Below are 98,684 nucleotides of genomic sequence, written 5' to 3' on the forward strand. Positions count from 1 at the left end.
GTCCCGGGCCCAATTGCCCGCAAAGCTGTAAGGGACTTGGTTTGCGGAACCCATCAGGGCCAGCGGTCAAAGCCGCGTAAACAGGCCGGACACATGACCGCTTCTGACAAATGCACAAATCTGATCAAAAATGTCTTGCTATGCAGGAGCCATCCACACAGGACTTTCGGGGTGCGGCATCCCGCCTTTCATAAAACTGTTGGCTGGACGCCGCATTTATCTGTGCTAGACCTAAGACGACACATTAAAATGGAGAACCCCAATGCGTTTCACCCGCCCTCTTTTGACCCTAAGTGCCTGCGCGCTTACGGCTTTGTCTGTGGCGAGTGCCGCTTGGTCCAGCGATCTGACCGATTTGAGTGACGCCGATCGTGACGCCTTTCGCGCTGAAGTGCGTGCCTATCTTTTGGACAATCCAGAAGTCTTGATGGAAGCCATTGCCGTGTTGGAGCAACGCAATGCGCAAACGGCCGAAGAAACAGACCGCAACTTGGTTTCAGCAAATGCGGTTGCCTTATTCGAATCCCCTGCGGATTTGGTTTTGGGCAACCCTGAAGGCGACATCACATTGGTCGAGTTTCTCGATTACCGCTGCGGTTACTGTAAAAAAGCTCACCCTGATGTCTCTGCGCTACTTGAAAATGACGGCAATATTAAACTGATCGTTAAAGAATTCCCGATCCTTGGAGAAGATTCCATTTTGGCCTCGCGCTTTGCCATCGCCACACATTTGGTGGCCGGTGATGAAGCCTACGCGCAGGTGCATGAGGCTTTGATGTCCGGCGGTAACAACGTCTCGGAAGGCAGCTTGAAGCGCCTGTTGCGCGGCACGGATGTCGATGTTGACGCTGTGATAGAGCGGATGAATTCCGAAGAGGTCACCCAAATCATCGCACAAAATCATGCGCTGGGTCAGGCGATGCAAATCAATGGCACGCCCGCTTTCATCATGGAATCTGAAATTGTACGTGGATATGTGCCCTACGATAGCATGGTCGAAATCGTGGCCGAACTACGCGCGCAAGGCTAAGGGCCTTAGCACATGAGTTTTTGAATTGACAAAACCCCGCCAATCAAGCGGGGTTTTTCTTTAGACTATAACCAAGCTTACTCGGCTGCGGCCATGTCTTCCTCGGCCATACGCTTGGCAATTTCAGCCGCCTTTTTTTCAACCTGTTCGACGATATGATCGACCATATCCTCGTTGGATTGCTTGTGCGATTGCTTGCCCGCCAAATACACCATACCTGACCCAGCGCCGCCGCCCGTCCAGCCAACATCGGTCATCAACGCCTCGCCTGGACCATTCACAACACAGCCGATGATAGACAGGCTCATCGGTGTTTTGATGTGCTCAAGGCGCTTTTCCAAGGTCTCGACGGTTTTGATCACGTCAAAACCTTGGCGTGCGCAAGACGGACAGGAAATGATGTTCACGCCGCGGTGACGCAGGCCCAAAGATTTCAGGATTTCATAGCCAACCTTGACCTCTTCCACAGGGTCAGCAGACAAAGACACACGGATCGTATCGCCGATTCCCATCCACAACAACTGCCCCATTCCGATGGCAGATTTGATCGTGCCGGATGTCAGCCCGCCCGCCTCAGTGATGCCCAAATGGATCGGCGCATCTGTGGCCTCGGACAATTGTTGATAGGCGGCAGAAGCCATAAAAACGTCAGAGGCTTTCACTGAGATCTTGAATTCGTGAAAGTCGTTGTCTTGCAAAATCTTGATGTGATCCATGCCGCTTTCGACCATCGCGTCGGGGCAAGGCTCACCGTATTTGTCCAAAAGATGCTTTTCTAAAGACCCTGCGTTCACGCCAATACGGATCGCACATCCATAGTCTTTCGCAGCCTTGATCACATCTTTCACGCGCTTTTCATCACCGATATTCCCGGGATTGATCCGCAGACAGGCCACCCCTGCCTCAGCAGCTTCAATGGCGCGTTTGTAGTGAAAATGAATGTCAGCCACGATGGGCACGGGGCTTTCGCGGCAAATTTCTTTGAGGGCTTTCGTGGCGCCCTCATCGGGTGCTGAAATGCGCACAATATCCGCACCCGCTTCAGCTGAGCGCAACACTTGATCCAAAGTCGCACACACATCTGAACTGTCAGTGTTGGTCATGGTCTGAACCGAAATCGGTGCATCACCGCCAACGGGCACATTGCCCACCATAATTTGGCGGCTGGTCCGACGATAAATATTACGCCACGGACGGATATGGTTCAGGGACATGGGGCACCTTTCGGAACGTTTTGTGTCGTTGCCCTATAGATAGTTTGTGTAAACGTTGGGGGCAATGGGACAAAGCACACAATCGCAGACAACACAGGTGGTTTGCCACGCACAAAAGCATGTTACGGATGAGGCAAACTCAAGTTATAATATGTGCATGACGGTCAAATTATTCAGCGGTGTGAATGACAGGTGATTTGAGTGACTGACCGTTTGAATAACTGGCGGTTTGATTATTCTGCGGTGGTGTTTTGAGCCACCTTGAACATCTCAGCAACAAAATCGTTGGCCGCAAGATCGACGGCCTCGAAGCTGTCTGAAATATCAAGCTCCGACAAGGCAATGTTTTTCACCACGGAACCGGATTTACCTGCAGGGCCATAAGCTTGGCCGTTCAAAGCAAAATAGACTCCGCCACCATTGCCGGTACGTAAAAGCGGGGCTTCTTCGGTCGCAGGCAAAATGTAACGTTCACCCGCATCAAGAATTTTTTCAAGTAAAACAGAACCATCTGCGGAGCTGACACGCACCCAAGACGGGCGCACAGCAATCAATGCCAGTTCTGGCGCGGGTTCTTCAACTACTTGGATCACCGAAGCATCAGGACCAGCAATCGCAGCAGAGGCCAACTGACGCGACATCGCCTCAAGTCGATCTTCAGCGCTTTCTTGCACCAATGCACCACCGGTACGAGGATCAAGAGAAACAATTGGGCCATCACGCGGCACAAGAACCGGCGTGGTCAAGGCTTGCGGACGATAAAGACGGTCAAGCGCCTCGGATGAGGGGGTAAAAACACCTACGCTTTCATCCAAACCCGCGACAACAACAGAGGTCTCAGCAAGTGTTGTAGTTTCAGAAGCAACACCCGGCGCTTGATCAACAGGCGCAAGTTGCACTTTTTGAATTTCTTGTAAAACAGACCAGCCACCATAGCCAATCACCCCAACTAGGGCGAGCAAAACAGCTGTCGATCCAATCGCACCGGGTTCGATACGCGCAAAAAAGCTTTCGCCACGGGGAACAAAAGAGGCGTTTGGATCAGCATAAGGATCGTCGGATTTACGCTTTGATGTAGACAAAGCCATCGCTGAAGGTTTGCGTGCAGAAGAGGCTGCGGGCGACATGCCATGCGCAACAGCGAAACCGCTTTCAGCACTGAAACGGGCGAACGCCCACTCAGGATCAAGGTCAAGATAACGCGCGTAAGAGCGTACATATCCCGCGATAAAGCCTTGGGTTTCAAAAACGGAAGGATCAGCGTTTTCAATCGCAGCAACATAAGTCGCTTTGATTTTCAATTCGCGTTGGACATCAAGAAGCGATTTGCCAAGGGTTGCTCTTTCCCCGCGCATGACGTCACCAAGCTTGAGCTCGAAATCGTCAAAACCGCGTGGCTGCTGTTCTTCCTCGACTGGAGGTTTACTCCAACGCCCCAACATCCGCATACCTAGATAGCCCCAATTCGATTTAGCGATTCGTTCGCTCTATCTCTATTTAATTAGCATATGGTCAAAGGCAGCGCACAGAGTGAAAAACGGTTAACCGGCCAATTCGGCACGATTCAGCGCACAATGGGCCCATAGTTCATCCAAAGCGCCAACAAGAGCATCCATTTCACGCGGTCCGTGAACCGGAGAAGGCGTAAACCGCAGACGCTCAGTGCCACGCGGCACAGTTGGATAGTTGATCGGCTGGACGTAGATGCCAAAGCCTTCAAGCATCATATCCGACATGAGCTTTGTGTGTTTAGGGTCACCAACGATCAGCGGCACAATATGGCTGCCATGATCGACAATAGGCAAGCCAAGGCCCTTGAGACGCAATTTCAGGATCGCGGCTTGGGTTTGATGCTGTGCGCGCAAGGCCTGATCCGTTTTGAGATGGGCGATAGAGGCCGCGGCGCCCGCCACGACGGCTGGGGGCAGTGATGTGGTAAAAATGAAACCGGGCGCGTAAGACCGCACAGCGTCACACATTTTCGCAGAGGCCGCGATGTAGCCGCCAAAGACACCAACAGCTTTGCCAAGTGTGCCGTTAATAATATCAAGACGATCCAGCAGACCGTCTCGTTCCGCAATCCCTGCCCCACGCGCGCCGTACATGCCAACAGCATGGACTTCATCTATATAGGTCAGCGCGTTGAATTCATCGGCCAGATCGCAAATTTCTTCGATCGGACCAAAATCGCCATCCATAGAATAAACAGATTCGAAGGCGATCAGTTTGGGCACATTAGGGTCGTCGGCTTGCAGCAACTCACGCAGGTGTTCAACATCATTGTGACGGAACACGCGTTTTGCACCACCGTTGCGGCGCACGCCTTCGATCATGGAGGCATGATTGAGCGCATCGGAATAAATGATCAGACCAGGAAATAGTTTCGGCAAAGTCGACAGCGTTGCGTCATTGGCGATATAGGCCGATGAAAACACCAAGGCCGCTTCTTTTTGATGCCAATCGGCCAATTCGGCCTCAAGACGTTTGTGATAAACCGTCGTGCCAGAAATATTGCGTGTGCCGCCAGACCCCGCGCCCGTCGCATCCACCGCTTCTTTCATCGCATCAAGAACAACGGGATGCTGCCCCATGCCCAGATAATCATTGCCGCACCAAACGGTGACAGGCTGCTTTGTGCCATCAGGTTTATTCCATACAGCATGCGGGAAATTCCCACGCTCGCGCTCGATGTCAATGAAGGTCCGGTAACGATCTTCGTCATGCAGGCGCTGGAGCGCGTCATCGAGCTGTGCTGTATAGTTCACGGGTCGTCCTCTCATTCGGTCTTTCATCGCTTTTGACAGCGGCGGTTGCTTAACTTGCAAAACATATTCAAAAAACGCAAGATATTTAAGCAGTCAGGTCAGCGGTTGTATAAGCGCCCTTTGATGTAGCTTCTAGCAAATACATTTAGGAATGATCTATATCAAACTGCCCCCCGCGACTGGACACCGCAGTTTGGCGCGGTAAGTTGTGGCGAAACCTCCCCCTTTGACCAAAGCGAGTCCCCTCCATGACCTCACGCCTGTCTCCCGTATTGTCGCGTATTGACGCAGACTTGCCCGCCTCGATGGATCGCCTGTTGGACCTTATGCGTCTGAAATCTATTTCAACGGATCCGGCTTATAAAGAAGACTGTACTGCTGCGGCAGATTGGCTTGTCGCGGATTTGTCCTCAATCGGCATCGATGCAAAAATCTATACCACGCCAGGTCACCCTATGGTGATGGGGCACGTCGACGGGCCTGACAATTCAAATGTACCACATTTGGTGTTCTACGGCCACTATGACGTTCAACCTGTTGATCCCATTGACCTTTGGAACTCCGACCCTTTCGATCCACAAATCGAAGACACAGCCAAAGGACAGGTTATTCGCGGGCGTGGGTCATCTGATGACAAAGGCCAGTTGATGACCTTTATCGAGGCCTGCCGCGCTTGGAAAGCCGAACATGGCGAACTGCCTTGCGAAATCACATTCTTCTTTGAGGGCGAAGAGGAAAGCGGGTCACCGTCATTGGTGCCCTTCATGGAAGAGCATAAAGACAAGCTGAAAGGCGATGTGGCCTTGATCTGCGATACAGGTCTTTTCGGCCACGACACGCCTGCGATTGTCACCATGCTGCGCGGGTTGATGAGCGACGAGATCACCATCACTGCCGCCAATAAAGACCTGCATTCTGGCATGTTTGGCGGCATCGCTCGCAATCCCATTCGGGTTCTCACCAAAATTCTTGCCGGACTGCATGACGACTCAGGTCGTGTCACCCTGCCCGGCTTTTATGATGGTGTACCGGAGTTGTCCGATGAATTGCGCAACCAATGGGACGCCTTGGGGTTTGATTCAGAAGCCTTCTTGGGCGAGGTCGGCCTGAAAAATCCCGCTGGCGAAGATGGCAAGACGGGGCTGCAAATGATCTGGTCCGAACCCACGCTGGAATTCAACGGCATCAATGGCGGCTATACTGGCAAAGGGTTCAAAACAGTGCTGCCATCACAAGCCTCGGTCAAGCTGTCCGCACGTTTGGTGGGCGATCAAGACCCTCACAAAATTCGTGCTGCACTGCATGACTACGTGCGCGCCAACCTGCCAGATGATTGCACAGTAGACTTTAATCCACACGGCGCCTCAAAAGCCTCAACCATGGCCACAGATCACCCCGCGTTCGAGAAAGCCCGTGCAGCCCTGTCTGATGAATGGCCGAATGAAGCGGCGTTCATCGGCTGTGGCGGCTCTATCCCCATTGCGGGGCATTTCAAACGGATCGTGGGTGTCGATGCGATGCTTGCGGGATTTGCCCGCGATGATGATCAAATTCATTCACCAAATGAAAAATATGATGTGGAAAGTTTTCACAAAGGCATTCGGTCATGGGCTCGCGTGTTGGATGCGGTGTCAAAGGACTAAAGCCTAAATGAGATAAGCGCGGATGCTGGCCAGATATAGTTCTGCATCTGCGCGCGTTTCCAACATCACCTCAGCCCCGTCGTGCAACGCAAAAACGACGCCTTGGTTGTGCGACAGCCTTGCGATGTCAGCGATACCCAGCCCACGCACCAATCCACGCAAGAAGGCAGAGACAACCCCATGTGAAACGATAACTGCCGGCCCGTTCAAAGCGGCCAAAGCCCTGCGACAGCGCTGCTCGAGGGCGGCGGCCCCTTCCCCGTCTGGTGCGGATAAGAACAACTCGAACATATCGTCTTCAGCTGCCGATCCACCGCATTCTGCGACGATGTCGGCGCGCAGGCGGCCTTCCCAACTGCCAGCAAACACTTCTTTCAGCACATCATTTTGAGACACAGGATGGCCATCTGCGGCGGTGACTGCCGTATCCCAAGCGCGGCCCAAAGGACTGGCTTGAAAATCAATCTGAGGGAAAGCCGCAAACACGGGTTTCAATATATCACGCTGCGCCAGAGCTTGCGCCCGCCCTTTCGCCGTCAATGGACTGTCAAGCTGCCCTTGCATGCGGCCCTCTAAGTTCCATTCCGTCTGGCCGTGTCGCAAAAGAAATATGGGATGTTTTATCATGCCTGTGGGGTAAACCCTGAGACGATGTCACGCAACGAAAAAAGGCACACTCTGCAGTGTGCCTTTTGAATTCTGATGGTGGGTCGTGAGAGGCTCGAACTCCCGACATCTTCGGTGTAAACGAAGCGCTCTACCAACTGAGCTAACGACCCGCCGTGGCGCGGTGTTTAGACCTAGGACGCACATGATGCAAGAGGCATCACACCACTTTTTTCGCTTTATTCAGTTTCGGTTGTGTCAACGTCTTCACTGGATGCGTCTTCTCCTTCACCAGCTGGTGATTTACCGGCAAGCATGCCTTTGGCGCGACGCAATTTTGCGATCAAAATAAACGCGTTTGCGACCTCTTTTTGACGATTGATCGACACTTTACCAAGTGGCGGCAGATTCATCTCTGTGCCTTCTTGCATAATATCGCCCATTTCCTTGAGCGTTGCTTCGATCACTTTTTTCGCGATGCCTTTTTTGATGCCGGAGGCCTCAGACACACGTTCAATAAGCTCTTTTTTCTTCACAACATGTACAAGGCTGGCCTCAGGCGCTTCGACGTCAGCGGCGGGCGTAGACGTTGCAACAGTTGTCGGAGCCGTGATTTTGCTCGGCTCTTCAGTTGTGATCGTTGTCGTTGTGCGGCGCGTTGCCATGATACAGACCTTTAGGTTGTTTCTTTTATAGAAACATTAACCTTTCTACGCCCCCAGTTGCAAATGGGAAATGGCTACAATGCCCCACCAATTCGCATTGGACATAAATCAGGCAGGTCAAGATCAAATTTCATCCTAAATGATTGAATATGACACAAAATATTAAAGGGCAGTTAAAATAACCATCATTTTTGCGACATTACAAATGCATTAAATCCAACACCAATATGACAAAGGCGCCCCAAATATTGGAACGCCTTTGTTTTGACTTCATAATCAATTTAGAATTTGGGGCACGCAACACGCGTCCCAAGATTAATGCGCAACAGGAACAGCCTCTGCGGCAGGTGCTGTGGCTTTGGCCAAACGTGCTGCATCGTCGGCCTCATGGTCCCATTCAATAGGCTCAGGTGCACGCACCAACGCGTGTTTGAGAACCTCGGACACATGAGACACAGGAATGATTTCCAAGCCCTCTTTGACATTGTTTGGAATGTCCGCGAGATCTTTGACGTTTTCCTCGGGAATCAACACCGTGGTGATGCCCCCGCGCAAAGCCGCCAAAAGCTTTTCTTTCAAGCCACCGATGGCCGTCGCATTGCCGCGCAAGCTGACCTCACCCGTCATCGCAATATCTTTACGCACCGGAATTTTGGTGAGCACCGACACAATCGTGGTGACCATAGCCAGACCTGCAGAGGGTCCATCTTTCGGTGTCGCCCCATCAGGCACGTGAACGTGAATGTCCAAGGTGTCAAACACGGGCGGTTTCAACCCAATTTCTGGCGCGATTGAACGCACATAGCTGGACGCCGCGTCGATGGATTCCTTCATCACATCGCCAAGCTTACCTGTGGTTTTCATCCGCCCTTTACCTGGCAGACGCAGGGCTTCGATTTGCAACAGATCGCCGCCCACAGAAGTATAGGCCAATCCAGTCACGACACCGATTTGGTCTTCTTTCTCGGCCAAACCATAACGCATCTTTTTCACGCCTAAGAAGTCTTCCAAATTGTCAGGCGTCACCTGAACTGATGTGACTTCTTTTTTGACGATCTTTGTCAAAGACTTACGCGCGACTTTGGCCATTTCACGTTCCAAGTTCCGCACACCTGCTTCACGGGTGTAGTAACGGATCACATCGGATACAGCCTCATCAGAGATCGAAAATTCAGCCGCTTTCAAGCCATGGTTTTTGATCTGTTTGGGGATCAAATGCTGTTTGGCAATCTCTGCTTTTTCGTCTTCGGTGTAGCCAGACAACGGAATGATTTCCATCCGGTCCAGCAATGGCCCCGGCATGTTATAGCTGTTGGACGTGGTCAAGAACATCACGTTGGATAGATCGTATTCGACCTCCATGTAGTGATCCACAAAGGTGGAGTTTTGTTCAGGATCAAGCACTTCAAGCATCGCAGACGCGGGGTCGCCACGCATATCTTGGCCCATCTTATCGATTTCATCGAGCAAGATCAGCGGATTGGTGGTTTTGGCTTTTTTCAACGCCTGAATGATCTTACCGGGCATAGACCCGATGTAGGTTCTACGGTGACCGCGAATTTCAGATTCATCACGCACGCCACCCAAAGAGATGCGAATAAATTCACGCCCCGTGGCTTTGGCAACAGATTTCCCAAGTGACGTTTTACCCACACCAGGAGGCCCCACGAGGCACATGATCGGGCCTTTGAGTTTTTGGCTGCGCTGCTGCACGGCAAGGTATTCAACGATGCGTTCTTTGACCTTTTCCAGACCGTAGTGATCTTTATCCAAGACCTCTTCGGCACGTTTCAGGTCTTTTTTCACACGGGATTTGACGCCCCATGGAATAGACAGCATCCAATCCAGATAATTGCGCACCACTGTGGCTTCCGCCGACATTGGGCTCATGGATTTGAGTTTTTTCAGCTCGGCGGCAACTTTTTCAGCGGCCTCTTTAGAGAATTTGGTCTTGGCAATTTTCTCTTCAAGCTCGTTAATCTCATTCGCGCCCTCTTCGCCATCGCCGAGCTCTTTCTGAATGGCTTTCATTTGCTCATTCAAATAATACTCGCGCTGGGTACGCTCCATCTGGGATTTGACGCGGGTTTTGATCTTTTTCTCGACCTGAAGCACGGACATTTCGCCCTGCATCATGCCATAGATCGCCTCAAGACGCGCCTCGACCGACAAGGTTTCCAGCAGATCTTGTTTCTGCGCAACTTCGACGCCCAGATGACCCGCGACAAGATCGGCCATTTTGCTGGGGTCTTTGGTGTCATCGACGGCGGTCAATGCCTCTTCGGGGATGTTCTTTTTGATCTTGGCGTAATGTGCGAATTCTTCTGCCACAGAACGCACCAAGGCGATCACAGCGGCGGGGTCGCCTTCGACCTCGAACAACTCGGCTGTTGCAGCCTCAAAAAAACGGTCGTTTTCAACAAATTCTGTAATTTGAACGCGTTTATCGCCCTCGACCAGCACTTTTACGGTGCCGTCAGGCAATTTGAGCAATTGCAAAACATTTGCCAAAACCCCCATGCGGTAGATGCCATCCGCTTCAGGATCATCAACAGATGGATCGATTTGCGCGCTCAAAAGGATTTGCTTGTCTTGCGACATCACTTCCTCAAGCGCTTTAACGGATTTGTCACGACCGACGAACAAGGGCACGACCATATGGGGGAAAACCACGATGTCGCGCAAAGGCAGTACGGGATATGAGTGAAGTTGCTCGTGCATTTTGTGTCCTTATTTTGCAAAAGAACCGGATCCCGCTTGGCGGCAATCTTTGGCCCTTTCCTGACTTGGTTCATCATATTTGGGGCCCTGCGCCCCCAATTTCAACCAAGTGCAGTTGGATTTGGACTTAGTTTGCCCGCCTTCGCGCCGACCCGCAAGCACTGAAATAGGTTAATTCGGTATGTTTTCGCTAAGGCAACGATAATTTTTCAAGCGTACCCGTGATGCAAAGACGGAACCAAAGCCGTCACAGGCATGTGCAAACATTATTTCATCGAAGCGTCTACCGAAGGGCCTATGGTGCATTGAGCAATCTGATGCCTCGCAGCCAGAGGCATAGCGCAAGCGACGGTCACATTCGGAATCGGTTCCATGTGCGACTGCGCCCTTATGCGTTGAAAAGCCGCGGCTTCTGGCGACAGCAGCACTTGGGGCGCTTTTGCACTTTTGGGCATGGCGGCAGATAACTGCAACGTCGATGCCAAGACACATATAAAGAACAGGCCGATGGCCAAACTCCACATTTTCGATACGGACATGATATACCCCTGAGTCATCTGATGCCCCAAAGCTATTTTTATGCTTGGTCCATAATGTGGCAAAATCCAGATAGATAAAGACAAGGATAACAGTAAGTTAACTGTAAAATTCTATGGAGATTTTCACAAAAAAAGGCCGCTCCAACATTATGTGAGCGGCCTCAATAGCTTGCGTTAAACTCTACAGTTACAGCGGATCGATATCGCCTTCAGCGCGCATGGCGTGGAACTCTGCTTCCCAAGCCTCAAACGTGCCAGCGGCAATCGCGTCGCGCATGCCTTGCATGAGATCTTGGAAATAATGCAGGTTGTGCCATGTTAAAAGCATACCAGAAATCATCTCATGCGAGCGATACACGTGATGCAAATAAGCGCGCGAATATTGCGTACAGGCAGGGCAAGTGCAGGCCTCATCCAAAGGTCGTGGATCATCGGCATGGCGCGCGTTTTTCATGTTGATCGCGCCGCGACGGGTGAACACTTGCCCATTGCGACCAGAGCGCGAGGGCAAAACGCAATCCATCATATCGACGCCACGTTTCACCGCGCCCACGATGTCGTCAGGCTTGCCCACGCCCATCAAATAGCGCGGTTTATCGACTGGCAGATAATCAGGCGCGTATTCCAACACGCCAAACATCGCCTCTTGCCCCTCACCCACAGCCAAGCCGCCGATGGCATAGCCGTCAAACCCGATATCGATAAGCGCCTTGGCACTTTCTTCGCGCAACTCAGGCGTCACACCCCCTTGCATGATGCCAAACAATGCATGCCCCGGACGATCGCCAAAGGCATCGCGTGACCGCTGCGCCCACCGCATCGACATGCGCATGGATTTGGCAACCTCTTCGTCGGTGGCAGGCAGCGCAGGGCATTCATCGAAACACATCACAATGTCTGAGCCGAGCAGCTTTTGAATTTCCATCGAACGCTCAGGCGTGATGACATGTTTTGATCCATCCACGTGAGAGGCAAACGTCACGCCTTCCTCGTTGAGCTTGCGCAAGCCTGCGAGGCTCATCACCTGAAACCCGCCGCTGTCTGTCAAAATAGGCCGTTCCCAGTTCATGAACTTGTGCAGACCGCCCAAGCGATCAATGCGTTCCGCCGTGGGGCGCAGCATCAAGTGATAGGTGTTGCCCAGCAAAATATCCGCGCCAGTTGCGCGCACACTTTCGGGCATCATCGCTTTCACGGTGCCCGCCGTGCCCACAGGCATAAAGGCCGGCGTGCGAATGTCGCCGCGCGGGGTTGAAATCACGCCCGTGCGGGCTTTGCCATCTGTGGCATCGAGGGAAAATGAGATTCGTTGTGTCATAGGAAAACGACTTACCGCGAAACGCGCGCTTGGGCCAGAGAGGGTGTGAATGTGACGTTATGGAACGTCGGTTTTGTTTCTTTCTATTCAGCAACAAAAAGCCCGCCTGAACATTCAAACGGGCCTTTCTTTTTCTATATGTAAGCAGCCCGACCTGGTCCGCTTACTCTTTGTCTTCAGGGATCGCCAAAGACAGGATGATCGCAGAGAGACCCGCCAAGGTGATGGGCGCTGCAAACACTTGCTTCATAAAGTTTGGCAAATGCTGCGTGGCATCGGGCACCAAGGTCACGCCCAAAGCCAGACCAAAGGACACAGCCATGATATAGATGCGGCGCAGGGTCATCTCTTGCGAGGCAAGAATGCGAATACCTGCAACAGCGATTGACGCAAACAGCACCACGGTGGCCCCACCCAAAACGGGTTTAGGAATAATCAAGAAAAACGCGCCAATGACAGGAAACAGCCCCATCAACGCTAACATGCCACCGATCCACATGCCGACATGGCGGCTGGCCACGCCTGTCATTTGGATCACGCCGTTGTTTTGCGAAAACGTGGTGTTTGGAAAGGTGTTGAACACAGCAGCAATCGCAGAATTCACGCCATCGCCCAAGACACCGCCCTTGATGCGGCCCATGTAAACATCGCCCTCAACAGGTTCGCCTGAAATCACAGAGTTCGCAGTCAAATCGCCAGAGGTTTCAATCGCTGTCACGAAATACAAAAACGCGATCGGCACAAACAAAGCGAAATCAAAGTCGATGCCGTATTTAAACGGAACAGGCAGCGCGAACAGTTTTGCACTGCCAAGCGCGCTCACATCCACCATACCAAAGAAGCTGGCCACAATTGTCCCCACAACGAGACCAATCATGATGGCAGCAATGCGCAACATAGGATTGCCCAAAAACGTCACAAACAAAATCACGGCCACAACCAAAAGGCCCAAGAGCAAGAACAATGGCTTGCCCAGATCTTCGCCTGCACGCGCACCACCAGCAAAGTCGGTAAAGCCCGCTTTGATCAAACTCAGACCAATCACGGTGATCACCACACCCGTCACCGTTGGCGTGATCACGCGTTTGAGTTTGTCCAAAAACTGCGACAGAATGATTTCAATCACAGAGCCAGCCAGACACAGACCGAAAATCATCGCCAAAATATCTTCGGGCGTGCCGCCTTGACCTTTCACCGCAAAGCCTGCGGCCAAAATCGCACCGAGAAAGGCAAAGGACGTGCCTTGAACACTCAGCAAACCAGAGCCAACCGGCCCCACGCGCCTGCATTGAATAAACGTCGCAACCCCAGAGACGAAAAACGCCATCGCGATGAGATAGGACACATGTTCTCCCAATCCCAAAACGCCACCGATGATCAAAGACGGCGTGGCAATGCCGACGATGGACGCCAAGACGTGCTGAAAGGCCGCCAAGGCCGCTTTGGGCGGCGGCGGAACGTCGTTTAAGTTGTACACCAACTGCGTATTTTGTTCTGACATAGTCTTCCCCTTTGTCGTATTGAGAAAGACTGCGCGCGGATGCGTCTTATGAAAAGACTTTGACCCTGAGGGCTTAAGTTACCCTTAGGGCAAAGCCTGTTTTGGTGTAAATCTTGTGCAGTTTAACGAGTTTCCCCACAGTTTCGCCCAATTGATAAGCGAAATCAGGTCGTCACGCTGCGCAGCATGCTGAGGGCGCGACACCAATTCTCGCGTGTCAAACGCGCGCCAAAGGCATAGAAAAACCCGGCTCTGTCACAAAACTCACAAACCCTATTGCTAGAATCGTGAATAGGTGAGAGAGGGCGTCTCTGGCGGCATCATACCGAACCGCCTTCCCTTTCAGATGTGAGATAAAACGATGACGGACAAAGCTCCTTTCGCTTTGGGCTGGGAAGAGTGGGCAAAGCTGCCCGCGCTTGGTCTGCCTGCCCTCAAGGTTAAAGTTGACACAGGCGCGCGCACCTCTGCGCTGCACGCGTTCGACATTGAACCTTTTGGCCCTGCAAACGCCCCAATGGTGCGGTTTAACATCCATCCAGTGCCTGCGCGCGAAGACATCGTCATCGCCTGCTCTGCAAAAGTGGTGGATCGTCGTGAAGTCACATCATCCAATGGCGAAACCGAACTGCGTTATGTGATCACCACCGATATTTCCATCGGCGATCGCACATGGCCGATCGAGATCACTCTGACCAATCGCACCAATATGGCCTATCGTATGCTATTGGGTCGCCAAGCCATAGATGACGACATGATCGTCACCCCGAACGAGAGTTTTTGCCAAACCGAGCTTGACGACAGCGCCTATTTTTCTGCGGCCATCCGCACCTCAAGCGCGCCGCGGGCATTGCGCATCGCTGTGCTGTCACGCGAACCCGAAAGCTATTCCACCCAGCGCCTTGTGGCCGAAGGCCAAGAGCGCGGGCATGTGATCGAAGTGATTGACACCACGCGCTGCTACATGGCGATCAACGCGATGGCGCCTGAAATCTATTACGATGGCAAACGCCTGCCCCGCTATGATGCGGTGATCCCGCGTGTCGGTGCCTCTATCACCTCTTATGGCTGTGCTGTGATCCGTCAATTCGAAACCATTGGCACCTATTGTCTCAATTCTGCCGATGGCATCGCCAAATCGCGGGACAAATTACATGCGCATCAAGTCTTGGCGCGTCATGGCATCGACATGCCGACCACGGCCTTTGCCGCCTCTCCTAAAGATACGGACAATCTGATCGATTTGGCGGGACAAGCACCGCTGATTGTCAAATTGTTGGAAAGCACCCAAGGGCGCGGCGTTGTGCTGGCTGAGACCAAGAAAGCCGCGCAATCTGTGATTTCTGCCTTTCGTGGCCTCAAAGCCAACTTTCTGGTGCAGCATTTTGTCAAAGAAGCCTCAGGCGTCGATATCCGCTGTGTTGTTGTCGATGGCAAAGTGGTCGCCGCGATCAAACGCAGCTCAAGCGGTGGCGATTTCCGCTCGAACCTGCATTTAGGCGGCTCAGCCACAGCGGTGCGGATCACCAAAGCCGAACGCGATGCGGCCGTCAGATCGGCCAAAGCCTTTGGTCTGCGCATGGCAGGTGTGGATCTGCTGCGCGCTGATGATGGTCCGAAAGTGCTAGAGGTCAATTCTTCGCCCGGTTTGGAGGGGGCTGAAAAGACCACCGAGAAAAACATCGCGGGTCTTTTGTATGACACCATCGAAAAACGGGTCCGTCCAATGCCAGCGCGCAAAGGCGCCAGCAAGAAAACAGCCTAGCAGACCAATCTATCCGCGCCGTTACAGTTCTTTGGGTCCAGCCCTTTGGTTACAGCCCATCAACTGTGCGGCGCGGCACAAATTCGGTCACGGTCAGGGCAATAAGTCCTTCGGTGACAAAAGGATCGCGCGCTAAAAATGTTTCCAACATCTCGCGGTCGGGCGCAGTCGCCAAAATCGCACCGCCAGTGCGTGGCACCTTCGGACCAGAGGCCAAAAAGAATCCACGATCATACCCTTCATCAACAAAGGCCAGATGCGCTTGCATATGCGGTTCAACCAGCGCCAAATCGACTTTATATTCGATATCGACATGAAACAGATTTTGATCGGCGGCGAGAATTGACATGGCAATGGCCCTTTTTGTGCTCAACGGCCCAATCAATAGCCTCGCACGCACAAAAGACCAAGCCAAGGTCTGGACCTTACCCCAGCCAAACCCTATATCTTTGGTCAAGTTTACACGAGGACAGACATGACAGATTCAGACGCTCCCGTCGAAGGCACTCCGCTGATCAAGCCTTCCAACACGGAACACCCGCTTCACGAAGCCATCGTGGAAGCCTGCCGATCCGTCTACGACCCTGAAATTCCCGTGAACATTTATGATCTCGGGTTGATCTACACGATCGAAATCAACGCAGAGAACGAAGTGCATGTGATCATGTCCCTAACCGCGCCGGGCTGTCCTGTTGCGGGCGAAATGCCGGGTTGGGTCGCCGATGCGATTGAACCGCTGCCCGGCGTCAAACAAGTTGACGTCGATCTGGCGTGGGAACCCCCGTGGGGCATGGAAATGATGTCAGATGAAGCGCGCCTAGAGCTTGGCTTTATGTAATCGCTCACATTGTTGATTTTACGCTTTCAAAACGGTCCTTCGGGGCCGTTTTTCGTTTCCCGCCTCAACATCCTCAAGCACCATTGCACGCGCCTTGCGCGCCTGTCCTTTTTAAACTGCTGATAGAGCGCGCGGTAGTGCGCTTGCTCTGACTGAAACCCTGTTGGCGTTTGAGATTTTGAAGGTGATAAAAAAATCGCTAAACGGTCATTCATCAAGACACCTCTTGCATTATTGAAATCTATATGCAGAGATTACCGCACAAAAACCTGTCGAAATACGCCCAGAAACTGCATTTGGACTTTCAAAAATGAAAGACAAACCCAAACTCAAAACCGCCCCCAAGCTAGACGACTATATGCTGTTTCTCGCTGTCGCCGACGGCGGTGGCCTTGTGGGGGCTGAGCAGGCCACAGGCACCCCCTCGCCTACATTGTCGCGCAGGATGACGGCTTTAGAGCGCACTTTGGGCAAGCGCTTGTTTGAACGTGGCGCACGGGGGTACACGCTGACCAGCGATGGGCGCGCCCTTGCCGCCGAGGTCGAACATCTGCGCGCCGCCGCGCAACACTTGGCCGCCTTCAACGCCAAGCAAACGCGCCCCCTTGTGCGCATCACCGCAGGCCATTGGACCACACAATACATCGCACGGCATTTTGGTGAGGTTTGGTCTCAAGACGCCTCTTTGGTGCCATCTGTTCCGTGGGTGCCCGAGCTCGTTTCTTCAGACGCCATGGTCGACATCGCGCGGCGCGAAGCCGACATCGGCATTCGCAACAGGCGTCCCGATCAAACATGGCTGGCAGGGCGGCGCACCGCGCGCATTGCTTATGCTGAATTCGCCCGTGGTCCCGAAGTAACGGGCTATATCACCCTGCCCGAATCTCTTGCCACGACGCCCTCGAAACGGTGGTTGCGGCACAACAAACCTGATGAGATCGTCAGCACCGCCTCTGATCCCCGCGCTGAGGCCGATTTGGCCATTGGCGGCATAGCCCGCGTGATTTTGCCTATTTTCGCCGGGCGCGCCATGCCCGAACTGGTGCAGGTTTCGCCCGAGATTGACGCACTCACCCATGAAGAATGGTTGGTCAGCCATCATGACGCCCGCCACGACCCGCCCATCCGCGCCGCTTTGGACGCGATTGGCACATTGTTGAGTGCGCCGACGCGGTTTGGGCCTTAATGTGGCCCCCAAGCTGACGCGCAACCCAAATCGGCTGCGCACTTCCAAACGCAACCTAAATAGGGTGCGAAATGATCAACGCATCCTAAATAGGTTGCATATCACAAAACGCAGCCTATATTGGCTGCATCATGACAGATGAAACACGCAAAATAGCCGTCCTCACCGGCGATATCGTCGGCTCCACCGCGCTGGGCCCCGAAAAACTTGAACGCGCTTTCGATGCGCTCAAAGATTGCGCCGAGACGCAAGCCGAGTGGATGGGAGAAAGCTTGCATTTCACACGCCACCGCGGCGACGGCTGGCAAGTGGCACTGGCCGAGCCGAAATATGCACTGCGGTCAGCTTTGATGTTTAGAGCAGCTTTGCGTAGCTTAGGGGCAGAATTTGATAGCTATATTGGAATTGCTGTTGGTCCTATTTCGACTGACCTTGCGCCAAACTTAAATTCAGAAAACGCTGAAGTATTTGTGTCCTCAGGAAGAGCACTAGAAATAGCAAAGAGGCAGGGTACATATTTTCTTCATGATAGCGGGGGAATGGTCGACGCCCTAACTCTATCAATGGAGTTAATGAGCCACGGATGGACTAAAGCGCAATCCCAAGCAGCAATGTATTCCCTACCACCACATAGCGACCTAAGTTTTACGGAAATTAGCGATATCCTCGAAAAATCACGGCAAACTGTAACAAAGGCTTTGAATAGCATAGCAATAGAACAGATCAGGATGATCCTAACACAATTCGAAAGTGACAAGTCACATGTTTGAAACCCTGTCTGCCCTCTTCTTCGCTCATGTCCTTGCCGACTACGTGTTTCAAACCACCAAGATGGCGCAGAGCAAGGATCGCTATGCCACCCTGCTCATCCATACGTTTGCAGTTTATCTTTGTGCCGTGATCGCTTTGGGGTCTATCGCATGGCAGGTCGCTGTGCTTGCAGGACTGCACTTCATCATAGATGGATTGAAAGCCATCTGGGTCAAAACCCGCAAAGATGAGGGAATCAAACCCTACTTAATCGATCAGCTCACACATCTAGCCACCATCGCCGCGATCGCAGCCTTTGCCCCGACCCTTTGGGCAGATGGCGTTTGGAGCAAAGATCTGGCGGCAGGCGGCTTATTGGACATCAGCCCTTGGGCACCGAAAGCGATGTTGCTGACGGCCGGTATTTTATACACGACCCGCGCGGGTGGCTTTGCCGTCGGAAAATTGATGGTGCCATTTGCAGAAGGTGCCCCCGAGAAAAGCTTGCCCAAAGGCGGCATGATGATCGGCGTCCTTGAACGTGGGCTGATTTTCTTGATGTTTCTCGCAGGTCAGCCCGCTGGTATCGGTTTTTTGATCGCTGCAAAGTCAATTTTGCGCTTTGATTCCGCGTCAAAGAATGAAAAGGCCGAATATGTGATCATCGGCACGCTGGCCTCGTTCAGCTGGGCGATTGCGATCGCAATCTTAACTCTTGCGATCAACAATGGGTTAAACGGTGATCCGCTTCTTGAGATCATGGCCGCAAAGCCCTAAGTTAGGGGAAAGGAGAACGCATATGTTCGGTATTCCAGGCAAACAAGCCGTCACCATCACGCCCAAAGCGGCGGCACAAATCGCAAAACTGATGGAGAAAGATGGCTCCAAAGGTTTGCGCATTGGCGTCAAAAAGGGCGGCTGCGCAGGCATGGAATACACCATGGACTATGTGAATGAAATCGATCCTCTGGACGAAGTGGTCGAACAAGATGGCGGTCGCGTGATGATCGCGCCCATGGCGCAGATGTTCTTGTTTGGCACCGAGATCGATTACGAAGTGTCCTTGCTGGAAGCTGGCTTTAAGTTCCGCAATCCCAATGTGGTTGACGCTTGCGGCTGTGGCGAAAGCATCAAGTTCGATGAAAATCTGTCTGCACAAAGCCGCGCGTAAATGCCAGCGCCCGCTGAGCTTATCGCCCATGCCCGCGATCTGTTCGCCGATATAGGCGAGATCACAGTTGGCGGGCTTTTCGGGGGCAGTGCTTTATATGTTGAAGGCGATGTGATGTTCGCCTGTATCATCGGCGGCACGATTTATATGAAATCCGATGAGACAACTGTCGAGGCCTTTGTTGACGCGGGGTCCGAGCCTTTCACCTATCCCAAAAAAGACGGCGAAACCGTTGTGACCTCTTTGATGTCACTACCCGAAAGCGCGAGTGATGATCCTGACGAGGCCCGCGATTGGGCGCGCCTGTCCTATGCGCCAGCGTTGAAAGCCACCGAGAAAAAGCGCATTGCGAAAGCCAAAAAAGCGGCACGCAAACAAAAGGCTGACAAGCCATGAGCATCACACCGAGTATGATCACTTTTGCCGAAGAACTGTTTGCACCGCTCGGGACGATCTCAACACGTAAGATGATGGGGGGATTGGCCATTTATTGCGACGGGGTCATCTTTGCCTCGCTTGATCGCGACGGCACGGTGTATCTGAAAGCAAAAGGCGATTTTGCGGACAGTCTTGCCAGCGCAGGTGCCGCGCAATTTCAAACGCCCCGTGGCCCAATGGGCTATTGGACTTTGCCAAATGCGGCATTGGATGACGCAGATCTTGCCTGTGACTGGGCCAAAAAGGCCTTGGCTGCGCTTTAAAACCATCCGCAGGCGGCCCTCAGGTTTGCTATCCACTTGACGGCGCTTTCAACGCTGCAATGATGTGCGAAACGTATTTGAGGAGAGCGCGACATGGCACGCAAACTGGCTGCAGGCAATTGGAAGATGAATGGCGTCACCGCCAGCTTAGGCGAGGCCGTCACTCTGGCCAAAACCTTCGACAGCCCAAGTGTCGATATTTTGCTTTGTCCCCCTGCCACGCTGATCACATCCATGGCCGCGATCCTCAAAGACAGCCCCATCGCCATAGGCGGACAAGATTGCCATTCCAATGAAAGTGGCGCGCATACGGGCGATATCTCTGCCGCGCAATTGGCGGATGCTGGTGCGACCTATGTGATCACGGGCCACTCGGAACGCCGCGCCGATCACAGCGAAAGCGACGCGGATGTGCGCTCTAAAACCGAAGCCGTTTGCGCAGCAGGTCTGACCGCAATTGTCTGTGTTGGCGAAACGCTGGAACAACGCGAAGCGGGCGATGCGCTTAAAGTGGTGCACGGGCAGCTTTTGCGGTCCCTGCCCGATGAAATCGATGCCAGCAAACTGGTGATCGCCTATGAACCGGTTTGGGCCATCGGCACGGGGAAAGTGCCAACTCTTGATGAGATTGCAGAAATCCATGCTGATATGCGCGCCACTCTCACTGCGCGTTTTGGTGATATCGCAGCTGATCTGCCGCTGCTCTATGGTGGGTCTGTCAAGTCAAGCAACGCGGCTGACATTTTCGCTGTCCCAGATGTGGACGGTGCGCTGGTTGGCGGCGCGTCTTTGAAAGCTGCTGATTTCTCTGGAATTATTTCAGCGTTAGAGACCTCTTAACCTCTCATCTGATACAAACAACCGCCGCCCTGTTGATATGGGCCGCGGTTTTTTTTGCGAGATTTAACTGACATCCCGCGTGACGTCATGGTCGTAAAGCCAGCTAAACCTATCCACCACCGCGCGCGGCGCGATTTTTCCGCCCGCACGCAACACCATATGGGCTGCCATACGTTTCGGGCCACGCAAGTGATAATTGCGCGCATTGGCCGTAGCCGCATCGATCGCGCGCACCACGCGGGCACGGCGGCGCAGTTGATAGGCGGGCAGCGCTTGATCAAGCGGCATATTTGCCAAACAATCAGCCAAAACCCAAGCGTCTTCTAAGGCCAGATTGGCCCCCTGCGCCAAGAACGGCAAGGTGGGATGTGCAGCATCGCCAATCAACGCTGTGCCTGCGCCGTACCAATTTTGCGCCACGGGATGACGAAACAAGCCCCATCTTGAGACCTCAGTGACTCGCGCCAAAAGACTGGTCACACCGCCACCGAAGGCTTTGAAATGTTCTCTCAGCTGGTCAGGATCACCTGCGAGATGCCAGCCCTCATCGGTCCAATCGGCGCGTTCTTCGACGGCGACAATATTGATTAACGTCCCATCGCGCAGCGGATAACACACCACATGTTGACCCGCCGCCATATGGATCATCGCAATCGGATCTTCGCCACCCAAAGCGGGCACGGTGGCGCGCCAAGCCGTTTGTCCGGTGAAAAAGGGGGCAGCCTCGCCGTTCAATGTCTTGCGTAAGCGTGACTGCAATCCATCAGCCCCCACAACCACATCATGAACGCACTGCGCGCCGCCTTCAAACCGCAGCGTTACAGCGTCACCATCGTCAACAACCGTCTCGACGCTATGTGACAGCTTGATCTGAACGCCTGAATCCTGAGCCCCCTTGAGCAAAACATCAATCAAATCAGCGCGGTGCACCATCAGAAAATCTGCATCAGGCTTAAAGCCTTTAAAATCCATATGCAAAACCTTGCGCCCGGAATATCCATCAAGCAATAACACCCCTGTGGAGCGCATGGCATTCAGGCCTGCATCCAACCCAAGCGCAGACAAGACCGCCACGCCATTTGGCGACAGTTGCAACCCCGCACCCACTTCCTTGACCTCGGATGCGCGTTCATAAACGGTCACACGCGCGCCGCGCAGCGCCAAAGCGCGCGCAGCAGCCAACCCCGCCACGCCAGCGCCCAAAATGGCGATATCTTGCCCAATCAACATATGAAACCCTCATGCAAAGCCAGCGCAACGAAAAACACCGAAGCGATTGCTTCGGTGTTTGGCATAGATTCAATGACAGGTCACCTGCGCGCAATGCCGCGCGACGCGTACTCCCTGTCTAAAACACACGATCAGATCAATCGTCGCGGTGTACTTTTTCGCGGCGCTCGTGACGCTCTTGCGCCTCAAGGCTCAAGGTCGCGATGGGGCGTGCATCAAGACGTTTAAGCGAAATCGGCTCGCCCGTTTCTTCGCAATACCCAAACTCGTCAGCTTCGATGCGACGCAAGGCAGCGTCAATTTTTGTAACGAGCTTGCGTTGACGATCCCGCGTGCGCAATTCAAGGGCGCGGTCGGTTTCTTCAGACGCACGATCCGCAATGTCTGGAATGCTTCGGGTTCCGTCTTGCAAACCTTCAAGCGTGTTGCGGCTTTCATCCAGCAGCTCTGCTTTCCAATTTTCAAGTTTCCGACGAAAATATTCGATCTGACGTTCGTTCATAAAGGGTTCGTCCACCGATGGACGATAATCGTCAGGCAGGGTTAATTCGGCCGTCATAGTGCTCACCTCATTGTCGCCGACAGCTCAAGTGCTATCACTTTTGACTGGTCGGCACCTCCAATTGCCGCTCATTTACCTGCTTTGCAAGCGGATGTCACTAGGTGATCTACCACGCGTTGTACCTTTGTGATCCGCTGCTATGATTGGCATGAAAATTCGTTAGATTGGGGCCCTTTACATATGAAATTCGCATCAACCGACACTTATATCGCGCCCAAAGACCTGACAGTTGCTGTGAACGCGGCCATCACGCTTGAGCGGCCTCTTTTGGTCAAAGGCGAACCGGGGACAGGCAAAACCGAACTGGCACGCCAAGTGGCCGCCAGCATGGGGTTGCAGATGATCGAATGGAATATCAAATCCACCACCCGCGCCCAACAAGGACTGTACGAATATGACGCGGTGTCGCGCCTGCGTGACAGCCAACTGGGCGATCCAAAGGTTGAGGATGTGAGCAATTACATCAAGAAAGGCAAGCTATGGCAGGCCTTTGAGGCGGGCGAAAAGGTGGTCTTGCTGATTGATGAAATCGACAAGGCCGACATCGAATTTCCCAATGATTTGCTGCAAGAACTCGATAAGATGGAATTTCATGTCTATGAGACGGGCGAAACTGTGCGCGCGCGCCATCGCCCTGTGATCATCATCACCTCAAACAACGAAAAGGAACTGCCTGACGCATTTTTACGGCGCTGTTTTTTCCATTACATCCGCTTTCCAGACATGGAGGTGATGCGCCAAATCGTCGACGTTCACTTCCCGAACCTGAAAGACCGTCTTTTGACCACGGCTTTGACACAGTTCTATACCATAAGAGAGACTCAAGGGCTCAAAAAGAAACCCTCGACCTCGGAAGTATTGGATTGGCTTAAATTGTTGTTGGCAGAAGATTTGACACCAGAAGACCTTGCGATGGACAGTGCAAACGCGCTGCCCAAACTGCATGGTGCCTTGTTGAAAAACGAACAAGACGTCGCACTGTTCGAACGTTTGGCCTTTTTAGACCGTAAAGGACGTCGCTGAGATGGCCATCACCATTCGTGCAATGACGCGTGCAGATCAAGAGGCTTGGAAACCGCTTTGGCAGGCCTATTTGACGTTTTACGAGTCTGCAGTGCCCGACACCGTATCAGAAGCCACGTTCGATCGGCTGACGAACCCTGCGCAGGCAGACCGCGCAGCCTTTGTGGCCGTCTTAGACGATAAGATCATTGGCTTTGTGCATTACATCACTCATGCCCATAATTGGCGGCTGGAAGATGTGGTTTACCTACAAGACCTATACGTGACGCAAAGCGCACGTGGCAAAGGGGCCGCGCGGGCCTTGATCAACCGCGTTTACAGCGCCGCAGATGAAAATGAGACGCCATCGGTCTATTGGATGACGCAAGAGACCAATTTTACGGCCCGCCATCTCTACGACCAAGTCGCCACTTTAACCCCGTTTGTGAAATACCAAAGGCCATATTAAGTGTTTAAATCAGCGCCCTTTTCCAATCCTATGTTTGTTACGCGTTCGCTAAAGGCGCGGGGCGTTTTGCGACTGGGGGTGGCAGCTTTGGCCATGGGGCTTTTGGTCGGCTGCGGCGCGCCGGAACTGCGAGTCCCACAGCGCGACACGACCCGTGCGCCCTCGATCTTGCTTGATTTGCCTCCGATGAAGCTTTTTTCATCCCTAAGACCCGCCACGACAACCCGTTCAAACACCTCTATCGCGCGTGATTTTATGGCGCTGAGTTTTCAACTTGAAAATGGCACCGAGCTGTCACAATTCACCCGATTTGACGGGCCGATCACCCTGCGCGTGACGGGGACTGCGATTCCTGCATCTTTGGGGCCAGATCTGGAACTGTTGATCTCGCGGCTGCGCCGAGAAGCGGGCATTGATATCACTCGCGTCGGACCAAATGTGGACGCGAATATCACCATCGAGACCCTGCCCCATGCAGACTTGCGCCAACGCATTCCCAATGCGGCTTGCATCGTTGCGCCCAATATTTCCAGTTGGGCGTCCTACCGCCATGCGGGCCGTGCTGATTTGAGCTGGACCAACGTCACACAGCGTGAAAAGCTATCGATCTTCATCCCCAATGATGAAGCACCGCAAGAAATTCGCGACTGTCTGCACGAAGAGTTGGCGCAAGCCTTGGGACCGCTCAACGATCTGTATAGCTTGACCGACAGTGTCTATAATGATGACAATATCCATTCGATATTGACTGAATTTGATATGCTGATTTTACGCGCGACCTATGACCCTGCGCTGCGCAATGGCATGTCGCGCACGCAAGTGGCACAGCGTTTGCCAGCCATTTTAAGTAAAATAAACCCAGCCGGAAATCGCGTGAGCACACCGCCCTTCACGCCGACGCCACGCGCCTGGATCAATGATGTCGAGGCCGCAATGGGCGCACAACCATCGCTGGACGCGCGCCGTGCTGCAGCTGCACGCGCTGTCAACTATGCGCTGTCCCAAGGGTGGAATGACTCGCGCACCGGGTTTTCATTATTCTTGCTTGGCCGTTTGTCTGTTGGGGCTAATCGCGGACTTGCAAAGGCAGCATTATCAGACGCCTACGCCATTTATACCGCACGCAGCGATACCACCTATCATGCTGCTCATGTCGCCTTGCAGCTTTCGGCCATTGCTTTGCTTGATTACAATTTTGACGAAGCCTTACGCCTCACCAACACTGCGATCCCGATCGCGCGCACCGCTGGCAATGCAACCTTGCTCGCCTCTTTGATGATGACCAAAGCCGAAGCCCTGACCGCTCTTGGTCGCGCCTCTGAGGCACGGCTGGTTCGGCTCGACAGTCTGGGCTGGGCGCGGTATGGATTTGGCACAGATGAACAGGTCCTGGCGCGTTCCAGCGAAATCGCAAGCCTCGCGCGGCGTTAAGACGGCTCTGTTTCGCAAAACAGCCCAAAGAGTGACGCAGGTCTGCGCGCGTTTTGGCAGATGAAGGACATAAACTATGATCGTCATTCTATTGGCAATTGTCGGCGCAACACTTGGATGGCGCATCGCCGCAAAACGGGACGGAAACCGATTGGATAAGTTGCAATATGCTGCGGCTTTGATGCTGGGGTTTTCTGTGATCGGTTTATTTCTAACCCTGATCATCGATATTTTGATCTAAGATCCATGGACCCGCGGCGCGCAGGCCAGCCCCTTTAATATGAGGGACCTTTGATGTTTTTACCCTTTTTTCAAGCCTTACGCAGCCACAACGTGCCTGTGTCCTTGCGCGAATATCTTGCGTTTTTGGAGGCTATGTCCACGGGTCTGGCACAGTATGACATCGAAGAATTCTATTTTCTGGCCCGCGCAATCATGGTCAAAGATGAACGCAATATCGACAGGTTTGATCAAGCCTTTTCAAAATCTTTTCAGGGACTTGAAAGCATATCTTCGGAACAGGTTATCGATGCGATTGATCTGCCCGAAGACTGGCTGCGTAAGGAAATAGAGAAACATCTAAGTGCCGAAGAGCGCGCCGAAATTGACGCCTCGGGTGGGTTTGATGCGCTGATGGAGACACTCAAAAAACGCTTGGAAGAGCAAAAAAACCGTCACCAAGGTGGCTCTAAATGGATAGGCACCGGCGGCACCTCACCCTTTGGCGCATACGGCTATAATCCCGAAGGCATCCGCATCGGCCAAGACCAATCGCGTCACCGCAAAGCTGTCAAAGTCTGGGATAAGCGGGACTTCAAGAACCTTGATGACACGGCCCAACTGGGCACCCGCAACATCAAAATTGCGATGAAACGTCTGCGGTCTTGGGCCAGAGACGGCGCTCATGACGAGCTGGATTTGGACAGCACCATTCGCGCGACGGCTGAGAACGGCTATCTTGATGTGAAAACGCGACCAGAGCGGCGCAATGCCGTCAAAGTCTTGATGTTTTTCGATGTGGGCGGCTCGATGGACGATCACATCAAGGTGGTCGAAGAATTGTTTTCTGCCGCGCGCTCGGAATTCAAACATCTTGAATATTATTACTTCCACAATTGTCTTTATGAGGGCGTTTGGCGCGACAATATCCGTCGTTGGAACGGGCAAACCCCGACCCAAGACGTTTTCAACACCTATGGCAAAGACTACAAAGTGATTTTTGTTGGCGATGCGTCGATGTCACCTTACGAAATCGCGATGCGCGGTGGTGCCAACGAGCATTACAACGATGAAAGCGGCGAAGTTTGGCTATCGCGTGCCCGCGCCCATTGGCCCGATCACCTCTGGTTGAACCCTGTTCCGCAAGAGCATTGGCGCTACACCCATTCTATTGGCATGATCAACGAAATTTTCGACAACCGCATGGTGCCGATGACGCTTGACGGGCTGACAAAGGGTATGAAACTGTTGGGGTCGTAAGACACATGCCCTGCGCGACGGAATATTGCGGAGCCTGCGTATAATACCCACAAAACGCCCGAAAAGGATCGCGTCATACCACAGTTTTTCAAACGTTTTTGGCAAAATGCGCCAATCGCCACGGTTGTCTTGGTGGTCTCACTGGCAGTCGCGGGCTTTTTCACTGTACGCTCTGTCGCGCTTTGGGTCTATTGGAATGATCCACAACATCGCGCGCAAGCGATAGAGCCATGGATGACGCCAAAATATATAGCGCACTCTTGGGCCGTTCCGCCTCATGTTGTTTTAGATGCCTTAGGTGAATTTCAACGCCGCAAAAAAGGCCCTATGAGCTTGGACCAAATCGCCGCAGCGCAGAATATTTCAACCAGCGACTTGATCACATCTGTCGAAGCCTCGATTGACAGTTTCAATATGACACGCCCTTCCCCTCCGTCCTCTCCACCACAGGGCTCTGCGCCAAAGGATGGATCATGACGGATAGTATTTTCGTGCTGATCACGACCTACGGCTATTTCGGCGTCTTCATTTGCACCTTTTTTTCATGCCTGTTTATCCCTATCCCCACATCTTTGATGATGCTGGCTGGCGGCGCTTTGGCGGCCTCAGGCGATATTTCGGTGCCCATTTTGTTGATATCGGCTTTTTCAGGCGCGGTTTTGGGGGACCAAACCGGTTTCTTTATCGGGCGTAAATTCGGACGACGCGCTTTGACACGGTTGTCGCGCTCGCCTGCCCGCGCGCGTGTGATCGCACGAGCAGAGGCAACCGTGGACAGGCGTGGCGGATATGGTGTGTTTTTCTCAACATGGCTTGTCGCGCCCCTTGGACCCTATGTAAATGTGGTCGCGGGCGCTGCGGGTTTGAATTGGTTTCGTTTCACTATTGCCGACGTTTTGGGCGAAGCGATTTGGGTCAATCTGTACATCTGGATTGGTTTTGCATTCGCGGGCAGTTTGGCATTGGTGTCCGAACTGGTGAGTGATGTCATGGGCTTGATCGCAGCATTGGCTATTGCAGCCGTTGCAGGCCTTTGGATCACCCAAGTCCTGCGCGCGCAACGTGCCACGGATAAAGCCCGCGAGCGTGAGCAAAATCAAGAAACACCCCCCGCCCCCTTTGCCAAACAATCCGAGAGCACCATATAAGTCATATGCTCAAGTTCCTCCCCATCCTTTTGGCCCTCATCTACGGCTATGTCATGTACCGCATGTCCGCGGGACGCTCTGCACGCGAATTGGCGTCAAAATCCGCTGAACTGGCTGACGCAACCCTGCGCGATCAATTCATGCGGCTGGCCCAAGCCCTTGATTTACCGCGTGTTCAGGTGTTTTTATACGACATCGAGCCAGTGAACGGCTTGGCCGCCCCGGATGGCAAAGTCTATATCACGCGTGGGTTCTACCAAAAATTCCGTTCTGGCGAAGTCACAGCCGAAGAAATGGCTTCCGTTGTGGCGCATGAATTGGGCCATGTCGCTTTGGGTCATTCCAAACGGCGGATGATAGATTTTTCAGGCCAAAACGCTTTGCGCACGGCGCTGGCGATGGGATTGCGTTTTGTGCCACTCATCGGCCCGTTTGCGATCTATATCGCCTCTGCCATGACCAGCATGCTGGCCGCCAAACTGTCGCGCCGCGATGAATTTGAGGCGGATGCCTATGCCTCTGCCCTGTTGCATAAATCAGGCATTGGCACGGAGGCGCAGAAGTCTTTGTTTTTGAAACTCAATGCACTGACAGGCGCGCATGGTGCCAAGACACCTGCATGGTTCATGAGCCACCCGAAAGTGGAAGACCGGATCAAAGCGATTGAGGTGAACGAGGCAAAGTGGCAGGCTTAGCCGTATAAACGCATCAATCGGAGGACGTCATATGCGGATCGACTGGCATTCAGCCCCTCTCACCCGAGACACGCCCATTACGCCCAACTATAAAAACACGCAGAATGTACGGCGTTTTTTACGGCAAGCCTGCGGCGAAGACTTCAAATTTGACCGCCCCTTTATGCAATGGATCAAAGATGGAACGGATTTAACCTTGGGCGATGTTGCGGATGAATGGACGCGGCGTCAGGTGGCAAAAAAGGCCAAATAGCAGGTCAGCTTAACATCTTCCCCAACCGAGGGAGGCGAGCTTTTTTCATCAGTTTACGCATATCCCAAGGTTGGCCAGACAGACGCTCGGCCGTCAAACGCACATCTTCGCAGGCGGCACCGACCAGATCGGGGTGATGCGAGGCGAGTTCCCATAGGAAACCATCAGGATCACGGCGTTCGACGCCTTCTTCGCGCAGGGTGTTTTGTGGAAAATCGGAAGTATTCATGGTGACAAGCTCATCGGCATTGCCTGCAATCGCGGCAGCCAGAACATGAATGTCGTTCTCATCCGGCAGATACAGTCGTGCTTGCAACCCAGCGTGAGGTTTAACGCAAGCCTTTGGCCAAGCAGCTTTTATCAAAGCCACTTCCATGCGGGCCTGCGCCTCACCTGTAGGGCCAATTTTACGCGCAGCGCGGGCCCATTCTTCTAAAATGCGCTCAGACCATAAAGGCGTAAAGAGCCCCTTGGCGGCCACGTTCAACAGAACCTCACGCATAACCGTGGGGTACAAAACGCAGGCATCAAGGAGCACTTTTTTCATGTATTTAAAGCCCTTAAGACATCATGCGGTAGAACAGGCCTTTTAGGTATCCGCTTTCCGCAAGCTGCGGCATCAATGGGTGATCGGCACCGGCAAAACCCGTGTGGATCAACTGCGCTGATCGCGTTGCACGACCAATGCCACGATTGCACGAATTGCGGAATTTTTCCAAATCAGCGGCATGTGAACAAGAACACAGCCCCAAATATCCGCCATCCACAACCAAAGCCGCTGCCATTTTCGCCACACGTTCATAAGCCCGCAGACCTTTTTCAAGCGCAGGTTTTGAGGGCGCAAAAGCAGGCGGGTCACAGATCACCACGTCAAACGTTTCACCCTCGGCCAGCAAAGCTGCCATAGTATCGAAAGCATCGCCTTTGCGGGTGCTAAATTTGTCAGACACGCCCATAGCGGCAGCGCCTTGTGCAGCCAATTCCAGTGCAGGGGCTGAGCTGTCAACACAGACAACGGAGTCTGCACCAGCCGCCAAAGCCGCCAAGCCGAACCCGCCAACATGGGAAAACACATCCAAGACACGTTTGCCTTTGACGAGGTTTTGCGCAAAAGCATGATTGTCGCGTTGATCAAAGAACAGGCCGGTCTTTTGTCCGCCCATCAGGTCCGCCATATAGGTGGCGCCGTTCATGGACACAGGGATTACGCCCTCGACAGCGCCATCAATCACTTCTAGTTTTTCGTCCAAACCTTCCAAAGTGCGCGCGCGGCCAGAGCCGTTCATCACGATGGTCGTGGCCCCCGTGACAGATTTCAAAGCTGCGACCAAAGGCGCCAGTAAGGCATCAGCCCAAGCCGCATTCGGCTGGATCACCAAAGTATCGCCAAAACGATCAACGATAACGCCAGGCAGGCCATCGGATTCAGCGTGGATCAAGCGATAAAAGGGCTCAGCATACAACATTTCGCGGTGCTGTAGGGCATGTTTGACGCGGGGGATAAACCAAGCCTCGTCAATCACCATGTCAGGGTCACGGTCCAACACCCGCGCAAAGATGCGGCTGTTTGGATTGACACCAACGAGGGCCAAAAAGTTACGCTCCGCATCCTCAAGCCGCGCAATTGCGCCGGGTGTGAGGTTTTTCGTGCGGCGGTCGAGGACCAGCTCATTGTCAAACACCCAAGGGCTGCCGTGGCGCACTGCGCGGGCATTGGCTTTTGGGGTGAGACGAATGGTGGGTAATGATTCAGAAGGGTGCGTCATGCACCCCTCTTACTTAGGTTTTGCGTTCCATGAAAGGGGGATCAGAAGGCGTAGGGCTGTTGCAGCTCAGTTGTGATCACTTCGGCCAGTCGCTCGATGATCCGAACCTTTTGGGTCACGCCAGCTTTTTCAGCATTTACGGCGGCGATACCACCCAAAGCATCGAAAGTTGCATCCACGAAACGCGGCGGTACGAGTGTGGCCCCTGTCTGGGCGTCACGAATGGTCATAGCAAAAATAATTTCGTGTTCGCCACCAAAGGTGTAACGCACTTTTTCGGTTTGCGCGTGAAACTGAACCAGTTGCACATCGACAATAACCTCTTGCGCACCATTAAAAGCCTGCGCGCCAGTCGCCAGACCTGTTTCCATAACAGCTTGAACCTGATCATAGCGATTGCCGTAAGCATCCCCACGCCAGACGATATCTGCGTTTGGTTTATATGTATTGGCTTCGGATACGGTCAAGGTTTTTGGCACCAAGACATTTATCTCGCTGACTTTAAAGTCGGGCTGAATGTAAATTGGCTTGGCTGAAGCCTGCCCAGAAAGCGGCGCATCGATTGGCGTGGCACGCGATGTTGTTTCAACAGTTGTACAGGCAGCTGCACTGGCGATGAGACCAATTGCTGCGATCATTTTTACGCATTTAGTGACGTTTTTCATTGCTCTGCCTCCGGGGTATTCCCCATTAATTCTGTGTTAACCATGATGGCGAATTGAGGCAGGAATGAGAAAATCCCGCAGCATTTTGCGGGATTTTTCTGGGTTTCTTCGGGAAACCTGTATATCGCTTTTTATTGCAATCCGTTTAGGCCACCGCTTTCCGGCAGGCCAAGATCAGATTTATGCAGCGTTTTGTGCTGTAGAGGTTGTACCGAATGAAAATTGGCGACGAACCCATTTGGAAACGGTCGTAACGATGCTAAGAGCAGTTTCCGCACGAAGTTGACGTGCACGCGCTTCGATTGCAATGAGTTCGAGTTGTGAGACTGGTGCGTTTGTCATGTTATATTTCCTTTTAAGTCGTAATTTTGTTTTGCGCTCTGTATCCTAGGTCAAGGACACTGTCGTATTGCTTGATCCATATCTACGCCTCACCGCCTCAGACCACCACTACCCATTGCGAAACCCCGCCATGCGCCTGCTGCATTGCAGCGCAACATGTTGGAAACATCGGATCGTGTTACCACAAACACCTCGCCCTCGCCCGTTTCCAGATGTCTGTCGATGAAAGAACAGGCAGATGCTATACTGCACGCCGATGTCGTAAATGGTTCTGGACATTTCTGCGCTGCGGCCTTAAGTTAGCGCTAACACTGTATGGTTTAGCGCTAACGAGATGTATATTAACTCACGCAAGCCCCCAAAACGCAATTCATCCTAAAATTGACCGCAAAGGCCCGCTCCATGTCACTTAATGCACAGATAAAAGCCGTCACAGACCGTATCATAGAGCGCTCACGCCCAACACGTGACACATACTTAGAGCGGATGGGCATTGCAGCAAACGCGGGTCCTGTGCGCGCACATTTGAGCTGCGGCAACCAAGCGCACGCCTATGCTGCCATGGGTCAAGACAAAGATGCGCTTGTTGCAGAGCGCGCGGCAAACCTTGGCATCATCACCGCATATAATGACATGTTGTCCGCGCATAAACCTTATGAGCACTACCCTGATATCATCCGCGATGCGGCACGCTCTGTTGGTGCAACAGCCCAAGTCGCAGGTGGCGTTCCAGCGATGTGTGATGGCGTCACCCAAGGTCAACCGGGTATGGAACTGTCTCTCTTCTCTCGTGACGTGATCGCCTTGGCCGCAGGTGTGGGCCTGTCGCACAATTGCTTTGACGCCGCGGTGTTCTTTGGAATTTGCGACAAAATCGTCCCTGGCCTTGTGATGGCGGCGGCCACCTATGGCCACATTCCGTCAGTGTTTGTTCCTGCGGGCCCTATGACCTCAGGCATTCCGAACGATGAGAAAGCCAAAGTACGTCAACAATTTGCAACTGGTGAAATCGGCCGTGAAGAATTGATGAAGGCTGAAATGGCGTCCTATCATGGGTCTGGCACCTGTACGTTTTACGGCACAGCCAATACCAACCAAATGCTGATGGAAATCATGGGGCTGCACCTGCCCGGTGCGTCTTTTGTCAATCCAGGCACCGATCTGCGTGACGCATTGACCACAGCCGCGGCCAAACGCGCCCTTGAAATCACCAATCTGGGCAATGATTTCCGTCCAACGTCGCAGATTTTGGACGAAAAAGCTTTTGTGAACGGGCTTGTTGGCTTGATGGCCACCGGTGGCTCAACCAATCTTGTGTTGCACATGCCAGCCATGGCGCGTGCTGCAGGCATCATTCTGGACCTTCAAGACTTTTCTGATATCTCGGAAGTGATCCCTTTGATGGCCAAAGTCTATCCGAACGGCTTGGCTGATGTGAACCACTTCCACGCAGCGGGTGGACTTGGCTATATGATTGGGCAGCTATTGGAAAATGGCTTGCTGCATGAAGACGTCAAAACCATCGCTGGCGATGGGCTATCACTGTACACCAAAGACCCGAAAATCAAAGATGGCGTCTTGGTGTTTGAGGACGGCTCCAAAGAGACGCTGAACGACCGCATTTTACGCCCAGTCTCTGACGCCTTTCAAAAAACCGGTGGCCTGAAAGAGCTTAAAGGCAACCTCGGACGTGGCGTGATGAAAGTTTCTGCCGTCGCCCCTGAACGCCGTATCGTTGAGGCCAAAGTCCGCATTTTCCACGATCAACGCGATGTGAAACCGGCCTTTAACAATGGTGAATTTACCGAAGACACCGTGGTTGTCGTGCGCTTCCAAGGCCCGCGCGCCAACGGAATGCCCGAATTACACTCTTTGACCCCTACTCTATCGATCCTGCAAGACCGCGGTCTCAAAGTGGCGCTGGTCACGGATGGCCGTATGTCTGGGGCTTCTGGTAAAGTGCCCGCTTGCATTCACGTCTCGCCAGAGGCTGCAAACGGTGGGCCGATCGCAAAACTGCGCGATGGCGATTTGGTCCGCGTGGACGCGGTTGCAGGCACTTTGGAAGTGCTTGAGGCAGATTTTGACACCCGCGAAGCCGTGCAAATTGATTTGTCCGCCAACAGCGTCGGCATGGGCCGCGAGCTGTTCGAAGTGTTCCGTCAAAACGCAGGCAACGCCACCGAAGGGGCCGCGACGATCCTATAAGATCTCGGCCATCAGGCACATCTGTTCATCAAAGAGTCTGCCGTTCACAGTCCTGTGGGCGGCATTTTCACAAGTTTGACGCATTGTGTGATGCTCAAACGCGTTGCAAAAGCGACTGTCACTTGACCTGAGCGTGACAATAGGTTTGTTAGGGCTAACACCCCTATTTTGCGGCATAAGGAGCCCCACCATGACCCCACAAGAGGCCAGCATTCTGTGCGCCGAGATTTGCGCACTCGCCCCCGTCGTCCCTGTTCTTGTTGTCAATGACGTCGCCCATGCACGTCCATTGGCCGAAGCGCTCGTCGCGGGCGGTTTGCCAGCTCTCGAAGTGACCTTGCGCACACCCTGCGCCCTTGACGTTATCAAAGAGATGTCAAAAGTCGAAGGCGGCACCGTTGGCGCGGGCACGCTTTTGACAGCGCAAGACGTGACAAATGCAAAAGCTGCGGGCGCAAAATTCGGCGTATCCCCTGGGGCGACAGACGCTCTTTTGGATGCTTGCGAAGCGCAGGACATGCCATTGTTGGCGGGCACTGCGACATCCTCCGATGTGATGCGCCTACTTGAGCGCGGCTATTCTGTCGCCAAGTTTTTCCCTGCAGAAGCCAACGGCGGCGCCCCTGCGCTAAAAGCCATCGGCGCTCCTTTACCGCAAATGAAATTCTGCCCAACTGGCGGCATTTCAGTGAAGACAGCGCACCAGTATTTGTCTTTGCCCAACGCGCTTTGCGTTGGCGGCTCATGGGTTGCACCGAATGATCTGGTGAACAAAGGCGACTGGAAAGCCATCGAAGAACTGGCACGCGAGGCCGCTGCACTGTCGCGCTAACACTGTCTCATTCCAAAAAACACTTACATAAGCTGCGGATCAATTCGATCTGCGGCTTATACGCGATGCCGCCGATCCGATCGTTGTGGTGGCACTCAGCCTTGGCCCGCTGAAACCTGCGGCATAAGCCATGCTTGCGGCAGGTTGCGCTGACAGTGCACCAGATCGCATTGCATCAACACGGCGTTCTGGGCCACCTTCATGTCCACCGTTACGTGCAACATCGAATTTAGCCCAAAGCCCTGCCGAGCGCGTGCCCGAGCGGCAGTAGGCGACAATCGGTTTTGGACATTCAAGTATATGTTTTTCGAACGCGGCTTGATCCTGCTCGGTTGCACCACTCTCATGAATCGGCAAGTAAATCGCTTTTAGACCAAGTTTCTGCGCCTCGGCTGCGACCACTTTAAAGTCCGCTTGATCACGGTCTTCATGATTTGGCCGATTGCAAATGACTGTTTTATAACTAGCTTTTGCCAGATCACGGACCGTGTTCACCTCAACCTGATTGGCAATTGCGAAGATTCCGTTAAGCCTTCTGATACGCATTTAAAACTCCATTTCCAAAACCGGCGCAGGCGCGTCCTTCGCAACAGCGATTTGGTAAAATCTCAGGATGTATCAGGGCCTATTGACTGCCCAGCCCCCTCGATATCTGCGGTCTTTTTGTTCTAATGCTCGAAATCTTACTGAAACTGCTTACGAATACGTTACCCTATTTCAGCAATAAAACGCGAAATTTAGTTAAATGATCACAGCATGAGTCTATTGCGCATATCGAAAGTATCGCGCGCTTTAACCGCGCCGCGCACGAGAACCGCCACGCCGCCCGCTTGGGCCGATCAAACTGCCCAAACCTTCACGCAAGACCAAAGTCATCGGGTGTTGGTCTGCGGCCCCTTGTTCATATAGGCCAATCAAACGTCGGATCGCGATATCTGGTCGCAAATCCGGTCCGAGCTTAATCGCCCAATCCAAAAAGATCGACCGCGCCTCTTGGATCGTGATGTTTTCAATGCGGTAGGATTCGCGGATCAATCCCCCCGGATCGAGCGCTTCATCGTAATCAAGTGTTTCGCGGCGCGACATGGGCGGTTCTCCTGTTTTCAGCTTTCATCAGCTAGGGTGCGCCAAGGCTCTGCGCAAGAGCCATAGCGTTTATGATGACACAGCAGGGCGTGCCAGAACACGGTCCAGTACATCAGCAGCCGCAGCACTGGCCTGTGCGATCTGTATCGACAAGGCCTCTATGCTATCGGTTTCGGTGGAGCGCATCAAAAACGCGCGCCCATCCGTGCCGATGGCCGTCGGATCAAGTTTATCCCCCGTCAACAATCGCGCAGCCGACTGCAAGCGCCATGTGAGCTTGTAGGTTGTGCGTAAAACGTCGTGTTCATCTTGCGCCAACCAACCAAAGTCCCGCCCCGATTGCAACTGCGCATAAACGTCTTGCGCGGGACAGCCCGCGATCAAAGCCGCCGCCTCGGCCACCAATTCGATGTCCATCATCCGTCCGGCCCCGCTTTTGGGGTCCCAAGATGACCCCGGCTTGGCCTCTGCCAAACGTCTGCGCATGTCGTTGGTCTCGAACCGGATCGCGGCTTCGTCATGCCGTGTTTGCAGCAAATCGATGCGAAACTGCTCTACCGCCGCAGACAAATCAGGCGCACCCGCAACAACGCGAGCGCGCGTCAACGCCAAGTGTTCCCAAACCCATGCCTCGTTTTTTTGATAGGCGACAAAACTGTCAAAAGAGGTGGCGACGGGGCCTTGTTTGCCTGAGGGTCGCAGTCGCATATCAACTTCGTACAGTCGACCCTGCGCGGTCTGCGCGGTTACAGCCGTGATCAAAGCCTGCGTTAAGCGCGCGTAATAAGCCCTTGAGGCTAAAGGACGTTTTCCATCCGAATACTCAACACCATCTGCATCATATATCACAATCATATCCAGATCGGAGGCGGCCGTTAAGCGTCCTGCCCCGAGCGATCCCATGCCCAAAACCAGCGCGCCGCGCCCAGGCGGCACCCCGTGTTTTTGTGCAAAAGCATCGACCACCACATCGTAAAGCGCCGCAATCGACGCCGATGCCAAATCACAATATTGCTGCCCCGCCTCATCCGCAGAAATAAGCCCACGCAATTGGTGAACGCCAATGCGGAAATGCCATTCTTTGGCCCAGCGACGCGAATTGTCCAAGGCCAACTCGTAATCTTCGGATTTGGCCAAGGTCTGCGCCAGCTCGGCACGCAAAGCATCGCGTCCGGGCCATGGCGCAAAGAAAGCGCCGCCAATGACGGCATCCAAGACGCCAGAGTTTCGTGACAAGTATCGTCCCAAATGCGGTGCTGTGGCGACGATATCGAGGATCAGATCTATCAACTGAGGATTGGCCTCAAAAAGCGCAAAAAGTTGTACGCCAGCGGGCAATCCACGCAAGAAACCATCCAAATTGGCCGCCACTTCCAATGGGCGATCTTGGGCTTGAATGCGGATCAAAATGTCACGTTTCAGGCGATCAAAAATTTCCTGTGCGCGCTCTGAGCGCAGTGCCGGATAGCTTTGCCAACGCGATGTGATTTCGCGCAACTCATCGGATTGCTCGATTTCAGGTGCCTGCACCTCGGAGGGGGCAAAAAAGCCCTCTGTCACCTCATGCACGCGGGCACAGCGTTGTAAAATATCTGCACGCATGGCCTCTGTGTCCATGCCCATCAAATGCGCCAATCGATCGAATTCTTCCGGTGTGGATGGCAGGCTATGCGTTTGCTGGTCACGCAGCATTTGCAAACGATGCTCAACCTCTCTATGCGCGGTATAATCGGCGGTCAAAATATCACAAATATCGTTTTCTATCCAAGACTTATCTGCCAATCCTTTCAAGGCATCACAGGTGCCACGCATACGCAAATCTTTGTCGCGTCCCCCTGCGATCAACTGTCGCGTTTGGGCGAAAAATTCAATTTCTCGAATACCGCCAAGTCCCAATTTGATATTGTGATCCTCAAGTTTCAGCGCACCACCTAACCCTTTATGTTTGCGGATTTTCAGCCGCATATCATGGGTTTCCTGAATGGCCGCAAAATCAAGATGTTTGCGCCAGACGAAAGGCGTGAGCGTCTCTAAAAATTGTTGACCTGCAACCATATCACCCGCAGCGGCGCGCGCCTTGATATAGGCGGCACGCTCCCACGTGCGGCCAACGCTTTCGTAATACCGCTCGGCCGCATCCATAGCAAAACACACAGGTGTCACAGATGGATCGGGGCGCAGACGCAAATCCGTGCGAAACACATAACCATCCGCAGTGAGTTCCGACAAAGACGCCATGGCTTTGCGTGTGGCGCGGATAAAGCCTGCACGCGCGTCCATACGGTCCACAGGATCAAATCGGGTCTCGTCAAACAGGCAAATGAGATCAATATCAGAGGAGTAATTGAGTTCCCCTGCCCCATGTTTGCCCATGGCCAAGACCACCATCCCAGCACAGCTCTCGATGTCATCTTGGGTCTGGCCTGGTAATTTCCCGCGCTCGATCTCGCGCGCGACATGCGCCCGCAGTGCTGTATGCGTCGTGTGATCGGCCAGATCCGACAGGGCCCCTGTGACCTGATGCAGCGGCCAGACGCCTGCCAAATCGCATAGGCCCGCAAGCAAGGCAACACGTCGTTTGGCGCGGCGCAACTCTGCGTTCAATGTGCCAATCTGCGTATCAGGAGCCAAGGACGCAATGCGCATCAATTCAGAGGCCAATGCCGATTCAGGATCATTGATCGCCTGTGATATCCAGTCGGATTCGCGACCGATTAACCCATGCAAATAGGGCGCACTGCCCCCTGCACCCATGATCAAATCACGCGTTTGCCCTGTCAAATCGGGCACAAATGCCGCCGCTTCTGCTCCTCGGTCCCTATCATAGGCCCGTGGCAGCCGCGTTATTTTACTTGCAAAGGACGTGCTAGACATCTGGTGGTCTCCAATGGATTGGCAGCCTATATGACCCCTTTCACAAGACATTGTGCAAGGTCAAAACAGCATCTGATTTTGAGTTACGACAAAATGATTTCGAGACCAAAACTGGAACACGGATTTTACGACTTCTGGATGCTGCGCGGATAAGTTTTCTTTGCGGGTTATGACTCTGCTCTGCACATATATAGTTGCAAGCCGGTGCACGCAGAAAAGTCGAAACCATGATCCGCCATGATCTAAGGGATAATCGCTTGATTCGCACACATCGCGAAAAGGCGGACGGTCAAACTGCGCTCCTCTCGAAATACGAACATTGGCGTCAACTGCGGTTTGCAGATCTGCTAATCTTGGAGGCGATGAGACCGTTAATGAACTCGCCAGTCGTTTCGGGACATAAATCAATTGTCTTGCCACAACGTGGATTTGGGCTCTCTTCAAAATATTTGAAAAATTAGCGCTAACACAGACATGTATGCAATCGTATACATTGCAAGCCCTCCCACAAAAGCGTATATCCAACCCAAATTATGGCTTCGCACCAAGGGAGAGCCCCCATGACCACCACCCGTACAGAAACCGACAGCTTTGGCCCACTAGAGGTCCCTGCAGACAAATATTGGGGGGCGCAAACACAGCGGTCCATCATGAATTTCCCCATCGGTTGGGAAAAACAGCCCGTGCCGATCATTCGCGCCCTTGGTGTGGTGAAAAAAGCCTGTGCGATGGAAAACTTTGCCCAAGGTAATCTCGATAAAAATCTCGCCGACGCGATCATTGCCGCCGCCACCGAAGTGATCGACGGCAAATTCGACGACAACTTCCCTCTGGTCGTCTGGCAAACGGGGTCTGGCACACAGTCCAACATGAACGCCAACGAAGTGATTTCGAACCGCGCGATTGAAATGTTGGGTGGCGAATTGGCCTCTAAAAAACCAGTGCACCCCAACGATCACTGCAACATGGGTCAGTCGTCTAACGACACCTTCCCCACAGCCATGCATGTCGCCATCGGTATGCAAGCGCGTGATGTTTTGCTGCCCGGTCTCGACAAATTGGCCTCAGCTTTGGAAGCCAAATCCGAGCAGTTCAAAGACATCATCAAAATTGGCCGCACGCATACACAAGACGCGACCCCTTTGACCTTGGGCCAAGAATTCGGCGGCTACGCGCATCAAGTGCGCAAAGGCATCGAACGCGTCAACGCCTGCTTGCCTGACATTTACGAGCTTGCCCAAGGTGGTACAGCCGTTGGCACAGGTTTGAACACGAAAAAAGGCTGGTCCGAAGCCGTCGCCAAACATATGGCCGACATCACAGGCCTGCCTTTCGTGACTGCGCCAAACAAATTCGAATCCTTGGCCGCACATGACGCGATGGTGATGTTCTCTGGCGCTTTGAAAACTGTGGCCGCAAGCCTGTTCAAAATCGCCAATGACATGCGCCTTTTGGGCTCTGGTCCGCGCTCGGGTCTGGGCGAATTGATCTTGCCAGAAAACGAGCCTGGCTCGTCCATCATGCCGGGCAAAGTGAACCCGACCCAAGCCGAAGCACTTACAATGGTCTGCTGCCACGTTATGGGCAATGACGCGGCTGTTGGCATGGCTGGATCGCAAGGCCATTTTGAGTTGAACGTCTACAACCCAATGATGTCTTATAACGTCCTACAATCTATGCAGCTTTTGGGCGACAGCGCCTCTGCCTTTACCGACAATATGGTTGTGGGCACCGAAGCCAATATCGATCGCATCGACAAGTTGATGAAAGAAAGCTTGATGCTGGTCACAGCGCTTGCGCCGACCATCGGCTATGACAATGCGACGAAGGTGGCCAAAACCGCTCATAAAAACGGTACGACTCTTAAAGAAGAAGCGATTGCTTTGGGCTTTGTGGACGCCGAAACCTTTGACGCCGTTGTGCGCCCTGAGCAAATGATTGGTCCAAAAGACTAAATCGCCATTTTGTTCAACACATTTGGGGGCGGCCTTCGGGTCGCCCTTTTCTTTGCCTGTCGCTATAAAACCTTGGCTTTGCCACTTATGGATGGTAATATACCACCCCATGAGCACCGTTATAAATCTCAACAAGTTTCGCAAACAAAAGGCCCGCGCAGACAAGCGCGCGCAGGCTGAGCAAAACTCTGTGAAATTCGGGCGCACAAAAGCGCAAAAGGACTTGGAAAAGGCCGAGAAATCCAAGGCAAAGACCCTGCTCGACGGGCATAAAACGGATCAAGGCGAATGATCGCCCCTTTGATAGGACGCCCCGTCAAACGCTCACTCACCCTACATGGTCACCGCACATCCGTGTCACTGGAAGATCCATTTTGGACAGCCTTTCGCGACATAGCACGCGAAACGGGCAAGCCAATCAATGTCTTAGCGGCAGAAATTGACAATATGCGTGGCGTTGAAAGCGGGCTGGCTTCGGCCATTCGCGTTTACGTTTTGGGCTATTATCAAACGAAAGCCCAAGACGGCGCCTGAGAAACAAGCGCCAAACGCAAAGATTGGCGCAGCGGCGTCATGCTTAGTCGGCCGTCAATCACTGCGCTCGGATCTTTCACCGCAGCCTTCAACAGTGGCAGATGGGTCATCGCATCATTCATCGGTGCGCGAGCGGTTTTGCTGAGCCCTGCCAATACGTCTCCAGACCCGCGCACTAAGTCGAGAGCCTCACCTGCGAGGTCCGCAACAGCACTCAATCGCCCGTCAACAAGCGGCACGCGACCTGCCTCTTGCAGCTTAGGCACCGCTGCAAAATAGCGCACCAATGCACCTGCATACCCTAATCTTTCCAATACCTTACAGTCCTCAATTGAGGCACCAAGCAAGCGAGATGCCTGTACCAAAGGCAACGCATAGCTGTTGGTTAAATAGGTTTTGAACGCAGTGATATCGTCATGCGGGTCTTTATAAATATCCCATTGGCGTGCGGTCACAGTCGCATCCAAGGCCTGTGCCGCCTCTGCGTCCAAAATCCCCGCAAGTGGCCGCGCAACCTCATGGGCACGCGGGTCTTTGCCGTCGATTTTCTCTTGCAAGACATCACGCCAGAACTGCAATCGCATCTCGGCAATCATACTTTCTTTGGTCAACCAAGGCGCTTTCGCCACTTCCAAGCAAAAGGCATGGATCGGAAACAACACATCACGCGCAGGCACAGGTGCGGCCATCGTGGCGCGAAACCGTTCTTGATCAGCGGTTTTCACCAATTCAGCACAGGCTTGGATGTCTTGCGCTTGCACCATTATTCCGCACCAAGGGCTTGCGCCCCGTCACGCACAAGTTTCCAATTGATCGCATCAAGTAACGCTTCAAAGGACGCGTCTATGATATTGGACGACACGCCCACTGTGGACCAACGCCGCCCTATGCTGTCCTCGTGATCAATGATCACGCGGGTGCGCGCCTCTGTCCCGCCTTGGGTTATTCTGACTTTATAATCAACGAGTTCCATGTCTTCTATCAAGCTTTGGTATGGCCCAAGATCTTTGACCAAGGCTTTGGCCAAGGCGTTCACTGGCCCACCGTCAGTGCCATCCGCCATGATACCTTCCGAAACCGACAACAACCGTTCGCCGCCTATATTGACCACCACAGTCGCCTCGGACAGGTGGTTCATTTCCCCGCGCGCATCCAAGCGCCGTTCGACAGTGGCGCGATAGCGTTCGACAGAAAAGAACACAGGCAGCAGACCGATTTCTTGGCGCGCGAGCAATTCAAACGAGGCCTGCGCGGTGTCAAAGGAATAGCCAACCCCCTCTAAGTCTTTGATGCGGTCCAGAATACGCCCCATCGCAGGATCACCTTTGGGCAGGTTCAGCCCCATATCGCCAAGACGTTTGCGCAGGTTTGATTGCCCCGCTTGGTTCGACATCGGCACGATCCGCGCATTGCCGACCAGCTCTGGCGGGACGTGTTCGTATGTGGTCGGGTCTTTCAAAATCGCTGAGGCATGCAGGCCCGCTTTATGCGCAAACGCCGACGCCCCAACATAGGGCGCGGAGCGTTGCGGCACGCGGTTTAAGATATCGTCCAACATGCGCGAGACCTGCACGAGACCTTCCAACGCGTCCATTGTCACGCCAGTTTCCAGTGTCGATTTATAGGGGTCTTTGAGCAGCAATGTCGGGATCAGCGAGACCAAATTCGCATTGCCACAGCGTTCGCCCAAACCGTTCAGCGTGCCTTGGATTTGGCGCGCGCCCGCATTGACCGCCGCCAAGGAATTGGCGATGGCATTGCCCGTGTCGTCATGGGTGTGAATGCCCAAATGATCGCCAGGAATACCGCTTGCGATCACGTCCAAAGTGATTTTGTAGACTTCGGCGGGCAAGGTGCCGCCATTGGTATCGCAGAGCACAATCCAGCGTGCACCCGCGTTATAGGCCGCTTTCAGGCATGACAGCGCATAGTCAGGGTTGGCTTTGTAGCCGTCAAAGAAATGTTCCGCGTCGAACAAGGCCTCGCGTCCATGTTTGACAAGATGTTTGAACGACGCCGAGATGTTTTCAAGGTTTTCGTCCAAGGTGATGCCAAGGGCGGTGGTCACGTGGAAATCATGGGTTTTGCCGACCAGACAAACAGCATCTGTGCCCGCGTTCATCACACCTGCCAGCACCTCGTCATTCTCAGCCGAGCGCCCTGCCCGTTTGGTCATACCGAACGCAAGAAACGTCGCTTTGGTCTTGGGCGCTTGATCGAAAAATTCGGAATCTGTCGGATTGGCACCGGGCCAACCGCCCTCGATATAATCCACCCCAAGCGCATCAAGCGCATCTGTGATCTGGTATTTCTCAGGTGTCGAAAACTGCACGCCTTGGGTCTGCTGACCATCACGCAATGTGGTGTCGAAGAGGTAGAGGCGGTCTTTTTGCGTGGTCATAGCAAGCCTTCCAGTTTGGAGGGATCGAAGTTCTGCATCAACTCCCAAGAAACGCCATCAGAAGTATCGCTTACTGCGACACCTGAATTTGCAAATGCGTCCCTCAATTCATCCGCTCTGGCCCAATCTTTATCTTGTCTAGCTTTTCGCCGTTCCTCTAGAAGTGCTTCGATTAGCTTTGACACATCCGTGTTTATACTAACTGATTTTAACTTTTCAGACCAAACACTGTGCCGAAGGGAATTAATGCCATCAAGCGTAAAGCCTAAAATTTCAAAGCCTTCATTGAACCACAGAATCTCCTGGCTCCGATCATTGTTTCCAGAAACTACGGTGCCCGACAAATAAGGCTCAGAAAGAAACGAATGCAGTTTGTCCATTTCTGAAATTGCTTTTGAAGTATTTAAATCGTCCGCGAGCGCAAGAATAACTGGGTTGGGCTCCGAAACGATGCTTTTGTTTACAGAAAACGACTCAAGTATTCTCGCCCAATTGTCGAGCTTAACAGCAGCATCCTCTATAGACTGGCCAGTAACATCCATCGGTGAGCGATAATGAGTTTGAAGAAAACGAAGGCGAATAGCGGGTCCAATATTGTCAATTGCAAATTGACGTTGATATTTTTCTAACAAATCCCGCACAGTGAAAAAATTGCCCAAAGACTTGGACATTTTCTTGCCTTCAACCTGAAGCATCTCGTTGTGCAGCCAGTAATTGGCAAAGCCTGCGCCGTCTTCTGCGTGGCCGCTTGCGCAGCAACTTTGCGCGATCTCGTTTTCGTGATGCGGAAACATTAAATCATTGCCGCCGCCGTGAATATCAAAGGTATGTGGATGCGCGAGTGCACTGTCGCTCAACTCACCTGCTTCAAGTGGTTTTTTCCACAAAATATCCTCTGCCATGGCAGAACATTCGATATGCCAACCGGGGCGACCTTTGCCCCATGGGCTGTCCCAACCAGGGGTCTCCGCATCTGAGGGTTTCCACAGCACGAAATCCATCGGATCAAGTTTATTATCGGCAATCTCGACCCGCGCGCCAGCGATCATGTCGTCTGTGTTGCGGCCAGACAGGTCACCATAATGCGGATAACTGTTCACGGAAAACAACACATGACCCGCGCCGTCAGGATAGGCGTGTTTTTTGGCGATCAAGCCTTCGATCATCGTGATCATTTGATCGATATATTCTGTCGCGCGGGGCATGTGATCGGGGTCCATGGCGCCAACGGCTTGCATATCATCCAGATACCACTGGGTTGTCTCATCCGTGATGTCGCGAATAGATCGGCCTGTTTCGGCGGCCTTGGCGTTGATTTTATCATCCACGTCGGTGAAATTGCGCACATAAGTGACGTGATCAGCCCCGTAAACATGACGCAGCAAGCGATTGAGCACATCGAATACGATCACAGGCCGCGCATTGCCGATATGGGCGCGATCATAGACCGTTGGCCCACAGACATACATCCGCACATTTTGCGCATCGATGGGTGTAAACACCTCTTTCTTGCGGGTTTTCGTGTTCGTCAAACGGATGACTGTCTCGGTGTTCGCGTTGGTCATAGCTCTTCCTTCGGGTGTCCCCGCGGGCATATCAGCTTCATTCAATAGAGAAAAGAGACCAGAGACCCGCGTGACAATGTCAGCGGATAATGCAGCAAATAATAAGGGTGCAATCTTGGGTCATGGCATTTGTTTAGCAGCGCAAACTGGACTTGCAAAGCCCCCTATTTGACCGCAATTTAGCGCCATGACACAAAATCCAAATCGCGATCCTATTTTCGAGGTGCCCGAGGGCATCGAACAATTGCTTGAGATTATGAAGCGTCTGCGCGACCCAGAGGGCGGCTGCCCGTGGGATATCGAGCAAACCTTTGAAACCATTGCGCCCTATTCCATAGAAGAAGCCTATGAGGTCGAGGATGCGATCAAACGCGGCGACATGACGGATTTGCAGTCAGAGCTTGGGGATTTGTTGTTTCAATCGGTGTTTCAATCGCAAATCGCTGCCGACAAGGGCCTATTCGATTTTCAAGATGTGGCCAAAACCATCGCAGCAAAGATGATTGATCGGCATCCACATGTGTTTGGCGACCAAAGCAATCAAAAGTCGTCCGAACAACAAACCATTGATTGGGAAGTGCAAAAAGCCGCCGAACGCGAGCGCAGAGGCGAAACGCGGGTGCTGGACGGGGTCGCCATGGGCTTGCCCGCCTTGATGCGCGCGCAAAAATTGCAAAAGCGCGCCGCCCGCGTCGGCTTTGACTGGCCGGACGTCCGCCATGTGATCGACAAAATTGTTGAGGAATCCGCCGAACTGGTCGAGGCCCGCGACAGTAAAACACCCGAAGATGTCTATGAAGAATACGGGGATTTGCTGTTTGTCATGGTCAATTTGGGGCGCCATTTGGGCATCGAGACTGAGGAAGCCTTGCGTGCAGCGAATGCTAAATTCACCAGACGTTTCAATGCGGTAGAAGACAGGCTTACACAGATTGGCAAAGCGCCATCTGACAGTGACTTGGCTGAGATGGATAAACTTTGGGACGAGGTTAAGGTGATCGACAAGCAGGGGCTTTTGTAGCGACATTTCACCACAAGCGACAATACCCGATTTTTATAATCAGGTATTGACCCGAGCGATTTTGTCAGATTAAAAGTCGCCAACAACATAGGAGCCCTTTATGACCCTTCGGACAACAATCCTCGCCACAACACTTTTGGCGGCCACCCCTGCGCTTGCAGATGTAAACGTATACTCATACCGCCAGCCTGAGCTGATTGCCCCTTTGACAGAGGCCTTTACAGCGCAAACAGGTATCCCGGTAAATGTTGCCTTTCTTGACTCAGGCCTCACCGAGCGTTTGAAAGCCGAAGGCGACCGTTCACCTGCCGATGTGATCCTGACAGTCGATATTTCGCGTTTGGCCGAAGCCGTAGACGCAGGCGTGACCCAGTCGATTGAGACAGAGACACTGAAAGCCAACGTCCCTGCCGCCTACCATGATCCAGCGGGTCACTGGTGGGGCGTGACCACCCGCGCACGTGTTGTTTACGCATCTAAAGAAGCCATCGCGGATGGTGAGATCACAACTTACGAAGACCTGGCAGACCCCAAATGGGCGGGCCGCATCTGTACGCGCTCAGGCACCAACTCTTATATGATCGGCCTGACATCTGCTTATCTCGTTCACCACGGCGCAGAAGAAACCAAAACATGGCTCGAAGGTTTGAAATCGAACCTTGCACGCAAGCCACAGGGCAATGACCGCGCACAAGTGAAAGCGATCTGGGCTGGCGAATGCGACATCTCAATCGGCAACACATACTACATGGGCCAAATGCTGGCCGACCCAGAGCAAAAAGAATGGGCAGATGCAGTGCGTCTTGAATTCCCGGTCTTTGAAGGCGGCGGAACGCATGTCAACATCTCAGGTGTGGCACTGACAAAAGCATCAAAGAACATCGAGGAAGCCACTCAATTTATTGAGTTTTTGACCTCCCCTGCGGCGCAAGAAATCTATGCAGAAGCCAATAGCGAATACCCAATCGCACCGGGATCATCCCCAACAGAATTGGTTGCGAGCTGGGGATCATTTGAACCTGATGATCTGAACTTGATGACCATTGCTGGCGCGCGTGCAGAAGCCCTGCGCCTGACCCAAGAAGTCGATTACGACGGCTAAGCCAAACGCAGGCCTCTTTGAAATGAGATGCAAGCCCGCCTTGTGTAAAAGCACGAGGCGGGTCTTTTTTTGCCTTGACCTGCCCGCAATCCTTGGGCAGGTTCAGCGCATGAAAACAGCATTCGTCACAACGCAGTATTATTTCCGTTCCTCATAGGGTGCGGCTATCGTTGTGACATAACAAAAGCCGCCGCAGCAGGGCGGCTTTTTGTATTTTGGGCTCTTGCATGCGGCAACAGGAGACCAAAATGATCGATACTTTAGAACGCAAGACCGCAACATCAGACATCACCATTCGCCCTGCCCGACGATCCGATTGTCGTGCCCTTGCGCGGATGATCGAAGAACTGGCCAAACACCACGGCGACGTGCCATTGATTTCTGAAGACGCCCTACGCGCCAGCGTGTTCACGACTGAACCTTGGCTGACAATCCTTGTGGCCGAGCGCGAAGAACGACTGGTGGGCTACGCAGGATTGGTGCGCGGTTTTAAACTACACTTCGGGCAACGCACATTGGACCTGCATCACCTTTTCATTGCGCCCAACATGCGCGGCAAAGGTGTTGGGCGCCAGCTGATTGACGCATCTATCAGTACCGCTCGCGCGCTTGATTGTGTGGAATTGACCGTGAGCACGCAAAGCCACAATACAGCCGCGCAAAACGCATATTCCGCCTGTGGGTTTGCGAAAATGCAAAACGCGGGCGATGCTCAATTTGTAATGAACCTGTAATCAGGCAAGCAAAAGGCGCAAAACAGTCAAATGCTGACCGGTTTTGCGCCTTTCAATTATCGAACAAGACCATTGCCCTTAGAGCGCAATGACATCAACTCTTTGACCTTTGACTGCCAAACCGATTTCGCCTTTGCACAATCGCATCGCATCATCGCCAAAGACTTCGGCACGCCAACCGCTGAGTGAGGGCACATCGCGCTTGCCAGCTGCGATCATATCCAGCTCGGCTGATGAGGCGATCATTTTTGCCGCCACATTGGCATTGTCGGATTTGGCTTTCAGCAACACCCGCAGCATATCGGCCAAAGCAGGGTTCACCTGCAATTTGTCGCGATCCATATCCACTTTGGGCATTTGGTCAGGGGTGTATTTGGCGGCCGCCGCGATTGCCGCGATGATACCATCAGCGATGTCACCCTTGCGGGCTTCACGCAGCAACAGGCGAGACCGCGATAGATCCTCTGCATTTTTGGGCTTGGTCGAGGCCAATTCCAGCATCGCATCGTCTTTGTAAACGCGGTTGCGGGGAATGTCGCGTGTCTGCGAATACTCTTCACGAAAGGCTGCCAGCTCTTTCACGGCAGCCAAGAATTTACCAGAGCTGGTGCGGGTTTTCACTCGCTTCCAAGCGTCTTCCGGTTTGACCACATAGGTGCCAGGCGTCAACAAAACCTGCATTTCTTCGGCGACCCACTTTTCGCGGCCTGCTTTTTTAACCTCAGCGTCCAAGAATTCGTAAATCATCCGCAAATGCGTCACATCGGCCAGCGCATACGTTTCTTGCGCAGGTGTCAGCGGGCGGCGCGACCAATCGGTGAAGCGCGATGTTTTGTCTAAGCTTTCCTTGGCGATTTTGCGCACCAAAGTCTCATAGCCCACCTGTTCGCCAAATCCGCAGACCATCGCCGCCACTTGAGTGTCGAACAAAGGCTTGGGGATCACGCCACCTTGGATGTAGAAAATTTCCAAATCTTGGCGCGCGGCATGGAACACTTTGACCACGTTTTCATCGCGAAACAGCGCGTAAAGTGGTTCCAAATCGATGTCTTTGGCCAGCGGGTCCACCAAAACGGCGTCTTCTTCGTTATCGCCAGTGACCGCCAACTGCACGAGGCACAGCTTGGAATAATAGGTCCGCTCTCGAAGGAATTCAGTGTCCACAGTCACAAAAGGATATTTTTTGGCGTGGTCGCAAAAGGCTTGAAGCGCCTCAGTCGTTTTGATGGTGATCATGATGTCTTTTCTAAAGTATACGGGGTCATCCCGCAGATCGTTCCCAATTTCTACGCAACTCGGACCAGAATGAAAAGCAGATAGGTCTAAATGTCGAAAACGCGCCCCGATATGGTGCGCGTTTGCCTAAACATCAACCCGTGTGCGATCCCCCGACACAAAGCGTCGCAAGGTCTCAGGATAAAGCCTGTGCTCGACCGGCAAGACCCGTGCGGCCAAGGCGTCAGCAGTATCACCTGCCAAGATAGGCACGCGGCCCTGCGCCAAAATAGGCCCGCCATCCAACTCGGCTGTGACTTCGTGCACGGAACAGCCAGCGGCATCGTCGCCCGCATCAATTGCCCGCTGATGGGTGTGCAAACCTTTGTATTTGGGCAGCAAAGACGGGTGAATGTTCAGCATCTTACCTGCGAAATGCGCGATGAACTCAGGCGTGAGAATGCGCATGAACCCAGCCAAAGCCACCACGTCAGGATCGTAAGGCGCAAGCGCAGCCATAACCGCCGCGTCAAAAGCTGCACGATCCCCTTTGTAGTCTTTATGATCCACAACCACTGTCGGAATGCCCAAGGCCTCAGCCTTGGCCAGCCCCCCCGCATCGGGACGGTTGGACAGCACAACACAAGGCCGTGCAGGGTGATCGCCGGTCATAGACTGCGCCAGCGTCACCATGTTAGAGCCACTGCCAGAGATCAGGATCGCAACTTTTTTCACGAACCTTCGCCCTTAGACCAAGCTGCCAGTGTAGCGCACGCCCGCGCCCGCCGTCACTGTGCCAAGGGTGTAAACGGTTTCCCCTTCACCTTGCAGCAATGCGATGATCGCGTCAGCTTTGTCCGCATCCACAGATAAGACCATACCAACGCCAGCGTTAAAGGTTTTGAGCATTTCAGATTCGGCCAAACCAGCCACATCAGCGATCCATGCGAACACAGGCGGCAAGGTCCAAGAGGTCAGGTCGATATCTGCACCAAGGCCTTCGGGCAACACGCGTGGCAGGTTTTCTGTCAAACCGCCGCCAGTGATATGTGCCAATGCGTGAACGCCACCAGCACGGACCGCTGCCAAGGTTTGTTTCACGTACAAACGTGTCGGCTTCAACAGCTCTTCGCCCAAGGCCCCCTCGCCGAATGGCGCTTTGTCATCCCAACCAAGACCAGAGACTTCAACCGTTTTGCGCACCAAAGAATAGCCGTTGGAATGCACGCCATCTGACGCCAGACCAATCAACACGTCGCCTTCTTTGACGCCCGCAGGCAAGTCTTCGCCGCGCTCCATCGCTCCGACAGAAAAGCCTGCAAGATCGAAATCGCCATCGTGGTACATGCCAGGCATCTCAGCCGTTTCGCCGCCAATCAAAGCACAACCAGACAGTTCACAGCCTTTGGCGATGCCTTCGATGATCGCTGTGGCTTGGTCCAGCTCAAGCTTGCCCGTGGCAAAGTAGTCGAGAAAGAACAAAGGCTCCGCACCCTGACAGACCAGATCGTTCACGCACATAGCCACCAGATCGATGCCGATGGTAGACACATTGCCTGTGTCAATCGCGATGCGCAGCTTGGTGCCAACACCGTCTGTCGCCGCCACAAGGATCGGATCGGTGTAGCCTGCCCCTTTGAGGTCAAACAAAGCACCAAAACCGCCCAAACCCGCCATCACGCCAGAGCGCGCCGTTTTCTTGGCCGCGGGTTTGATCCGCTCAACAAGCGCATTGCCCGCGTCAATATCCACACCGGCGTCTGCATATGTTAGGCCGTTTTTTGCGTCGCTCATGATCTATAGTCCCCAAACTCACCTGCGGCATGCTCGTGTTCTCGGTTTGAACAGACCGCTTTGTCATCATTTGCCCCGCGCTTTATCGCAGTTCGTGGCGTAAGGAAAGCAAAAGCACCGATTGCTTGTCATTGTCATGCGTACAGGTATTCCCCAAGCGCAGCGCTGTTTTCATTTTAGCACTGTGCTCCTTGCCACTTTGTTCGATTAATCAACAGCCATAAAGGCAGTTTTGACGGATAGAGCTGGCAGTTTCCCCGCGCTTTTTGTCTTAAACGTATCGACCTTGATCGCATTGCTCTTGATCATAAACATGTTCACCTTGTGCCGAAATGTCCAAGAAAGGCGTTTACAATTCTAGGAGTTGCTCACGTCTGTCCGCCCAGTTTCACAGTCGTCACTCGTTGATGTGCTTTTGCCCTTGGCCGTTGATGCTGACGATGAAGGCGGTTCACTTACATTTCAGCAAAATCAGTCAAAATCGCGCCATAAATCTCAACAGCTTGAGTGATGTTGTCCACGATACAATATTCATCGGTTTGATGCGCCAAAGCCGGATCACCGGGGCCGAGTATCACTGTTGGGGCATTTTGTAATGCGGGTTGTAACAGCGCTGCATCGGTAAAGTAGCTGACACTGGCTTGGCGCATCGGCGCAGCAGTGCGGGCCGCGCAAATGTCCCCGATACGTTTCACAATCGGCACATTCGGATCGGTCCAAACGGGCGGAAGATCTAAGAGTGTGGAGATTTCGGCATCATCATTGGCAAGTTGCGCAATCTGAGTTGTCAGCTCGGCGTGTTGCATTGGCGGAACGCTGCGCAGGTCAATTTCTATTTCCGCAAGATCAGGCACCGAATTAACATTTAGCCCGCCCTTTATTGTTCCAACGTTGATCGTAGGCCGCCCCATCACGGGATGCGTGGGGGTATCGAACGTAAAGTTTTCGAGCCTTGTGATAAATCGAGCCGCTTTCGCGATGGCATTGTCACCGCGTTCGGGCATAGACCCATGCGCTGTCACGCCACGACTTGTCGCCTTGAGCCATAACACGCCTTTATGCCCATGCGCAGGACGGTTCAAAGTGGGTTCAGCAACGATCAGACCTGCAACAGGCGGCAAGGCTATCGATTGCACCAGATGGCGCGCGCCGTCACATCCCGTTTCTTCGCCGCAAGTGATCAGCAGTAAGACACCCGGACCTTGCTTCAATCGACCTGCCCCAGCGATAGCGGCGCTGACAAACGCGGCAACGCCTGCTTTCATATCTGTACTGCCACGCCCATACAGACGCCCGTCAATAATATCACCAGCGAAAGGGTTCACCTGCCACGGCTGATGGCCCAAAGGGACAGTGTCTAGATGGCCCGTGAAGGCCAGCGGCTTGCCAGTGCCATTGCCCATATAAGCAACTAGATTTGTACGGCCATCAGGCATTGGATGAAGCTGCGCCTCAAACCCTGCGGCTGCAAGCAGATCATACAAAAAGGCCGCACAGGAAGATTCGTTACCCGGTGGATTGACGGTGTCGAACGCCAGTAAGCGCTGTGTCAGCGTAATAACATCCATATGCGGCCCTCGTTGATGTGTTTAAGGATCAATGCGCTTAAATATCGCCTGCGACCCATGCGACCATATTGCCGAACAGTTTGTCATAGCCATCCCATGCCAAAAATGCTGGTGGCAACCAATGTTCGCTCATGTCTGAGGTCCAAGCGAGGGTACGCCCTTCGCCGTATGATCCTGTCGCAAGCAAAGGAAGGCTGCGCTGGTCATCAGGCAAAGACAGAACGAGTTTCACATCAGCATCCTCTTTCAAGACGACTTCATTCACCCCCAAAAGATAAGGCCATTCGCCAGTGATCCCGCTTAGGACAGGATGATCCGCATCGTTGACAACAGGCGTGCAGCCTTCTGGAATCTCCATACGGTCATCACAACTTAGGCATGTAACTGGCAGTGCTGCCTCAACCGCAGTTTTGTGCCAGCGCGCTTTTCCATCGATCCCTTGGAACGAGAAATAGCCACCAATCATGATCAAACCACCGCCTTTGCGCGTCCATTCAGCAAGCAGGTTGACACGGTTTGCGACGCGTTCCCCTTTGAGCCAAACATCAGGATGCAATAGCAACGTGTTCGCGCCAAGGTCAGACACGATGATGACATCATATTTATCGAGACCTTCCATCGTTGTAGGAAACTCGGATGCAGCCTCATGGGCTGGCATATGGGTCACGTCATAGTTTGACCCTTCCATACCGGCCATAAAGCGTTTGTTGCCGGCGTGGAATGTGACGCTGCCGAACTGGTCAAAGCCTTTGAAATGGGTCGAAGAACTCATCCAAGTTTCGCCAACGAGAAGTACTTTTTTCATCTGAGTATTATCCTGAAATAATTTTGCGTGCCAAAGCACGACGTGGATTTGCGACAACAAGTGTCGAAAGATCTGCATCAGTAAGGCCATGACGCAAAAGACGAGGCAGGAAATGACGCTGCACATGGGCGTAGCCATTGCCGCCATATTCACAGAGCATCATTTTGATAAAGACATCCTGCGAAAGCAGAATTTGCGTGCCATAGCCAAGGCCAAACAGATTGCTGATAGCTGCAGCACTGTCTTCATCCGACGGACATTGGACTGCTTGATCCGCATACCAAAAGTCCATGCCAATCATGTCGTATTCCAAATATGCCCCACGATCGGCCAAGCTGCGCTGATAGGCGACATCTTTACCTGACGGGTTCATATGACACAGGATGACACGGTCCAAAGACAGACCGTTTTGCGCGACCAGATCAAGCACCTCATGCGCCAAGCGGAACCATGCTGGCAGGTGAATCATCAAAGGCAAACCGGTTTCAACGGCCGCGATTGCAGAGGCGGCCAGAACGGTGCGCTCTGTCGCGGTGAAATCTGCACTGACGCCAATCTCACCGATGATGCCAATTTTGGCGTGATGCGTGCCAATACCCTGCGTGGCTTCTGCAATCAGTTCGTCCGTGATATCACGTTGCGACATCTTAGGCAGATAATCGGGATGCGAGGACTGCAAGTAATATCCAGCCCCCATGACGATGTTCAAACCGGTTGCAAGGGAAATGCGCATCAAGGCATCAGGATTGCGCCCAATGCCTTTGCACGTGGGATCGACCACAGTGGCACCGCCTTCTGCGGCAAAAAGCATCAGTTCTTTCACAGCCAGTTCTTCATCATCCAAGGCGCAATTGCTGCGATTGGCAAAGGGGTCGTTGCGCAGTTCTGACAGAATGCTTGGCGTGATCGGAACATTCATAATCGGAGAGGTAAAATCCGGCTCATGCCCGCGCCACCAACACGAACAGTCATTCAAGATATGTTCATGCATCAAGGTAACCCCAAGATCATTGAGCGGTACTGGCCCTAACACAGTCATAACGGTGTCGTCGAAAGCAGCAGTCATTGTGATGATCCTTGATCAAGGGAAGGCACGTCGTAAGCTGCCGAATGAAAGGCGATCTCAAGACGGGTGACGCGATCAAAAATGGCGCACAACCGGTCCACATCGCATTCATCGCCATAGGTATCGATGGCCTGCTTTAACCATAGAGCTTGTGCTGCGAATTCGGGTTCTGCATGTAAATCAACCCAAGCACGCAAATCAGGATCGCTGATCTTTCCAGCGGCGGCGGTGCTGCACCATGTCCAATACATCCATTCAGCCGCGAACATAGCCGTCAAAATATCCACTATCGGACCCCTGCGCGCGATGTCCAACATGCCTTTTCCAAAACCAGACTGGTCTTGCGGCATGGGCGGAATATCAAGACGGGCAAATACCTCTTCAAAATAGGTGACTTGCGTATTGGCGAGCGCATCTAAAACGCCAATCAACCAACGCTGTGCCGTGATATCAGGCGCGTAAGCCACCGCATAGGCAAAGATGGAAATCGCAGTTTCAACGAATTGCCCTTCATAGGCCAAATAACGGTGAAAGACACTTTGCTCCAACCGATCCGCACAGATATCTGCGACAAATCGATGGGTCAGCATCTCATTCAACACCGTTTCATTGGCTGCAAGTATTTTATCTGACAGCAGCATGATTAAGCGCCCAAAGCAGGCTTGGCGGCGGCAACAAAGCTTTGAACGCGTTTTGCTTCAACGGGGTTCCACCACACGCCGCCTTCTTTAAGCGATGAGGCCACAATCACAGCACTCGCAATGCTCAAAATGTCTGTGATGTTATCTTCCGTGACGCCTGACCCCACCAAAACAGGCAGGCTGGTTGCTTCTGCAACTTCGGCGATTTCATCCATCGAGGCGCTGTTGCCTGTGCGCTGCCCCGTTGCGATCACTGCGTCGACGTCGAAAAACGCCAAATCGCGGGTCAGTTCTGCCACGCTGCGATCCGCCGTGATGGAATGGCTGCCGTGTTTGACGTGGCTATCTGCGAAGACCTTAATGCCTTCACCGCGCAAGGCAGAGCGATAGCGCATTGCTTCTGCGGCGCGACCTTCCATAAAACCTTCGTTCGCCACATAGGCATTGGCCCATTGATTGACGCGAATGAAAGACGCGCCTGTGGCACGGGCAATCGCAAAGGCAGGAATGGGCGCATTGGCAAGAACGTTTATCCCGATCGGCACGTCGAATTCGCGCTTAATTCTGTCGACAACGACAGCCATGAAAGACGCAGTTTCGTAGCCTATGTCATCGGGCTTGGAAAAAGGCACATCTCCATGGTTTTCCACAACAAGCCCGTGAAGGCCGTTGCTAATCAAAGCGTCTGCATCGCGCATACATGCGTCATAGATTTGATCCAAGGTTTCACCTTTGTAACGCGGAGAACCGGGAAAAGGTGGGCAATGGATCATACCGATGAGCGCCTTTGAGCGCCCAAAAGTTTGCTCGATAGCATTGCCTGAATTGTCAGAGATTGTTTGCATGTTCGGTGTATCCTTTGCCGTAGCTGCAAGCTGTTGAAAATGCAGCCACGGCGATATTTTGAGATTTAAGATTTGCGCGAAAATTTGAAATTCGCCGTGAAAATCCGCGTGTTCAGCCAGATGGCAATAAGAATGATGGCACCGGTGACGATTTGCGTGAAAAACGGAGAAATATGCATCAAAATCAAACCATTACCAATGACAGCGATGGTCAAAGTGCCCAAAAGCGTGCCCAAAATCGATCCACGCCCACCAAAGAGCGATGTTCCGCCAAGAACCACGGCTGCAATCACTTGCAACTCGAACCCAACCGCTGCGTTGGACGACCCTGACCCAAGACGTGCCGCGATCAACAAAGCTGCAATTGCACAGGCGATACCAGACAGCATGTAAACAGATGCTATAACCCATTTGGATGGCATGCCAACGCGGCGCGCGGCTTCGGGATTTGACCCAACGGCGACAACTTGGCGACCATACATTTGACGACTGATCACGACGGCGGCGATGGCTGCAATCAGCAAGGCAATTATCGCTGGCACCGGCAAGCCAAAGATAGTCCCACGCCCCAAAGCAAAGAACCCCGGCACGTCTTTGATCGGAATCGAATAGCCTTGTGTCATGTACAACGCAAAGCCGCGCAAAATGGACAGGCCCGCCAAGGTGACGATGAATGCAGGAATTCCCTGATAGGCGATAAACCAGCCTTGGGCCAAACCGATTGCAGCCCCAAAGACCAGCATACCAAGCACAACAACAGGCCATGGCAGACCGTAAGACAATACAATCGCAGCAGTCGCATTAACCAAGGCCACTTGTGAGCCAACCGAAAGGTCGATGCCTGCCGTGATGATCACAAATGTCATTGCCACAGCGACAATCAAAATGGGCGCGGCTTGGCGCAAAATATTAAGTAAATTGCCAACGGTTAGAAAAACATCAGTGGCAACCGAGAAGAAAACGACGCAAACCGTAAAAAAGAATGCAATGGACAACACTTGGGCATTTGTCGTTAGGAAATCCGCAATGGAAGACCCCTGCCCGCGCTCGGTGTAGGATGTACTCATATCTCTTCTCCCTTGCCGACGATGAGCTTAACCAAATCCTCTAGACTGGTGTTTTTGATGTCACGTTCGGCAACTTTCGTTCCTTCGTACATGACTGCAATCTTGTCGCAGACACGGAACAAATCCTGTAGGCGATGCGTGATTAAAATAACGGACACACCGCGCGCTTTGACACGGTTGATAAGACGTAGAACGGCTTCGACTTCGGCCACAGCAAGGGCTGACGTCGGCTCATCCATGATCAAAACGCGGGGATTAAAGGACGCGGCGCGCGCAATCGCGATGGCCTGTCTTTGTCCGCCTGAAAGCTGAGCGACTTTTGCGTTCAGTTTCGGAATCCTGATGTCGAGATCATCCAGCATCTCGCGGGCTTTTTCGCGCATTTTAGCGTTGTCCAAGAACGTGTAATTGGTCATTTCACGGCCCAAAAACAGGTTCCCCATCACATCAATATGATCACATAAGCTCAAGTCCTGAAACACCATTTCGATTGCGCGATCACGTGCGTCCGCCGGATTGTTAAAGTGGACCTGCTCGCCGTCAATCGAGATCGTGCCACTGTCGGGAACATAGGTCCCTGAGATAATTTTCGTCAGCGTTGATTTGCCCGCGGCATTGTCACCGATAAGCCCAAGACATTCACCTGGTGCAATATCAAGATCAACACCGCGCAGGGCCTCAATTGACCCAAATGTAATGCGAATATCACGCAGAGAAATACGGGGGGGCACGGATGGTTTTATAGGTGTGTCGGAGGGCGCGAGGCCCTCCGATGTCTTAACCATGCTTTGCGATGGTGTGGAGGTCATTCGAACATGCCTCGGAAATCGTCAACGTTTTCACTGGTGACAATCGTGATTGGCACAGCGATGGAATATTCAACCGTTCCACCAGCATTGAGTGTCGCCAAAGCGTCAAATGCTGCTGCGCCCATACCTGCGGGGTCTTGTTGAATAACCGCAGCAACGTATCCTTCGTCGATGCCGTGGATGGCTTGCGCTGTCAGATCCCAACCAAAGATTTTGACATCATCTTGCTTGCCTTGGCTTTCAACAGCCGCAACGGCACCAAGCAAAGCGGGCTCGCCTGTGGCGTAAAGCGCCGTCAAGTCTGGGTTGGCTGTGATCATGTTTTCTGCGGCTGTCAGGGCAAGGTCTTGAACGTTCTGACCGTCAACAACACCAGCTTCGACGACGCCTTCAGCACCAGTGATCGTTTCTACGAAACCGTCTTGGCGGATGTTTTGAATCGCAGAGTTCAAAGCACCAACAACACCGATTTTTGCAGCGCCATCCATGTCAGAGGCAAGGTAGTCAAGAAAGAACGCGCCCATATCCGCGCCAGCGCTTTTGTTGTTCACACCAACCTGAGCAGCCTGCGGGCCCTCGGGCAAAACCGCATCAACAGCCACAACGGGGATGCCAGCGTCTGCGGCTTGTTGCACCGCTGGCATGATGCCATTTACATCGATTGCAACAACGATGATGCCTGCAACGCCTTGTTGGATGTATGTCTCGATCGCGCTGTTTTGCGCTGATGGATCATTGTTGGCATTGAAAATAACCAACTCATCGCCAGCCGCTTCAGCTGCGGCTTGAGCGCCAGCATTCATCTGATTGAAAAACAAAGCTTGTTGGTTGATTTGTACCATAGCGTAAGTTTCTGCATATGCAGAATTTGCCATCAAACAGGCCGCAGTGGCCGTCGATAGCAGGGCAGTTTTTGTAAAGAGTTTCATTGGGTTCTCCGTTGGAAAGGGACTTAATTTTGTTGTTGTCTGTCGTTTCTTATTATTGGCCGATCCGTTTGACCGAACCACGTTCGATCAATTCAACCGGCAAGAGTTCAGTGCGTGAGGTGAAGTCAGGGTCATCCCACTCAGGACTGAAAAGGATATCGACGGCACGCGTTCCAAGCATATCAACAGGCTGGCGCACAGCGGTGATTGCCGGTGAAAACAGATGCAATGACCGTGCATCATCAAAACTGATGAGCGAAAAATCTTCTGGAATACGGATGCCGCGCTCTTTGAACACTTCTAAAATCCCAAGCGTCAGCTCGTCCGACCCAGAGAAAATAGCTGTTTCCTGTGTCACTTGGCTGAGAAAACGTTCTGCCAATTCTCGACCAGATGTTGGTGAGTGATCGCCTAGGAAAAACGTCGGGGTGATGTCTTCGCTTCCGCCATCGGTCAATCCGTGCTGCAATCCCGTCAGACGCTTTTGGGTGCTGTGCAAATCGATGCCGCCCCCAAAATATGCAACGTGGCGATGGCCGGCAGAGCGTAAGTGGCGACCGGCCAACATTCCGCCCAGTTCATTGTCACACAAAAGACGCGGCGCAACGCCGCCGGGGACGTCTTCATCTAAAATCACCGCACGAGAAAATTCGTTCAACTGCCGCGCCACTTCAGATTCAGGGGTGCGGTTGGTGACGAAAACAACGCCATCGACGCGATTTTGCGAGGCCCGTTTGAGCGCCTCTAATTCTCGGTCACTTTTATTGAATGTCGCGTGCAGCAAGACCATTGAATTGTGAGAGGTCGCGGCCAACTCGATGGCCGCAGCCAATTTGGCGAAAAACGGATTGGCGATATCAGGAAGAATAACAGCAATCGTATCTGATCGCCCTAGACTAAGTCTGCGCGCATGCGGGTTTGGATGGTAGTTCAACTTGATGACAGCCGCATCAATGCGGTCGCGTGTCGCCTCCGGCAATTCGAGCGTACCGTTCAAATAGCGCGACACGGTGGTCGTGGAAACGCCTGCTTCTTGAGCGACTGTCTTGAGATTTGTCCGCGATTTCATCATTTGACCTTCAGGTAAGGGAAAAGACGTTTTTATCTAGTAAAGCCGTTTACTAAACCCTTTTACCACTGTTACTGTCGATTCTGTCAAGCAGTCTCAGCAAGAAATGGTTGCCATTTCATGATGTCGCTTAAAACTTATGCAACAACGCGGTCCGCGAAAGGGGTCAAGATGAAAGTCTTTATTGTCGGGAATATTGCGATGGATCAAACCATTGAGATCGACGATTTTCCCCGTGAGGGAGAGTCAATTTTTGGCAGCAAGGTCTCTTATGATCTCGGCGGGAAAGGTGCAAATCAAGCGATTGTTTTGGCACGCACCGGCGTTCGAACAATTTTCATCGCTGCGATCGGGACGGATGCTCAAAGCCATCAAATGCAAGACTTGCTCGCATGTGAACCTGTTATACCTCGCCTCATCGAACGCCAAAATTACGCCAGTGACACAACAGTGGTGCTTAAGGATTTGGCTGGCGGGAATGCCAATATCGCAACTGTTGATTGTGCGCGGAGTGTCGAAATTGTCGATGTCTTACCGCGAATGTCGGATGCAGTCGCGAATGATCTCTTGGTGATTCAAGGCAATCTGCAACATTCCACAACAGCTGACCTTATTGCCGAAGCGCGTAAGTTGAACATGCAAATCGCATTCAATCCGTCCCCCTTCAACCCAAACCTTATCCCCCTTTTGTCGGGCTTGGATGTTTTATTTTTAAACGAACACGAAGCCGAACAGGTCACAGGCAAAACAGGACAGGCTGCCGTACAAGACTTTCTAAATATGAACATCGAGACTGTGGTGCTCACATTGGGCGCAAGGGGAGCATTGCTTGGCCAGCGCAACGATGACGGCACCGATATCACACTTGTCCCTGCTCAAAACTGCGCCGTCGTCGACAGCACTGGTGCAGGCGATACACTTCAAAGTGTCACGATCGGTTCGGCCATGCGACGCGGTGGTAAGATTTGCGTTCATGATCTGGAACGCGCAACACGCGCCGCAGCCATTACGGTCACGCGGTCAGGCACAACGGCTGCATTCCCAACGCAAGAAGAATTGAAAACCCTGAACCGCCCCCCTTCCCCCATCACCAATCCATATACATCCACAGATGGCCGAGACTTACCTCGATAAAATCAGCAACTGCTTTCCCAGTGCACCATTACATCTAAGAAAGACGCCGTAGAAACAAACCGGACTGGTGATACAATTCTCGATATTATATTTTGTAAATAAGAAGCCTTGCGGCACATGCATCTGCAAGGCTCTCTCTTAAAACGTTTTGCTTATACTTTAAAACAACCGCCATTCGGCACCGGACGCAACTTGACCATCACGGCAACCGAAAAAGGGTAAGCTGTATTCTCTATCCATCACGTATTTGGACGTGACGACGTGCAGGCCCGCACCCAATAGCCAACAGCCCCCGACAGTTTCGATCCGGCTGATACGCGTATGGATTTGCATAAGTATAAGCACGAGGCAGCAAACGACTTGTAAACGAGCATCTAAGGCAACGCTAAAGCGCGACGGGTTCAAATCCGTTTTCAAACAGACAAAACGGCCTCTATACGGGCCCCCTTGAAAGACGCGATAAAGCGGCTCATCGCATCGCGGGTCTCAAACAGGCAAGCCGCAGTTGAAAGCGCATCGGCCAGACCAGCAGAGCCTGCTGAGACCGAAATTTCCCGCCAAAGCGCGCGTGCAGGCACGCCCGTGCTAGGGTTGATAATATGTCCAACCCGAGCCTCGGCATCAAAGGTCGTTCCCAGAGGGGCGGACGTGGCCAGCGCGCGTGCGGCCAGCGCGACCTCTCCTCCTGCAGCCAATTTGACCGGCCACGCGCGCCCGTTGGGCTGGCGTCCCAAGGCGCGAAATTCGCCAGTATCAATCAAGATATCCGTAAGCCCTTCTGCCTCCAACATCCCCGCGATGCGATCCGCGATATAGCCCTGAGCAATACCATTGAGGGTAAGCGCCATGCCTGATTGCAGTTCAATCGCTGATGTGTCGAACCGAACCTGTTTCCATCCCGTTTGCGAAAGAGCTTTGCTTAACCTTTTTGGGGTGGGCGGTTTGCCCAGCATAGATGCCTCGGCATAGCAGGCCCAAAGAGGTTGGATCGTCGGATCAAATTTACCATCACTTGCACGATGCACCGCATCAGCAAGTGAGAGACACTCGAGCAACTCAAACGGTGGCGCCGTCAAATGCCCCGTGCGGTTCAAGCGCTGCAAACGACTTTCAGGGCGATATAGGCTAAAGATATCTTCGAGCCGCGAAATCTCGGCGACCACACGTGCGCTGATCGCTTTTGCGTCAGGATGGTCTAAACGCAAGGTCGCGCGTGCGCCAAGGGCGGTGCCCTGCCACGTATACATGGGTGTGGCATTCCCTATACTCGGCAAGCAGGCAGCAGAGGCGCAGATGGCAAGAAAACGGCGGCGGGTTGTCATGGTCTTACTCTCCTAATGGACGCGAAAGGGCGCGCAGGCGTTGTTCAAAATCTGTATCATCGACGTCCCCGTCCAATGCCACAGGGGCCAATACGGCCTCATTAGGTATGGTCTCCAACGACATGACCTGACCGCCGTTTAGCGCTGCAAATTCATCTGCTTTTTCCAAATCCCTGAACGGCACAATCTCGGGGGCTCCCATCCCGCCAATCACGCGACTGCCAACAACGTAATGCGCTTTGCTCGCTTCGATCCAATTGGCAATTCCAGGCTCGGACCACGAAGCGCCAGGCGCGCCCATGTCATTGACCCAGATCGCCAAAATGTCATGGGATTGCTCGGGCAAACGCAGGTATGCAACCACATCGCGCACTTGGCTGAAAAACAAAGGCGTCTGAGGCAAGCCACTCAAATGGGCCTGTGCTTTCGGGCCTTCATGCTCAAACAGGTTCATCTGGCAAAAATGCCCGACGGCTTCGGCGGTCAGCGGAACGGGAGAGGTATCTTGCGCCACCTCCTGCTTGCAGGCCACCAATATCACCAACGCCAAAATGCTGAGTAGACGGATCATGGTTGAACCTTTCTAAACGCCAGAGTGGCAAGTCCGAGGGCGACCAAAGGCCAGCACAGAACAGACACCAGCGATTGCCAAAGCGCGATTGACGTCGCAGCAGCGCCAATACCAGATGCAGCAGACGTCGCCTGCGATGCTGTGAGATTAAACAAACGAAAAGCGTCAGCAGGATTGGCAAGCAAGGCAGTGGGGAAAAATTGCGTGGTGAATATGCCGCCATCATCCGCGACAACCGCCGCTAAAAGTGCCAAATCATACAACACCACCAGCCCCAGCCAAAGCCCGATGGCCAGCCCCGCCGCCCCCGATGTACGTCGTGCAAGAGACGACAATGCATAGCCAATGCCCAAAAATGTCGCCCCCAACAGTGCCGATGTCCACGTCAGGCGCCACAGCGCACCGACCCCAGCAGCGGCTGCTGGATCACCAACAACAGCAATAAGAGCGGCGGCACCGTAGCCTGCCACAAGGGCAATAACCAATATGCCCGTATGCGCCACAAGCTTGCCTGCCAAAATTTCCCAACGCGCCACAGGATAGGTGAGCAACAAAGGCAACGTGCCCCGTTCGACTTCGCCAGCAACCGCATCGAACGACATCAGCAGCGCCACCAAAGGCACCAAATAGACCGACAGCGAGGTCAGCGAGGCCACCGTGATCGACAAAGGATCTGCCCCAAGCCCGCCACTGGGTGCGGACCCAACGGCCGATAGAACCAGCGAAAAGACCACCATCAGCACCACCGCGATCAGCACCCAGCGATTACGCCGCGCGATATGCGCCTCGGTTATTGCGGTGGCAAGAATGCGCGCGATCATTGACCGTCCCTCCGGCTGAAATGGCTATAGATATCCTCAAGACTGGGCGGGATGACGTCTATGTCAGCCACCTTGTTTTTAAGTCCGGAAATTTGCGCAAGAGTGCCAAGTTTGTCTTCTTGCGAGCAGGTCAGATGCAAAGCGCCCCCCACGCGAATGGCATTGGGCAGAGCTGCAAGAATATCTGCGTCATAGCCCTTGCGCGTGGTGATGTGCATCGCCACAGGCAAAGCCGCTTCGCGTCGCAAGTCCGGCAGCGATCCTGTTGCCACCATCTGCCCGCCGGACAGGATCAACAGCCGGTCCGTGCGCGCCTCGACCTCCGTCAGGGCGTGGCTGGACAGCAAGATCGCAGCGCCTTCAGCAGCAAGCCTGTCAAGAAGCGCGTAGAAATCGCGGCGCGAGACAGGATCCAAGCCGCTGGTCGGCTCATCCAGCACTAAAAAGTCAGGACGTCCGATCAGGGTTTGGGCCAGCCCAACGCGCTGTCGCATACCTTTGGAATAGGTGCCTATCCGACGCTTGGCGGCGTGGCCCAGACCGACCTTATCCAGCAGAGCCATGGCCCCTGATGTGTTCTCACCACGCAGGCGCAGGTAATAGGTGATCTGTTCCAACCCTGTCAGAGCGGAATGAAACGTAGCATTTTCTGGCAAATAGGCGACCTTGGCGCGGGCAGCAGCCCCACCTGGCGCGGCACCGCAAACCGAAATCTCGCCGCTGTCTGCCGCAATCAGGCCCAAGATCACCTTCATAAGAGTGGATTTTCCCGCACCATTATGGCCCAGCAATGCAACCCGTTCACCTGCGGCCACATGCAAAGACACATCTGACAGGGCTTTGACCCCGCCAAATGATTTAGTGAGATGAGAGATCGTTAACGTCGAAGTCATCTATTTCGCTTTCATTCCGTCGCGCGGCCACTTCGGCCTCCATGACGAGATATTTTGAGGGAATTTTAATATTTGGCGCAATCATAAGTGGGCTGGAATCCACAACACCACCGGGCAGCGTGGCGGGAAAACTGGACTGCGCCCAGCGGATAAGTTGTACTATCGGCGCACCCGTTAGCAACGAAGCAGCAGGCTGGGACCAAAGGATATGATCCATCATGTCATTGGGGCGAAATGCGCTGTCGGCAATGCCGTCCCCGCCCAGATCAAAGCTGGCGTGATCAGACCAATAGTTGCCCCTGCCCTCAAAGCTCCATTCAATATCGCGGGTGCCAACATATTTCACCTGCGTCCGGTTCCCGACAAAGGCGTTCCCCGTCAGCACATTACGTTCTGAACCAGCGGTGAAGTGGATGCCAATATTGCACCCCTCAAAGCGGTTGCCATAGATGAGGTTCTTGTGCGCGTTATAGATAAACGTACAACGATCCGCACCGCCGCGCACCAGATTACCAGACACATCAGCGTTGTTCGCAAAGTTGAGCATAACGCCGTGACTGTGGTCAGACAGGCTTAGGTTGTCTCGAATGATGATCTTATTCGAGAACATAATGGCATATCCAAGGTGGTTGCCGATCGACACGTTGCCTGACACCTCAGAGTCATTCGTGTACATATAATGCACAGCAAAACGCAGATCGCGAAACAGGTTGTTGCGGTAGGTCCCCTTGCGCGACGCATTCGAAAATATGCCATCACGGCCCCACCGAACCGAATTCCCCTCGACCACCGTGCCAGGAGAATTCCAGACATAAATACCGTTGCCACGATCATTCATCCGTGGATTGCGAGTGCCCTCGATGGTGTTGTTGCGGACCTGCGCATCGCGCCCCCCATGCACATCGATGCCGTGTAAGTTGCCTAGAACGCGGTTGTTTTCAATAATCGCGCGGTCGGCTTTTTTTAGGATCTTGATACCAGCGTCAGTCTCTTGGCTGTTCTGGCCTGATCCGATCACACTCAGATTGCTGATCGTCACATCAGAAGCCTCAATGCTGATCACTGTGCCTTGGCCCATGCCATCGATGATCGCATCATGCCCACCTGTCAGCGTGAGAGGCCTATCGATGACAATCGCGCCGCTGTGCAGACCGGATTGTAAAATAAGAACATCGCCGGGGTTGGCGCCGGCGATGGCCGTTACAAGCGTGCCCTGCCCCGCTGCCACGCGCAACTCTTCCGCCCAAAGAGGCAGAACAGTCAGCAGTGACAGCATAAAGATCAGGGCACGCATCATGGCTTAACTCACCTTTGGCTCAACAAACATCAGCTCGCCATTGGCAAAAATCACAATCATCAGCTCGCCTTTGGCTCAACAAACATCCGTCCGCGCATTTCCATATGCAGCGCGTGACAGAACCATTGGCAGTAGTACCAATAGACGCCCGGCTGGGCCGCTATGAATGTGACCGAAGACGTGGCTTGTGGGCCCACCTCCATCGCGACACCGTGGTTGCCCAAGGTGAAACCGTGGGTCAAATCGTCGATGTCATCAAGGTTGGTCACATAGATCGTCACCTCATCCCCCTGTTGGACAGTAAAGGATTCAAGCGCAAAGGTCGGCGCGTTGCTGGACATGTAGACCCGCACCTTGTTGCCGTCGCGAATGACTTCTTCTTGCCAATCATCCAGATCAACACCGTCGATCTCAGCCTGCGCACGCGCGTCAGCCCACATCGGATCGTTACGATCCCAAACGGATTTAGGGTTCAACTTACTTGGGTCCACCATGATCGCATCATGCGGCTCGGCAAATGTCGGGCCGTCATGGATCAAAGTCAGCTTGTCACCATCAATCGCAAACAACTGTTCGTTTTCTGGCTTTAGTGGACCAACATTAAGGAACCGGTCTTTCGAGAATTTGTTCATAGTCAGATAGTATTTACCGGATGCTTCCAATGTCTCGCCCATCACAGTCGAGTTGTGACCGGGTTGGTAATGCACATCAGCCTTGGTTCTGATCGGGTTCACGTCTTCGCCGTTGTACAGCTTGATCGCGTCTTCGATGTTCCACTTGACCACTTGGCTGTCCAAGAACAGCGTGGTGTAGGCATCGCCCATCCCGTCAAAACAGGTGTGAAGCGGCCCAAGACCCAATTCAGGTTCTGCGACAACAACACTGCGCGGGTCGGCCCCTTCGTTAAAGACGGCATCCAGTTTACGCACGTCGATCACTGACACTGTGGGCGATAACTTACCCGCGATACACAGGTGAATTTTGTCGGGCGCCATATTACAACCGTGCGGGTTATTCGGGATCGGGATATAACGGGTGTATTTGTTGTCAGTCCCTTTGCGACCATCAAGCACCTTAACGCCGTTCAATTCGATAAAGTCACCCGCCGCGATGCCGGCCTCAATCTCTTTGATGTTGAAGACAACCACGTGATCCATATCGGATTCGGTCATGTCGCTCAGATTCATGCCCATTTCCGAGTTATATGAGGTCGAGAAAGCGTATTTCCCGTCATAGTCACAATCGGTATTGTCAAGATTTCCGGTGACCATCACCTGCCACGCCACTGTCATTTCGTCTGCGTTTACAGCGGTGTAGAAGTTCACGTATTTCTCAGGCTCGTCTAGGATTTTGCCATCGTTGACCATTGGCGTTTCATCTTCGCCGTTACAAAAGATGTAATCAGTGCGAGGCCATTTTTGTGGACGTAAACCATGGATTGCCTTGGCGTTCGGGATCTCGATGATCTTGTCACATTTCATCACATCACAACGCACACGCGCCACACGGGTGTTGGCTTTATCGTTCATGAACAGATAGCGACCGTCATATTTGCCTTCGGTGAATGACATATGCGGATGGTGCAAATCGCCATTCGGTGGAAATTCATGACCGTTGGCGGCAAGATATTCCTTGGTTTTCGGCAGCAAACCCTCGGTCAAGATTTTCTTGGATTCGTTGGTGATACCCCAGCCCGTTGCCGAACAGGTGTTAAACACCGGCACGCGCATTAATTCACGCATGGACGGGATGCCCAGAATGCGCATTTCGCCACATTGCCCAGAGGACCAGAAGCCATAGAATTCATCCAACTGGCCGGGGGCCACTTCGGCACCGGCTGCTGCGCGCGCGCTGGTGGGTAAGGCAACCGTCGCAGCAGCAACCGTGCCGCCTGCCAACATGGCGCGACCACCCCAAGTGCCCGCAAGAGCGACACCGCCGGCCGTTGCTCCGAGCAGGTTTCTGCGGGACAGTGTTATTTTTTTATCCTCAGACATATCGTACCCTTTCATTTTGTAGGTATTTTGAGTGTTTGGTTGGGGTGGCCGACGAACCGTTCAAGGTCCGGTCCAGCACCGTCTTTTGCCCGTCGCTTCATCTTTTTGATAACGACAGGGCAGATAGTTTCTGACTGATAAAGCACCTGACAATGCAGACAGTTGATGCATTCGTTCGGGTTGATCTCACCCGTCGGATGAATGGCTTGTACGGGGCATTGGTGCGCACAGGTCTGGCACGGGGTCCCACATTCCTTGTACCGCTTAAGCCAATCGAACATCCGCAACCGCGCTGGGATCGCAAGGGCTGCCCCAAGCGGACACAGATAGCGGCAAAAGAAACGCTCGACGAAAAGTCCGGCAATCAAAAGCGCTGCTACATAGGCAACAAAGGGCCATGCGCGCACAAAATTCAGGATGATCGCGGTCTTGAACGGCTCAACCTCGGCCAACCGCTCTGCCTGTTCTATGCTGGTCAAAGACACACCGAACAGGCCGAGGAAAATCATGTATTTCAGGGGCCATAACCGTTCGTGCAGGCCCCATGGCAAGGTCCATTGCGGGATATGCAATTTGCGCGCAACTTGGTTCAGCAATTCTTGCAACGCACCGAACGGGCACAACCAACCGCAATAGGCTCCGCGCCCCCAAAACAGCAATGCTGCTGCGACCGAAAACCACAAGATAAACGTCAGCGGATCAAGCAAGAACGCCTGCCAGCTAAAGCCGGAAACCAACGATCCAAACAATGCCATCAAGTTGACGACAGACAGTTGTGCGTTGGACATCCAGCCCAAATAGACCAGCGTGACCGACAAAAAACCGATGCGGAACCAGTAAAACCCACCTGCGTTGCGCACGGCCAGATTTTGGAAAAAGAACACACCCGTGAGGAGGGTCAGCATGATGCCAAGCACGGTGATTTCGACTTTTTTGCCCAGCCAAATCTTTTTCCACAAAGCCTGTTGCGCATCGAGCTCGGATTGCGAAGTCACCTCTGCAACACGGGCTGGAACCTCTTCCATGACGGGCGATACAACGGTTCGGATGTATTTTGACGGCAATTGGTAGCCCAGATCGAAAGTGGTAAATACCTTTTCAATCGCGCCGACTTCACGCTGCACCAACAGTTGGATACGAAACGGTTTTGTCGGATCAAAACCACTGTCGGCGGGGATTTTGAACAGGTCGGCTTCGGCAAAAACGGGTGCGCCATCTGCCGCGATTGCATTGATCCGCTTGTGCATGCGGTCCCGAAACCGGACAGACACGTCATTTTGGATCAAAACTATCCGATCAAAAATACCGCCACGCACATAGCCAGACCCTTTGAAGGAATAGAGGCCGCGGCCCACAATCGCGACTGCATGATCGCCTTCGTCCAACCAAGCCTCAATATTTTCGGCAACAGCCTCGCCCAAAATCGCGCGACCTATCGCGGGGTGCGACACAAGGGCCGCCTGCATTTCGATGAACGTTGTCTCAGGGGCCTCATTCAGCGCACGTTCGCCTGCACGCTCATCCTCCATCGCCGCAAAGGCCGCGTTGATTTGACCAACATCCAGCGAGAGGCGGCGCAGGGTGCCATCTCCCTCCAGCGTCATCCAGTCACTTGAGGCTTCTGCATCTGGGTTGATTTCAAATTGCGGGCCTGTGTTTGTTGCCTCGGCCGCCAAACCGCCCAACCCCAACTGACGCGCCACTTTCAGGCCTGCGCGCACAATATTGTCGTCAATCACCATGACCGTGACCGTGGCACCAGAGATAATATCAAGCTGATGTGCGGTGCCGCCAGATTCCGCCTCAGCCACAAGATCAAGACCACGATAATTGGCGACCAGCGCCTTTACCTTTGCCTCTGGAATGCCGATCAAGACGATGGGTTCTGAATGTTTGACCAGCTGTACGCCAATGACTTTGGCGTCGTCATCAATCGCGACCATCGTGTGAATAGGTTTGCCAGAATACCCGGTCGTAGAAACAAAATCAGAGGTGATATAGGCCCAGCCGATCCGCTCTGCGCCTTTGAGCACTTCGACAACTGGAACATCAGGATGGATAGAGCCAAAACCATCCGCCCCCTCAACCAACACGGCGGCGGTCATGTCTGGCAATAATTTGGACAGGATCGTATCTGCGGCAACAGGCAGCCCCCAAAGGAGCATTGTCGCAAGCATCGCTATGACTTTAAGAGGGCAAGAGAAAATCTTCATGCGAAGGCGTCCTTAAATGGAAATCGCCCGTCGCTGCGCGTCATTTGACCAAACTCAGGATGATCAAACAAGATCAAACCAGCTTGAATCAGCATGTATACCTGAACAGCCGGAGGGCCACGCGGCGCCGGGAGCATATGTCGTTTGCTAGGGATAGGGTTCGGCGCACAAAGCTGCCGCAGCAGCATTTCAACTGTGGTAAAAGAGGGGGATACCGTGTCATTTTCAGGAACGAGAGACCCGATAGCCTGACAACAGGTCAAACACTCAGGGCAGTTCGCAGCCGGTTCAACTGGGTTGCCATTCGCATCGAACAAGACTGTCTTAGCCCCCCCGTCTGCACAAATCTCAATCGAGAAAACCGCACCACCACCCGCTTGGGCCATGCCGAAAGGGCCGTACAAAGTCAGGCAGAATGACAGCAAAAAGCCGAAGAAAATGGTAAATGCGGTTTTCATATCGAAAAATCTAATTCCAGATCAAACGAGGCGCTTTGGGCTGCCGCCGCGCAACGCGTGATAGAGCGAAGCCCTTTACAGCATGAGTGGTTTTGATCGCGCGTTGGAGCGTACTCAAAGGCCGTTCAGGCTTTTCTCGAATTGCGTTTTGGCTTTCTTGGGCATTTTCCCTGCAAGAAAACGCTCCGCATCGACAGCGACGTCTCCGACAGCGATGACCATCACCATACCCATGCCCCAATGCGGCTTGCATTTTACGCCATAAAGGCCGGGTTCTGTGAGCGTCACATCAATCTCTTCGTTAATTTTTCCTGCAAAGGCTGTGGCGCCTTCAGGGATCATCCCATTGACAGATTCAGCATTGTGGCCTTTGTCAGCGGGGATAAATTTCACTGTATCCCCCGCAGCAATGCGCAACGAAGCGGGTTCAAAAATCATTGTGCCGCCCTCACCCTTGTTCAACATTTTAACTTCGAACGTTTCAGCGGCGACGGCACCGCTGAGCGCCAACATGATGGCAGCAGATGTAACCAAAGAGCGAAACATCGTATTTCCTTTCGAGTGAATCGTTGTCAAAGACACTCGTAACGCGCCTTGCGGCCCCAAACGTTGCGCTAGATTAACCTTCTACTCATTATATGCTCATCAGGACCCGCTGGCGGTGCCCGTGAAACGTCTTTAGGAAAGGCGTAGCTTTAAAGCAGGAGAATAGCTTTGCACAAAATCGACGAAAACCTGTTGTTGCCCTTGCCCCTTTTTTCCAAACTCGAAAAAGAGCAGGTCAGAACCATTCTCGATCAAGCAAGCCGCCGCCGATTCGAAACTGGCTCAGCGGTTTTTCATGAAGGTGCTCTTGCGGAACGGTTTTTCCTGCTACTGGATGGCACTATCAGGGTGATAAAGTTGACTGCGGATGGTGAGCAGATCACCTCTATTCACATTCCTGCGGGGCAACTGTTCGGGATAGGAAAAGCGCTCGGTCGTACAACTTACCCTGCGACGGCAGTTGCGGCCTCAGAGGTGTTAACACTCTCTTGGCCGACAGATGTTTGGGATAAGTTCGCCACCAAATACACTGGCTTTGCGACAGAGACATACAAGATGGTTGGCGATCGTCTGGGTGAGCTAAACACCCGTGTTGTTGATATGTCGACACAACATGTCGAACAGCGCATCGCGCGGGCACTGTTGCGACTGATCGACCAATCGGGTCGTCAAGTTGAAGAAGGCATAGAAATCAGCTTTCCCATTACGCGCAAAGACGTGTCTGAAATGACAGGGACCACCCTGCAGACCGTAAGCCGTTTGCTGAGTTTATGGGAAAAGAATGGGCTTGTGATCAGCAAACGCAAGAAAATTATTATCTGCAATCCGCATCAATTGAACATCCTCGGCAAGATGTAATTCGACGTATATGACGTGCGATGTCTCTGCGCACAAAGGCATTTCCTCAAGGGTCCACTTTCGACTGGCGTCAATGGTTCTGTGCCGTGAACTTACCTGGCCTTCGGTGTCACTTTGGGCAGCACGCCCCCCCATCTTGTATCGTGACAACAGTCTTTAGTCACAGCGGCACGTCTATTCGGTGCCGGTAAATGGCCTGTCAGCGCAGGCCATTCACATTCAAATACACTGCATACAATGAACTTGTGCCAGCTATAAACAATCGGTTTAATTTGGGCCCGCCAAAACACAGGTTGCCAACCATTTCAGGGATATGCACCTTCCCGATCAACCCACCATCTGGGGCGATGCAATGCACACCATCGGCGGCGGACGTCCAAATGCGACCGGCGCGGTCCAAACGAAATCCATCAAACAGCCCATTGGTGCATGACGCAAAGACACGTGATGCCCCAAGCGTTTTGCCATCGCTGTTGACGTTAAGCGCGCGGATATGTTTCGCACCATTTTCGGTATGCGTCGCCCCCGTATCGGACACAAACAACGTCTGTTCATCTGCAGAGAATGCAAGGCCATTGGGCTTGTCAAAATCAGAAGCGACAACATTGACCTCACCCGTATCCCCATCAACGCGGTAAACGTGACAGCCTGATTGTTCAACCTCAGCACGCTCGCCTTCATAATCCATCATGATGCCGTAGGACGGATCCGTGAACCAGATCGAGCCATCAGATTTCACCACCACATCATTGGGCGAGTTGAGCCGCTTGCCTTGATAGCTGTCGGCAATAACGGTGATCGATCCGTCATGTTCCGTTCGGGTAACGCGGCGGGTGAGGTGTTCGCAGGACACCAGACGCCCCTGCCCGTCAACCGTGTTGCCATTGCTATTGTTGGAACCTTGCCGAAAGACGGACACAGACCCGTCGGTTTCATCCCAACGCATCATGCGGTTGTTCGGAATATCGGACCAGATAAGGTAGCGCCCCGCAGGAAACCATGCAGGCCCCTCTGACCAACGCGCGCCCGTCCACAAGCGCTCCACGCGGGCATGACCGATAAAGCAAGCTCCAAATGCAGGGTCTATACTTTCAAATCCTGTTCCATCCAATTCACCGAACATCTTTATCTCCTGTGTCTGGCCAAAGGCCTCGGTTACACCTTATCTTTATACTCAGGGCTTTCAGAAGGCCGCGTGATGCACACCCCCTGTTTTGGTCTTTGGTTCCCGGGCAATGATGCATCAGGACCCCAAATCGCCTGATAGGTATCAAAGGCACGCCCGCGCCATTGCAGCACAACAGCCACCAAGACAAGCAAAGCCCACCAACTGCCGATCACCACCCACATCCAAATGGGCGCATTGGCCGCCCAAAGCCCCGTTGTGATTGTAATTATAATCAAACCTAAGGCGGTGTAGCCAACAAGTTTGTGAACAAATTCAAAGACAAGTCGGCGGGGAGTCATATCGAAGTGGTCCCCCCGCAGACTTCCATCCGCATGAGGGGCTGTTGGTCCGCCTTTGGTGCCACGCAGGGCGCCCGACAAAAGCTGCATCACTCCAAGGCCCATAACTGTATAGCCAAGAACGTGATGGCGTACCGCCGCACCTGTATTTTGCACCGAGATTAAGATCAGAACCAAAGCGATACAGGCAATACCAAAGGACGATATTTGTCCCCAAAAATGCACGTCCCACCAAATGCGATTGTCCAATTCGCGCGGCCAATCTTGTTTCGGGGTGATTTTATAAAACCGCGCGATCAAAATCGCCAATGGCGTGATCACCCCCCAAGAGAGAACCATCAGCCGCGCGTGCCAAGACAGGGCAAAGCCGATATCATGGGCGCGCGCAGCATCGATGGGGGATAGAAACCAATCAAGCATCAGCCTTTTACCGCGCCAGCCGTCATACCCGTGATGATCTGCTTAGAAGCCACAAAGGTAAAGATAATCGGCGGAATAGCCAGCAACATGCCAGTGGCCATGATCACACCCCAGTTGATATCATATTCCGTGATCGAGTTCACAATGGTCACCGGCACGGTCCGCGTGTTGCGATCCAAAAGCGCATTGCCAAGCAAAAATTCATTCCACGCGATGCGAAAGGTAAAGATCGCAGCCGCAGCCAAACCCGGCTTGATTATTGGCAGCACCACAAGAAAGAAAATCTGAATGGGGTTGGCGCCGTCCATGCGTGCCGCTTCTTCAAGCTGGATCGGAACTTGGACGATAAAAGACTGCAAAATCCAAATGACAAACGGCAGGTTCATCGCGGTGTAAACCAGAATGATGCCTGTAAATGTGCCGTCCAATCCGTATTGGAATGTCCAGATGCCAAACACAGGTACAAGCAGAACAGCAGGCGGCACCATACGCATCAAAAGCGTTGTCATCGACACCGTACCACGGCCCATAAACTTAAACCGAACCAAGGCATATGCCGCCATACAGCCCATCAACAATGTCAAACCGGTCGAGATCAGCGCAACAAAAAGCGAGTTGCCCAAAGCGCGCCCAAAGGTCGGGTCGCAGTAGTCCACATGGCTCGGCTCATACCACAGCACATCGCATAAAACGGTTTCGTAATTGGCCAGTGTCGGCGCAAAGAAAAAGGCCGAGACAGAGCTGTCGTAGACATCAACGTTGGTTTTAAACGATGTCGCCAGCATCAATAAAATTGGACCAAGCGACATGACAACAAGCACCGCAATCAACATGTAAAACAGCGGGTTTTGCGTTTCTTTTTGAACTGACATTACGCTGTCCCTTTCGCGGCCATCGCCTGCATTTTTGCGGCACGGCCTTCTTGCATTTTATTGTAGGCAAACATCCCGATGGTCAGCGCCATCAACACCATAAGCAACGTGTTCGACATCGCAGCGGCTTCGCCGAGCTCTTGGAATTCTTGTGCGGTACGGAAAATGCGCATGGCGACGATTTCAGTCGAAAGACCCGGCCCCCCGTTGGTCAAAACCATGATCACTTCGAGCACCTTAAAGGCATCGATCAATCGTAACATCAGCGTCACAATCAACACCGGCAGCATCAATGGCAACTTGATGTGAATGACTTTTTGCATCTCAGAGGCGCCATCGATTTCGGCGGCTTCCAAGGCAGAGCGGGGTAAGGATTGCATCGCGGCCAGCGACAAGATGAATATAAATGGCGTCCACTGCCAGACATCTGCCATCACCACGGCAACAAAGGCCCATGTGCTGTCAGAAAGCCAAGGGATGCCTTCAAAGCCCCAGTCTTTCAACGTGCGGTTAAAGATGCCCACGGTGGGGTGATACATGTAGCGCCACATCAGACCCACTACGATTGGGGCGATCATCATTGGTAAAATGAAAATAGTCCGCAAGAAGGACATGCCTTTGATGTTGCGATCAAGCAGCAAAGCCAAGCCGACACCAATGAACATCTCAAGCGTCACGACCACAGCCGCGAATTTGACAGTCACCCAAAAGCTCTCGCGAAAAGCCGCGTCATGCATCAGGTTTATATAATTGCGTAGCCCAACAAAATCGGCCTCTCCGATCCTTTGACTTGGACTCCAATCCAGAAAACTAGCGTAGATCATGTACCCGATCGGATAGAGCAATGCGACGGCCAGAATGATCGCAGCAGGAGCCATGAACACATACGGGGTGAGCCGGTTTGCTTTGTTTGCAATACTCATCAGCTTTTGCCTTAGACATTTAGGGTTGAAGGGAAAGTCTCGAAAGCGCGCTCCGCGGGACCGCGAAGCGCATTGCTCAGCTTATTGCCAAGTGTAATAGCCAGCGTCTTGCATGATGGCCTTGGTGCGTTCAGCAACACCGTCTAAAGCCGTCTGAATGTCAGCGCCTTCTGTGATCACTTGGGACATTGTGGTGCCAAGATCAGCGTTGATTTTGCCCCATACTGGGATGATCGGACGCCAATCTGGATCCGCATTTTTCAACGCTTCCCCAAAGGTTGCCATGTATGGGAACTTTGCGTTCACATCCTCATCAGCATGCGTTGAATACCGTGAAGGATTGCCGCCAGCCAAAGCGATCATTTTGTCCGCTTTCTTAGAGGTCAGCCACTGCATCAACAAAAACGCGGCGTCTTTGTTTTGCGCGTTTCTTGGAATGCCGATCCCAAATCCACCGGTTTGCGACCCCGCACGCATACCAACTGGGTGCGGTGCCCATGCGACTTTGCCAACCACTTTGGATTTTGCCGGATCGTTCACTTGCCCCGCAAAAACCGTTGAATCCAAGTACATCGCGGATGTGCCTTGCAAGAACGACGCCGCTGCTTCGGCAAAGCCAAATGTGGCCGCACCTTCTGTGCCGCAATCCACGATGGTCTTTAACGTCTCAGCCGCAGCAACACCTTCGGCGTTGTTCATAATCGGGTTCCAGTTGTCGTCAAAAATACGACCACCAAGAGGCGCAAGGTGCAACAAAAATGCGTGACTTGCATCATGTCCAGACGCCGCACGTGACGCTAGACCGCCCATGCCTGGTTCAAGCTGAGGAATCTGACAGGCCACATCAAGCAGTTCTTCATAGGTGGTTGGCACTTTCAGACCATGTTTGTCGAAAATGTCCTGACGATACCCAAGGATGGATGTCTCAGAGCCAAATGGCAGGCCAAACAATGATCCTGTTGGCCCCGGAAGATAGCCTTTTTCACCACCAGACACACCGATGTTGCCAACGTATCCTTCCACCAAATCTGCCGCATCATAGGCCGGATCAGACAGTTTTGGGTTCATGAAATAACGTGCAAGGTTTTCAAGTTGATCGGCATAAACATAGTCAGCCTTTGAGAAGACAACGTAGGCGATAAGATCGTAATCACCTTTGTTTTTTGTCAACTCAAGCGTCTGTTTTTCGCGCATTTTAAGGTACTGAAGCTGATCGACCTCAACTTTAATTCCGGTTTCTTTGGTGAACTCAGGCAGCACCTTCATCACAGCATCGTAATGCGGATGCGCAGGAAAGTTCACAACCAGCGTTGTGCCTGCATAATCGTCATACGGCCCGGCAACAGCCGCCGCAGTGGTCATCATGAGAGCCGATACAGCCCCCACGACAGTTGTTTTGATATTTAGCATTTTTTCCTCCCAGAAAATGAAAATATTGAAGGTATTAAAGAGCGATTTCTGTTTTCTTATCAAACAGATGCACGCCATCAGGATTGATCGCGAAGCGCAACTGCCCGTTGCGATCGATTGGAATGGTCGATTTGAGTTCGACCTCCACCTTTTGGCCACCGCAATCGCATAAAAGCACAGTTTGCGCGCCGATATATTCCGACACGATGATGCTCACGAGTAAGGATTGGTCCTCGGCCGCTGCGGGGTCGTAGACCAGATCAGAAGGACGCACGCCAAGCGTGACTGAGCGCCCATTATGGGCGCGGGCGGCCTCGGCTTTCTGCTGTGACAGTTTCACACAGAACCCCTGCCCTTGAACGAATATCTCGCCGGATTTCTCAGTAATCTCGCCGTCGAGAAAGTTCATCGGCGGCATACCAAGGAAGCCCGCCACAAATTTATTCGCAGGATTTTTGAACAGCTCTTCAGGGCTGCCTTGCTGCTGGATGTACCCGCCATTCATCACGACGATCCGATCGGCCAAAGTCATGGCCTCGATCTGATCATGCGTGACGTAGATCATGTTTTTCTTCACACGTTGGCTCATCAAAGCCAACTCTGCACGCATCTGTCCGCGCAGTTTTGCGTCCAAATTGGACAGCGGCTCATCGAACAAGAATGTACCGCTATCGCGCGTCAAAGCCCGCCCCATCGCGACGCGCTGACGTTGACCGCCAGACAGCTCGCCAGGTTTGCGATGTAAAAAATCTGTAAGACCCAATGTTTCCGCCACGGCAGAAATTTTTGCGTCAATCTCGGCCTTTGGCATGCGCTGTAATCGCAATGCAAAAGACATGTTCTTTGCGACATTCATATGGGGATAAAGAGCATAATCCTGAAACACCATGGCCAGATCACGGGCTTTTGGCTCAAGCTGGCTGACAGGTTTTCCGTCAATGTAAATCTCACCTTCGGTGACACTTTCAAGCCCAGCAATCATCCGCAATGTTGTGGATTTTCCGCAACCAGAGGGCCCCACAAAAACGGTGAACTCGTCCTCTTCCATTTCGAGATCGATACCATGCAACACTTCAAAAGAACCGTAGCGCTTTACCAGCCCCTCTAAGACAATCTTTGGCATAGTCTCCCCCCTATTTTCGCCAGCCTCTCGGCCTGTTACCGGTCACAATAGCACATATGTGACCGGTAACAACAAAAAATATATGGGAATAAATTTAACAAATTCAGTTAACTATGAATTATCGGTGCTTTGCCTGAAAATTGGGTCTGCTGGAACTTCGATGTGATTCGTGCTGGCGTCCGTCCCGCGTGCTTTCAAAAGACGGGTAATCAACGCCCCCGTCTCACGGCCAATCGTCAAAGGATCAACCATAACAGTGGAAATAGAGGGCGACGCAAAGCGCGATACTTCGAAGTTACCAAACCCTGCTATCGCGACCTGAGCTGGAACCTGAATGCCCTTGCTCAGTAAATAGCTTTGCACACCAAAAGCGGCCAAATCTGACACGCAGAAAATACAGTCCGTGTCAGGCCAATTCTGCATAACTTTTTCTGCAGCCAGCGCGCCCACGTCAATCGACAAAGGCGGCGCGCCATATTGCACGATACGTGACGCATCCAGCCCCGCAGCTGTCATGGCAGCAACAAAGCCCGCACGTCGCGCCGCCCCACGTGTCCAGCTGTCGTCTTCTTCACCCAAAAAAGTAATGTTACGATAGCCCTTAGCGATCAATGCCTGCGTCATTCGAAACGACGCATCCTTGTTGGAAAACCCAACTGTGTGCCCGATGGCGCGATCCGGTCGTTCCCAAATTTCTATGATAGGAATATCAACACTGCTCAAAAGTTCATAGGTGCGTTCGGTGTGACCATCATAGGACAGCACCATCGCTTCGGGTCTGCGCCGCAGCAAGGCTTCGACCAGAACTTCCTCGCGCTCTGCGGAATAGGCCGTATGGCCAAGCAAAATTTGCAAATCAATTTTCTCAAGTTCTTCGGTCAAACCCTGTACGGTTTGCGCAAAGTGCAGATTGTTCAGCGAGGGCAAAAGGGTCGCGACAAAGCCCGATTTCTTTGTCGTTAGGCTGCCAGCCATTTGATCGGGCACATAATTGAGATCGCGCACAATCTTAAGAATATGTTCACGGGTCTCAGCCGCAATAGGACTGTTTTTTTTCAAGGCCCTAGAGACCGTCATGCGCGACACGCCAGCAGCTTTGGCAACGTCGCGCATGGTCACTTGCGTTTTGGGTTTGTCTGACGGGCTGGAACGATCGGGCACAAAAACTCTTTCACTTTTAGAATTGTGAAGACTTTAGCGCCGAAGCTCCAGCATATCCAGCCGCCCATTGCGGAACTCAAAGTGTGAAAACACTTTTTCAATCACCTCAGCCAAGCGGCGTAGCTATCCGCTTGGCTGAAGTTTTCTGCTCAAAGCTTACTTACCCCAATTCAAAACAATAGGATCAAGCGGCTTGAGCAAGCTGATAAGCCGTGCCCGAATGTCCGCATGAAGCGGCGCAATTGGGTGACGACAGAACTCAGACTTGATCACGCCCCCCTCAACCATTGCAGCCTTGCAAGACTGCCAGCCACATTGACGGTTTTCATGATTGATCGCCATAGCAACTCGACCGTAGGCGGCAGTGGCCTCATCGCTGCGTCCTGCGTAAAAATGGGTCAGAACGGGTTTGATCTGGTCCACAATCATACCAGAGGTCATCGTCCCTGTGGCCCCTGCATCAAGATCGGCCAAAAGCGTAATCGCTTCTTCGCCGTCAAACGGTCCCTCAATGGCATCTCCACCCATGGCGATGAGATCGCGCAGTTTATTGGCCGCACGCGGACATTCGATCTTAAACAGTTTTACCATCTCAAGCTCTGTGGCCATTTTCACCAAAAGAGGCACTGGCAAATCAACACCGGAAAGCGGCGCGTCTTGGACCATGATTGGGATGCCGACCTCGCTGACGGCTGCGAATTGTTCATAGGTTTGCTGCGCTGTCCCTTTGAGCAAGGCGCCGTGATAGGGCGGCATCATCATCACGATGTCTGCGCCAAGGCTTTTCGCAAACCGCGCCCGTTCCACCACAATCTGTGTCGCGTAATGGCTGATAGTGACGATCACTGGCACGCGCCCTGCGATATGCTCGATGGAAAGCTTGGTCAGCACCTCGCGTTCATGGTCAGAAATCAAGAATTGCTCGGAAAAATTGGCCAAGATACAGATGCCATCCGCACCTTGGTCAATAAGGCAATCAAGCACGCGCTTCATGCCATCCAGATCAAGGGTTCCGTCTGGATGAAACGGGGTTGGCGCCACTGGCCAAATGCCTGAATATGCGGGGTTCATGCGGATTTACTCCATTATATCAAAATTATGAAGGTGTTTGTCCGAAATCGAAATCCCAAGCCCTGGTGCGTTGTCATCCAGATCAAGGTAGCCATCTACGGCATCGGGATCACCTTCAAAAATATAGTAGAACAGCTCGTTGCCGACCTCAACGTCATGCACTGGGAAATACTCGGAAATAGGGCAGTTCACATTGGCCATGGTCAGGTGATAATTGTGCATTTGTCCGGCATGCGGGATCACTGGAATTTGGTAAGCCTCGGCAATCGCATTGATTTTTTGCGCCGCAGTGATGCCGCCCACACGGTTGGTGTCATATTGCAAAACACTTACGGCTTTTTTCTCTAAAAGCTGCTGACAGCCCATGACAGAAAACTCGTGTTCCCCACCAGAAATGGGAACAATTCCCATCGCGTTCAGTTCAGCATAACCATTCACATCATCGGCAATCACCGGTTCTTCAAGCCAGCGCGGCTCGAACTTCGCCAGTTTGGGCAACATGCGTTTGGCGTAATCGAGGTTCCACCCCATATAGCATTCGAGCATCAAATCGACGTCATAGCCCAGCACTTCGCGCATGGCCTCAACACGTTTAAGATTTTCGCGCATGCCCTTCATGCCGTCCTTTGGGCCAAACCCGAAACGGGTTTTAAAGCCCTGATATCCGTTCTTTTTCGCCTCTTCGGCCTCGGCCTGCATGCTGTCAATGGAGCCCGCGTAAAGTTTTGAGTAATAAGCGGGGATCTTTTCTTTTGTGCGTCCGCCCAACAGTTTGAACACAGGCTTGCCCGTGAGCTTGCCCATCAAATCCCAAATCGCGATATCGATTGCTGAAATCGCGGTCATCCCGATGCCTTTACGGCCCCACGCATGGCTGCGTCGGTACATTTTGTCCCAAATATAGGCGTAATCAAACGGGTCCTCGCCGATCACCATAGGCGCGTACCAATCATCGATGGCCTTTTTCACCACGGTTGGCGCAAGGGCCGCGTTGCCGATGCCAACGGTCCCGTCTTCGGTCTCGACTTCAACCGTCAACCATTGATGAAACCGAAACGATGCCATGGCGTCGCCCTTGTCCCAAAGCGCATCAGAGGCATTGGTGCAAAAATGTCCTGATGGGGGCACAGTTGGGCCCTTCCAGTTCCAAACACGGGTGCGGATTGATTTGATTGTCGTCATGTTAAGCGTCCTTCAAAGCCAGCGCGAGGCGCGGCGTCTTTGTTAAGCGTTGCAGTCCTATGCGTTGCGATCTGCGCGGTGATTTTTTGCCATGCGCACAAGCAGTTCAAAGGCTTGCTGCGTTGCGCCGACATTGGCTTTATTTTGCCCTGCGATATCAAAAGCCGTGCCATGAGCCGGCGTTGCGACGGGGATGGGCAGCCCCCCTGCCACAGTCACGCCACGTTCAAACCCCATCAGCTTGATCGCGATTTGACCTTGATCGTGATACATCGTCACCACCGCATCCACTTCGCCGCGCATGGCTTTGAGAAACACAGTGTCAGACGGCCACGGGCCTGTGACGTTCATCTGTTTGTCTTGGAATTTCTTGATCGCAGGTTCCAAGATATCGATCTCTTCACGACCAAATTTTCCGTTGTCCCCCGCGTGAGGGTTCAGCGCAGCCACTGCAATTCTAGGCCGCTCCTGCCCCGCTCGTCGCAGGGTATCATGGGCAAGATTGACTGCCTTCGCGACCCCCTCTTGACTGATATTGGCCGCGACATCTTTGATGCCGATGTGGCTGGTCACGCGGGTGGTCATCAGTGCATCAAGTACGTTGATTTCAGAGTGATGCCCCTCGAACCCAAGATAACGCGCCATATATTTATGCTCATCTTCGGCATTGAGACCAGCAGAGGTCATCGCCGCTTTGTTAAAGGGCGCAAAAAGCACGCCATCCACCAGACCCGCTTGGGCCAAATCCAGAGCCTTATCAAGACAGCGCAACGAGGTGGTCCCCCCCGCGACAGTGACCTCGGATATTTTGACATCTTCAGGGGCTATCGTTTCCATTTCCAGATGCGACAAGCCAGATTGGGTTGCAATCTGTCTCTCGTCAATCGTGTTTAGCGTAACTGGAAGTTCCGCTTGATCCGCACCTTGACGCCAAAGGTGACTGTCCCCGACGAGTACAATATCGGCAGCCTCTAGAACCCCCTCTTCATTCAACAATCTTGCGATTAGTTCCGGCCCGATCCCTGACGGATCTCCCGGCACAATTGCAATACGTGGCTTGCTCATCACAGCCCCTCCCAATGTTTTGAATATCCGTCTGGCAAAATCACCATCACGTCTGGCTCAACACCAGTATTAAAGGTCTGAACGACCTCAAATGTGTCTAAGTTGAACCGCTGGACCTGTTCACAATCGACAGCAATATAGGCAAAATCCGCCTCATCATCGATGCACAAAGCCAGCGGGTTGGCAGGCGTTTTTTGCTCGTGAAGCATCTCGCCGGTTGCCTCATCAAAAACAGAAAACGACCCTCCGAAATGGTTCATTGTGAGTAGGCGATTGCGTTTTGCGTCGTAATAAATGCGGCAAGGATCGTTGGGCGTGGGGAATCTGCGCAGGATTTCCAAACGCGCAGTATCGATGACCGCCACAGTGTTGGACCCCCGCTGCGAAGTGTACAAAACGCCCGCATCGTCACGCAAACAGCGCCCTTCTGGTTTCTCGCCCGTTTTGAGTGACACGGGTGCAAAAGCAGCATCACGCGGCTTGAACATCGTCACATCACCAGAGGTCAAATTCATGGAATATGCGGTGTCACCATCATCACTCAACGCAAAGAGATGCGATTTGGTGCCGCCTGTTGGGGTGATATAATCCCAGCCTTGATCAAAGCTGCGTGGTTTGTCTTTGACCAGCAGATGCGCAGTCCATTCCGACAGCACATAAAGCCGCCCTTGAGCGTCTAGCTCAATGCCATGCGGTCGCGCGTGCTCGCCCAAATCATAGGTATGTGCGATGGCTTGCTTTTCGATATCAACAACGATCACAGAACGCCCGCTGGTCCCGTCGATACCTGAATTTTGCACACCGTAATGGCCGACATAAGCATATTTAAAATCTGCATCGACCACGAATTCATGCGGGTATTGTGGTAACTCCAACCGCCCCTGTAAAGCGCCGGTGTCGATATCATACCAACTCACACAGTGGCTGCATTTTTCGATGAGCATCATGGATTGCGCCACGCGAATCTCCTTTTAGCGCCAATTGTGACCGGTAACACAACTACCGTTCACATCTGAACCGGTCAAACACAAATTGTAAAACCCTACGTTTAAAGCCTATCAATGCAGGTGCGACACCGCGGGCCATCCCAACGTAGAGATGGCCCGCGGCCTAAGCGTTTACTGGTCCCAAATCGCGGCGTAAGAGGCGCGATATGGGATATCTGGGTCGAACTGATTGCTCTCACCCATCTTGGCCAAACCTTCGGATGTCACCAAGGCAGGTGACGTGATATAGCCGGAACAGGATTCACCTTGGATCGCGCGGTTCAACTCATCGACGAGCTGCCATCCTTGCAAGTTGAGAGGTTCAGCCACAGTGATAGCTTGATAGCTTTCGCTGCGAATACGTTGAAACGCCGCCTCAGATCCGTCACCTGCAGAGCCCGCTTGTGGGCCCTTGGCGCTTGAGATGCCAACTGCGGCCAATGCTGGCCCCATAAAGTCAAAGTACAGATCGTTGATCGCCAAAGCATGGGTCCATTCGCTGCCATATTTTTGCAACAAGCTGGTGGTCAATGGCCCCATCCGTGCAGAGGTATCTGCGATTGGCGTGTCCACATATTCAAGGACCGTACCCCCCATGGATTCAATGGTTTCTTTGATCCGGTCCGCCTTATCGATCGCAATCTGATAAGTTGAGTCAGTGAAAATAATCGCACCAACCTTGTCGCCGCCATCTTCAATAGCCCATTTTGCCGCAACTTCGGACACGGCCATCGCATCGGTAGAAACATTGGCAAAAATGCCCCCCGGCGCGTCACAGCCGATAATGGGACCGGAATGCCAGGCCACCATCGGGATGTCCGCCTTCACCACACCTTCGAGTGCGGCTTGTTGTTCAACCGCGTCGAAACCGTTGATGATCACACCGTCGGCTTTGAGAGCAACGGCTTGGCCGATGGCCGCTGTGCGCCCTTGGATAGACCCTGCCCCGTCCAAAACACGAACCTCCCATCCGATTTTGGCGGCGGCTTCTTCGATCCCTTTGGTCACACCAAGAATACCACCATTTTTCAAATCTCCCGCCACGACGACGATCGATTTACCTTCAGCACCTGCTGGTCCTGTGGTTGGGCCGTCAAAGCCCTCTTGGGCAAAAGCTGACTGTCCCAGCCCGAGTGCTAATGCCATTACAGACACCGTCATTACGTTTTTCTTAAGCATCATAATCTCCTCCCATATGATCCGTTATTTTTTCGCGCCTTTGCGACGCTGAGCGTAGCCTGCGATACCGATTGCGATCAGCAAGGTTACACCGTTGAACATCGGTTCCACCCAAAAGGATCCCCCGAATTGTTGAATGCCAGAAATCCCCACAGCAAGGATCGCAACCCCGACAACTGTGCCCCAAACATTTACCCGTCCGGGTTTGATCGTGGTCGAGCCCAAGAAGGCCCCCACAAGTGCTGGCAATAAGAATTCCAAACCGACCGAGGCCTGACCAATACGCAGTTTCGATGCGAGCAGCACACCAGCGAAAGCGGTCAAAAAGCCTGAGGTCATAAAGGCGCCGATGACAAATTTACGTGTCGGAATACCATTCAACTGCGCGGCGCGTTGATTTGCACCAATGGCGTAAAGGTAGCGACCAATGGGGGTGTATTCGAGAACCACCCACATGGTCAGTGTGATCCCAAGCACATAGAACCCCGTGATCGGCAGCCCCAAAACAAAGGTGCCATTGAGCGCCAAAAAGCTGTCAGGAAGCGCACCAACCATCTGGCGACCACCTGTGTGCCAAAGAGCCAAAGCGTAAAGAACCGTGCCGGTGCCGAGCGTGGCGATGAAGGAGTCAATATGCGCGACTTCGACCAACCAGCCATTTAAAAAACCGGACAGCAATCCAAGCAGCAAAACGATTGCCACGACGACAGGCCAAGGCAAGCCAAAAATCGTTTGCAAGGAAATCGCAAGAATATGCCACAACACGATGCCATATCCGACGGTCAAATCGATACGCCCTGCCGCCATCGGGATCATAGCCCCAAGCGAGAGCAAAGCGATGATGGCCTTGTCTGAAATCAACGCACGCAGGTTAAGCATCGTTGGAAATGTATTGGGCAGCAGGATTGAAAACAGAATAATCAACAGGCCCGTCAAAATAACCAAACCATAGACAGGTAGATACCGCAGCATGCGGGTTTTCAATGACGCATTTTTCAATTCAGCTTTGGTGGGTTCTAGCGCGTTTGAGTCAAGAGATTGCATATTATTGTCCTCGCTGCGCCACTGCATTTCCCGCAGAGGCCGCTTGAATTAGATTTTCTGTGGTGAGTTCGGCGCCGGAAAGCTGTTCGGCAATTTTACCCTGACTGAAGACGATCGCGCGGTGACAGACCGCCGCGATCTCTTCGAAATCCGTCGAAACAATCACAATGCCGACCCCCTCTTGCATGGCGCGGTTCAGCAAAGCATAGATTTCAGCCTTTGCACCAACATCCACACCAGCGGTCGGATCTTCGCAGATCAGAAGTTTGCGTTTGGTTTCAAGCCAACGTCCCATGACGACCTTTTGTTGATTGCCCCCCGAAAGAGATTCAATCGCCATGCTCTGATCATTTGGCGACAAAGCCACATCTTCGCCAATTTTCTCGGCCAATGCGGTCTCAGCGCGCGGGCTAAGGAATGAAAACAGCGAACGTCCAACCGCGCCGGGGTTCAAAAATGTATTCTCCCGCAGCGTTAAAGGCATGGCCACGGATTCTTCTGTACGATCTCGCGCAACAAGTCCGATGCCTGAGGCCAAAGCTGTAATGGTCGAGGTCAAATCTGGCGTCTCACCAAGCAGTGTCACATCGCCTTCAAAGGGTTCCGCACCGAATAAGGCCCGCGAAACACTCTCGTGCCCCGCACCGCGCAACCCGACGAGACCTAAAATTTCATTGCCACGCAAATCAAAATCCACGGGTCCAGCGGCTTCAACCTGCATCGCTTCGACTTTTAGAATAGGCGCTCCAAGGTCTCGGTTCACCTTCATCACTTGCCGCGTTTTGCGCCCGACGATCATGTAAACCAGTTCTTCAGGGGTGGTATGATCAATGCTGCGCAGCCCGACCATTTCGCCATCGCGCAACACCGCGACACGGTCTGCAATTTGGAAAATTTCATCAAGCCGGTGCGAGACATAAATCATTCCCACGCCCTGCTCTTTCAAAGGTCGCAGCGCCTTAAACAACCCCTCGACCTCATCCGCTGGCAGCGAAGCCGTCGGCTCGTCAAGCACAAGAAAATCACAATCCACAGCCAAAGCCCGTGCAATCGCCACAAGAGATTTTTCAGTTCGTGTAAGGTCTTGTACGCGGGTGGTCGGGTCAAAATCACAGCCAACCTTGGTCAGGGCTTTGGCAGCGAAATCATTGACCTCGCGCCAGTTTATCAGCCCTGATTTTTGTGAATAGCCCAACGCGAGCGCTATATTTTCGGCAACAGTCATCCATTCAATCATGCCTAGATCTTGGTGAATGAATGCAACGGACTGACGTTCACCAAAACCACCGGGGCGATGTTCATATGGCGCGCCATTGATCATCACACGGCCTTCATCGGCTTTATGAATACCGCCAAGAATTTTAATCAGCGTCGATTTTCCCGCGCCGTTTTCGCCAAGAAGCGCAACGATTTCGCCGCGCTCAATATTGAGGGACACATCTCGAAGCGCATAAGTGCCCCCGAAATGCTTTTTGATCCCGTCAAAAAACAAGTTATTTTTGGTTGCCCCCGGCACACCATCCTCCCTCAATTTGGTCTTCAAATTTTTGAAAACGCTAAGCTGCGGGATACTCGATGCTCCTCAACATACTATTGAGTTACCCGTAACATTCCTCTAGCATTGGTTGAGATTGACGATAAGTCAATATGAAATGTTACCCGTAACGCAATAATGCAGAGTCACGACTAACCACATGAAAAATAACAAAATTAGCCTAGCAGAAGTGGCGAGAGCAGCCGGTGTCTCAAAGATGACAGCCAGTCGCGTCATACGTGATGAGGGCGGATTTTCGGAAAAGACACGTCACAAAGTCATGGCCGAAGTTGACCGTCTTGGGTATCTGCCGAATCGTTTGGCAACCGTTTTTGCCGGCGACAAGAAATCCACTTTCGTGGGCGTCAGTATCCCTGAGCTGGGCAATGAAATTTTTGCGCAGTTGCTAGAGGGCATAGATCGTAAACTCGTTGCCTTCGCACATCAAACCGTTCTGGGAATGACCGAGCACGCTTTGGATCAAGAAGAAGCATGGATTGAAACAGTGCTGTCATGGCAGCCCGCTGGCCTCATTGTCACCGGACGTTCGCATAGCCCGCGCGCGATGCAGCTTTTGAAAGGGGCTGGCATCCCTATTGTCGAAATTTGGGATTTCAATTCAAACCCGCTCGATATGTGTGTCGGGTTAAATCATTTTGACAGTGGCTACAGCATGGGCCGGTATTTGGGCGAGCTTGGCTACACCAAGTTCGGTTATGTCGGCACATCGCATGACACAGCCAATGCCGCCAGTTCGCGCTTGGCCGGATTTACCAAAGCCGCAGAAGACGCGGGCGGCACCGTCAAAAAGAAACTGTTGCTGAAAGATGTCCCCGGATTTTACACAGGGCTATACGGAACCGAACAGCTTTTAGCTGCGCATAAAGATGTGGACGTTATCTTTTATCAAAACGACAACATGGCTGTCGGTGGTTATGAATATTGTCGACGCCAAGGTTTAGAAATTCCGCGTGATATAGGTATTGCAGGCTGGGGCGATCTACCAATTGCTTCGATCCAACCCTACCGATTGACCTCCATCGCAGTACCCCATTTGCGTATCGGACAAATTGCCGCTGAAATGCTATTGGCGCAGGTCAATCAACAACCCATCAAAAGAACCCGCGACGTCGGTTTCAAACTCATCCCAGGGTCGACCTGTAGAATGCAGCTTAAACCCGACATTGATGAGACCATAGATCACTCTAAGACATAACTCATGCGCAACATTGCTCCCTCTTTTCTATGGAACCGTTTCTGCCGAAATCGCCTAAACATCAATGCTGACGTTTACAAGAGGCGGCGCGGCGGGCCAAACGAAAGCCTCTCTCAGAGGCGCGCGAGATAACAGTGCATAAGGCTGCTCAACTATGTTGGTCACGCAGGCCCCATCCACACGTGACATTCACCCGCGCAGACTGCGCCAAAGGTTAAGCGCTATATCGCTCAGATCAGCAAGACGGGCCGTGATGTGTTCTCGCGCAATGGTGTTATTGCGATCTGATGCGACCTCTAACCGTTTAATAAGGCGACACAAACGACGCCTATGCGTTCCCGTCATCACCTGCAGCGGGTCCGCGATCACCCCTGCGAAAGTCGTCACGACAGACGCCAACATCGACAGGACAACGCCCGTTGTGACCAACTCCCAAGGCTTAAGGTCCGTCGAGAACACACCATAGTACAGCCTGCCCAACCCTTGTCCGAGCGGGAAATTCGCGATGGCATGGGCGTGGGCTCTCAGTTCAGCCACCTGTCCCGTGATAGAGATAACCCCCGGAGTGACCGTCTGAAAGACAAAGATCCCCACAATGATTATCACGAGTGTCGTCGTTATTTCGCTCACAGCACTGCGCACACCTGTATAGTTGGCGATTTCGTGCTCGACGATCTCTTTTGGACAGGCAATGACAACGCCCTTTGCTTCAAGTTCTCCGATAAATGCCATAACACGCATGGCGACCTGCTTGGACACATTGGTTTCAAGCATAATCTTACGTTGCGATATCCAAACAGAGGCTTTGTGGCATCGTATCGCCCGCGCGCTCAGGGCAATCAATTGAATCACAAGAAAAACAGGCGCCAACAAGACATTCGCAGGGGCACGTAACAGATCAAAGCCAAAGGCAAAGCGATGAAGCCGCAAAGTGCCTCGCAGCCCAAATGTCGCACGCACGAATGCGTTGACCTCAGCTTGCAGATTATCATTTGGTGTCAAACCACTCACGCCCACGGCTTCCTCACGATCCTTCATCATACCTTATGTAGGATATCTGATCGTGATGTAAGCATTGCGACACATCTTAGTATTTCACGACTGCAAGGGCAGCTTGATCTTCGCACCGCGATCAAGGGCGGTGTAATAAATTCAAAGCGAGGAATCTTGTGCCCCCTCGCTTTGAGGCGTGTTTTAAAGAAGTATGCCTTAGAACGGGCTGTCTGCGTAATAGAATTCAGCCGCATTGTCGGACGTGACCAAGACGGACCCGATCACAAACGTGCCTGAGACTGGCGCAGTTGATGTCAGGCCAACGGCCGTCAATTCAATCGCTGTCGCGATCATGGATGGCGGGTAAGTGACGTTTGCAGGGATCATTGTGTCGCCATCACGGGTACGGGCAATCATTTCTTTCATACCAGCACCGCCCAAAACGAACTGAATATCGTCGCGACCTGCCGCTTCGATTGCAGCCAGAATACCAATGGCCATGTCATCGTCAGAGGCCCAAACAGCATCGATTTGCGCGTGTTTGGACAAGAAATCCTGCATCACAACAAAGCTGTCATCACGGTTCCAATTGCCATGTTCCATGCCAATGATTTCAATACCAGATCCTTCGATGGCCGCTTCGAACCCTGCGACGCGCTCGTTGTCGATCGAGGTTGGAATGCCACGGAATGCAACGATTTTACCGCCCTCAGGCATTGCGGAGACCATAAATTCGCCGGACACTTTACCAAAGCCCGCATTGTCACCTGCAACGTAAAGATCTTCGATTCCCTCGATCGACAAACCACGATCCACAACAGTGACCCATGCACCGCCGTCAGCAACGGCTTTCACTGGGCTGGTCAAAGGTTCGGATTCGAAAGGCAAAACAACCAGCGCGTCGATATTGCGTGTCGCGACCATGTCTTCGATATCGTTGACCTGTTTGGCTGCATCTGATGCCGTTGCCAAAACGAAGTCCAGTTCTGGGTAGACCTCTTCAAGGCGTTTGACCGCTTCTTGAGCGTGGAAATTCATACCACCAGCCCAACCGTGGGTCGCCGCCGGAATGGATACGCCGATGACCTTTGTGTCTTGTGCAAAAGCGGGCATGACCAGTGTTGCACCAAGTGCGACTGCACCTGCAAATTTAGTAAACTTCATGGTTTTTCCTCCCAATAACCAATTTTCTCTGCAAATGGCGCCTTAGCCTTCTGCCTTTTTATCGCGCTGCAATATCACAGCGAGAATGATGATGACCCCTTGGACCGCACCGTTCAGATAGGGTGAGACACCGTCAGTCAAATTCAAAATATTCCCAATCAAAGACAAGATCAGCACACCGATGATGGTGCCCCAAACCCTGCCAAATCCGCCCTTAAGCATGGTGCCGCCGATGATCACGGCCGCAATCGCTTCGAGTTCCCAAAGCACGCCAGTGCTAGAGGATGCAGACCCCAATCGTGGCACATACATGATGGTGGCGATGCCAACCAAAACCCCTAAAAAGACGTAGGTCATCATGCGCACTTTGTTGACGTTGACCGATGAATAGCGTGCGACTTGGTCGTTCGATCCAACAGCCGCAACATGACGCCCAAAGGCCGCACGCCGCATAACCACTTCGCCAATAATCGCGACAAGGGCAAAGACGATGATCGGCCAACTGATACCAAGGATGCCGTCAAAATAGATCGGACGAATGATAGCGCGCATCCCGAAATCCAAAGACAGCGTGCCTCCATCGGCCAGCCACGTCACAAGGCTGCGGTAGATACCCATCGTGCCCAATGTGACGATAAACGCATCGATGCGCATGGTTGTGATGAGAAACCCATTGATGAACCCCGCCGCTGTACCGGCCACAATCGCCGTCAAAAGCCCGACCATGACCAAAGGCCACCCTGCCCCCATCGTTGGCAGCAATCCGTTCATCACAAGGATCATCAAGCCAGCGATAAACGCGGCCATTGAGCCCACAGAAAGGTCCAAGCCCCCCGCAGTGATGACAAAAGTCATACCCACTGCGATGATGCCAATAAAGGCCGAGCGGGACAAAACATTGCTGATGTTACCAGCACTTAAGAAGTTTCCATTCATCGCGGCACCGACAAGCACCAACACGATAAGGGCAAGAATTGGCCCCATGATTTTAAGATCCAAAAGCATGTTTTTGGTGTGTGTGTTTTTAACTGCAGTGGCCATCAAACTGTTTCTTCCTTTTGCGCATCAAGCCCCATAGCGAGCCGGACGATTTTGTCTTCGGTCATGTCTGCACCTGACACTTCGCCTGCAATGCGACCAGTGCGCATGACAAGAACACGGTCCGCCAGACCAATGACCTCTTGCATTTCAGAGCTGATGACGATGATCGATTTGCCCTGCGCCGAGAGGGCGTGAATGAATTCGTAAATCTGTTGTTTGGTGCCGATATCGATACCGCGTGTAGGTTCGTCGATGACCACGATGCTCGGGTCGGCCAGCATGATCTTGGCGATCAACAGTTTTTGTTGATTGCCACCTGACAAATTGCCCACAGCGACGTGACGGGTTGGCGCGCGAATGTCGAACTCTTCGATCGCTTTTGTCAGTGCGACTTCTTCGGCAGCATGATCGATCAGCCAGTTGGTGAAATCTGGCAGACTTTGTAACGTTAAATTCTCGCGCATTCCTTTGTTCAACAAAAGACCACGGCCCTTGCGGTCTTCTGTCAGATAACAAAGCCCTGCGGCCTGTGCTTGGCTTGGGGATTTAAAACGAACGTCATCCCCGTTCAGGCGCACTTGGCCCGTGGCGGAGCGCAATCCTACCAGCCCTTCGATCATTTCTGTGCGCCCCGAACCGATCAAGCCTGAGATTCCCAGTATTTCACCTTTATGCAGGGTGAAAGATACGTCTTCAGCAAACCCAGGCACAGTCAGCCCCGACACCTCAAGCGCAGCCGTTGTGCCAACCTCGCCAGCACGCATAGGGTATAGCGACGACACATCACGCCCGACCATGGCCGTGGCCATCTGGTCTTCGTCGTAATCGCTTGCGGGACCTTGCGACACAACATGACCATCGCGCAAAATGGTGATTTGGTCCGAAATCCGTTTTACCTCATCCAGCTTGTGCGATGTGAACAAAATAGCCACGCCGTCGGCCTTCAGCTTTTCAACCTGTTCGAACAAGACATCCGCTTCGCGTGTCGTCAAAACAGCCGTTGGTTCGTCCATGATCAACACTTTCGCATTGCGCGACAATGCCTTAGCGATTTCAACCATTTGCTTGTCAGCATTGGCAATATCTTGGACACGCGCCGAAGGATCGACCTCACAGTTCAAGCGTTTGAGCAACGCGCGTGTCTCGGCTTGCATCGCAGCCTTATCCAAGAAAAGCCCGCGAGTTTTCTCATGCCCGAGGAAAATATTTTGCTCGACACTCAACTGATCCGCCAGATTAAACTCTTGGTGGATCAAAACCACGCCTTGGGCCTCGGCGTCTTGCGAATTCATGAAAGACACAGGCACGCCGTTTAACGTCAACTCACCAGTCGTCGGGGCCAAATACCCCGACATGATTTTCATCGTCGTCGACTTGCCCGCGCCGTTTTCACCAATCAAAGCATGGACTTGGCCGGGGTGAAGCGCGATATCCACATCGTGCAACACCTGCACGGGGCCGAAACTGCGGCAAATCCCATTAAGTGAAAGCGTCAGTTGATCGCTCATACTTTTACCCAAGCAGCATCGCCCGCAGATGAGCGCACACAGGCATCAATAAAGGTCACGCCATCCAGCCCATCATGCACCGTTGGCAAAAGATGCTCGATGGTCGCTCCATCACGCGCGGCAACGATCACATCAGCCGCCTCGTTATAGATATTTGCAAAGCCCTCAAGATAGCCTTCGGGGTGTCCGGGTGGAATGCGTGAGGCCTCTTGATTGACGCCATAAGCACCGGCACCATTGCGGGTCAAAAGACGTTTGGCTTCGCCGTGGGGCGTGAACCACAGATAATTGGGGTCCTCTTGTGACCATTCCAAGCCACCTTTTTCGCCGTAAACCCTCAACTTCAAAGCGTTTTCATTGCCGGGCGCGACCTGCGACGACCACAGCATGCCTTTCGCCCCGCCCTCATAGCGCAGCATCACATGCACGTTGTCATCCAAACGCCGCCCCTCGACAAAGCTGGTCAGGTCCGCTGCAAGGCTGTCCAAAGTCAGCCCCGTGACAAAACCTGCAAGGTTGTATGCATGCGTGCCGATATCCCCCACGCAACCACCAGCGCCAGAGCGCGCTGGGTCCGTACGCCATTCGGCTTGCTTCGACCCTTCGCCCTCAAGCGGCATGGTCAACCAATCTTGCGGGTATTCAGCCTGCACAACGCGGATTTTACCCAGCAGACCCTCCGCCACCATCGCACGCGCTTGGCGCACCATCGGATAGCCCGTGTAGTTATGCGTCAAAATGAAATGCGCGTTTGACTGTTCTGCAGCGGCCACAAGTTTTTTGGCATCTTCAAGGGTCGATGTCAGCGGCTTGTCGCAGATCACGTGAATACCACGTTGCAAGAATGCACGCGCAGCGGGGTAATGCACGTGGTTGGGGGTGACGATAGCGACAGCCTCGACGCCATTTTCCAACTCCGCCTCGCGCGCGGCCATCTCGTTAAAATCGCCATAGCAGCGGTCGGCATCCAAGCCCAATGCCGCGCCTGAGGCTTTGGATTTCTCAGCCGTCGACGACAATGCCCCCGCGACCAATTCAAACCGCCCATCAATGCGGGCTGCAATACGGTGAACGCCACCGATGAAGGCATCGTTACCCCCACCGATCATACCTAAACGGATCGGTTTCATCAGCTGATCCCCATCATTTTGGCATTCAGCGCCGTATCAGCGCCACTGTCTGCGAAATCATCAAACGCGCGTTCAGTCACGCGAATGATATGGTCTTTGACAAATTGCGCCCCTTCGCGCGCACCGTCTTCGGGATGTTTAAGCGCACATTCCCATTCCACCACAGCCCAACCATCAAAATCGATGGCAGCCATTTTTGAAAAGATCGATCCAAAATCAACCTGACCATCGCCCAAAGACCGAAAGCGTCCTGCGCGGTCGACCCATGATTGATAACCACCGTAAACACCTTGGCGACCCGTCGGATTGAACTCGGCATCTTTGACGTGGAACATGCGGATACGGTCTTTGTAGATATCGATGTTATCAAGGTAATCCATACATTGCAGAACATAATGTGACGGATCGTAAAGCATGTTGGCGCGGGCGTGGTTGCCTGTGCGCTCTAGAAACATCTCATACGTGACCCCGTCGTGCAGATCTTCGCCTGGATGAATTTCGTAACAAACATCAACGCCACAGTCTTCGGCGTGATCCAAAATGGGCAACCAGCGCTTGGCCAGCTCATCAAAAGCCTGTTCGACCAAACCAGCGGGGCGTTGAGGCCAAGGGTAGACATAGGGCCAAGCAAGCGCACCCGAGAATGTCGCATGCGCGCCGATACCGAGGTTTTTTGAGGCCGTCAGCGCCTTTTTCACTTGATCAACAGCCCATGCTTGGCGGGCTTTTGGGTTGCCACGAACTTCGGGGGCGGCAAAACCGTCAAAAGCATCGTCATAGGCCGGATGTACAGCGACCAATTGGCCCTGCAAATGTGTCGAAAGCTCAGTGACTTCAACACCGTTGGCCCGCGCCTGACCTGCCCAATCTTCGCAATATCCTTTGGATGTTGCAGCCTTATCCAGATCGATCAAACGGGCATCCCAACTGGGGACTTGGACGCCTTTATAGCCGCAATCAGCCGCCCATTTGGTTATGGACTCCCACGAATTGAACGGCGCTTCATCGCCTGCGAATTGCGCTAGAAATAGTGCTGGACCTTTGATCGTTTTCATCAGTTTTCCTCCCTGACGTCACACAAAACGGTTGACGATATTTTCATTTTCCCTGTTGTCCTGAAACAGGTTCAGCCCTGAGACTTGGGCCGCCTTCAAGCAACGGACGCAGACATCCACTCCCCCGACTGAAACGGGTCGATATCTGCAAAGTATCGGCTCATGAGATGTTTTCTCTGCCATAGATATTCATTCTAATTTTCCCTGTATCCTTGGGTAAATCACGTACTTCTATCAAATTGCGCATAAGCCGAACCGCCGCGACAACAGCCGCAGGAGCATCCTGATCCAGCACCAAATCGACGGTTCCGTCACGCAAGCCATCGCGGGATGTTGGCGTAAGTTCGTGAACGATAACAACGGGTTTGGGATCGAGTGCCTTAACGGCGCGCACCAAGCCCCGATTTCCCGCTCCGATGCCATAAATCCCTACCAAGGGCTGCTCGGCTGCCGCATCTGTTATGAGGCGCTCAACAGTCGCCGCGTCATCGTCGCCCTCAACCGTTGGCAAAAGAGTAAGGGTATCAAATCGCTCTTTCATAACCGCACGAAAGCCCATCAAGCGCTCGTTGTGATCACGTGAAGACAGCGATCCCGCAATCATCAAAACCGCACCGGCAGGGCGAATAAACCGGCCCATGAACTCAGCCGCTGTGCGTCCGGCGGCGACATTGTCGAGCCCGACATAGCCCTCTCGGTCGGAATGGGGCAAATCTGCGACAAGGGTAACAACACGCACGCCACTAGCGCGTAGGCGAGTGACTTCTTCTTGAATTTCAGGCGCTTCACTTGTCATAAGCGCGACCGCATCGCAGTCCAAATTGCGCATAGCCTCCACCTGACCGGCGACATCAAAGGCGCGCGTTTGCACAATCTGAATCAGAATTTGCTCTTCGACTAAGGCAAGACGCTGACACTCAAGCGCTTGCAACAACAAAGCCACAAAACCTGTGTCACTTGACGGAACGACAAAACAAAACTTGTAGACTTTGCGACGTGATAAGTTTGCAGCAGCGATATTGCGGACATATCCAGTTTGAGCGACGGCCGCATTCACTTTAGCAACAGCCTTATCGGACACCCCGCCACGGTTGTTTAGGACACGGTCAACCGTAGCCAAGCTCACCTGAGCCACCAAAGCGACATCATGTACCGTAGGTCCGCTCATCAAATCCCCCCTCAGGCTTGAAACCTCCCTCAAGCCAGTGGGACCGTAGGAACAGATTTGAGGTACGTCAATCAAAATTATGATGAACATTCATCATTTTATAATTTTATCGAAATGGCACTCGCTATAAATTTGCTTAACTTTTCGGACAAGCATCTGTAATATATATAAAGTATTGACATGACGTGTAACGAAAAGGGCATCATAAACATTTAGAGCCCCAAGGCCTTATGTACACAAAAACGCGCGCCCGCGAACGCCAGCTATCTTGATACTTTGAGGAAATTGTTTCGTGAACCGCCATTGTTGGCCATGCCCGCGCCAGATCCAGACAAACGCGCCACCCTTTGATCCGCGCAGTGACGACAGTCAGTCAGACACCGTTCTCGGCCATGAATTCCAAGCTAAACTTGATTGGCATGTCGGCAAATTTAGCCCGCCGCATCAAACGGATGCACACCTCAGACCAACGGGAAAATCGAGCCTTCAAACCGATCCGATCTGCAAGAGTTTTTCTGGCTTTTAAGTTAGAAAGGTGACGTCGACCTCGCGGCAGGACTCGACCAGAGAGTGGTTCTACAACGTCATCAGACATCACGACGCGACACTAAAAAGTCTCTCTTACAAAGCTCTCCAAAAGAAGGGTAAGCGGCCTGCGTATCTGACAAGTTTACAACAGCACCGGATTAGCGCGCTCTTGCCGCCTAAAGGTTCAAACAATCACTTGTGGTGGCCTTACACTGCGGCAAGCTCAATCGCGCCTGCTCTCTAGCCATGGCATCTAACGCCAATGCGGTTGCTGCAAACCCCGAGACTTCAGCAATAAGACTTGCGTGCATCGCTTTTTCCACGAAACCTCTGGACTCATCCCTTAGAACTGTTTCAGAATTGTTATTATCGGTCATTCGATAGGTGCCTTACTCTATTTAGGGAGAGAGGCAGATTATACTGGGTGAGTGGTAGTATGGGATGATACAACCCGCCTCTCAAATCGCAGGGCTCTTTAGTTCAGCAAAGCGTCCTACGATGCGGAAAAGCTTTTAAGAGAAGCCTTTCCTACGCAATCTCCTGAAAAGGAGACACGATTTCGGGATGTTGTCCGGACACAATCGGCCCTTGAAGTTCAAAGATGAGGTCGGGCAAGCCATTCCTGCCCGACCTCTACGTTACGAGTACTTATCCAGCGATATCGTCAATTGAGGAAAGAAGTCCCCCCAAAAGATCAGAACCGCCGAGCACTCCATCGGTCAACCCGCCAAGCAGGTCGCCTGCGCCGTCTGCATTGCCATCTGTGATCAGGTTCAAACCTGTCGCTTCGGCAATAAGCCCCTCATCACCGATCACGTCACCCAGAACGCCGTCATTGCCAGTGACGTCACCCAAAATCCCGCTGTTTCCAGTGACATCACCCAGCACACCACCGTCCGCAAGAACGGGATCAAGCAGG

The 98,684-nt window shown here is 52.9% G+C and carries 96 protein-coding genes, 1 tRNA gene and 1 pseudogene; 31 read left to right on the plus strand and 67 right to left on the minus strand.

The genetic code is table 11. The annotated features are described in order from the left end of the window. Positions 1–262 precede the first annotated feature (262 nt). Positions 263–1,030 (plus strand): DsbA family protein, encoded by a 768-nt coding sequence (locus tag KO497_RS13150; protein ID WP_215944418.1) that lies wholly within the window; start codon positions 263–265, stop codon positions 1,028–1,030. Positions 1,031–1,107: 77 nt separating this feature from the next. On the opposite strand, the gene ispG is transcribed toward KO497_RS13150, so the two are convergent. The 3 genes from ispG to hemA all read right to left on the minus strand — a co-directional run bounded on the left by ispG (position 1,108) and on the right by hemA (position 5,009). Then, entirely contained in the window at positions 1,108–2,244 is a 1,137-nt protein-coding gene (ispG, locus tag KO497_RS13155) for a flavodoxin-dependent (E)-4-hydroxy-3-methylbut-2-enyl-diphosphate synthase (RefSeq protein WP_215944419.1), read from the minus strand. Between the two features lie 233 nt (positions 2,245–2,477). Next, on the minus strand, positions 2,478–3,686 hold the full coding sequence (locus KO497_RS13160) for a helix-turn-helix domain-containing protein (protein ID WP_215944420.1): 1,209 nt from the start codon (positions 3,684–3,686) through the stop codon (positions 2,478–2,480). A 99-nt stretch (positions 3,687–3,785) separates the two neighbouring features. Beyond that, entirely contained in the window at positions 3,786–5,009 is a 1,224-nt protein-coding gene (hemA, locus tag KO497_RS13165; RefSeq protein ID WP_354668122.1) for a 5-aminolevulinate synthase, read from the minus strand. 248 nt (positions 5,010–5,257) lie between these two features. Between hemA and KO497_RS13170 the strand changes: the two genes are divergently transcribed. Next, positions 5,258–6,652, plus strand: a complete 1,395-nt coding sequence (locus tag KO497_RS13170; protein ID WP_215944422.1) for a M20/M25/M40 family metallo-hydrolase — start codon at positions 5,258–5,260, stop codon at positions 6,650–6,652. A 3-nt stretch (positions 6,653–6,655) separates the two neighbouring features. Here the strand turns inward: KO497_RS13170 and KO497_RS13175 are convergent, their stop codons facing one another. The 7 genes from KO497_RS13175 to KO497_RS13205 form a co-directional block, all read right to left on the minus strand. Then, positions 6,656–7,279 carry a histidine phosphatase family protein gene (locus KO497_RS13175; protein ID WP_215944423.1) on the minus strand — a complete coding sequence of 208 codons (624 nt, stop codon included), beginning with the start codon at positions 7,277–7,279 and terminating at the stop codon, positions 6,656–6,658. Between the two features lie 76 nt (positions 7,280–7,355). Beyond that, positions 7,356–7,431 (minus strand) — tRNA-Val (locus KO497_RS13180). A gap of 66 nt (positions 7,432–7,497) precedes the next feature. Further along, positions 7,498–7,923, minus strand: coding sequence for an HU family DNA-binding protein (locus KO497_RS13185; RefSeq protein ID WP_215944424.1), 426 nt, complete (start codon positions 7,921–7,923; stop codon positions 7,498–7,500). A 315-nt stretch (positions 7,924–8,238) separates the two neighbouring features. Then, entirely contained in the window at positions 8,239–10,644 is a 2,406-nt protein-coding gene (lon, locus tag KO497_RS13190; RefSeq protein ID WP_215944425.1) for an endopeptidase La, read from the minus strand. A 266-nt stretch (positions 10,645–10,910) separates the two neighbouring features. Beyond that, positions 10,911–11,183 carry a hypothetical protein gene (locus KO497_RS13195; protein WP_215944426.1) on the minus strand — a complete coding sequence of 91 codons (273 nt, stop codon included), beginning with the start codon at positions 11,181–11,183 and terminating at the stop codon, positions 10,911–10,913. Positions 11,184–11,370: 187 nt separating this feature from the next. Continuing rightward, complete coding sequence (gene tgt, locus KO497_RS13200; protein WP_215944427.1) at positions 11,371–12,501, minus strand: tRNA guanosine(34) transglycosylase Tgt; 1,131 nt, start codon at positions 12,499–12,501, stop codon at positions 11,371–11,373. A gap of 163 nt (positions 12,502–12,664) precedes the next feature. After that, a complete protein-coding gene (locus KO497_RS13205) occupies positions 12,665–14,002 on the minus strand; it encodes a nucleobase:cation symporter-2 family protein (RefSeq protein WP_215944428.1) in 1,338 nt (445 codons plus the stop codon). A 361-nt stretch (positions 14,003–14,363) separates the two neighbouring features. Here KO497_RS13205 and rimK point away from each other — a divergent pair, with 361 nt between their 5' ends. Next, a complete protein-coding gene (gene rimK, locus KO497_RS13210) occupies positions 14,364–15,767 on the plus strand; it encodes a 30S ribosomal protein S6--L-glutamate ligase (RefSeq protein WP_215944429.1) in 1,404 nt (467 codons plus the stop codon). 49 nt (positions 15,768–15,816) lie between these two features. On the opposite strand, the gene KO497_RS13215 is transcribed toward rimK, so the two are convergent. Beyond that, entirely contained in the window at positions 15,817–16,116 is a 300-nt protein-coding gene (locus KO497_RS13215) for a YciI family protein (protein WP_215944430.1), read from the minus strand. A gap of 126 nt (positions 16,117–16,242) precedes the next feature. On the opposite strand from KO497_RS13215, the gene KO497_RS13220 reads away from it, so the two are divergent. The 8 genes from KO497_RS13220 (at position 16,243) to tpiA (ending at position 21,253) form a co-directional block, all read left to right on the plus strand. After that, positions 16,243–16,605: an SUF system Fe-S cluster assembly protein gene (locus tag KO497_RS13220; RefSeq protein ID WP_215944431.1), complete on the plus strand. Its 363-nt coding sequence runs from the start codon at positions 16,243–16,245 to the stop codon at positions 16,603–16,605. A 310-nt stretch (positions 16,606–16,915) separates the two neighbouring features. Next, positions 16,916–17,791, plus strand: coding sequence for a LysR family transcriptional regulator (locus KO497_RS13225; RefSeq protein ID WP_215944432.1), 876 nt, complete (start codon positions 16,916–16,918; stop codon positions 17,789–17,791). 131 nt (positions 17,792–17,922) lie between these two features. Beyond that, positions 17,923–18,561, plus strand: a complete 639-nt coding sequence (locus KO497_RS13230) for a hypothetical protein (protein WP_215944433.1) — start codon at positions 17,923–17,925, stop codon at positions 18,559–18,561. Next, positions 18,554–19,318 carry a DUF3307 domain-containing protein gene (locus KO497_RS13235; RefSeq protein ID WP_215944434.1) on the plus strand — a complete coding sequence of 255 codons (765 nt, stop codon included), beginning with the start codon at positions 18,554–18,556 and terminating at the stop codon, positions 19,316–19,318. Before KO497_RS13230 ends, KO497_RS13235 begins: the two co-directional genes overlap by 8 nt. 22 nt (positions 19,319–19,340) lie before the next feature. Beyond that, positions 19,341–19,712, plus strand: a complete 372-nt coding sequence (locus tag KO497_RS13240) for a HesB/IscA family protein (RefSeq protein WP_215944435.1) — start codon at positions 19,341–19,343, stop codon at positions 19,710–19,712. Further along, entirely contained in the window at positions 19,713–20,108 is a 396-nt protein-coding gene (locus tag KO497_RS13245) for a TfoX/Sxy family protein (protein ID WP_215944436.1), read from the plus strand. After that, complete coding sequence (locus KO497_RS13250) at positions 20,105–20,413, plus strand: TfoX/Sxy family protein (RefSeq protein ID WP_215944437.1); 309 nt, start codon at positions 20,105–20,107, stop codon at positions 20,411–20,413. The genes KO497_RS13245 and KO497_RS13250 overlap by 4 nt, the downstream gene beginning before the upstream one ends. Before the next feature lie 93 nt (positions 20,414–20,506). Continuing rightward, entirely contained in the window at positions 20,507–21,253 is a 747-nt protein-coding gene (gene tpiA, locus KO497_RS13255; protein ID WP_215944438.1) for a triose-phosphate isomerase, read from the plus strand. A gap of 63 nt (positions 21,254–21,316) precedes the next feature. On the opposite strand, the gene KO497_RS13260 is transcribed toward tpiA, so the two are convergent. Both KO497_RS13260 and dksA read right to left on the minus strand, forming a co-directional pair. Continuing rightward, the gene (locus KO497_RS13260; protein ID WP_215944439.1) at positions 21,317–22,483 is read right to left on the minus strand and encodes an FAD-dependent oxidoreductase; all 1,167 of its coding nucleotides are present in this window, start codon (positions 22,481–22,483) and stop codon (positions 21,317–21,319) included. A 136-nt stretch (positions 22,484–22,619) separates the two neighbouring features. Further along, a complete protein-coding gene (gene dksA / locus KO497_RS13265; protein WP_215944440.1) occupies positions 22,620–23,042 on the minus strand; it encodes an RNA polymerase-binding protein DksA in 423 nt (140 codons plus the stop codon). Between the two features lie 183 nt (positions 23,043–23,225). Here dksA and KO497_RS13270 point away from each other — a divergent pair, with 183 nt between their 5' ends. The 9 genes from KO497_RS13270 to KO497_RS13310 all read left to right on the plus strand — a co-directional run bounded on the left by KO497_RS13270 (position 23,226) and on the right by KO497_RS13310 (position 29,522). Beyond that, positions 23,226–24,068, plus strand: coding sequence for an AAA family ATPase (locus KO497_RS13270; protein WP_215944441.1), 843 nt, complete (start codon positions 23,226–23,228; stop codon positions 24,066–24,068). Position 24,069: 1 nt separating this feature from the next. Then, positions 24,070–24,516, plus strand: a complete 447-nt coding sequence (locus KO497_RS13275; RefSeq protein WP_215944442.1) for a GNAT family N-acetyltransferase — start codon at positions 24,070–24,072, stop codon at positions 24,514–24,516. Next, the gene (locus KO497_RS13280; protein WP_354668123.1) at positions 24,517–25,947 is read left to right on the plus strand and encodes a DUF2927 domain-containing protein; all 1,431 of its coding nucleotides are present in this window, start codon (positions 24,517–24,519) and stop codon (positions 25,945–25,947) included. Positions 25,948–26,023: 76 nt separating this feature from the next. After that, a complete protein-coding gene (locus KO497_RS13285; protein ID WP_215944443.1) occupies positions 26,024–26,188 on the plus strand; it encodes an apolipoprotein acyltransferase in 165 nt (54 codons plus the stop codon). Positions 26,189–26,241: 53 nt separating this feature from the next. Beyond that, a complete protein-coding gene (locus KO497_RS13290; protein WP_215944444.1) occupies positions 26,242–27,426 on the plus strand; it encodes a vWA domain-containing protein in 1,185 nt (394 codons plus the stop codon). 132 nt (positions 27,427–27,558) lie between these two features. Continuing rightward, positions 27,559–27,903, plus strand: a complete 345-nt coding sequence (locus tag KO497_RS13295; protein ID WP_215944445.1) for a hypothetical protein — start codon at positions 27,559–27,561, stop codon at positions 27,901–27,903. Beyond that, the gene (locus KO497_RS13300; RefSeq protein WP_215944446.1) at positions 27,900–28,574 is read left to right on the plus strand and encodes a DedA family protein; all 675 of its coding nucleotides are present in this window, start codon (positions 27,900–27,902) and stop codon (positions 28,572–28,574) included. The genes KO497_RS13295 and KO497_RS13300 overlap by 4 nt, the downstream gene beginning before the upstream one ends. A gap of 5 nt (positions 28,575–28,579) precedes the next feature. Further along, entirely contained in the window at positions 28,580–29,269 is a 690-nt protein-coding gene (locus KO497_RS13305; RefSeq protein WP_215944447.1) for a M48 family metallopeptidase, read from the plus strand. Between the two features lie 31 nt (positions 29,270–29,300). After that, positions 29,301–29,522 (plus strand): DUF6434 domain-containing protein, encoded by a 222-nt coding sequence (locus KO497_RS13310; RefSeq protein ID WP_215944448.1) that lies wholly within the window; start codon positions 29,301–29,303, stop codon positions 29,520–29,522. A gap of 4 nt (positions 29,523–29,526) precedes the next feature. Here KO497_RS13310 and KO497_RS13315 read toward each other — a convergent pair whose 3' ends face one another. The 4 genes from KO497_RS13315 to KO497_RS13330 all read right to left on the minus strand — a co-directional run bounded on the left by KO497_RS13315 (position 29,527) and on the right by KO497_RS13330 (position 32,295). Beyond that, positions 29,527–30,069: an RSP_2648 family PIN domain-containing protein gene (locus KO497_RS13315; RefSeq protein ID WP_215944449.1), complete on the minus strand. Its 543-nt coding sequence runs from the start codon at positions 30,067–30,069 to the stop codon at positions 29,527–29,529. 13 nt (positions 30,070–30,082) lie between these two features. Further along, positions 30,083–31,288, minus strand: coding sequence for an RSP_2647 family RNA methyltransferase (locus KO497_RS13320; protein WP_215944450.1), 1,206 nt, complete (start codon positions 31,286–31,288; stop codon positions 30,083–30,085). A 41-nt stretch (positions 31,289–31,329) separates the two neighbouring features. Beyond that, positions 31,330–31,953, minus strand: a complete 624-nt coding sequence (locus KO497_RS13325; protein ID WP_215944451.1) for a DUF6778 family protein — start codon at positions 31,951–31,953, stop codon at positions 31,330–31,332. Positions 31,954–32,133: 180 nt separating this feature from the next. Further along, entirely contained in the window at positions 32,134–32,295 is a 162-nt protein-coding gene (locus KO497_RS13330; protein ID WP_215944452.1) for an RSP_7527 family protein, read from the minus strand. A 402-nt stretch (positions 32,296–32,697) separates the two neighbouring features. On the opposite strand from KO497_RS13330, the gene edd reads away from it, so the two are divergent. Both edd and eda read left to right on the plus strand, forming a co-directional pair. Further along, positions 32,698–34,503, plus strand: a complete 1,806-nt coding sequence (gene edd, locus KO497_RS13335) for a phosphogluconate dehydratase (protein WP_215944453.1) — start codon at positions 32,698–32,700, stop codon at positions 34,501–34,503. Between the two features lie 190 nt (positions 34,504–34,693). Beyond that, positions 34,694–35,335: a bifunctional 4-hydroxy-2-oxoglutarate aldolase/2-dehydro-3-deoxy-phosphogluconate aldolase gene (gene eda, locus KO497_RS13340; protein ID WP_215944454.1), complete on the plus strand. Its 642-nt coding sequence runs from the start codon at positions 34,694–34,696 to the stop codon at positions 35,333–35,335. Between the two features lie 39 nt (positions 35,336–35,374). Here the strand turns inward: eda and KO497_RS13345 are convergent, their stop codons facing one another. The 3 genes from KO497_RS13345 to KO497_RS13355 all read right to left on the minus strand — a co-directional run bounded on the left by KO497_RS13345 (position 35,375) and on the right by KO497_RS13355 (position 39,295). Continuing rightward, positions 35,375–35,881, minus strand: coding sequence for a beta-lactamase hydrolase domain-containing protein (locus tag KO497_RS13345; protein WP_215944455.1), 507 nt, complete (start codon positions 35,879–35,881; stop codon positions 35,375–35,377). Between the two features lie 246 nt (positions 35,882–36,127). Further along, positions 36,128–36,421, minus strand: a complete 294-nt coding sequence (locus KO497_RS13350) for a hypothetical protein (RefSeq protein ID WP_215944456.1) — start codon at positions 36,419–36,421, stop codon at positions 36,128–36,130. A 69-nt stretch (positions 36,422–36,490) separates the two neighbouring features. Next, entirely contained in the window at positions 36,491–39,295 is a 2,805-nt protein-coding gene (locus KO497_RS13355; RefSeq protein WP_215944457.1) for a glutamine-synthetase adenylyltransferase, read from the minus strand. A 560-nt stretch (positions 39,296–39,855) separates the two neighbouring features. Between KO497_RS13355 and fumC the strand changes: the two genes are divergently transcribed. From fumC to KO497_RS13370, 3 genes are all read left to right on the plus strand, one after another. Next, positions 39,856–41,250, plus strand: coding sequence for a class II fumarate hydratase (gene fumC / locus KO497_RS13360; protein ID WP_215944458.1), 1,395 nt, complete (start codon positions 39,856–39,858; stop codon positions 41,248–41,250). 109 nt (positions 41,251–41,359) lie between these two features. Next, the gene (locus KO497_RS13365; protein ID WP_215944459.1) at positions 41,360–41,542 is read left to right on the plus strand and encodes a DUF4169 family protein; all 183 of its coding nucleotides are present in this window, start codon (positions 41,360–41,362) and stop codon (positions 41,540–41,542) included. Further along, positions 41,539–41,784, plus strand: coding sequence for a ribbon-helix-helix domain-containing protein (locus tag KO497_RS13370; RefSeq protein ID WP_436799293.1), 246 nt, complete (start codon positions 41,539–41,541; stop codon positions 41,782–41,784). The genes KO497_RS13365 and KO497_RS13370 overlap by 4 nt, the downstream gene beginning before the upstream one ends. On the opposite strand, the gene KO497_RS13375 is transcribed toward KO497_RS13370, so the two are convergent. Genes KO497_RS13375 through cysS form a run of 3 tightly spaced genes read right to left on the minus strand, consistent with a single transcriptional unit; the run spans position 41,757 to position 45,750 of the window. Continuing rightward, positions 41,757–42,548, minus strand: a complete 792-nt coding sequence (locus tag KO497_RS13375; RefSeq protein WP_215944460.1) for a squalene/phytoene synthase family protein — start codon at positions 42,546–42,548, stop codon at positions 41,757–41,759. The two genes, KO497_RS13370 and KO497_RS13375, sit on opposite strands and share 28 nt — an antisense overlap. Continuing rightward, entirely contained in the window at positions 42,548–44,185 is a 1,638-nt protein-coding gene (gene cimA, locus KO497_RS13380) for a citramalate synthase (protein WP_215944461.1), read from the minus strand. Before cimA ends, KO497_RS13375 begins: the two co-directional genes overlap by 1 nt. Next, positions 44,182–45,750: a cysteine--tRNA ligase gene (gene cysS / locus KO497_RS13385; protein WP_215944462.1), complete on the minus strand. Its 1,569-nt coding sequence runs from the start codon at positions 45,748–45,750 to the stop codon at positions 44,182–44,184. Before cysS ends, cimA begins: the two co-directional genes overlap by 4 nt. A gap of 187 nt (positions 45,751–45,937) precedes the next feature. On the opposite strand from cysS, the gene mazG reads away from it, so the two are divergent. From mazG to KO497_RS13400, 3 genes are all read left to right on the plus strand, one after another. Continuing rightward, positions 45,938–46,771, plus strand: a complete 834-nt coding sequence (mazG, locus tag KO497_RS13390; RefSeq protein ID WP_215944463.1) for a nucleoside triphosphate pyrophosphohydrolase — start codon at positions 45,938–45,940, stop codon at positions 46,769–46,771. A 100-nt stretch (positions 46,772–46,871) separates the two neighbouring features. Continuing rightward, entirely contained in the window at positions 46,872–47,873 is a 1,002-nt protein-coding gene (locus tag KO497_RS13395) for a Fe(3+) ABC transporter substrate-binding protein (protein ID WP_215944464.1), read from the plus strand. 248 nt (positions 47,874–48,121) lie between these two features. Continuing rightward, positions 48,122–48,607, plus strand: coding sequence for a GNAT family N-acetyltransferase (locus tag KO497_RS13400; RefSeq protein WP_215944465.1), 486 nt, complete (start codon positions 48,122–48,124; stop codon positions 48,605–48,607). Positions 48,608–48,685: 78 nt separating this feature from the next. Here the strand turns inward: KO497_RS13400 and rnd are convergent, their stop codons facing one another. The 12 genes from rnd to KO497_RS13460 all read right to left on the minus strand — a co-directional run bounded on the left by rnd (position 48,686) and on the right by KO497_RS13460 (position 60,418). Next, positions 48,686–49,843, minus strand: coding sequence for a ribonuclease D (gene rnd / locus KO497_RS13405; RefSeq protein ID WP_215944466.1), 1,158 nt, complete (start codon positions 49,841–49,843; stop codon positions 48,686–48,688). A 126-nt stretch (positions 49,844–49,969) separates the two neighbouring features. After that, a complete protein-coding gene (purN, locus tag KO497_RS13410; protein ID WP_215944467.1) occupies positions 49,970–50,557 on the minus strand; it encodes a phosphoribosylglycinamide formyltransferase in 588 nt (195 codons plus the stop codon). 12 nt (positions 50,558–50,569) lie between these two features. Next, positions 50,570–51,616: a phosphoribosylformylglycinamidine cyclo-ligase gene (purM, locus tag KO497_RS13415; RefSeq protein ID WP_215944468.1), complete on the minus strand. Its 1,047-nt coding sequence runs from the start codon at positions 51,614–51,616 to the stop codon at positions 50,570–50,572. 455 nt (positions 51,617–52,071) lie between these two features. Then, the gene (locus tag KO497_RS13420) at positions 52,072–53,184 is read right to left on the minus strand and encodes a M20 family metallopeptidase (protein WP_215944469.1); all 1,113 of its coding nucleotides are present in this window, start codon (positions 53,182–53,184) and stop codon (positions 52,072–52,074) included. 37 nt (positions 53,185–53,221) lie between these two features. After that, positions 53,222–53,989: a glutamine amidotransferase gene (locus KO497_RS13425; RefSeq protein WP_215944470.1), complete on the minus strand. Its 768-nt coding sequence runs from the start codon at positions 53,987–53,989 to the stop codon at positions 53,222–53,224. Between the two features lie 7 nt (positions 53,990–53,996). Further along, entirely contained in the window at positions 53,997–55,055 is a 1,059-nt protein-coding gene (locus KO497_RS13430) for a phosphotriesterase family protein (protein ID WP_215944471.1), read from the minus strand. Next, positions 55,052–55,696: a TenA family protein gene (locus tag KO497_RS13435; protein ID WP_215944472.1), complete on the minus strand. Its 645-nt coding sequence runs from the start codon at positions 55,694–55,696 to the stop codon at positions 55,052–55,054. Before KO497_RS13435 ends, KO497_RS13430 begins: the two co-directional genes overlap by 4 nt. A 2-nt stretch (positions 55,697–55,698) precedes the next feature. Then, a complete protein-coding gene (locus tag KO497_RS13440; RefSeq protein WP_215944473.1) occupies positions 55,699–56,541 on the minus strand; it encodes a BtpA/SgcQ family protein in 843 nt (280 codons plus the stop codon). 65 nt (positions 56,542–56,606) lie between these two features. Next, positions 56,607–57,608: an ABC transporter permease gene (locus KO497_RS13445; RefSeq protein ID WP_215944474.1), complete on the minus strand. Its 1,002-nt coding sequence runs from the start codon at positions 57,606–57,608 to the stop codon at positions 56,607–56,609. Then, a complete protein-coding gene (locus KO497_RS13450) occupies positions 57,605–58,417 on the minus strand; it encodes an ATP-binding cassette domain-containing protein (protein ID WP_252729667.1) in 813 nt (270 codons plus the stop codon). Before KO497_RS13450 ends, KO497_RS13445 begins: the two co-directional genes overlap by 4 nt. Next, on the minus strand, positions 58,414–59,346 hold the full coding sequence (locus KO497_RS13455) for a substrate-binding domain-containing protein (protein WP_215944475.1): 933 nt from the start codon (positions 59,344–59,346) through the stop codon (positions 58,414–58,416). Before KO497_RS13455 ends, KO497_RS13450 begins: the two co-directional genes overlap by 4 nt. Positions 59,347–59,398: 52 nt before the next feature. Continuing rightward, positions 59,399–60,418, minus strand: coding sequence for a LacI family DNA-binding transcriptional regulator (locus KO497_RS13460; RefSeq protein ID WP_215944476.1), 1,020 nt, complete (start codon positions 60,416–60,418; stop codon positions 59,399–59,401). Positions 60,419–60,586: 168 nt separating this feature from the next. Here KO497_RS13460 and KO497_RS13465 point away from each other — a divergent pair, with 168 nt between their 5' ends. After that, positions 60,587–61,549 (plus strand): PfkB family carbohydrate kinase, encoded by a 963-nt coding sequence (locus KO497_RS13465; protein ID WP_215944477.1) that lies wholly within the window; start codon positions 60,587–60,589, stop codon positions 61,547–61,549. 413 nt (positions 61,550–61,962) lie between these two features. On the opposite strand, the gene KO497_RS13470 is transcribed toward KO497_RS13465, so the two are convergent. From KO497_RS13470 to KO497_RS13510, 9 genes are all read right to left on the minus strand, one after another. Continuing rightward, on the minus strand, positions 61,963–62,871 hold the full coding sequence (locus tag KO497_RS13470; RefSeq protein WP_215944478.1) for an FAD:protein FMN transferase: 909 nt from the start codon (positions 62,869–62,871) through the stop codon (positions 61,963–61,965). 4 nt (positions 62,872–62,875) lie between these two features. Then, positions 62,876–63,442, minus strand: a complete 567-nt coding sequence (locus tag KO497_RS13475; protein WP_215944479.1) for a nitrous oxide reductase accessory protein NosL — start codon at positions 63,440–63,442, stop codon at positions 62,876–62,878. Then, positions 63,439–64,263 carry an ABC transporter permease gene (locus KO497_RS13480; protein ID WP_215944480.1) on the minus strand — a complete coding sequence of 275 codons (825 nt, stop codon included), beginning with the start codon at positions 64,261–64,263 and terminating at the stop codon, positions 63,439–63,441. Before KO497_RS13480 ends, KO497_RS13475 begins: the two co-directional genes overlap by 4 nt. Beyond that, on the minus strand, positions 64,260–65,156 hold the full coding sequence (locus KO497_RS13485; protein ID WP_215944481.1) for an ABC transporter ATP-binding protein: 897 nt from the start codon (positions 65,154–65,156) through the stop codon (positions 64,260–64,262). Before KO497_RS13485 ends, KO497_RS13480 begins: the two co-directional genes overlap by 4 nt. After that, entirely contained in the window at positions 65,122–66,453 is a 1,332-nt protein-coding gene (locus tag KO497_RS13490) for a nitrous oxide reductase family maturation protein NosD (RefSeq protein ID WP_215944482.1), read from the minus strand. The genes KO497_RS13485 and KO497_RS13490 overlap by 35 nt, the downstream gene beginning before the upstream one ends. Positions 66,454–66,512: 59 nt before the next feature. Beyond that, positions 66,513–68,450 carry a TAT-dependent nitrous-oxide reductase gene (gene nosZ, locus KO497_RS13495; RefSeq protein WP_215944483.1) on the minus strand — a complete coding sequence of 646 codons (1,938 nt, stop codon included), beginning with the start codon at positions 68,448–68,450 and terminating at the stop codon, positions 66,513–66,515. Positions 68,451–68,461: 11 nt separating this feature from the next. Beyond that, entirely contained in the window at positions 68,462–70,663 is a 2,202-nt protein-coding gene (locus tag KO497_RS13500; protein ID WP_215944484.1) for a NosR/NirI family protein, read from the minus strand. Beyond that, positions 70,660–71,121, minus strand: a complete 462-nt coding sequence (locus tag KO497_RS13505; RefSeq protein WP_215944485.1) for a hypothetical protein — start codon at positions 71,119–71,121, stop codon at positions 70,660–70,662. The genes KO497_RS13500 and KO497_RS13505 overlap by 4 nt, the downstream gene beginning before the upstream one ends. A 114-nt stretch (positions 71,122–71,235) precedes the next feature. Beyond that, positions 71,236–71,667: a pseudoazurin gene (locus tag KO497_RS13510; protein WP_215944486.1), complete on the minus strand. Its 432-nt coding sequence runs from the start codon at positions 71,665–71,667 to the stop codon at positions 71,236–71,238. Between the two features lie 168 nt (positions 71,668–71,835). Between KO497_RS13510 and KO497_RS13515 the strand changes: the two genes are divergently transcribed. After that, complete coding sequence (locus KO497_RS13515) at positions 71,836–72,525, plus strand: Crp/Fnr family transcriptional regulator (protein ID WP_215944487.1); 690 nt, start codon at positions 71,836–71,838, stop codon at positions 72,523–72,525. Positions 72,526–72,724: 199 nt separating this feature from the next. On the opposite strand, the gene KO497_RS13520 is transcribed toward KO497_RS13515, so the two are convergent. From KO497_RS13520 to KO497_RS13585, 14 genes are all read right to left on the minus strand, one after another. Continuing rightward, positions 72,725–73,648, minus strand: coding sequence for an SMP-30/gluconolactonase/LRE family protein (locus KO497_RS13520; protein ID WP_215944488.1), 924 nt, complete (start codon positions 73,646–73,648; stop codon positions 72,725–72,727). A gap of 32 nt (positions 73,649–73,680) precedes the next feature. Further along, positions 73,681–74,412 carry a cytochrome b561 domain-containing protein gene (locus tag KO497_RS13525; RefSeq protein ID WP_215944489.1) on the minus strand — a complete coding sequence of 244 codons (732 nt, stop codon included), beginning with the start codon at positions 74,410–74,412 and terminating at the stop codon, positions 73,681–73,683. After that, the gene (locus KO497_RS13530) at positions 74,412–75,284 is read right to left on the minus strand and encodes a carbohydrate ABC transporter permease (RefSeq protein ID WP_215944490.1); all 873 of its coding nucleotides are present in this window, start codon (positions 75,282–75,284) and stop codon (positions 74,412–74,414) included. The genes KO497_RS13525 and KO497_RS13530 overlap by 1 nt, the downstream gene beginning before the upstream one ends. Further along, positions 75,284–76,207: a carbohydrate ABC transporter permease gene (locus tag KO497_RS13535; protein WP_215944491.1), complete on the minus strand. Its 924-nt coding sequence runs from the start codon at positions 76,205–76,207 to the stop codon at positions 75,284–75,286. Before KO497_RS13535 ends, KO497_RS13530 begins: the two co-directional genes overlap by 1 nt. A gap of 81 nt (positions 76,208–76,288) precedes the next feature. Next, positions 76,289–77,617, minus strand: a complete 1,329-nt coding sequence (locus KO497_RS13540; protein WP_215944492.1) for an extracellular solute-binding protein — start codon at positions 77,615–77,617, stop codon at positions 76,289–76,291. A gap of 34 nt (positions 77,618–77,651) precedes the next feature. Then, a complete protein-coding gene (locus tag KO497_RS13545) occupies positions 77,652–78,740 on the minus strand; it encodes an ABC transporter ATP-binding protein (RefSeq protein ID WP_215944493.1) in 1,089 nt (362 codons plus the stop codon). 111 nt (positions 78,741–78,851) lie between these two features. Then, positions 78,852–79,901, minus strand: coding sequence for a LacI family DNA-binding transcriptional regulator (locus KO497_RS13550; protein WP_354668124.1), 1,050 nt, complete (start codon positions 79,899–79,901; stop codon positions 78,852–78,854). Between the two features lie 156 nt (positions 79,902–80,057). Further along, positions 80,058–80,972, minus strand: a complete 915-nt coding sequence (locus tag KO497_RS13555) for a dihydrodipicolinate synthase family protein (RefSeq protein WP_215944494.1) — start codon at positions 80,970–80,972, stop codon at positions 80,058–80,060. 6 nt (positions 80,973–80,978) lie between these two features. Then, complete coding sequence (locus KO497_RS13560) at positions 80,979–82,154, minus strand: L-rhamnonate dehydratase (RefSeq protein WP_215944495.1); 1,176 nt, start codon at positions 82,152–82,154, stop codon at positions 80,979–80,981. A gap of 57 nt (positions 82,155–82,211) precedes the next feature. Next, positions 82,212–83,219 carry a 4-hydroxythreonine-4-phosphate dehydrogenase PdxA gene (locus KO497_RS13565; RefSeq protein ID WP_215944496.1) on the minus strand — a complete coding sequence of 336 codons (1,008 nt, stop codon included), beginning with the start codon at positions 83,217–83,219 and terminating at the stop codon, positions 82,212–82,214. After that, positions 83,219–84,178 (minus strand): YncE family protein, encoded by a 960-nt coding sequence (locus KO497_RS13570; protein ID WP_215944497.1) that lies wholly within the window; start codon positions 84,176–84,178, stop codon positions 83,219–83,221. The genes KO497_RS13565 and KO497_RS13570 overlap by 1 nt, the downstream gene beginning before the upstream one ends. A gap of 159 nt (positions 84,179–84,337) precedes the next feature. After that, positions 84,338–85,387 (minus strand): substrate-binding domain-containing protein, encoded by a 1,050-nt coding sequence (locus tag KO497_RS13575; protein WP_252729668.1) that lies wholly within the window; start codon positions 85,385–85,387, stop codon positions 84,338–84,340. A gap of 21 nt (positions 85,388–85,408) precedes the next feature. Beyond that, positions 85,409–86,428, minus strand: coding sequence for an ABC transporter permease (locus tag KO497_RS13580; RefSeq protein WP_215944498.1), 1,020 nt, complete (start codon positions 86,426–86,428; stop codon positions 85,409–85,411). Position 86,429: 1 nt separating this feature from the next. Continuing rightward, the gene (locus KO497_RS13585; RefSeq protein ID WP_215944499.1) at positions 86,430–87,944 is read right to left on the minus strand and encodes a sugar ABC transporter ATP-binding protein; all 1,515 of its coding nucleotides are present in this window, start codon (positions 87,942–87,944) and stop codon (positions 86,430–86,432) included. 178 nt (positions 87,945–88,122) lie between these two features. Between KO497_RS13585 and KO497_RS13590 the strand changes: the two genes are divergently transcribed. Continuing rightward, a complete protein-coding gene (locus KO497_RS13590; RefSeq protein WP_215944500.1) occupies positions 88,123–89,178 on the plus strand; it encodes a LacI family DNA-binding transcriptional regulator in 1,056 nt (351 codons plus the stop codon). Positions 89,179–89,367: 189 nt separating this feature from the next. On the opposite strand, the gene KO497_RS13595 is transcribed toward KO497_RS13590, so the two are convergent. The 9 genes and pseudogenes from KO497_RS13595 to KO497_RS13635 all read right to left on the minus strand — a co-directional run. Further along, entirely contained in the window at positions 89,368–90,219 is an 852-nt protein-coding gene (locus KO497_RS13595) for a DUF6635 family protein (protein WP_252729669.1), read from the minus strand. Positions 90,220–90,387: 168 nt separating this feature from the next. Beyond that, positions 90,388–91,335: an ABC transporter substrate-binding protein gene (locus KO497_RS13600; RefSeq protein ID WP_215944501.1), complete on the minus strand. Its 948-nt coding sequence runs from the start codon at positions 91,333–91,335 to the stop codon at positions 90,388–90,390. Positions 91,336–91,377: 42 nt separating this feature from the next. Then, positions 91,378–92,376 carry an ABC transporter permease gene (locus KO497_RS13605; protein ID WP_252729670.1) on the minus strand — a complete coding sequence of 333 codons (999 nt, stop codon included), beginning with the start codon at positions 92,374–92,376 and terminating at the stop codon, positions 91,378–91,380. Further along, positions 92,376–93,884 carry a sugar ABC transporter ATP-binding protein gene (locus KO497_RS13610; RefSeq protein WP_215944502.1) on the minus strand — a complete coding sequence of 503 codons (1,509 nt, stop codon included), beginning with the start codon at positions 93,882–93,884 and terminating at the stop codon, positions 92,376–92,378. Before KO497_RS13610 ends, KO497_RS13605 begins: the two co-directional genes overlap by 1 nt. After that, complete coding sequence (locus KO497_RS13615; protein ID WP_215944503.1) at positions 93,881–95,014, minus strand: Gfo/Idh/MocA family protein; 1,134 nt, start codon at positions 95,012–95,014, stop codon at positions 93,881–93,883. Before KO497_RS13615 ends, KO497_RS13610 begins: the two co-directional genes overlap by 4 nt. Next, positions 95,014–96,069, minus strand: a complete 1,056-nt coding sequence (locus tag KO497_RS13620; protein WP_215944504.1) for a sugar phosphate isomerase/epimerase family protein — start codon at positions 96,067–96,069, stop codon at positions 95,014–95,016. Before KO497_RS13620 ends, KO497_RS13615 begins: the two co-directional genes overlap by 1 nt. A 160-nt stretch (positions 96,070–96,229) precedes the next feature. Next, a complete protein-coding gene (locus tag KO497_RS13625) occupies positions 96,230–97,237 on the minus strand; it encodes a LacI family DNA-binding transcriptional regulator (RefSeq protein ID WP_215944505.1) in 1,008 nt (335 codons plus the stop codon). Between the two features lie 704 nt (positions 97,238–97,941). Further along, positions 97,942–98,142, minus strand: coding sequence for a hypothetical protein (locus KO497_RS13630; protein ID WP_215944506.1), 201 nt, complete (start codon positions 98,140–98,142; stop codon positions 97,942–97,944). A 271-nt stretch (positions 98,143–98,413) separates the two neighbouring features. Next, a pseudogene (locus KO497_RS13635) lies at positions 98,414–98,684 on the minus strand (hypothetical protein); the annotation flags it as partial.

The organism is Pacificibacter marinus, from assembly GCF_018860665.1.
In the GTDB taxonomy this organism is placed as follows: Bacteria; Pseudomonadota; Alphaproteobacteria; order Rhodobacterales; family Rhodobacteraceae; genus Celeribacter; species Celeribacter marinus_A.

What these genes read in the sequence shown, in the direction of transcription:
- tgt (WP_215944427.1), bottom strand. Translation starts at nt 12,501, where the DNA reads ATGACACAACGAATCTCATTTTCCCTCGATGCCACAGATGGCAAAGCC.
- KO497_RS13205 (WP_215944428.1), bottom strand. Translation starts at nt 14,002, where the DNA reads ATGTCAGAACAAAATACGCAGTTGGTGTACAACTTAAACGACGTTCCG.
- KO497_RS13435 (WP_215944472.1), bottom strand. Translation starts at nt 55,696, where the DNA reads ATGCTGCTGTCAGATAAAATACTTGCAGCCAATGAAACGGTGTTGAAT.
- KO497_RS13590 (WP_215944500.1), top strand. Translation starts at nt 88,123, where the DNA reads ATGAAAAATAACAAAATTAGCCTAGCAGAAGTGGCGAGAGCAGCCGGT.
- KO497_RS13450 (WP_252729667.1), bottom strand. Translation starts at nt 58,417, where the DNA reads ATGACCTCCACACCATCGCAAAGCATGGTTAAGACATCGGAGGGCCTC.
- cysS (WP_215944462.1), bottom strand. Translation starts at nt 45,750, where the DNA reads ATGACCAACGCGAACACCGAGACAGTCATCCGTTTGACGAACACGAAA.
- KO497_RS13555 (WP_215944494.1), bottom strand. Translation starts at nt 80,972, where the DNA reads ATGAACCCCGCATATTCAGGCATTTGGCCAGTGGCGCCAACCCCGTTT.
- eda (WP_215944454.1), top strand. Translation starts at nt 34,694, where the DNA reads ATGACCCCACAAGAGGCCAGCATTCTGTGCGCCGAGATTTGCGCACTC.
- KO497_RS13560 (WP_215944495.1), bottom strand. Translation starts at nt 82,154, where the DNA reads ATGACGACAATCAAATCAATCCGCACCCGTGTTTGGAACTGGAAGGGC.
- edd (WP_215944453.1), top strand. Translation starts at nt 32,698, where the DNA reads ATGTCACTTAATGCACAGATAAAAGCCGTCACAGACCGTATCATAGAG.
- KO497_RS13625 (WP_215944505.1), bottom strand. Translation starts at nt 97,237, where the DNA reads ATGAGCGGACCTACGGTACATGATGTCGCTTTGGTGGCTCAGGTGAGC.
- KO497_RS13215 (WP_215944430.1), bottom strand. Translation starts at nt 16,116, where the DNA reads ATGTCAATTCTCGCCGCCGATCAAAATCTGTTTCATGTCGATATCGAA.
- KO497_RS13600 (WP_215944501.1), bottom strand. Translation starts at nt 91,335, where the DNA reads ATGAAGTTTACTAAATTTGCAGGTGCAGTCGCACTTGGTGCAACACTG.
- KO497_RS13325 (WP_215944451.1), bottom strand. Translation starts at nt 31,953, where the DNA reads ATGAAAAACGTCACTAAATGCGTAAAAATGATCGCAGCAATTGGTCTC.
- KO497_RS13440 (WP_215944473.1), bottom strand. Translation starts at nt 56,541, where the DNA reads ATGCAAACAATCTCTGACAATTCAGGCAATGCTATCGAGCAAACTTTT.
- KO497_RS13230 (WP_215944433.1), top strand. Translation starts at nt 17,923, where the DNA reads ATGACAGATGAAACACGCAAAATAGCCGTCCTCACCGGCGATATCGTC.
- KO497_RS13250 (WP_215944437.1), top strand. Translation starts at nt 20,105, where the DNA reads ATGAGCATCACACCGAGTATGATCACTTTTGCCGAAGAACTGTTTGCA.
- KO497_RS13475 (WP_215944479.1), bottom strand. Translation starts at nt 63,442, where the DNA reads ATGATCCGTCTACTCAGCATTTTGGCGTTGGTGATATTGGTGGCCTGC.
- KO497_RS13520 (WP_215944488.1), bottom strand. Translation starts at nt 73,648, where the DNA reads ATGTTCGGTGAATTGGATGGAACAGGATTTGAAAGTATAGACCCTGCA.
- KO497_RS13220 (WP_215944431.1), top strand. Translation starts at nt 16,243, where the DNA reads ATGACAGATTCAGACGCTCCCGTCGAAGGCACTCCGCTGATCAAGCCT.
- mazG (WP_215944463.1), top strand. Translation starts at nt 45,938, where the DNA reads ATGACACAAAATCCAAATCGCGATCCTATTTTCGAGGTGCCCGAGGGC.
- KO497_RS13245 (WP_215944436.1), top strand. Translation starts at nt 19,713, where the DNA reads ATGCCAGCGCCCGCTGAGCTTATCGCCCATGCCCGCGATCTGTTCGCC.
- KO497_RS13605 (WP_252729670.1), bottom strand. Translation starts at nt 92,376, where the DNA reads ATGGCCACTGCAGTTAAAAACACACACACCAAAAACATGCTTTTGGAT.
- KO497_RS13400 (WP_215944465.1), top strand. Translation starts at nt 48,122, where the DNA reads ATGATCGATACTTTAGAACGCAAGACCGCAACATCAGACATCACCATT.
- KO497_RS13300 (WP_215944446.1), top strand. Translation starts at nt 27,900, where the DNA reads ATGACGGATAGTATTTTCGTGCTGATCACGACCTACGGCTATTTCGGC.
- KO497_RS13490 (WP_215944482.1), bottom strand. Translation starts at nt 66,453, where the DNA reads ATGATGCGTGCCCTGATCTTTATGCTGTCACTGCTGACTGTTCTGCCT.
- KO497_RS13150 (WP_215944418.1), top strand. Translation starts at nt 263, where the DNA reads ATGCGTTTCACCCGCCCTCTTTTGACCCTAAGTGCCTGCGCGCTTACG.
- KO497_RS13345 (WP_215944455.1), bottom strand. Translation starts at nt 35,881, where the DNA reads ATGCGTATCAGAAGGCTTAACGGAATCTTCGCAATTGCCAATCAGGTT.
- KO497_RS13395 (WP_215944464.1), top strand. Translation starts at nt 46,872, where the DNA reads ATGACCCTTCGGACAACAATCCTCGCCACAACACTTTTGGCGGCCACC.
- KO497_RS13540 (WP_215944492.1), bottom strand. Translation starts at nt 77,617, where the DNA reads ATGCTAAATATCAAAACAACTGTCGTGGGGGCTGTATCGGCTCTCATG.
- KO497_RS13580 (WP_215944498.1), bottom strand. Translation starts at nt 86,428, where the DNA reads ATGCAATCTCTTGACTCAAACGCGCTAGAACCCACCAAAGCTGAATTG.
- KO497_RS13545 (WP_215944493.1), bottom strand. Translation starts at nt 78,740, where the DNA reads ATGCCAAAGATTGTCTTAGAGGGGCTGGTAAAGCGCTACGGTTCTTTT.
- KO497_RS13195 (WP_215944426.1), bottom strand. Translation starts at nt 11,183, where the DNA reads ATGTCCGTATCGAAAATGTGGAGTTTGGCCATCGGCCTGTTCTTTATA.
- KO497_RS13375 (WP_215944460.1), bottom strand. Translation starts at nt 42,548, where the DNA reads ATGGTGCAAGCGCAAGACATCCAAGCCTGTGCTGAATTGGTGAAAACC.
- KO497_RS13185 (WP_215944424.1), bottom strand. Translation starts at nt 7,923, where the DNA reads ATGGCAACGCGCCGCACAACGACAACGATCACAACTGAAGAGCCGAGC.
- KO497_RS13465 (WP_215944477.1), top strand. Translation starts at nt 60,587, where the DNA reads ATGAAAGTCTTTATTGTCGGGAATATTGCGATGGATCAAACCATTGAG.
- cimA (WP_215944461.1), bottom strand. Translation starts at nt 44,185, where the DNA reads ATGACCACGCAAAAAGACCGCCTCTACCTCTTCGACACCACATTGCGT.
- KO497_RS13320 (WP_215944450.1), bottom strand. Translation starts at nt 31,288, where the DNA reads ATGACGCACCCTTCTGAATCATTACCCACCATTCGTCTCACCCCAAAA.
- KO497_RS13505 (WP_215944485.1), bottom strand. Translation starts at nt 71,121, where the DNA reads ATGAAAACCGCATTTACCATTTTCTTCGGCTTTTTGCTGTCATTCTGC.
- KO497_RS13610 (WP_215944502.1), bottom strand. Translation starts at nt 93,884, where the DNA reads ATGAGCGATCAACTGACGCTTTCACTTAATGGGATTTGCCGCAGTTTC.
- KO497_RS13630 (WP_215944506.1), bottom strand. Translation starts at nt 98,142, where the DNA reads ATGACCGATAATAACAATTCTGAAACAGTTCTAAGGGATGAGTCCAGA.
- dksA (WP_215944440.1), bottom strand. Translation starts at nt 23,042, where the DNA reads ATGACGGCCGAATTAACCCTGCCTGACGATTATCGTCCATCGGTGGAC.
- KO497_RS13290 (WP_215944444.1), top strand. Translation starts at nt 26,242, where the DNA reads ATGTTTTTACCCTTTTTTCAAGCCTTACGCAGCCACAACGTGCCTGTG.
- lon (WP_215944425.1), bottom strand. Translation starts at nt 10,644, where the DNA reads ATGCACGAGCAACTTCACTCATATCCCGTACTGCCTTTGCGCGACATC.
- KO497_RS13160 (WP_215944420.1), bottom strand. Translation starts at nt 3,686, where the DNA reads ATGTTGGGGCGTTGGAGTAAACCTCCAGTCGAGGAAGAACAGCAGCCA.
- tpiA (WP_215944438.1), top strand. Translation starts at nt 20,507, where the DNA reads ATGGCACGCAAACTGGCTGCAGGCAATTGGAAGATGAATGGCGTCACC.
- KO497_RS13270 (WP_215944441.1), top strand. Translation starts at nt 23,226, where the DNA reads ATGAAATTCGCATCAACCGACACTTATATCGCGCCCAAAGACCTGACA.
- KO497_RS13575 (WP_252729668.1), bottom strand. Translation starts at nt 85,387, where the DNA reads ATGATGCTTAAGAAAAACGTAATGACGGTGTCTGTAATGGCATTAGCA.
- KO497_RS13615 (WP_215944503.1), bottom strand. Translation starts at nt 95,014, where the DNA reads ATGAAACCGATCCGTTTAGGTATGATCGGTGGGGGTAACGATGCCTTC.
- KO497_RS13620 (WP_215944504.1), bottom strand. Translation starts at nt 96,069, where the DNA reads ATGAAAACGATCAAAGGTCCAGCACTATTTCTAGCGCAATTCGCAGGC.
- KO497_RS13595 (WP_252729669.1), bottom strand. Translation starts at nt 90,219, where the DNA reads ATGATGAAGGATCGTGAGGAAGCCGTGGGCGTGAGTGGTTTGACACCA.
- KO497_RS13370 (WP_436799293.1), top strand. Translation starts at nt 41,539, where the DNA reads ATGATCGCCCCTTTGATAGGACGCCCCGTCAAACGCTCACTCACCCTA.
- KO497_RS13565 (WP_215944496.1), bottom strand. Translation starts at nt 83,219, where the DNA reads ATGAGCAAGCCACGTATTGCAATTGTGCCGGGAGATCCGTCAGGGATC.
- fumC (WP_215944458.1), top strand. Translation starts at nt 39,856, where the DNA reads ATGACCACCACCCGTACAGAAACCGACAGCTTTGGCCCACTAGAGGTC.
- KO497_RS13525 (WP_215944489.1), bottom strand. Translation starts at nt 74,412, where the DNA reads ATGCTTGATTGGTTTCTATCCCCCATCGATGCTGCGCGCGCCCATGAT.
- KO497_RS13350 (WP_215944456.1), bottom strand. Translation starts at nt 36,421, where the DNA reads ATGTCGCGCCGCGAAACACTTGATTACGATGAAGCGCTCGATCCGGGG.
- KO497_RS13420 (WP_215944469.1), bottom strand. Translation starts at nt 53,184, where the DNA reads ATGGATGTTATTACGCTGACACAGCGCTTACTGGCGTTCGACACCGTC.
- KO497_RS13460 (WP_215944476.1), bottom strand. Translation starts at nt 60,418, where the DNA reads ATGATGAAATCGCGGACAAATCTCAAGACAGTCGCTCAAGAAGCAGGC.
- KO497_RS13535 (WP_215944491.1), bottom strand. Translation starts at nt 76,207, where the DNA reads ATGAGTATTGCAAACAAAGCAAACCGGCTCACCCCGTATGTGTTCATG.
- KO497_RS13260 (WP_215944439.1), bottom strand. Translation starts at nt 22,483, where the DNA reads ATGTTGATTGGGCAAGATATCGCCATTTTGGGCGCTGGCGTGGCGGGG.
- KO497_RS13235 (WP_215944434.1), top strand. Translation starts at nt 18,554, where the DNA reads ATGTTTGAAACCCTGTCTGCCCTCTTCTTCGCTCATGTCCTTGCCGAC.
- KO497_RS13445 (WP_215944474.1), bottom strand. Translation starts at nt 57,608, where the DNA reads ATGAGTACATCCTACACCGAGCGCGGGCAGGGGTCTTCCATTGCGGAT.
- purM (WP_215944468.1), bottom strand. Translation starts at nt 51,616, where the DNA reads ATGAGCGACGCAAAAAACGGCCTAACATATGCAGACGCCGGTGTGGAT.
- KO497_RS13500 (WP_215944484.1), bottom strand. Translation starts at nt 70,663, where the DNA reads ATGAAGATTTTCTCTTGCCCTCTTAAAGTCATAGCGATGCTTGCGACA.
- KO497_RS13355 (WP_215944457.1), bottom strand. Translation starts at nt 39,295, where the DNA reads ATGTCTAGCACGTCCTTTGCAAGTAAAATAACGCGGCTGCCACGGGCC.
- KO497_RS13315 (WP_215944449.1), bottom strand. Translation starts at nt 30,069, where the DNA reads ATGAAAAAAGTGCTCCTTGATGCCTGCGTTTTGTACCCCACGGTTATG.
- KO497_RS13175 (WP_215944423.1), bottom strand. Translation starts at nt 7,279, where the DNA reads ATGATAAAACATCCCATATTTCTTTTGCGACACGGCCAGACGGAATGG.
- ispG (WP_215944419.1), bottom strand. Translation starts at nt 2,244, where the DNA reads ATGTCCCTGAACCATATCCGTCCGTGGCGTAATATTTATCGTCGGACC.
- nosZ (WP_215944483.1), bottom strand. Translation starts at nt 68,450, where the DNA reads ATGTCTGAGGATAAAAAAATAACACTGTCCCGCAGAAACCTGCTCGGA.
- KO497_RS13480 (WP_215944480.1), bottom strand. Translation starts at nt 64,263, where the DNA reads ATGATCGCGCGCATTCTTGCCACCGCAATAACCGAGGCGCATATCGCG.
- KO497_RS13455 (WP_215944475.1), bottom strand. Translation starts at nt 59,346, where the DNA reads ATGAAACTCTTTACAAAAACTGCCCTGCTATCGACGGCCACTGCGGCC.
- rimK (WP_215944429.1), top strand. Translation starts at nt 14,364, where the DNA reads ATGACGGACAAAGCTCCTTTCGCTTTGGGCTGGGAAGAGTGGGCAAAG.
- KO497_RS13170 (WP_215944422.1), top strand. Translation starts at nt 5,258, where the DNA reads ATGACCTCACGCCTGTCTCCCGTATTGTCGCGTATTGACGCAGACTTG.
- KO497_RS13365 (WP_215944459.1), top strand. Translation starts at nt 41,360, where the DNA reads ATGAGCACCGTTATAAATCTCAACAAGTTTCGCAAACAAAAGGCCCGC.
- KO497_RS13485 (WP_215944481.1), bottom strand. Translation starts at nt 65,156, where the DNA reads ATGACTTCGACGTTAACGATCTCTCATCTCACTAAATCATTTGGCGGG.
- KO497_RS13225 (WP_215944432.1), top strand. Translation starts at nt 16,916, where the DNA reads ATGAAAGACAAACCCAAACTCAAAACCGCCCCCAAGCTAGACGACTAT.
- KO497_RS13330 (WP_215944452.1), bottom strand. Translation starts at nt 32,295, where the DNA reads ATGACAAACGCACCAGTCTCACAACTCGAACTCATTGCAATCGAAGCG.
- KO497_RS13530 (WP_215944490.1), bottom strand. Translation starts at nt 75,284, where the DNA reads ATGTCAGTTCAAAAAGAAACGCAAAACCCGCTGTTTTACATGTTGATT.
- KO497_RS13275 (WP_215944442.1), top strand. Translation starts at nt 24,070, where the DNA reads ATGGCCATCACCATTCGTGCAATGACGCGTGCAGATCAAGAGGCTTGG.
- KO497_RS13310 (WP_215944448.1), top strand. Translation starts at nt 29,301, where the DNA reads ATGCGGATCGACTGGCATTCAGCCCCTCTCACCCGAGACACGCCCATT.
- KO497_RS13470 (WP_215944478.1), bottom strand. Translation starts at nt 62,871, where the DNA reads ATGACAACCCGCCGCCGTTTTCTTGCCATCTGCGCCTCTGCTGCCTGC.
- KO497_RS13430 (WP_215944471.1), bottom strand. Translation starts at nt 55,055, where the DNA reads ATGACTGCTGCTTTCGACGACACCGTTATGACTGTGTTAGGGCCAGTA.
- KO497_RS13305 (WP_215944447.1), top strand. Translation starts at nt 28,580, where the DNA reads ATGCTCAAGTTCCTCCCCATCCTTTTGGCCCTCATCTACGGCTATGTC.
- KO497_RS13425 (WP_215944470.1), bottom strand. Translation starts at nt 53,989, where the DNA reads ATGAAAAAAGTACTTCTCGTTGGCGAAACTTGGATGAGTTCTTCGACC.
- KO497_RS13285 (WP_215944443.1), top strand. Translation starts at nt 26,024, where the DNA reads ATGATCGTCATTCTATTGGCAATTGTCGGCGCAACACTTGGATGGCGC.
- KO497_RS13240 (WP_215944435.1), top strand. Translation starts at nt 19,341, where the DNA reads ATGTTCGGTATTCCAGGCAAACAAGCCGTCACCATCACGCCCAAAGCG.
- KO497_RS13510 (WP_215944486.1), bottom strand. Translation starts at nt 71,667, where the DNA reads ATGTTTCGCTCTTTGGTTACATCTGCTGCCATCATGTTGGCGCTCAGC.
- rnd (WP_215944466.1), bottom strand. Translation starts at nt 49,843, where the DNA reads ATGATCACCATCAAAACGACTGAGGCGCTTCAAGCCTTTTGCGACCAC.